The organism is Microbispora sp. NPDC004025, from assembly GCF_053604425.1.
On the sequence record NZ_JBSGHN010000003.1, the window covers coordinates 352,419 to 465,742 of the forward strand.

Here is a 113,324-nt window from a genome sequence, read left to right on the forward strand (position 1 = left end):
AGCCCGCCCCGCAGACCTGCTCAGGGGTGTAGGGGTTCCTGACCGGACCGGCGGTGCTGGACGGCTTCGGCGCCTGGGTCGTCGGCTTCACCGTCAGCGTCGGTCTCGCCGTGACCGTCGGCTTCGCCGTCACCGTCGGCTTCGGCGGGGTCGTCGTCCTCGTGACCGTCGGCCGCGCCGTCGGCCGCACGGTCGGGCGTGAGGTCGCGGTCGGGCGCGGCGTCGCCGGTTGCGTCGCCGTCCGCGTCGGTGCGACCGTCGCGGTGGGCGACGGCGCGGCCGGGCTCGGCGACGGCGTCGCGTTCGGGCTCTGCCGGGCGGGCCATCTCGGCTCGTCCGGGCTCGGCACCGGCTCCTGCGTCTCGGTGGCCGCCGGGCTCGGCGACTGCGTGGGCGGGGGCTCCGGAGTCGGCTCGGTCGGCACCGGGCTGGGCGTCGCGATGACCGTGGCGGTGGTCGTGACCCGGACCGTCGGCTGCGTCTGACCGGTCGGCTGCGGCGGCGGCGGGACCACCGGCTGGGTCGGCACCGGCACGATCGGGCCCGGCGTCGGGACCGTGGTGAGCTCCGGCGTCACCGGGCCGTCGGTCGGCCAGTCGCTCGGCAACACCAGCGGCTGCACCGGGGAGTCCGGGTCGTCGGACGACAGCGCCCACGGCACCGTCACCTGCGGCGCCGCCGTCGGGTTCTGCCCGCCGCCTCCGGCTCCGCCGCCCCCGGCCCCACCACCCGCAGCCCCGCCACCGGCGTCCGTGAGGTCCGCGGCCACCTTGCCGTCGGAGCCGTGCTGCCCCGCGGCGCGCTCCGCGGCCGCCGGCGACAGCTGGACCTCGGCGTACCGGCCCGCGCCCCACAGACCCACTCCGGAGAGCAGGACCACGGCGCCGACCGCCGCGGCCAGGCCGACGGGGAAAGGCCTGCGCCTGGCCGGCTCGACCTGGCCCTGGGCGGTCGGCGGCCCCCACGTCTGCTGCGGGGGCTGCTCCTGCGGCATGGCGGGCGGCTGCCAGGAAGCGGCCGGCGCCTGCTGGGGCTGCTGGGGCACGGTCGGCGGTCCCCACGTCTGCTGCGGGACCGGCGGAACGGGGACTCCCCCGAGCGGCGGCTGCGCGGGCTGGGGAGGCTGCGGCGCCTGCGGGGGCAGCACCACTCCCGAGGCCGGGGCCGCCGCCGGTTGCGCACCCGCGTCGCCGCCGAGCAGCCGCAGCATCGCGGCGTAGGCGGTGGGGCGCTGCCCCGGCTCCTTGGCCAGCGCGGGCAGCACGACCTGGCGCAGCCGCTCCTCCAGGCCGCCGAGGTCGGGCGGCGCGTTCAGCACCGCCTGCGGATCCTGCGGGAACGGCGGCCGCCCCGTCGCGGCGAAGACGACCGTGGCGGCCCACGCGAACATGTCCGCGTACGCGTCGTACGGCCCGCCCCTGATCTGCTCGGGAGCGTGGTAGGCAGGCTCGCCCACCGGCGGCCCGACGGCGACGTCGGTCAGCTTGACCCCGTCGTCGGCGACGATGACGTTGTGCGGGGTGAGCGCGCCGTGCGCGAGATCGGCGAGGTGCACCGCGGTCAGCGCGGTGAGCAGGCCCACCGCGACCCGTTCGAGCGCCTCGCCGGAGAGCGGGCCCCCGGCCGCGACGGCGGCGGCCAGACTGCGCCCCTCGACGTGTTCCCTGACGACGTAGGGCCGATCGCCGAGCAGGCCCGCCGCGATCGTGCGGGCCACATATGAGCTGGACACACGTGTGGCCACAGTGAGCCGGTCGAGGACGGCCTGCCCCGAACCCGGCTCGGCGGCCAACAGCTTGATCACCCGCACAGGGGCGTCGTCGCCGGACTCCTTGCCGACATAGACGTCGCCGCGGGGCCCCTCGTCCAGCCGTCCCAGGATGGCGTACTCGCCTATCTGCTCGGGATCACCCGGCCGTAAAGGGTGCATCTCAGTCCTTTCTGAAAAAGCGACCTGATCAGGATCATTCAACCAAGAGCACCCGACACAAAGCAGCAGTTTTCGCCAGCCCAAAACATTGAAGCGTCAATTACCCAATGCCGGCGTGTCAACTCTCTCGGCCGGGACGCCACCCCCTGCGCCGGCCCATCGGCACGAACACCCGCACGGCCACGATCAGGCCCGCGGCGCACAGCGCCGCCACCGCGATCGTGAGCGCCAGGTCGATCGCCCCCTGGTCGACCGGAGCCGCCTTGGTCACCGCGCCCGGCGGCAGCGGAGCCGGCGCCGGCGGCGCGATGACCGGGGCGTCGACGGCCTCGAGCGGCAGGATCGCGGTGACGGCGAGCAGCGGGTTCACCATCCCGGCGCCCGTGCCCGCCCCCACGCCGCCGTCCGCCGTGGCGGTGATGCGCCACCGCACCCGCTCCTGGTTCAGCCCCGGATGGCGGGCACGCACCAGTGCCGCCACCCCCGCGACGTACGGCGCGGCGAAGCTGGTGCCTTCGAGCCCGCCCATGTACGACCGTCCGGGCCAGGTGGAGGTGATGTTCTGGCCCGGCCCCAGCACCGCCACCGGGGTGGCCGTGTTGGAGAAGTCGGCGCGCCTGCCGTCCGGGGTGGCCGACCCGACGGCCAGCACCCCCGGGTACGCCGCGGGGTAGGCGGGCTCCGGCGTGCCGTCCTCCGCTGTCGTGTTGCCGGCCGCCGCCACGATCACCGCGTCCTTGTCCAGCGCGTACGCCACGGCCTGCCGGAGTTTGGGATCGTCCTGGGCCTGGATCGACACGTTGATGACGTCGGCGCCGTAGTCGGCCGCGGCCACGATGGCCCGTGCCAGCGTGTCCACCTCGCCGTTCTCCTCGTTCGTCTGCTTGAGCGAGATCAGCCGCACGCCCGGCGCGACCCCGTGGAAGGGGACGCCCTTCAGGTACTGGGCGGCGATGATCCCGGCGCCCGCCGTGCCGTGCCCGACGCAGTCGCGGTGTCCCGTCCCGGTGTAGTCCACCGACTTCGCCACGTGGATCTGCGGGTGCGTCAGGTCCACCCCGCTGTCGATGATCGCGACGGTGACCCCCTCACCCGTGGTGAGCGGCCACACGCGCTTCGGGTCGAGTCTCCGCTGCCCCCACGGCTCGGCCACCTGCATGCTGCCCTTGCGCGGCGCGCACCGCACCGGCGCGGCGTGCGCCTGTGCGGGAGGCGCGGGCGGTGCCACGAGAAACAGCGCCAGCACGGTCGCCAGAAGGCCGGGTCCCCGCATGAGTGATCAGCCTAACCTGTCGGACTTGACCGATGATGCCGGTTCGAAAGAGGCATACCGGCGATGAGAACCGGGAGCGGCGAAAACAGTTCCGACAACAGTCCCACTCAGCAAGGGGGCGGACGCCGTCTGGCCGCGGCAGATGCTTAAAATCCAGCAAGGCTCGTAACCAGGGGCCCTAGGGAAGGATGGACACGGTGCACAAGGTCCTGATCGCCAATCGTGGTGAGATCGCCGTACGGATCGCCCGGGCGTGCAGGGACGCCGGGATGACCAGCGTCGCGGTCTACGCCGACCAGGACCTGGACGCCCTGCACGTGCGGGTGGCCGACGAGGCCCACGCGCTCGGCGGGCAGAGCCCGGCCGAGACCTACCTCGACATCGACAAGATCCTCAAGGTGGCCAAGCAGACCGGTGCCGACGCCGTCCACCCCGGCTACGGCTTCCTCGCCGAGAACGCCGGCTTCGCCCAGGCCGTCATCGACGCCGGACTGATCTGGATCGGCCCGCCGCCCGCCGCCATCACCGCCCTGGGAGACAAGGTCCAGGCCCGTCACATCGCCCAGCGCGTGGGCGCCCCCCTGGTCGCCGGCACCCCCGACCCGGTCTCCGGCGTCGAGGAGGTGATCGCCTTCGCCACCGAGCACGGCCTGCCGATCGCGATCAAGGCGGCGTTCGGCGGCGGCGGCCGCGGCCTGAAGGTGGCCCGCACCCTGGAGGAGATCCCCGACCTGTACGAGTCCGCGGTGCGGGAGGCCGTCACCGCCTTCGGCCGCGGCGAATGCTTCGTCGAGCGCTACCTGGACCGGCCGCGTCACGTGGAGACCCAGTGCCTGGCCGACGCCCATGGCAACGTCGTCGTCGTGTCCACCCGCGACTGCTCGCTGCAGCGCCGGCACCAGAAGCTGGTGGAGGAGGCGCCCGCGCCGTTCCTGACCGGCGAGCAGCTCGAACTCCTCTACTCCTCGTCCAAGGCGATCCTCCGCGAGGCGGGCTACGTCGGGGCGGGCACGTGTGAGTTCCTGGTCGGCCAGGACGGCACGATCTCCTTCCTCGAAGTCAACACCCGGCTGCAGGTCGAGCACCCGGTCAGCGAGGAGGTCGCCGGCATCGACCTGGTCCGCGAGATGTTCCGCGTCGCCGACGGCGAGCCGCTGGGCTACGACGACCCTGTGCTGCGCGGCCACTCCATCGAGTTCCGCATCAACGCCGAGGACGCGGGCCGGGGCTTCCTGCCGGCGCCGGGGACGATCACCTCGATGCGGGTGCCGTCCGGGCCCGGGGTGCGGCTGGACGGCGGATATGAGGTCGGGATGAGCGTGCCGCAGGCGTTCGATTCGCTGGTGGCCAAACTGATCGTGACCGGCGCCACCCGGGCCCAGGCGCTGGAGCGCTCACGCCGCGCGCTGGCCGAGTACGAGATCGGCGGCATGCCGACCGTGCTGCCCTTCCACCGGGCCGTGGTGGACGACCCCGCCTTCACCGGCGAGCCGTTCACCGTCCACACCCGGTGGATCGAGACCGAGTTCGACAACACGATCGCGCCGTACGAGGGCGAGGTGGGCGCCGCGGAGCCGGCCGAGCGGGAACGCATCACGGTCGAGGTCGGCGGCAAGCGCCTGGAGGTCGTCCTGCCCGCCGGGCTGGGCTCGTCGGGCCCGGGTTCGGCGGGCGCGGGCGGCTCCGCGCCGGCCAGGAAGGCCGCGCCGCGACGGTCCGGCGCTAATGGCGCCAAGAAGGCCGCGGCGAGCGGCGACTCCCTGGTGAGCCCGATGCAGGGCACGATCGTCAAGGTCGTCGTCGCCGACGGCGACACCGTGGAGCCCGGCGACACCATCGTCGTCCTGGAGGCGATGAAGATGGAGCAGCCGCTCACCGCACACAAGGGCGGCACGGTCACCGGCCTGGCCGCCGCCGTCGGCCAGACGGTCACCGCCGGGGCCGTCCTGTGCGAGATCAAGGACGCCTGAGCAGCGCGTACGGCCGGCGGCGGATCGGAAGAGACGGTTCGGCGACCGGCGCGAGGGCCACTTGCCGGCCGGAAGGACGCATGCCCCGTCGCCTATGCGGAACGATAGGTGTTTGTGGAGGAACCATCACGCCCTGCCGTTCGTCCAGTAGGGCGAAGGAGGCTTGAAGCCGTGACCATGAAGACACCGCTCGGCCGGGTGGGGGCCGCCCTGGCGGCGCTGCTCGCCGGGCTCATCACACTGCTCGCACTCGCCCCGGCCGCGATGGCGGCGGCTCCCCCGGACCCGGCCACGGTCCTGTCGTCCTGGAAGAACGCCCAAGATCCGCTGTTCGTGATGAGCGGATCGCCGCTCTCGTCCAGCCAGCAGAGCGAGATCCGCCAGGCGCTGAAGGACTCGAAGTCCAAGATCTACGTGGTCGCGATGCCCGACGGCACCGTGACTACCGCCCAGGTGAGCACCTACATCCCGCAGCTCCTGAGCGAACTCGACAAGGCCGGCCGGTCGAGCGCGACCGTCGCGCTCCTCGACGGCAACAGCCTGTTCGCGGGGTCGACCGAGCTCCCCAAGAACGCGGCAGGAACGCTGACCCGGCTGTCCACGAGCTCCAACAGCGACGTGGTCACCGGCATGCAGGACTTCGTCAACCGGGTGAACCTGGTGCGCGAGGGTGACGTCAAGGCCGCCCGCGCCAAGGGCAGCACGGTCGGCGGTGGCGGCGGTTCGGGAGTGCTCGTCGGAATTCTGGGCATCGCCGTGGTGGGAGGTGCCGGTTTGTGGATCGTCGGACGCCGTAACAAGCGCAAGCGCGAGCAGCGCGAGGCCGCCGAGCTCGCCGCCGTCAAGCAGACGGTCGAGGAGGACGTGACGAAGTTCGGTGAGGAGATCACCGCACTCGACATGGACGTCAAGATGCTCCCGCAGTCCGAGACGACGACGGACTGGCAGCGGGCGCTCGACTCCTACGAACGGGCCAAGAACGAGCTGGCCGCGGTCCGGCGGGCGGACGAACTGCGCACGGTGACCTCCACCCTGGAGGACGGGCGCTACGCGCTGGCCTGCGTGAAGGCGCGCGTGAACAACCAGCCGCTGCCCGAGCGGCTGCCCCCGTGCTTCTTCAATCCCCAGCACGGCCCGTCCGTGCGCAACGTGCGCTGGGCGCCGCCCGGTGGCGCGGTGCGCGACGTCCCCGCCTGCGCGGCGGACGCCGAGGCGGTGGAGCGCGGCTTCGACCCGCAGATGCGCGAAGTCATGGTCAACGGCCAGCGCCGGCCGTACTGGGACGCCGGTCCCGCCTACCAGCCCTACGCGTACGGCTACTACGGCGGCTTCGGCGGCGACCTGCTCACCGGAATGATGGTCGGCACGATGCTCGGCAGCGCCTTCGGCGGCTGGGGCTACGGCGGCTACGGCGCCGGGTACGACTCCGGCTACGCCGCGGGCGTGGACGCCGGCGGCGGTGACTGGGGCGGCGGCGGAGGAGACTTCGGCGGAGGCGGCGACTGGGGCGGCGGCGACTTCGGCGGAGGGGACTTCGGCGGAGGCGACTGGTAACGCCTGAGCGCTTCCGGCGCGGCATCGACGAGGGGCGGGCCCGATGGCCCGCCCCTTCGTCATGTCCGGCAACACCGGCCGGGGGTTCCGGGATCACCGGTCAGAACCGGCCGCCGCCTCCCGGATCACCGCGCAAGAACCAGCACCCGCTCCCCGGATCGCCGCGCAAGAACCAGCCAACCGCTCCCCGGATACCCGTGTTGGATCGAGCCGCGGTCCCGGGATACCCGTGTTGGATCGAGCCGCGGTCCCGGGATACCCGTGTTGGATCGAGCCGCGGTCCCGGGATCGCTCTCCGGGCCGCTCCGTCCGCTCCCCCGGCGAGGACGCCGTCGGGCGATCGCCGGGGGCCGGTCAGCGGATTGCAAGTGGCATTTAAAGATCGCGTGGGAGACTCGGGGCGTTCCCCTCAGGAGGCCCCCCGTGCGTCGTCTCGTCCCCGTCCTCGTCTCCGCTCTGTCGCTCGCGTTCCTCTCGCTTCCCGCGACCGCCGTTCACGCGGCCTCGGCTCCCTGCAAACCGGGCAGCGGCGCCAACCTGCGCGGCAAGGACCTCACCAGCGCCACGCTGCCGTACAGCATGCGGTGCGCCGACCTCACGGGCGCGAAACTGGATGAGGTGGATCTCACGGGCAAGGACCTCACCGGGGCCGTCCTGCGCAAAGCCTCGCTGAAGGAGGCCGACCTCAGCCAGGCGCATCTCGACTACGCCGACCTGCGCGGCGCGGACCTCTCCGATGCCGACATGGGTCAGATGCGGGCCAAGCAGGCGAACCTGCGCGGGGCGGTCCTCGCCGACGCGGACGCCGTGCAGGCCGAGTTCCCGCACTCCGACCTGACCGGCGCGGTTCTCACCCGGGCCGTGCTCACCCAGGCAAACCTCACCGACGCCAAACTCGTGGACGCCGACCTGAAGGACGCCACACTCGGACAGATCAAGGGCCGTACGGCCGACTTCACCCGCGCCAAGCTCGGCGAGGCCAAGCTCAGCCAGGCCCACCTGGAGCACGCCGTGCTCAGGGACGCCGACCTGTCGGAGGCGGAGTTCACCCAGGCGGAGCTGGACGGCGCGGACTTCCACGGGGCGAACGTCGACAAGGCCTCCTTCACCCAGGCCGACGACGCGGACCTCACCGGTGCCCGGGGCACGCCCACCGGCCTCCCCGACGACGCCGTCGCGCCCGGCGCGACCGCCGAGGAGGACACGGCCGCCGGGGACCACCCCGCCGGAGACGCCACGATCACGTCGGGGCAGGACCTGCTGGGCCGCCCCAAGGGCCCGTCGCCCGCGCTCATCCTCGTCATCGTGTCCGGACTCGGCCTGAGCCTGACGCTGATCCTGTGGGGTGTCGCGCACCGGCGCAAGGAGCGGTTCGTGGCCGAGATGGCGGTGGCCAGGCACGCCGCCGAGGAGGACGTGACCCGCTTCGGCGAGGAGATCGACGCCCTCGACTTCGAGATGAAGATCAACCAGGTCAGTGGCCCGACCTATGAATGGCGCGCGGCGCTCGACGCGTACGAGGCGGCCAAGCAGGCGCTGCACGTCGCGCAGACGCCGTACGACCTGCAGGCGGCGGCCGTGGCGGTGGCTCGGGGGCGGCAGGCCCTGTACATGGTCAGATCGGGGCTGTCCGGCACGAGCGGCCACCACTGACCATCCCTCGTCGGCGGGCAGGCCCGCCCGGCGACCGCCCCCGCGGGTCACCGGACGGGCCGGCGTCCGCCGGTCAGCGGCGGCCCTGCCCGAAGACGGCGTCGCGGGCGATCGAGAGAGCGGTGGAGACGGCGCCCCTCAAGACGGGGTTGTCGGGGATTCCGCTCACGCGCACGTGCACCGGGACGGGCGAGACCTCCGTCAGGCGCTCGGCGACCAGGGCCGCCAGCGGATCACCGCCCGCCAGGCTGGTGGCGCCGCCGAGGACGACGAGGCCCGGATCGAGCACGGCGACGAGCGTGAACGCGGCCGTCGCGACCCGGTCCGCCAGAGCCGGGAGGTCCAGTCCGCGGACGGCCTGTGCGCCCAGCAGGTCGCACACTTCGATGTCCAGCCGGCCGAGGAAGCCGATCTCGCCGGCGCCGCCGGAGGCGCCCCGGCGGAGCCTGCCGTCCAGCACGACGGCCGCGCCGACGCCGTCGTCGAGCCACAGCAGCGCGAAGTCGTCCCGCCCGGCGGCCGCCCCGGTGGCGTGCTCGGCGACGGCGGCCAGATTGACCTCGTTCTCCACGGTGACCGGCGCGTCGACCAGGGTACGCAGGGCCGGGAGGAGCCCGGGCCGCCAGGCGGGCTCGACGTTGCCCGCCGACAGGTCTCCGGTCTGCGGGTCGACCATGCCGGGCGCGCCGATCACGACCGCGTGCAGGGGACGTGAGCCGGCCGCCTCGGTGAGCGCCTCCGCGACCAGCGTGGGAAGGTTCCCGCCGATCGGCCGTGTCGCCGAGCCCACGGTCGCGCCGGTGATGTCGGCGACCGTCACGTTGACCACGTCGCGCCGCACGTCCACCCCGCCCACGAAGGCCCGGTCGGCGACGATGCCGTAGAGCCGGGCGTTGGGGCCGCGCCGGTCTCCGCCGCTCTCCCCCGTGACCCGGATCAGTCCGTTGACCTGGAGGCGTTCGATCAGGTCCGACACGGTCGGGCGGGACAGGCCGGTGAGCGCGCGCAGTTGCGGCGCGGTCAGGGGGCCACGTTCCAGCAGCAGATCGAGAGCGAGCCGGTCGTTGATGGCCCGCGCGAGCTGGGGCGTCGCGGTCTTCATGGAAAATCCTCTTTTTATCAGGAACCCTGCCTGTTAATTTATCCCCATGCGAGACAGACATCAACGGGCCACAGCCCTCGTCTTCGCCGTACACGGAGCGGTGGCGGGCACCCTCGCCACCCGGATGCCGTGGCTCCAGGAGCACCACGCCATCGGCACCGCGGCCCTCGGGCTCATCCTGCTCTGCCCGCCGATCGGCTCGTTCCTCACGATGCCGCTGACCGCCCGGCTGGCCTACCGGTTCGGGGCCAGGGCGACGACCCGGACCCTCCTCGCCCTGTGGTGCGGGTCGCTGGCCCTGCCCGTGCTGGCGCCGGGGCCCCTGTGGCTGGTGCCCGCGTTCCTCCTGTCCGGCGCCGCCGCCGGGATGTGCGACCTGGCGATGAACGCCCAGGGCGTGATCGTCGAACGGCGGCTGGGCCGTTCGGTCATGTCCGGCCTGCACGGCATGTGGAGCGTCGGCAACCTCTGCGGCGCGGGCGTCGGGGCGGTGGCCGCGCAGACGGGCCTGGACGCCCGTGCGCATCTCCTCCTCGTGGCGGTGTCGCTGGTCGCCGCGGGCACCGCGGCGAGCCGTGCACTCCTCGACGACGGTCCCGCGCCGGACGAGAAGCCGCCGTCGCGATTCACGGTGCCGCCGAGGGCCGTCCTGCTGATCGGCCTGATCGGCTTCTTCGCCACCTTCGCGGAGCGGGCCAGCGGCCAGTGGGCGGCGATCTACCTCACGGACGTCGCCGGGGCCGGAGCGGGCGTCGCCGCGGCCGGCTACGTCGTGTTCACCGCGTGCATGGTCGCGATGCGGCTCGGCGGAGACTTCGTCGTGCGCAGGATCGGGCCGGTCGCGACCGTGCGCGCCGGGGCCGTCACCGCCGTACTCGGCGGCGTGATCGTGGTCGCCTTCCGCACACCGGTGCCGGTGATCGCGGGGTTCGCGTTGTTCGGCGCCGGCGTGGCCGTCGTCGTGCCACTGGTGTTCGCGGCGGCGGGCCAGGTCGCCCGGACACCCGCCGAGGGCGTCGCGGGGGTCGCGACGATCACCTGGATGTCGGGGCTCGTGGCTCCTCCCGTCACCGGCTGGCTCGCCGGGACGTTCGCCTTCCCGTTCGCGTTCGCCCTGGTGACTTGCCTGGTCGCGGCGATGATCTGGCCGGCGCGCGCCCTGCGGCCGCGTACGACGACCGCCGCCCGCGTCCCCGTCGGCGCGGCGTGCGCGGACTGACGGGGTCAGATGCCCCCGGCGGTCAGCGGGGACATGAGGCGGCGGGCGGCCTCGGTGATCGACCCCGACAGCGATGGGTAGACGGCGAAGGTGTGGGCGATCTGGTCCACGGTCAGGCGGTGCTGGACGGCCAGCGACACGGCCAGGATCAGCTCCGAGGCCCGCGGGGCGACCACGACGCCGCCGAGCACGATGCCGGTGTTCGGACGGCAGAACAGCTTCACGAAACCGTCGTTGAAGCCCTGCATCTTGGCCCGGGCGTTGGTGGCGAGCGGCAGCTTGACGACGTTCGCCTCGATCTCGCCCGCCTCGATCTGCCGCTGCGACACGCCCACGGCGGCGATCTCCGGGTCGGTGAAGATGTTGGCGGCGACCGTCGCCAGCCGGATCGGCTGCACGGCCTCGCCGAGCGCGTGCCAGACCGCGATCCTGCCCTGCATGGCGGCGACCGAGGCGAGCATCAGGACGCCGGTGCAGTCTCCCGCGGCGTACACGCCGGGCGCGGAGGTCCGCGACACCTTGTCGACCTCGATGAAGCCGTTGCGGTCGAGCCGCACGCCGTTGTCCTCGAGCCCGAGCCCGGAGGTGTTGGGGACCATGCCGACGGTCATGAGGCAGTGGCTGCCCTCGGCGGTGCGGCCGTCCTCCAGCGTCACGACGACGCCGTGCTCGGTGCGCTTCACGGAGGCGGCACGCGAGCGGCCCATGACGTTCATGCCGCGCCGCCGGTAGACCTCCTCCAGCACCTCGGCCGCGTCGGCGTCCTCGTTGGGCATCATCCGGTCCCGCGAGGAGACCAGTGTGACCTGCGACCCGAGCGACCGGTAGGCGCCGGCGAACTCGGCGCCGGTGACGCCGGAGCCGACCACGATCAGGTGCTCGGGCAGCTCCTCCAGGTCGTACAGCTGCCGCCAGCTGAGGATGCGCTCGCCGTCGGGCTCGGCTCCGGGCAGCACACGGGGGTGGGCGCCGGTCGCCACGATGACCACGTCGGCCCGGATCGTACGGTCCCCCGCGCGCACCACCTGGGGATCGACCAGCCGGCCCCGGGCGCGGATGACCTCCACGCCCTCGGCGGCCAGCCGGGCGGCGATGTCGTTCGACTGCGCCAGCGCGAGTTCCTTGACGCGCTTGTTCACGTCGATCATGTCCACGGCCACCCCGCCGGCGTCGCCGTCGGGGCCGCCGTCGAAGCGGACCCCGAGGGACGAGGCGTCGAGAAGCGCCTGCTTACGGGCGGAGGAGGCGATCAGGGTCTTGGACGGCACGCAGTCGGTCAGCACGCACGCCCCGCCGGGACCCTCCTCCTCCACGACGGTGACCTGAGCGCCCAGTTGCGCGGCGACCAGGGCCGCCTCGTATCCGCCGGGGCCGCCACCGATGATCACGATCCTTGTCACAAGCTCCATTGTCACGCATCCTGGCTTCGTATTCCCGGCGAGGGGCGCGTAACGGGCCGACTACGCGGTTTTCTCTCGCCACACCCCGTGCGCGCTACCCGTCCAACTTCCGGGATCTTGGTTTAGGCTTGTGTGCCGTGCCTGTTTACGCGGCCTACGGCAGCAACATGGACCCCAAGCAGATGGCGGAGTGGGCGCCCCACTCGCCCATGCGAGGAACGGGCTGGCTCCCGGGCTGGCGGCTCACCTTCGGCGGCGAGGACGTCAGCTGGGAGGGCGCTCTCGCCACGATAGTCGAGGACGCCGACGAACAGGTATTCGTCGTCCTGTACGACGTGCCGGAGTGGGACGAGGCGTCCCTCGACCGCTGGATGGGCACCGACCTCGGCCTCTACCGCAAGGTCCGGCTCCGCGTCGCGACGCTGGAGGGCGACGTGCTCGCCTGGTCGTACGTGCTGGACTCCTACGAGGGCGGGCTGCCGTCGGCGCGATACATCGGCATCCTGGCCGAGTCCGCGGAGAAGGCGGGCGCGCCCGACGACTACGTCACGTGGCTGCGCACCCGGCCGTGTAAGAAGCTCGGCGACTGACACGCCCCCGGCACTTATCTGCCGGGTTCATGCGCTTCTGTACCCTCAGCAAAGTGACCCCATATGACCTGGCGGCCGAGGCCGCGACCACGCTGAGGAACCTCACCGGCATCTCTTCCTTCGACGTCGCCCTCGTCATGGGCTCGGGCTGGGTCCCGGCCGCGGACGCGATCGGTGAGACGGTCGCCGAACTCGCGGTGACGAAACTGCCCGGGTTCTCCCCGCCCGCGGTCGCCGGTCACGCGGGCACGGTGCGGGCGGTGCGCACCTCCGCCGGGCTCAACGCCCTGATCTTCCTCGGGCGTACGCACCTCTACGAGGGCCGCGGGGTGGAGCCGGTGGTCCACGGGGTGCGCACGGCCGTCGCGGCCGGGGTGCGCACGGTCGTGCTGACCAACGCGGCGGGCGGGCTGCGCCCGGAGACCCAGAAGGTGGGCGACCCGGTCCTGATCGGCGACCACATCAACCTCACCGGCGACAACCCGATCACCGGCGCGACGTTCATCGACCTCACCGAGGTGTACTCGAAGCGCCTGCGCGACCTCGCCCGCGCGGTGGACCCCACGCTGGCCGAGGGGGTGTACGTCGCCTTCCGCGGCCCGACGTACGAAACGCCCGCGGAGATCCGCATGCTGCGCACGCTCGGCGGCGACCTGGTGGGCATGTCCACCGTGCTGGAGGCGATCGCCGCCCGGGAGGCCGGGGCCGAGGTGCTCGGGATCTCCCTGGTCACCAACCCCGGCGCGGGCCTGGTGGGCGAGCCGCTCAACCACGAGGAGGTCCTGGAGGTCGGCCGGGCCACGGCCGCCCGCATGGGCGTCCTGCTCGCCCAGGTCGTCGACAAGCTGTAGGGGGCACCCATGACCGATCTCGTACGGCTCGCCGAAGAGTGGCGTGACCAGGATCCCGATCCCGAGACGCGGGCGGAGCTCGACGCGGTCCTGGAGCGGGACGATCTCGCTGCGCTGGAGGACCGCTTCGGCGCCAAGCTGGAGTTCGGCACGGCGGGTCTGCGCGGCGCGCTGGGGGCCGGGCCGAACCGGATGAACCGGGTCACGGTGATGCGGGCGGCCGCCGGGCTGGCCCGTGTGCTCGGCCCCGGACGCCACGTGGTGATCGGCTACGACGGGCGGCACAGGTCCGACGTGTTCGCCGCCGACACGGCCCGCGTGCTGACCGGGGCGGGCCTGCGGGCCTCGGTCATGGCCGCCAGATGGCCCACCCCGGTCCTGGCGTTCGCCGTGCGCCACCTGGGCGCGGACGCGGGCGTAATGGTCACCGCCTCGCACAACCCGCCGCAGGACAACGGCTACAAGGTCTACTGGGGCGACGGCGCTCAGATCGTGCCGCCGATCGACGAGGAGATTTCCGCCGCCATCGACGCGGTCGGCCGGGTGGACGCGCTGCCGCTGGGCGAGGACTGGCGGACCCTCGACCACGACGACATCGTCGTGCCGTACCTGCGGGCCCTGGCCGCGCTCCCGATCGGCGACGCCCGCGACATCGCGGTCGCGTACACGCCGCTGCACGGCGTCGGCGGCACGACCGTCTCCGAGGCGTTCCGCGCGGCGGGTTTCGAGGTGCCGGTCATGGTGAGCCGGCAGGCGATGCCCGACCCCGGCTTTCCCACCGTGGCGTTCCCCAACCCGGAGGAGCCGGGCGCCATGGACCTCGCGCTCGAACTCGCCGCCGCGACCCGCGCCGACCTCGTGATCGCCAACGACCCCGACGCGGACCGGTGCGCGGTCGGCGTCCCGCTGCCCGGCGGCGGCTACCGCATGCTCACCGGCGACGAGGTGGGCGGCCTGCTGGCCGAGCACGTGCTGCGGCACACCTCGGGGGACGACCGGCTGGTCGCGACCTCGATCGTGTCGTCGTCGCTGCTCGCCAGGATCGCCGCCGCGCACGGCGTGCGGCACGCCGAGACCCTGACCGGATTCAAATGGATCATGAAGTCGGGTCCCGGGCTGGTCTTCGGCTACGAGGAGGCGCTGGGCTACAGCGTCGGGTCGGACACCGGCCTGCCGGTTCACGACAAGGACGGCGTGGGGGCCGCCCTCGTCGTCGCCGGGATGGCCGCCGCCGCCAAGCGGGACGGCGGGTCGCTGCTCGACCTGCTGGACGACCAGGCCCGCCGGTACGGCCTGCACGCGACGGCCCAGCTGTCGGTCCGCGTCGAGGACCTGTCGCTGATCGCGCAGGCCATGGAGCGCCTGCGCACGCGGCCGCCGGTGCAGCTGGCCGGACGGGTCGTGGAGTCCGCCGAGGACCTGTCCCGGGGGGTGGCGGGGCTGCCGCCGACCGAGGGCCTGCGCTACCGCCTGGCCGGCGACGCCCGGGTCGTCGTCCGGCCCAGCGGCACCGAACCCAAGCTCAAGTGCTACCTGGAGGTCGTCGTACCGGTCGAGGGCGACGACGTCCCGCCTGCCCGGGCGAGGGCCGCGCAGGACCTGGAGGCCCTGAAGAAGGACCTCTCCGTCGCCCTCGGTCTTTGAGCTACTTGCAGACGGTGTCGCGGGCCGGCCGCTCGCCGGTGACCAGGAACGTGGTGACGGCTGCGTCACCGCAGGCGTTGCCGTTGACCAGGTAGGACCCGTGCCCGCCCGAGTCCACGGCGACCATGCGCGCCCGGCTCCCGAAGGCCTCGCGCATGCGCAGGGCGCCGCTGTACGGCGTCGCCGGGTCGCGCAGGTTCTGCACGAGCAGGACGTTGGACGGCCCCTTCGCCGTGACCCGCACCGGCGCCTCGGCCGGCCGGTAGGGCCAGTAGGCGCAGGGGCCGATGTTGACCGGCATGCCGGCGGTCAGCGGGTGGGCCGCCCGGTCCCGGGCCACCAGCCGCCGGTGCAGGTCGAGCGAGCTCGGCCACTCGACGTCGTTGCAGAGGGTCGCGGCCGCCGAGGCCGCGGCGTTCTGCATCGCCTCGTCCGGCGGGGTGGAGGGCGCCGGGAGAGGCCCGGGGCCGAGCGCCGCCCGCATGAGCCCGGCCAAGCCGGGGAACCCGGTGTCGGAATACAGCGCGTTCAGCATGGTCTCGCGCAGGACCGCGCCGTCGAGCCGCGGCGGATCGGCTCCCGGCCACTCGATCGGCTCGCGGTCCAGGCGCTCGGCGAGGTCCAGGAAGGTGCGGCGGACCGCCGCGGCGTCCGCGCCCAGGCCGAACTCGTCGTCGCGCGCGGCGGCCCAGGCCGCGAAGTCGGGGAAGCGGTCGTCGACGCCCACCGAGTAGTTGGCCAGCCAGGCGCGGGCCACCTTCCGCGGGTCGGGATCGTCGTTGCTGTCCAGGATCACCCTGTCTGTCCGGCCGGGGAACATCGTGGCGTAGACGGCTCCGGCGTACGTGCCGTAGGAGACGCCCCAGTAGGACAGCCGCCGCTCGCCGAGGGCCCGGCGGACGGCGTCGATGTCCCTGGCCTCGGTGCGCGTGCTGATGCTGCGCAGCACGGAGTCGCCGTTGCGGGCGCAGGCCTCGGCGATCCTGCGTGACCACGCGGCGTTCCGCTCGATGTCCCCGTCGGCGGACGGGTAGGGCTTGAGCAGGGTGGGCGCCAGGTCGTCGTGCGCGAGCCCGCAGGAGACGGGCGAGCTCCGGCCGACGCCCCGCGGGTCGAAGCCGACCAGGTCGTAGCGGTCGAGCACGGCGCCCGGCAGGCGCTTCACCATCGCGCTCGGCCTGCTCAGGCCCGGGCTGCCCGGTCCTCCCGGGATGAGCAGCAGCACGACCCTGCGCAGTCCCGGCCGCGCCGTACGGATCCGGGAGACGGCCAGGGAGACCGTTTCCCCGCCCGGCCTGCCGTACGTGAGAGGGACCTGGATCGTCGCGCACTCCTGGCGGGGGTCCAGCCCGGCGGCGGTGCCGCAGGAGGTCCACGCCGGGGCGGCGTGGGCGGCGGCCGGGGCCCCGGCCGCGACGAGGGCGGTGGTCAGGGAGATCACGGCGGCTGCCGATGCGAAGCGGTTCATGATTGCGGCCTTCAGGTGCGTCGGGGAAGTTCGAGCGTGTCGGGGGGAGGAGGGTCTACTGACGGGCGCCGATGGTCTCGGCCGGGCGGGCGCGCAGGGCGAGACGCGCGGGGAGGCTCGTGGCGACCAGGGCGAGCGCGGCCACGGCGGCGATCACCAGCGCGTAGCCGGCCGGAGGGACGTACGGCAGGGCCGACCCGGTCATCCCCCTGCCGAAGGCCGACAGCGTGACGAACGCGATGCCGGTCCCGGCGAGCACGGAGACGACCAGCGCGGTCAGGGTCTCCAGCCGGAGCATGCGCAGCACCTGCCGCCGGGTCGCGCCGACCAGGCGGAGCAGGGCCAGCTCCCGCGACCGGTCCGTGGTGGACATGGCCAGCGTGTTGACCACGGCGATCGCGCTGAACGCGATGATCAGGCCCATGGCCACGTAATTGACCTCGGCGTTCGGGGTCTGGGTCCCGGTCCCCTCCGTCGGCGACACCACCGGCGCCACGGCGGCCAGGGCCGCGCGCGGGACCGCGGGGGCCTCGACGAGCAGGGCGCCCGAGGGATCGTCGACATGATCCGCGACCAGCGCGTACGGCAGGGTCAGGTCGCCGAACCCCAGGCCGCGGGAGTAGATGGCCACCACCTTCAGCTCCGCCGGGGTGCCGTCGCCCAGGGTGAACCTGATCGACTCGCCGACCGACAGCCCGAGCCTGGAGGCGGCCGACTCGCTCAGCGCGGCCGACCGGGCGCCGAACCCGTCGAGCGAGCCGGAGACGACCCCGAGGTCCACGGCCTGCCCGAGCGGCCGCTCGCCGCCGTCGACGCCCTGCGCGCCGTACTTGTCCAGCCCGACGCGCACGGAGGTGCGCACCACCGAGGTGACGGCCTGCACGCCCGGCACGCGGCGCACCGCCTCGGCCGTCGCGCCGCTCATGACGTAGTCGGCGTGGGTGCCGGCGGCGGCCTGCGCGGCCGACGCGTGCCCCATCGTGGTCTGGCTGAACAGGATGGTGCAGGTCATGGCCACCAGAAGGGTCAGCGGCGCCATCACGGAGGCCATCCGTCCCGGGCCCGTCCGCAGGTTGCCCGCCGCCAGGTATCCGGCGCGGGAGGCGCGCAGCGCGACGCCGAGCAGGGCGGTCGCAACGCGGGCGAGCACCGGCCCGAGCAGGGTGACGGCCGTCGTCCAGACGAGCGCGGTCAGCATCGTCACGGGGCTCGACGCCGCCTCGGTCTCGAGTCCCGACAGCACCAGCGTCAGCGCGATTCCACCGGCGACGCACAGGACGCCCGCGATCGACCGGCCGAGGGGCAGGCGGCCTCCGCCCATGGCGGCCTCGCCGAGCGCCTCGACCGGGCGGATCCGCGCGGTGCGGCGGACCGACAGACGGGTCGCGGCCCAGGCCGCCACCACGGCGGCCAGCAGGGCGGCCGCCGCCGGGAAGGGGCTGACCACCAGGCGCAGGTTCGCCGGCATGGCGCCCAGCTCGACGAACCGGCCGCGCAGCCAGAACCCGAGGCCGATGCCGGCCGCCGATCCGACGACGCCTGCGACCAGGCCGACCAGCAGCGCCTCGCCGCCCAGCAGCCGGCGCACCTGCCCGGGCGTGGCGGCGACCGCGCGGAGGAGGGCGATCTCACGCCGCCGCTGCTGGACCGCGAGGGCGGAGGTGCCGGTCACGACGAGGATCGCCACCAGCAGGGACGTGCCGCCCAGCGCGCCGCCCAGGCTGATCAGCCGCACCCGCGCCTGCTCCGCGTCGAGGAACTCCACGGTGCCGCGCTCGTCCCCGGTGTAGGCCACCAGACGATCGGTCAGCACCGGCGAGACGTCCACGCGGGGAAATACGCCGATCGCGGTCACCAGGCCCGGGCGCCCGGCCAGCCGGCGGGCCTCGGCCGTCGAGAAGAACACCGTGTCCTGGCTCGGCAGGGCCTGCGCGGTGACCCCCACGACCCGGTAGGCCTTCCCCCGGACGTCGAGAGCGGCGCCCACGGACAGGCCGGAGCGGGCGTCCACGACCACCTCGCCGTCACCGCGCGGCGGGCGGCCCCGCCCGACGGTGAACGGCGTGAGCCCCGCCGACTCCCATCCGTGCCCGAGAGCGTGCCCGTTCAGGGGGAACGTCACCTCGGTCAGCACCTCGGAGACGCCCGGCAGGCCGCGCAGCCTCGCGGCCGTCGCCTCGGGGATCCAGACCCGCTCCGACAGCGGCTTGGCCTTCGTCTTGACCTTCCCGGAGGACTTGGCCACGGTCTCGTGGACGTTCTGGTCGCCCGCGACGATCAGCGGCGCGCCCGCGTAGCGCTCCGGCGCGATCCCGCCCCGCAGGCCGGTCTCCAGCAGCATCAGGCACGCGCAGACCAGCGCGGCGGCGCACATCAGCGCCACGAACGCCCCCGCGAACGCCGCCCCGCGGTGCCGCAGGGTCTTCAGTGCGAGTCCCGTGATCATGCCGCGTACGCCCCCATCCTGGTCATGCGGTCGGCGACCTTCTCCGCGCTCGGCCCGGCCATCGCGTCCACGATCCGGCCGTCGGCGAGGAACAGCACGGTGTCGGCGTAGGAGGCGGCCACGGGGTCGTGGGTCACCATCACCACGGTCTGGCCGAGGCCGTCCACCACCTCCCGCAGCAGCCGGAGCACGTCACGGGCCGTCATCGTGTCGAGCGCGCCGGTCGGCTCGTCGCCGAAGACCACCTGCGGCCGGGTCACCAGCGCCCTGGCGATGGCGACCCGCTGCTGCTGCCCGCCGGACAGCTGGGCGGGGCGGTGCCCGAGCCGGCCCGTCAGCCCCACCCGGCCGACGATCTCGTCGAGCCACGCCCGGTCGGCCCGCGCCCCGGCCAGCCGCATCGGCAGCGTGATGTTCTCCAGCACGGTCAGGGACGAGACCAGGTTGAACGCCTGGAACACGAAGCCGATCCGCTGCCTGCGCAGCTCCGTCAGCCGGGTCTCGTCCATGCCGGACAGCTCCGTGCCGCCCAGCCGAACCGAGCCGGAAGAGGGCGTGTCCAGCCCCGCCGCGCAGTGCAGGAACGTGCTCTTGCCCGATCCCGACGGTCCCATCACCGCGGTGAAGCTCCCGCCCGGGATGTTCACCGAGACCTCACGCAGGGCGGCCACCGCGCCCTGTCCCTTTCCGTACACCTTGCTCACCGCGTCAAGGCGGAGCACCTCTGTCATGTGCTCAAGCCTGGTGATCAGCGGCGTCGCTTCCCAGAGACGGCCTCACCACGTGACCATGACCTCGTCATGATCCGGACACTGGTAGACATATCCGCGTGATTCGCGTACTCCTTGCCGAGGACCAGCACGTCATCAGGAGCGCCCTGGCGGCCCTGCTCGGGCTGGAGGAGGACCTGGAAGTCGTCGCGACCGTGGAGTCCGGAGAGGCCGCCCTGGCCGCCGCGCTGGTCCACCGCCCCGACGTCGCCGTCCTCGACATCGACATGCCCGGCAGACTGGACGGCCTGGCGGCCGCGGCCGAGCTCCGCACGCGCCTGCCCGCCTGCCGCGCCCTGATGCTGACCGCGTACGGCAAGCCGGGGCACCTGCGCCGCGCCCTCGGCGCCGGTGTCGCCGGCTACGTGCTGAAGACGGCGCCGCCGGACGAACTCGTGGTCGCCATCCGCAAGGTCGCGGCCGGCGAGCGGGTGCTCGACCCCTCGCTCGCGGTCACCGCCTGGGACCTGTCGGACAACCCGCTCACCCCGCGTGAGGCGGACGTGCTCCGTCTGGCGGCCTCCGGCGCGGACGCCGCGGACATCGCCGCGCGGCTCCACCTGGCCGCGGGCACCGTGCGCAACTACCTCACCGGGATCGTCACCAAGCTCAACGCCCGCAACCGGACCGACGCCGTGCGCATCGCCACCGAGGCCGGCTGGATCTAGTGCCGCGCGGGCAGCTGGGCGGGATGCGGCACGCAGGCGTCGAGCGTGAACCGGTCGCCGTCGACGCGCGAGGTCAGCCGGCCGTCCAGGGCGGCGAGGCGGGTGGTCAGGTTGCCGATGCCGGACGACCCCCGCCGCCTCTCCCCCGGCCTGACGCCGTCGTTGCGCACCCGCAGCCGCAGCCCGCTCTCGTCGGCGCGCATCGTGATCGCGCAGTGACGGGCCTCGCTGTGCCTGAGCACGTTCGTCACGGCCTCCCTGAGCACGGTGCCCAGCACGGTCTCGACCTCGGCGGGCAGGTCCGGCTCGACCGGCTCCACGGTCACCCGGATCCCGGCCGCCGACAGCACCGTGCGCGCCGACTCCACCTCCGCCGCGAGGGACAGCTCCCGCTGCTCGCCCGAGACGGACCGCAGGTCCGCCCGCGCCCCCTCCGCCATGGCGACGATCTCCTCGATCCGCTCCCGGGGGCTCGGCAGGCGGCGGGCCAGCTCACACGTGAGGAGAATCGCGGCCAGGGAGTGCCCCAGCAGGTCGTGCAGGTCACGGGCGGCGCGCAGACGCTCCTCGACGATCGCGGAGCGGGCCAGGCTCTCCCTCGCGGCCTGGAGCTCCTTCACGATCTGGGCCAGGCGGAGCAGGGCGTAGACCACGAGCCCGGTGACGAGCGCGCTGATCGTGCTGTTGGCGAGGACGGGGGCCGGCAGGCCGAACAGCATCCCGGCCCCGGCGACGCTCGCCACGATCGCCGCGGCCGCCGGCCACGCGGCGCGCCAGGGGAAGGCGAGCAGGACCGGCCCGGCGAGGAAGCCCGCCACGCCGAGCCACACGGGCCCGAACACCGGGATGGGCGCGTACGTGAGCACCGCCATCACCCCGAGCGCCACCATGTGACGCCCGTTGACGGAGCGGAGCTGCATGACGACGATCACGGCGAGGCACGCCGCGGCCGGCAGCACGAGGGCGCCGGGGAGCTGGAGGAGTGCCTTGACGCTGAAGCCCACCAGGACGGCCGCGAGCACCGCGACCGACACCACGTACGACGCGTCGTACGCGGGCTCCGGCGGCAGCCACCACCACCGTCCCGCCCGGCTCTGCCCCAGACCGGTGCCGATGCCCGTCTCGCCGGACGCCGTCCGCTCGGACGGGCCGCGGGGAAGGGTGGCCTCCACCACGAAGTGCCCGGCGGGGGTCAGGCCGGTGACGAGGGCGCCGCCCGCCTCCTCCAGCCGGAGGCCGTCGAAGTCCGCGCCCTCGGCGGTGCGGTGGCCGTCGTCGACGACGCGCAGCCGCACCCTGCCTCCCTGCGCGTCCGCCTGCTCGCCCGTCTCGATGACGCACAGCCGGGCGGTGCCCCGCCGTACGACGTCGGTGACGGCCTCGCGCAGCACGCCCGCGAGCAGCGCCCCGCCGGGGCCGAGGGGTTCGGTGTGGCCGCCGCGCACCTCGACGGCGATTCCCGCGGCGTCGAGCATCGCCCGCGCCGTGACCAGCTCGGGAGCGAGGGAGGTCGCGCGGTAGTCCGCGGAGGCGGCGCGGGCGTCGGTCAGCGCCGCACGCGCGGTGGCGGTCACCGAGGCCAGCACCTCGGCCGCGTCGCGCGGTTCCGCGAGCGCGCGGCGACCGCCCTCGACGATCACCTCGAGGCTCCGCCCGAGGCCGTCGTTGAGCTCGGCGGCGAGGCGCAGCCGCTCGGCTGCCACGGCCGCGGCGGCCAGCGAGAGCCGGGCGGCGTGCATCTCGCCCGCGCGCTCCACGAGCCGGGTGAGGCCGAAGACGACCAGCGAGACCAGCACCATGGTGATCGTCGCGTCGGCCGTCGCCCCGCCCCGGGAGGCGTCGATCAGCGCCGCGCTCACCACCACGAGCGGCGCGAGCACGCGCGCGATATCACGATGGGTACTGGTCAGCAGCAGCGAACCGGCCAGGAAGCCGAGGATCCCGGTGGAGACCCCGCCGGCGACGCTCGCCGCGTAGACGAGGACGGCCTGCGCGGCGAGCAGCCACCACGTCCTGACCTTCAGCAGGTAGAGGACCTGCACGCCGAACACCGCCAGCGCGATCGGCGCACCGGCGACCACATAGACGCTCGCGAGGGCGGCGAGCACAACGACGACGATCACTCGCGCCAGACGCACGCGGACCCCTTCGGCAGACGGTGACCACTCCGGAGCCGCCGGTCCCTCTCCGTGGTCAGGAGACGACGAAGGCGGCCGCGACCAGGGCGAGCGCGGCGGCGACGGCCGCCAGGGCGGACGGAGACCAGGTGACGCGGGTCTCGCCGGAGGAGTTCTCCCTGCGGGACCGGCTCATCTCGGTGAGCTGGCCGGCCACCCAGTCGGCGTGGGTGCGGGCGCCGACGGCCTCGGCCACCGCCCGTTCGGCCCGGTTCGCCGACTTGGCCGCCTTGGCGGCCCGCCCGGCGGCCCTGGCCCGCTCACGGGCCGTCGCCTGGGGCGTCCAGCAGCGTACGGTGGTGTCCCCGGACTCGATCACGATGGCGCTTGCCACGGACACGTCGTCCACGCCGGTCCAGGGGACGTAGGCGTTCCGCAGCACGTTGCGCACGCGGACGCCGCCCTCCTCGGCCACGATGGCGGGGCGCAGCGCCATCACGAAGACCAGCGCCGTGATGACGCCCAGCACCGCGCCGGCGATCAGCGCGCTGGGGATGCTCCCGTGGGCGACCAGGTCCCACACGTTCCAGGCGGCGAACAGCATCCAGGCCCAGCCGCAGACCCAGGCCAGCTTGGACCGGTACACCTGAGGTTTCATGCGCGCCACTTCATCTGCGCGTACCCGGGCTTGATGACGCCGTTGATCAGCGCGAGCCGTTCGTCGAACGGGATGAAGGCCGACTTCATCGCGTTGACCGTGAACCACTGCAGGTCGTCCCAGTCGTAGCTGAACGCGTCCACCAGCCTGGCGAACTCCTGCGACACGCTCGTCCCGCTCATCAGCCGGTTGTCGGTGTTGACCGTCACCCGGAAGTAGAGGCGGCGCAGCAGGCCGATCGGATGCTCGGCGATCGACGGGGCGGCCCCAGTCTGCAGGTTCGACGTCGGGCACATCTCCAGCGGTATCCGCTTGTCGCGGACGTACGCCGCCAGCCTGCCGAGCTTGGCCTCGCCGTCGTCCGACACCGTGATGTCGTCGATGATCCGCACGCCGTGGCCCAGGCGGTCGGCGCCGCACCACTGGATGGCCTGCCAGATCGACGGCAGCCCGAACCCCTCACCCGCGTGGATCGTGAAGTGGGCGTTCTCCCGCTGGAGGTACTCGAACGCGTCCAGGTGCCGGGTGGGCGGGTAACCGGCCTCGGCGCCGGCGATGTCGAACCCCACCACGCCGAGGTCCCGGTAGCGTACGGCGAGCTCGGCGATCTCCATCGAGCGGGCCTGGTGGCGCATGGCCGTCAGCAGCGTGCCCACCCTGATCCGCGGCCGGCCGTCCGGCCCGGCCGAGCCGAGCCGGAAGCCCTCCAGCACGGCCTCGACGACCTGGTCCAGCGACAGGCCCAGGGAGGTGTGCTGCTCCGGCGCGTACCGCACCTCGGCGTACATCACGCCGTCGTCCGCCAGGTCCTCGGCACACTCCGCGGCCACCCTGACCAGCGCCTCGCGCGTCTGCATCACCCCGACGGTGTGCGAGAACGTCTCCAGGTAGCGCTCCAGCGAACCCGAGTCCGCGGCGTCCCTGAACCAGACCGCCAGCTCACCGGGGTCGTACGTGGGCAGGGTGTGGCCGCATTCGCGGGCGAGGTCGACGATCGTCCCGGGGCGCAGCCCGCCGTCGAGATGGTCGTGCAGGAGCACCTTGGGCGCCCTGCGAATCTCCTCCAAATCGGGCAGCTTACTCATGCCACCCTCCTCCCCACGGTCGTCCGTCCGGCAATCCTAGCCAGGGACCGAGCGGCTTCGGATCGCCGAGACCTGCCGATTCTCACTCCTCGCGATTGGCGGTATCCGGGGAGAACGCGGGCAGGCAGACGGCCACGTACTCCGCACCGGACGGCCCGGAGCTGTAGCGGATCTTCTCGCCGGGCTCGCTGACGAACGCCTGGCCCGCCTCGACCACGGTCGTGCCGCCCTCGTGCTCCACGACGACCGACCCCTTGAGCACGAGCGTGTACTCGGCGAACTCCGGGGTCTGCGCGGGCTCCTCCCAGCCGGGCGGGGCCACCATGTGCGCGATGGAGACCTGCTCGTCGCCGCTGTTGACGCGGCCGACGTACTCGTCAATGACCTTGCCGCCCGGCACCGGGATGCGGGTGGGGCCGTCGATCCTCCTGACCATGCCGACCAGTCTGTCAGTTCACCAGGAATCACGTCATATGGGCATATCCGCACTGCGCGTCACCGGCGCTGAGCCACGGGCGGGGGGCCGGGGCGCTACCGTCGGATGGCCGTCAAGGGAAAGGTGCCCATGAAGCCCGTAGCCCTCTCCGCCCTGCCCGTCCGCCGCCTCGGCCTCGCGGACCTGCCCCACTGCCTCGACCTGGCGCAGGACCGCTCCTGGCCGAGGGAGGAGCGCAAGTGGCGGCTCCTGCTGGAGAACGGCGAGGGCTTCGGCATCGACGCCCCTGACGGCGGCGGACTGGCGGGGACGGTCGTCCTCACCCGCTACGGCAGGACGGCGGCCGCGGTCGGCATGATGCTGGTGGCCTCCCGCCACGGCGGGCGAGGGCTGGGACGCCGTCTCCTGGAGCACGTCCTGGCGGAGGCCGGCGACGCGACCCTGTTCCTGTGCGCGACGGAGTACGGCCGGCCCCTGTACGAGAAGCTGGGCTTCGAGACGGTCGGCGTGATCGAGGCCCGGGTCGGCCACTTCGACGCCGGCGACGACCCCTACGGCGGACCGTACGGCGCGGGTCCCGGGCGGGGCGCCTCACGGCTCGCCGAGCCCGGGCGGGACCTGGCCGCGCTGTGCGCCCTCGACATCGAGGTCTTCGGGGCCGACCGCTCGCGGCTGCTGACCCGCCTGTTCGCCTTCGCCGAGCAGGTCCGGGCGGTCGAGCGGGACGGTGAGATCACCGGCTACGGGGCGGCCTGGCGGAGCGCCGGCAGATTGTTCGTCGGGCCCGTCGTCGCGGAGGACGACGAGACCGCCCGCGTCCTCATCACCGATCTGGCCCGGGGGGCGGACGCCCGGATCAGGATCGACCTCGACCACCGCCGCCAGGCGTTGGTCTCGTGGATCGCCGGACGCGGCGTGCCGCAGTCCTCCACGACGTCGTTCATGGTCCACGGCGGGCGCGCGCTCCCCGGGGACCGGTCCCGTCTCGTCGCCTCGTTCATGTCGGCGCTCGGCTGAGCGGACACAGGCGTGCGGCGGCCTCCCGGTGCCGGCCCACCACTGGCTCCGGCAGCCCTGCGGACAGCGGAAAGGGGCGCCCCGCTGACCGGGACGCCCCTCCGAACCGGCAGATGGTCAGACCATCTCCAGCACCGGTTCCTCCCGTGCCTCGACCGGCTGCCGCCTGAACCGGAGCCCGGTGAGGGCGACGGCCAGGCCGACAAGGGCGAACCCGGCCGAGACCACGATCGCGGCACGGAATCGGGCGATCGGGTCGCCGCCGTCCGCCCCCGCGGTCAGGACGGCGGTGACGATCGCCAGCACCACTGCTCCGCCGACCTGGCCGGAGGTGTTCAGCAGACCCGAGGCGAGCCCCTGCTCCTCGTCGCCGACCCCCGCGGTCGCCTGGATGTTGAGCGAGGGGAACGACAGCGCGAAGGCGACGCCCAGCAGGGCCATGCCCGGCAGCACCATCGTGAGCAGGCCGGGGTGGAGGTCCACCCGCAGGAACACCGCGTACCCCGCGAGCAGCGCCACCGAGCCCACCACGATCAGGCGCGCGGTGCCGAAGCGGTCGGCGAACCCGCCCATCTTGGTCGAGCTGATCGCGACCAGCAGCCCGGACGGCAGGAACGCGAGGGCGGTCTCCAAGGCGCTCCAGCCCAGCAGGTTCTGGAAGTACTGCATCGCCACGAACTGGAAGCCGACGTACGACCCGAACAGGATGACCAGGCCGATGTTGGCCCGGACGAGCGGCGCGGAGCGCAGGATGCCGAGCCGGACCAGCGGGTGCCGAACCCGGCGCTCCAGCCAGACGAACAGTCCGATGAGGGCGGCGGCCGCGGCGAGCGACAGCACCGTGCGCGCCACGCTCACCTTGGGCGCCTCCACCACGGCGAAGACCATGAGCAGCATGGCCGCCGTGATGGTCACGGCGCCGAGGAGGTCGTGGCCGCCCTCGCCGCGCTCCTCGCCCCGGTCGAGCAGCCGCGCCCCGGCCACCAGAGCGATGATCGCGACAGGCACCGGCATGAAGAACGTCCAGCGCCAGCCGATCTCGGTGAGCAGGCCGGACAGGACCAGCCCGAGCGAGAATCCGCTGGCGCCGCAGGCGGTGAAGATGCTCAGGGCCCGGTTGCGGGCGGGGCCCTCGGCGAAGGTCGTGGTGATGATGGACAGCGCGGCGGGCGCGGTGAACGCGGCGCTGACGCCCTTGACGAAGCGGGCCGCGATCAGCAGCGTCCCGTCGCTCATCAGCCCGCCGAGCAGCGAGGCGACCGCGAAGACGGCCAGGGCGGCCAGGAACACCCGGCGGCGCCCGAGCAGGTCGGCGGTCCGGCCCCCGAGCAGCAGCAGACCGCCGTACCCCAGCACGTAGCCGCTCACCACCCACTGGAGTGACGAGGTGGACATCCCGAGATCAGCCTGGATGGACGGGAGCGCCACCCCGACCATCGACACGTCGAGGGCGTCGAGGAACACGACGGCGCAGAGGACGGTGAGGGCACCCCACAGGCGGGCCCCCCAGCGCTCGTCCTGAGTGGAGGAAGTCATGGCAAGGAAAGTTACATGCACATGCATTCAATGCACAAGCAATTAATGCGTTTGCATCTATTGCGCGCGCATGGTATGGTCGCGCGAAGAAAGGTGGTCTCACGTGAACGACACCGACACCGGCTTCGTGGTCATGGCCTGGCGCGAACTGCTCGCCCGGTACTCCGAGGTGTCGTGTGCGCTGGAGCGGGAGCTCAGCGACAAGCACGGGCTCGGCGTGAGCGAGTTCGAGGTGCTGGAGCGCCTGGTCGAGACGCAGTCGCCCTGCGCGGAGCCGGGGGCGGCCAAGTTCCGCGTTCAGGAGCTCGCCGGTCAGGTCCACCTGAGCCAGAGCGCGCTGTCGCGCCTCATCGCCCGGCTGGAACGCGAGGGGCTGGTCGCCCGCGCCCTGTGCGAGGCGGACAGGCGCGGCGTGTTCGTCCACGTCACCGAGGAAGGCCGGCGGCGGCACGCGGAGGCGATCCCCACCCATCGGGCCGTCCTGTCCGCGCACCTGTTCCCGCACCTCGTGAACGCCGGCTACGCGCCTCCCGCCCCGGACGACGCGCCTCGCCCCGCCTGATCGCGGCGCGCCGGACGGTCAGGAGGGGCGGAGGGGGACGCCGTCGGGGTCGACGAGCGAACCGTCCGCCGCGACACGTGCCCCGGCGGCCACCAGCCGCGCGGCCTCCCTCTCCGGGTTCTCGACGGCGACGGCGATGTGCCGGAAGCCGTGCCGGCCCCGATCGGGAGTCCACGGGCTCGCCGTCGTCGGGGCGGTGAACGTGAACACCTCGAGAACCGCGTCCCCGGCCAGCAGATAGGTGATCAGGAAGCCGCGGGGGTCCTGGTCCTGCCTTATCTGGCCGATCTCCTCGTAGCCGAGCGTGTCCCGGTAGAAGGCCAGCGCCGTGCCGAGATCGGCGGACGTGACCGCCACGTGGTCGAAGACCGGCGGCGCCGTACGCGGCCTGGCCAGGGCGGCCAGCCGTTCCCGCTCGGCCAGCTCGGGCGAGGCGACCCGGTGATACCGGAGGTGGTTGTCGGTGATCTCAAGATGGGTGCCGTCCGGGTCCTGGAAGAACGCGATGCGCACGCCGCCGACCGCGTCGAGCGGCGGCAGCGTGAAGGGCACGCCGGCGTCGCGCACGCGCTCCGCCCGCAGATCGACGTCGCCGACCTTGAAGCCGATGTGCCGGATGCCACGCTGGAGGTCGTCGTTCACCCAGCCGCCGAGATCGCCCTCTCCCGTCTCGACCAGCTTGAGCAGCACGGGACCCGCCTGCAGCCAGGCGACGCCGGGTCCCCCGGCCGGGCCGTCCGCCGGGGTGAGATCCAGCAGGTCGCGGTAGAAGCCGAGCGAGCGGGTCAGGTCGGCGACGCCGATCTCGACATGCCGGATGCCTCGGTGATCCGCCACGGTTCTCCCCTCTGCGCGTCCGGCCGGTCCGGCGCGGCAGGACCACCCTGACACACCGCCTCGTACGGCCGATCACGCCGTCCTCCCGGCGGACGCGCAGGAGCGGACCTCCACGGCCGCGTCGGCCCGCAGCCCGGGCGCCAGCGCGAGGGTGACCGCGACGGAGGCCACGGCCATCACGCCCATGGCGGCCTCGGCCGAGGTGACCTGGGCCACCGCCCCCGCGATCGCCGCGCCGACCCCCTGCATGGTGAGCACGCCGGAGGACTGCAGCCCGAGCGCCTGCCCGCTCATCTCCTCGGGGGTGACGGCCATGAGACGTTCCTGGAGCAGCAGGCCGGCCGAGTATCCGGCCGAGGCGAGCACGACGGCGGCGACCGCGACCGGCGGGGACGGGTGGACGAGGAAGACCAGGTACGGCACGGCGAGCAGCAGCCGCAGCGGAGCACTCAGCCGCTCGCGCCACCGCTTCGGGACGAACCGCCCCATCAGCATGTCGCCGGTGAGCATCCCGGTGGCGGCACAGGCGAACAGCAGCCCGGCGTGCCGGGAGTCGTAGGCGACGTACAGCGACTCACAGCCGACGATCAGGCCGTTCGGCACCCACAGGGCGAGGTAGAGGCGGCGGCGCGACCCGGAGGACCAGAGCCTGCGGTTGATCCGCCACGTCTCGGCGGGCGAGGGCCGTCCCTGGGCGCGGGGCGGGCGGGCGGAGAGCCCCCACCGGGCGACGGTCGCCGCGACGAGATACACCCCCGCCCCTGTCAGCAGGGTGCCGCGCGGGGACAGCACGGTCACGAGCACGCCTCCGGCGACGAATCCGATGATCTGCTGAACGCCGACCGACATGCTGAGCACCGAGCGGCCCAGCAGGTAACCGTCCCTGGGCAGGATCTCGTTGAGCAGCCCGAACCGGACTCCGCCGCCGAGGGAGGCCGCGATTCCCATGCCGAGGACGGCGGCGAACACCGCCCACAACGGCAGCCCGGGCACGGCGAGCGCGGCCGTGCCGGCGCAGTGCACCAGTGCCAGCGCCGTCATCGCGGCGCGCGGGGGCAGCCGGTCGGCGGCCGACAGCAGCACCGTCGCCCCGAGCACCTGTGCGAAGGACGCGCCGAACATGCTCAGGGCCGACAGCAGCGGTGACCGCGTCGCGCCGTACACGAGCGTGCCCAGCGCGAGGCCGCTCACGGTCGAGGCCGCCACCTGCGCGGACGCGACCGCGAACAAGGGCGTGAACTCGGGGGTGCGGAACAGTTCCCGATAGGTACGCATGACGGGAGCCTCGATCACCGCCCCGCTCCGCCGTTATTGTTTCGCGGGGAGGCGAAACATGGGCTGGTGGCTGGTCAACGCCGACACCCTTGCGGACAGCCGGTTCGTGATCTCCCCGCTGGCCGAGGCCACCGCCTGCCTGTTCACTCTCGAGAAGGCGTCGGCGGCACATCCGGGCGAGCGGGAGTGGCTCGACGAGCACCTGCCCGCCTACCGGGCCCGCCTGGCCGGCGACCCGATCACGGCGCTGCTGCTGAAGGCCGCGCGGGGACGGAACTGGACCGCGGACTTCCTCACGCCCGCTCCGACCGGCGAGGGCGAGCCTGTTTTCGAGGAGGAACTCGCCCGCGTCCGCGCGACGCCACCCGAGACGGCGCACGCCGACATCGAGGTGGCGCTACGCGGCCCGCTGCCGGAGCCGCTGCGCCGTCCCGACCTGCCCGAACGCGCGGCCGGCCTGTTGGAGTGGGTGTGGACGCGGACGGTGCTGCCCGACTGGCCGCGCCGCCGGCGGATCGTGGAGGCCGACATCGTCGCCCGCGTGGGCCATATGAGCCAGGGCGGCTGGGCCGCCGCGCTGAACGACATGCGCAAGGGCATGCGCTGGCTCGGCGGCAACCGGCTGCAGATCAACACCTACGACTACCCGCCGAGGCGGATCGGCGGGGCGAGGCTGATGTTCGTCCCGGTCACTCCCCGCCAGGCGTGGACCGCGTGGACGGCGGGCCGGCACTACGCCCTGGTCTACCCCTGCTCGGGAACGCTGGCCGAGCCCGGCCGGGCGCCGGTGCCCGATGCGCTCGGCAGACTGCTCGGCCCTGCGCGTGCGCGGGTGCTCGTGCTGCTCGCCGCGCCGAAGAGCACGACGCATCTCGTGGCGCTGACCCATCAGGGGCTGGGGTCGGTGGGCCGCCACCTCAAGGTGCTCCTCGACGCCGGTCTCGTACGGCGCCGCCGGGCCGGGCGTTCGGTCCTTTACTACCGCACGCCCCTCGGCGACGCCCTCGCGGCGAATGACGCAGACATCGGTTCGATGTAGTGAACGAATGTTCTGTTGATACCGCCATCATGAGCGAGGCGGCCGCGGCCATCGGCGCGCGAATACGGCTCCGTCGACGGCAGGCGTAGCGCGGCCCGCCGACGGCCCGAGCCGACGCTCAGGCCGTCAGGCGGTCGATGACCAGCGGCAGCAGGTCCGCGCCGCCGTCCTCGCCGATCTCGTACGCCCCCTCGATCGCCTGGAGGGCCCGGTCGAACCGGCCGGCCTCGTCGGCGTACAGGGTCATCAGCGGCGCGCCCTCGCGTACGGCGTCGCCCGGCTTGGCGTGCAGGACGACTCCCGCGCCCGCCGACACCGGGTCCTCCTTGCGGGCCCGCCCGGCCCCCAGGCGCCAGGCCGCCAGGCCGACCTTGAGCGCGTCGAGCGTGCGCAGCGTGCCCGTGGAGGGGGCGGTGACCACGGCCGACTCGGCGGCCTTCGGCAGCGGCGCGTCCGGGTCGCCGCCCTGGGCGACGATCATGCGCCGCCAGGCGTCCATCGCCGAGCCGTCCTTCAGCGCCTCCTCGGGGTCCCTGGCGCCCGGCACCCCGGCGGCCTCCAGCATCTCCCGGGCCAGCCGCACGGTGAGCTCGACCACGTCGGCGGGGCCGCCGCCGGCGAGCACCTCGACGGACTCCTCGACCTCCAGCGCGTTGCCCACCTTCAGGCCCAGCGGCCGGTCCATGGCGGTCAGCAGGGCGACCGTGCGCACCCCGGCGTCGGTGCCGAGCTCGACCATCGTCCGGGCCAGCTCGCGCGCGTCGTCCACGTTCTTCATGAACGCGCCCGAGCCGGCCTTCACGTCGAGCACGAGCGAGCCCGTGCCCTCGGCGATCTTCTTGGACATGATCGAGGAGGCGATCAGCGGGATCGACTCGACCGTGCCGGTCACGTCCCGCAGCGCGTAGAGCTTCTTGTCCGCGGGGGCGAGGCCCGCGCCCGCCGCGCAGACGACCGCCCCGGCCGAGCGGATCACGGCGAGCATCTCGTCGTTCGACAGGGACGCCCGCCAGCCGGGGATCGACTCCAGCTTGTCCAGCGTGCCGCCGGTGTGCCCGAGGCCGCGCCCGGACAACTGCGGCACGTACGCGCCGCAGGCGGCGACGAGCGGGGCCAGCGGCAGGGTGATCTTGTCGCCGACCCCTCCGGTGGAGTGCTTGTCGGCCGTGGGCCGGTCGAGGGAGGACCAGTCCATCCGCTCCCCCGACCTGATCATGGCCTGGGTCCAGTCCGCGATCTCCCTGCGGTTCATGCCGTTGAGCAGGATCGCCATCAGCAGCGCCGACATCTGCTCGTCGGCCACCTCGCCCCGCGTGTACGCGTCGATCACCCAGTCGATCTGGGCGGCCGACAGCTCACCGCGGTCGCGCTTGGCGATGATGACCTCGATCGCGTCGAACCCCACACTTCCCCCTTATCGCGACAGATCGTCGGGCCCGAAGGCGAACGGCAGGAAGTCGGCCATCCGCATCGGCCCCTCGGGCGTCTCCACCAGCAGGTCCCGCCCGCCGTGCTCGAACAGCAGCTGGCGGCAGCGGCCGCACGGCATCAGCAGCTCGCCGTGGCCGTCCACACAGGTGAAGGCCACCAGCCGGCCGCCGCCGCTCGCGTGCAGCGCCGAGACGAGCCCGCACTCGGCGCACAGCCCCACGCCGTACGACGCGTTCTCCACGTTGCAGCCGGTCACGACCCGGCCGTCGTCGACGAGCGCCGCCGCCCCCACGGGGAACTTCGAGTACGGCGCGTACGCGTGGGTCATGGCCTCGCGGGCCGCGACCCGCAGCGCCTCCCAGTCGATGCTCATTTCGCCTGCCCCCTTCGATACGGGACGCCGTCCGCCGCCGGCATGCGCAGCCGCTGCGAGGCCAGCGACAGCACCAGGAGCGTGGTCAGGTGGGGGGTGAACGACGTGAACTGCTCCGGCACGGTGTCCGTCGCCGCGAAGACCACGTACACCGCGATCGCCACGACCCCGGTGACCAGGGCCGCGACCCCGCGCCGCTGCCGTACGAGCTGGTAGACCGCCACGGCGGCGAGCAGCAGCGCGACGACCAGCAGCAGCGCGTGCACCGAGATGCCGCCCTGACGGAGCTGGAGGGCGTCGGTGTAGCCGAACAGCGCCGCGCCCCCGGCGAGCCCGCCCGGACGCCAGTTACCGAAGATCATGGCGGCCAGGCCGATGTACCCGCGACCGCCCGTCTGCCCGTCCCGGTAGATGCCCGCCGCCACGATCGACAGGAACGCGCCGCCGAGCCCGGCGAGCACGCCGGAGACGATCACGGCGGCCCACTTGTACAGGTAGACGTTGACGCCCAGCGACTCCGCCGCGACCGGACGCTCGCCGCACGCCCGCAGCCGCAGGCCGAACGGCGTGCGCCACAGGATGTAGAACGACAGCGGGATCAGCAGGATCGCCAGGATCGTGAACCAGGACACGCCCTGGGTGATGCCCCGCAGCACGCCCGCGAAGTCCGACAGGACGAACCAGTGCTTGGCCTCGACGGTCCGCAGCGGGTCGTCGAGGAAGCCCAGGCTCACCGTGCCCATCTTGGGCAGCGGCGGCGAGTTCTTCGTCCCGCCGCCCGGCATGCCGTCGAAGACGAGCTGGGACAGATACTGGGTGAAGCCGACGCCGACGATGTTGATCGCCACGCCGGAGATGATGTGGTCGACGCCGAAGGTCACGGTGGCGACGGCGTGGATCACCGCGCCCAGCGCCCCGCCGACGGCGCCGGCGACCACACCCGCCCAGGGGCTGTGGAACTGGAGGGCGCCCCAGGCGCCGAACCAGGTGCCGAGCACCATCATGCCTTCGAGACCGATGTTGACCACGCCGGCCCGCTCCGACCACAGGCCGCCGAGACCGGCGAGCCCGATCGGCACAGCGAGACCGAGCGCGGCGCTGACCGTGCCCGCCGAGGTGATGTCGTTCGCCCCGGTCACCAGCCGCGCGACCGACAGCAGCACCACCAGCCCGGCCAGGCCGAGCAGGAGAACCGGCGCCGACAGCCGGAAGCGACGCGCCGGGGGTGTCTCGACCGGGCGGTCGACCGGGAGGTCCGTCGCCGTCATGCCGTCTCCTCGATTCCGTCCGGCCCGCCGCGCGCACCGTTCCGCTCGCTCATGCCGCCGCCTCCGCCTTCGGCGCCTCCTGCGGCGCGGCCAGCTCGCGGCTGACCCTGCGTTGCTCCGCGACGATGCGGTAGCGGTGGACCAGCTCGTACGCGATGATCACGGAGAGCACGACGACGCCCTGCATGATCTGGACGATCTCCTTGGAGATGTCCAGCAGCTGGAGCTGGTTGGACGAGTTGTCCAGGAAGCCCCACAGCAGCGCGCCGACCGCCATGCCGACCGGGTTGTTGCGGCCGAGAAGGGCGATCGCGATGCCCGTGAAGCCGAGGCCGGCCGGGAAGTTGTTGCTGTACTTGTAGGAGGCGCCGAGCAGCTCCGGCATCCCGATCAGACCGGCGACCGCCCCCGACATGACCATCGTGACGACGATCATCTTCTTCACGCTGACGCCGCTGGCCACCGCCGCCGACTCGGACTTGCCGGTCGCCCGCAGCTCGAAGCCGAACCGGGTGCGGTTGAGCACGACCCAGTACGCGATACCGAGCAGGACCGCGACCACGATGAAGCCGTTGACCAGCACCGGCGTGCCCGCGATGAGCGGGATGCCCGGCATGTGCGCGTCGTCGGGGATCGGCCGGGTGCCGAGGTCGTTGCCGGTCAGCACGCCGAAGTGCTCGCTGACCAGCCACGACCCGAGGCCGGTGGCGATCGCGTTCAGCATGATGGTCGAGATGACCTCGCTCACGCCCCGGTACACCCGGAGCAGACCGGCGATCGCGGCCCACAGCGCGCCGACGACCACCGCGACGACGATCACGAGGACGATGTTGAGCACGCCGGGCACCACGGCGGCGCCACCGAGCCCGGCGGCGACCACGGCCGCGAGCCGGTACTGGCCGTCCACGCCGATGTTGAAGAGGTTCATCCGGAAGCCGACGGCCACCGCGAGCGCGGAGATGTAGTACATGACCCCGGTGTTGAGGATCATGGCCATCGACCGCGGCTGGGTGCCGTAGTCCGCGAGCGTGGTGAACGCCTCGACCGGATCGCTGCCCGCGATGAGCAGGACCACCGAGGTGATCAGCACCGCGAAGGCGACCGCGATGACCGGCGCGGCGACGGCGAGCCAGCCGCCGAGGCGCACCCGGCCGAGCAGCCGGTCGACGAACCCGTTCATACGCCCTCCCCGGCGCCGGTCATCGCCGAGCCCAGTTGCTCGGGGGTCACGTTGGCGGGATCGACGTCGGCGACGATCCTGCCGCGCAGGATCACCTTGAGCGTGTCGGACAGCCCGATCAGCTCGTCGAGGTCCGCGGAGATCAGCAGCACGGCGAGCCCGGCGGCGCGCGCGGTGCGCAGGTGGTCCCAGATCGCCGCCTGCGCGCCGATGTCCACGCCGCGGGTGGGGTGGCTGGCGATCAGCAGCACGGGGTCGCCGCTCATCTCCCGCCCGACGATCAGCTTCTGCTGGTTGCCGCCGGACAGCGTGGCCGCGTCCACGTCGATGCCGGGGGTGCGCACGTCGTACTCCTCGACGATGCGCCGGGTGTCGGCCCGCGCGCCGGCGCGGTCGATCCACGGGCCCTTGACGTTGGGTTTGCGGGTCTGGTGGCCGAGGATGCGGTTCTCCCAGAGCGGCGACTCCAGCAGCAGGCCGTGCCGGTGGCGGTCCTCGGGGATGTAGCCGATGCCGCCCGCGCGCCGCTGCAGGGTCGACCACTGGGAGATGTCGGCGCCGCCGAGGGTGAGCGTGGCGGCCTCACACGGGCGCATGCCCATGATCGCCTCGACCAGTTCCGCCTGGCCGTTGCCCTCGACGCCCGCGATGCCGAGCACCTCGCCCTTGCGGATGTCGAAGCTCACGTTCTCGACCACCGGCCGCCCGTCGCCGGTGCGCACGGTCAGGTCGCGTACGGACAGGGCGACGACGTCGGTGACGGTCGACTCGCGGGTCTCGGGGCTGGGCAACTCGCTGCCGACCATCAGCTCGGCGAGCTTTCGGGAGGTCACGTCCTTGGGGTCCACGGTCGCCACGGTGGTCCCGCGCCGGATGACGGTGATCTCGTCGGCGACCCGCAGGACCTCGTCCAGCTTGTGGGAGATGAACAGGATCGTCAGCCCCTCGCGGACCAGTCCGCGCAGGTTGTCGAACAGCTCCTCGACCTCGTGGGGCACGAGCACGGCGGTCGGCTCGTCCAGGATCAGGATGCGGGCGCCCCGGTAGAGCACCTTGAGGATCTCCACCCGCTGGCGGTCGCCGACGCCCAGGTCCTCGACCGGCACGTCGGGCCGTACGCCCAGGCCGTACGCGTCGGAGATCTCCTTGATCTTCTTGCGCGCGGCGGCGAAGTCGAGGGCGACGCCGCCGCGGCGCGGCTCGCTGCCCAGGACCACGTTCTCCAGCACGGTCAGGTTGTCCGCCAGCATGAAGTGCTGGTGGACCATGCCGATGCCCGCGTCGATCGCGTCGCCGGGGGTGTGGAACCCCACGGGCTTCCCGTTGACGCGGATCTCCCCCTCGTCGGGGCGCTGCATCCCGTACAGGATTTTCATCAGCGTGGACTTCCCCGCGCCGTTCTCGCCGACGAGGGCGTGGATGTGCCCTTTGGCGACGCGGAGGTGGATGTCGCTGTTGGCGACGACTCCCGGGAACCTCTTGGTGATCCCGGTGAGCTCTACTGCGGGTTCCGTAGCGGTCGCGGCGGTAATGTCGGCCTCCTCCTCGCGGAGTGCCCGGTGACGGTCAAGTGGTAGTGAGCGTAGAGCAAAGGGCCCGGAGCGGGTGCCTCCGGGCCCCTTGATTACGCAGGTCAGGACGTCGGGACCGAGATCTCGCCGTTGATGATCTTCTGCTTGTACTCGTCGATCTTCGACTTGATGTCGTCGATCTTGCCGCCGGTCGTGGAGTAGTCCACGCCGCCCGCCTTGAGGTCGTAGACGGACGGGCCCGACTTGACGGTCCCGGTGGTGTAGTTCTTCAGGAAGTCGAAGACCGCCACGTCGACCTTCTTGATCATCGAGGTGATGATCACGTCCTTGAAGTCGGCGTACGCCGGGAGCGCCGCCTGGTCGGAGTCGACGCCGATGGCCGTCGCCTTCGCGGCCTTGGCCGCCTCGAAGACGCCCGCGCCGGAACCGCCGGCCGCCTGGTAGACCACGTCCGCGCCGGCGTCGTACATGCCCTGCGCGGCCGTCTTGCCCTTGGCCGGGTCACCGAAGCCGCCGAAGTCCGGGGGCTGGGTGAGGTACTTGCTCTGGATCTTGATGTCCGACTTGACGGCCTTCGCGCCGGCCTCGAAGCCCGCCTCGAACTTGTGGATCAGCGGCACGTCGACGCCGCCCACGAAGCCGACGTTGCCCTTCTCGGACTTGAGCGCCGCCGCGACGCCGACCAGGAACGACCCCTGCTCCTCGGCGAACATCAGGTTCGAGATGTTGTCGCCCTTGGCGGCGTCGTCGTCCACGATGGCGAACTTGACGTCGGGGAACTCCTTGGCGACCTTCGCCACGGAACCCGAGTAGGCGAAGCCCACTGCGATCACCGGGTTGTAACCCCCGGAGGCGAGCAGGCGCAGCCGCTCCTCCTTCTGGGCGTCGGTCTCGCCCGCGGTCGCCTCAAGCTCCTTCTTCTCGACCTTGAGCTCCGCCGCGGCCTTGTCCAGACCGGCCGCGGCCGCGTCGTTGAAGGAACCGTCGCCGCGGCCGCCGATGTCGTACGCCAGGCCGACCTTGGTCTGCGCGGCGGCGGGCGCGGAGGACGCGCCGGCGCCGGCCGAGGCCTCGGTCGTGGTGCCGTTGTCGCCACCTCCACACGCGGCGGCGGCCATGAGCAAGGCACCGCCCGCGGTGGCGGCGGCCAGTCTGCTGATTCGATTGTGGAGCAAGGTCGTGACTCCCCTTCCGTTCCCCGCCCGTCTGACTCTCGTCGCACGCACGCAGGAACGCACGGCAACCCTGCACGGAAGATAGTTGTTTGACCTGCATAGACCAAACCCGCACACCAGTCCGCAACATGTCCGTTATTGAGCCCAGGCCGCACCGTGACCGGGGCGTCAGCCTGGGGAAACCTTGACCCTGCCGTGGATGATCTCCTGCTTGAGCTGCTCCAGGCGCGGCTGGATGTCCGTGATATGGCCGCCGGTGAGGGTGTAGTCGACACCGCCGAGCTTCAGGTCGTACACCTCAGGGCCGCTGCTGACGGTCCGGTCGGCCACGTCGGCGAGATAGTCGTAGACCGCGACGTCGATCCGTTTGATCATCGAGGTCAGGATCACGTCGCGCACGGCGGGGTCGGCGGTCTTGGCCTGGTCGTAGTCGACGCCGATCGCCCATGCCCCCGCGTCCTTCGCCGCGCGGAACACCCCGGTCCCCGAGGCCCCGGCCACCTGGTAGACCACGCCGGCGCCCGCGCGGTACATGCGCCGGGCGGCCCTGCGCGCCTTCGCCGGGCTCTCGAATCCGCGCAGGTCCTGGGGGCCGGTGAGATAGACGATCCTGATCCGCGCCCGCGGGTTCACGTGCTTCACACCCTGGACGTAGCCGACCTCGAACTTCCTGACCAGGGGGGAGCGATTGCCCCCGACGAAGCCGACGTCGCCGGTGCGTGACTTCATGGCCGCCGCCGCGCCCATGAGGAACGAGCCCTGCTCCTCGGCGAACAGCAGGTTCGTGATGTTGGGACCCGACACGGACGGCTCGTCCAGGATGGCGAACCGCGTCCGGGGGAACCGCGGGGCGATCCGCCTCAGTGCCGGGGCGTATGAGTAGCCGACGGCGATGATCGGGTCGTACCCGGCCTCGGCGAGGGCCCGCACCCGCTCCACCTTCCGGCGGGCGGGCTCGCCCCGCGCGGCCGCCACCTCCTTCACCCGCATGCCGCTCAGGTTGCGCATGGCCTCGTCGATCCCGGCGGCCGCGGCGTCGTTGTACGACTTGTCGCCCCGGCCGCCGATGTCGTACGCGAGCCCGACCCGCAGCGGGCCGGTGCGTGGCGGCGCGGCGTCCGCCCCGCCGTGGCATCCCGCCGCGACGGCGACGGCGACGGCGACGGCGCCCGCCGTCACCGCCCGGAACGCCCGCACTCGGACCTCCTAACCAGGGTGGTCCTACTGTCCGCGATACCCCTCGGCGAGGGCCGAGAACGCGTCGCGTCTCTGACAGGTTTATTCCATTTGAGTTAGTTTGCTCGGGTAATGGATCCCGAATAGCGAGCGGCCTCTTCCCCTTCGCGCGTCACCTCGAAGCCGGCGGCGTTCTCGCCCCGCCAGGTGATCGTGACGTTTCCCGGATGACAGGCGTCGCCTTTCACCCGGTCGAGGGTCAGCACGACCACCGCGTCCGACCCGCCGGCGGGGGTGAGACGGCCGGAGCAGTGCAGGTCGGCGCCCCACCGCATCCGCGCCGGTTCCGCGAGACGGATCTCGACCGGGAAGACCCGGCCGGCCGAGGGGTGGGTGGCGACACCTGTCCAGGTCCCGTAGAGGCGCCCGGGCCCGCGGTCCGTCAGCGCCCACGCGACGCCCAGCGCGGCGAGGACGGCGACCACGGCGATCGATGCGACCGGTGCGACCACGCGCGCCCGCCCGGGACGCCGTCCGCCGGTCCGGCCCTGCGCCACCCGCTCGGGCTCCGTACGTTCGGGCTCCGTACGTTCGGGCTCCGTACGTTCGGGTCCGGCCGGATCCGGCCCGATGGCAGTAGGCCCGGGAGGATTCGGCCCGGGAGGATTCGGCCCGGGAGGATTCGGCACGGCAGGGCTCGGCACGGAAGTATCCGGCACGGCCGGACCCGGTCGCTCCGGGGCCCGGCCGAGCAGGGCGCTCAGCACCTGTGCCGCGTCCGGCCGGTCGGCCGGTTCCGCGGCCAGGCACGCCACGACGAGGTCCTTCAGCAGGCCGGTGAGCGGCCCGAGGTCCGGCGTGCCGTACAGGATGCGGGCCATCACGGCCGCGTGCGTGTCACCGGTGTAGGCCTGCCTGCCGCTCGCCGCGTAGACGAGCGTGAGCGCCCAGCAGAACAGGTCCGCCGCCGGCCCCGCGGGCCGCCCCCGCAGCTGCTCGGGGGCGATGTAGGCCGGGGTGCCGACCGGGTCTCCCGTCGTGGCGGTGGCGTCGGCGAGGCGGGAGATGCCGAAGTCGACGACCCGCAGCCCGTCGGAGCCGAGGAGCACGTTGCCCGGCTTGAAGTCGCGGTGGACGACCCCCGCCCGGTGGATCGCGGCCAGCGCGGTGGCCGTCTGCACGGCGATTCGGTCGAGGTCGCCGCCCGTCCGCGGGCCCGCCGCCCGCACGTGCTCGCGCAGCGACGGACCGTCGACGTACTCGCTCACGATGTACGGCCGGTCGCCGTCCAGATCGGCGTCGAGGACCTGTGCGGTGCAGAAGGGCGCCACCCGGCGCACCGCCTCGATCTCCCGGGCGAACGCGCGCCGGGCGGGAGCGTCGTCGAGCCGTGCGTGCAGGAGCTTCACGGCCACCGGCCCGCCCGACGCGCCGGCCGCGCCGAGGAAGACGACTCCCTGGCCGCCCGCGCCGAGGCGGCCGGTGAGGCGGTAGTCCCCGAGGTGGCGGGGGTCTTCCGGGCGCAGGGGGGATGCGCCGGGCGCAGGCGGCGTACGGCCCGGCGGGGTCGGCCGGTTCAACGGACGAGGGTCAGCGGGCGCCGCCCCACAGCGCGGTCAGCGCCGTGGCGGCGAGGACCTTGACGCCGATCCCGATCGCCCGCTCGTCGACGTCGAACTGCGGACGGTGGAGGTCGACCTCGTCGACGGCCCCCACCGGCCGGGTGCCCAGCCGGGCGAGCGCGCCGGGCACCGACTCGAGGTACCAGGAGAAGTCCTCACCGCCGAGGCTCTGCGGCGTGGGCACGGCCGCCCCGTCGCCGACGATCTGATTCACCGCGTCGTGCAGCATCTGGATGCTGGTGGCCTCGTTCACCGTGGGCGGAGTGCCGCGCCGGTAGTCGATCTCGGCGTCCACGCCGTACGCGCCGGCGACCGAGTCGAGCAGGGTCTTGACCATGTCGGGGGCCTGGTGCCAGGCCTCCTCGTCGAGCGACCTCACCGTGCCCTGCGCGACCCCGACGTCCGGGATCGCGTTGGCCACCGAGCCCGCGGAGATCTGACCCCACACGAGGCTGAGGCTGGAACGGGGGTCCACGCGGCGTGACAGCGCGGCCGGCAGCTCGGTGACGATCTTGCTGAGCGCGTAGACGAGGTCCACGGTCAGGTGCGGCCGGGCGGTGTGCCCGCCAGGACCCGCGACCCGGATGCGCAGGCTGTCGCAGGACCCGGTGATCGGGCCGGTCCGCAGGCCGACGTGGCCGACGTCGAGACGCGGGTCGCAGTGCACCGCGAAGATGCGGTCGACCTCGTTCAGGCCGCCGTCGCGCATGACCTCCAGCGCGCCGCCCGCGACCTCCTCGGCGGGCTGGAAGATCAGCCGTACCCGGCCGGGGAGGGCTCCCGCGTCGGCCTGCGACGCCAGGAACAGCCCCGCGCCGAGGACGACCGCCGTGTGCACGTCGTGACCGCAGGCGTGGCACGCGTTCGAGTTCGTGGAGCGGTAGGGGACGTCCTTCTCGTCCTCCATGGGCAGCGCGTCGATGTCCGCGCGCAGGGCGACAGTGGGGCCCTCGTCCCGGCCCAGGTCCACCCACAGGCCGGTGCCGCGCGACAGCGGGTGCGGGGTGAGCCCGGCGTCCGTCAGCCGCTCAGCGATCTTCTCGGTCGTGCGATGCTCGCTGAAGGCGATCTCCGGGTGCGCGTGTACGTCGCGCCGGAACTCGATCAGCTCATCGTTGTGCCCGCGCAGGAATTCCGCCAGTTGCCCGGCCAGGTCGCTACTTCCCGGCACGGCCGCGTCCGGCGCTGCGAGCTTCGATGAGGTGGCCACGGAACTTCCCTTCTCCGGCGAGCCGTCCCGCCACGGGTCGCCGGATCACCATATGATCACGCAAAGTCACAGAAAAAGCCCAAAAGGGTCGAGCGGGCGCCTCGCCTCCACCGACCCTTCATTCACAATCCTTTCACGCCGCGACCCTCCGATACGGCGGATTGCCCAGTATTTACACCGGCCTCCGCACGTTGTCAGAACTGAGGCACTATTGCCGGACATGTCAGGCCCTACCCAGTCAGCTGCCTGATTGTCCGATCTCGCGGTTGGGGTTCGAGGTCACGAACCTGTCCTCCGCGAGCTCGACGAGCGTGGCGTCGACCACGTCCTGGAGGGTCCCTCCGTCGGCGAGGATCGCCCGCTGGCGCTCGGATGAGCTGCCCTGCTCCAGCACCTCGGTCACGACCGCCAGTTCGTCGACGCAGCCGAGCCGCTCGGCGACCGGTTCGAGTTCGCGCTGAAGTTCATACAATACGTCGCGCACCGGCGCCGTGCTGCCATGGTCGTCGGTGATGACGTCCGCGTCGAGGCCGTACCGCGTGGCGCGCCACTTGTTGTCGCGCACCACCCACGCCGCCGGATGCGGCAGCTTGTAGCCCCGGTCGAGCTGCTGGTCGAACTGCTGCACTAGGCACTGGGACAGCGCCGTCACCATGCCCACCTCGCGCGGCGTCGGGATCCCGTCGAACATCCTGATCTCGATCGTGCCGAAGTCGGGATGCGGCCGGATGTCCCACCACACCTCCTTGATGCTGCGGATCGTGCCCGCCCGCATCAGCGTGTCCATGTACTCCTCGAATTCGGCCCAGTCCGCGAGAAGGTGCGGCGGCCCGGCCGTGGGCAGCGAGCCGAAGACGATGGCCCGGCTCGACGCCAGCCCGGTGTCCTGCCCGCCCCAGTAAGGGCTGGAGGAGGTGAGCGCGAGGAAGTGCGGCAGGTACGCCGCGAGGGCGTTGACGATCGGGATGACCTTGTCCCGCTCCTTGACCCCCACGTGGACGTGCACACCGAACGTCTGGATCCGCCAGGCGAGCCACTGCATCTCCTCGACCAGCTCCACGTAGCGCTGGCTGGGCGCGTAGACCGCGTCGCGCCAGTCGCTGATCGCGTGGGTCCCCGTGCAGGCGAGCCCCATGCCGCGCGGCTCGACGGCCTCGGCCAGCCGTCCGAGGCTCTTCTTCAGGTCCTGCACCGCCTCCGCCACGGTGTGGCAGACGTCCGTGACGATCTCGATCTGCGACTGCATGAGCTCGTGCATGGCCTTGGGCCGCTGCCCCTCACTGAGGTCGGGCACCGCGGCGAGCACCTCTTTGGCGTCCTGACGGAGGTGACGCGTGTGCCTGTCGACGAGCTGAAGCTCCCACTCCACGCCGAGCGTCGCGCCACGCGAGGGATTGAAGTCGATCGCCAAAGCTTGCCTCCATCACGTTCGGTCCCGTGGCCACTCAGGTCACATCGGACAAGGTCGTTTCCAGGTCAGGCCCTACCCCTCATCCATCCCCGCACGCCGACGGCGCCGAGCGCCAGTGCCAGGAGGATGTTCACCGCGACGAGAACGCCGTGGACGACGTAGAAGGACGTCTCATGCCCGTCGGCGAGGTTGAAGCCGAGGTTGATCCATTCGAAGATCATGAACGCGGCGAGTGCCACGAGAAAGACCGATACACGTCTCGTCATGACTCACAGTATCGGCGACCTCCCGCGTGGCTCTGTGGCATATGGGGCATATGTCGCTTCATGCGAAGGCAGTCGAGGCTAGGCTGAGCCACCTATGCGGACGAACCATCGTGTCCTCGCCGCCGCCGTGACGACGGCGGGGGTGCTGACGACGGCGCTGCTCGGCGCCCCTCCCGCCGCGGGCGCGCCGGCCGTGCCGGACCTGGCGTCGCGGGAGACCGGCACGGCCGTGGCGGAGAACGGCACGGGAAACGGCACCGTCGGCGGGGACCTGCTCGCCGGCCACGGGATCATCGCCCCCGCCGGAGTCAAGGCGCCGCCCAAGACCGAGGCCTCGTCGTACGTCGTCGCCGACGCCGAGACCGGCCAGGTGCTCGCGGCCAAGGACCCGCACGGGCACTACCTGCCGGCGAGCACGCTCAAGACGCTGACGGCCGTCACGCTGATCCCCAAGCTCGACAAGAACCGCAAGGTCAAGCCGAGCGAGGAGGCCTGCAACGTGGAGGGCAGCGCCGTCGGCATCGTCCCCGAGCCGATCTACAAGGTCGACGACCTCATGCGGGCCCTGCTCATGGTCTCCGGCAACGACGCGGCGGTCGCGCTCGCCGAGGCCAACGGCGGCCTGAAGAAGACCCTCGCCGACATGAACAAGGAGGCCCGCAGGCTCCAGGCGTACGACACGGTGGCTAAGACGCCGAACGGCCTGGACCAGCCGGGCCAGCGCAGTTCGGCCTACGACCTCGCGCTCATCGCCCGGGCCGGGCTGGCGATGCCGGACTTCCGCGAGTACGTCAGCACGAAGGTCGCCAAGTTCCCCGCGCCCAAGGACTACCTGAAGAAGGACAAGAAGAAGCGCCGCGACGACGCCGAGGCCAGCGAGTCTCCCCGGCCCACCTACTACGAGATGGCCAACCACAACAGGCTCCTGGGGCGCTACAAGGGCATGCTCGGCGTCAAGAACGGCTGGACGTCCAAGGCACTCGGCAGCTTCGTGGGCGCGGCCAGGCGCGACGGCCACACCGTCATCGTCGCGATCATGCATCACCCCGGCGGCTTCTGGGAGGAGGTCTCCAAGCTGCTCGACTGGGGCTTCGCCGCGAGGGGCAAGGTCACCCCGATCGGACAGCTGGTCGCGCCCGTGCCCGACCCCAAGCCCTCGTCCTCCCCCCTGGCCGTACGGCCCGCCTCTCCGACGCCGGGCGCGGACACGGCGGGGGCGGCCAGGGCCCGTGGCGAGGACCCCGCCGCGAAGAATTCGGGCGTGACCGCTCCCCTGCTGATCGGCGGCGGCGCCCTCGTGGTCCTCGCCGCCGGCGCCTACGGCCTGCGCAGACGGCGCAGGACGTCCGGCGACGCGGCCGGCTAGCGCCCCTCCCGCCGGTCTCCGCCCCGTCGCGGCACTACAGATCGGGAGGGGCGGGGATGGCGTGCTCGGCGGCGCGGCTGACCTCCTCCCAGCGCGCCCACGTCTCCATACGCCGGCGGGAGACGTCGAAGGCCAGGTCGTAGGCCGTGCCGCCCAGCAGCAGGCGCAGCGGGGGGTCGTCACTGGCGACGAGCCTCAGCACGGCCTCGGCGGCCAGCCGGGGATCGCTGTCCACCGACCCCTCGGCCCACTGCTTCTCCAGCTCGGACCGCAGCGGGGCGTAGTCCGGCAGCGGCGTGGTCGTGGTCATACCGGTGTACAGGCCGGTCCAGTAGCCGCCGGGCTCGACGATGGTGAGCTTGACCCCGAAGCCGGCGGCCTCCATCGCCAGCGCCTCGCTCATGCCCTCCAGGGCGAACTTGCTCGCGCTGTACAGCCCCGTGGTGGGGAAGCCGCCGAGCGCCCCGATGCTGGAGATCTGCACGATGTGCCCGGACCCCTGGGCGCGCAGACAGGGCAGGACGGCCTGACTGACCCACAGCGCGCCGAAGAAGTTCGTCTCCATCTGCGCTCGGGCCTCGGCCTCGGTGAACTCCTCGACCATCCCCATGGACAGGACGCCGGCGTTGTTCACCACGACGTCGAGCCGGCCGAAGCGCTCGGTCGCCCGGGCGACCGCCGCGAAGACCGCGGCGCGGTCGGTGACGTCCAGAGGGAGCACGAGCAGCCGATCCTCGTATGCGGCGGCCAGGTCCTCAAGCGGCGCCACGGTCCTGGTGGCGGCGACCACCCGGTCTCCGGACTCCAGCGCGGCCCGGGCGAAGGCGCGGCCGAGGCCCCGTCCCGCCCCGGTGATGAACCAGACCCGTCCCGGGCCTGCGGTAGGCGGCGTACGCATGGCGGCTCCAATCGACATCGCGAAAACTAGACGAGACGTTTCGTCTTGTGTGCCGATCCTCGTGTCATCGCCGCGCTTTGTCAAGACGGATCGTCTCGTCTCGCCTCTGGTAGGTTCGTGGCCATGACGGCACAGCACGGCACGGCCCCCGGCACCAGACGCCGCAGCGAGGCCTCGCGGCGGGCCATCCTCACCGCGGCGTTCGAACTCGTCGGCGAGGTCGGTTACGCGAAGCTGAGCATCGAGGGGATCGCCGCCCGGGCCGGGGTCGGCAAGCAGACCATCTACCGATGGTGGCCCTCGAAGGGAGCGGTGCTCTTCGACGCCTTCCTCATGCTCTCCGAGGGGGAAGGCGACTCGGCGGCCCTGCCCGACACCGGCGACCTGGAAGCCGACCTGAAGACGGTCCTGCGCGCCACCGTGGCCGAGCTGAACGACCCGCGGTACGACGAGCCGATGCGCGCGCTCAACACGGAGATCCTGCACGACCCGGCGCTCGCCGCGGCCTTCGCCGAACGGCTCGACCGGCCGATGAAGGAGCTGAAGAAGCAGCGGCTGCGCAGCGCGCAGCGAGCCGGGCAGCTGTCCGGCGGCCTCGACCTGGACGTCGCCGTCGAGATGCTGTGGGGACCGCTGCTCAACCGGTGGCTCCAGCGCAGCGGCCCGCTCACCCCCGAGTACGCCGACAGCGTCGTGGAGACCGCGCTCGACGGGTTGCGCCCGCGCTGAGGCGCGGTGAGTGAGGACGCGCCGAGGACGCGCGGTCAGGCGGGGCCGGCGGTGGGCGTGATCGCGGGTGACGGAAGCGGGGTGGGCTCGGGCGGCGGGCCGAGCGTGGCCGTCGCCGTCCACGCGGCGGCGTAGAGGACGACCCGGGCCGACAGGTTGATCCACAGCAGCAGCCCCACGACGACCGCGAACGTGCCGTACACCGGGTTGCGCAGGGTGGCGGCCAGGATCAGCGCCGCGAGCTGCTTGAGCACCCCGAAGCCGGCCGCGCCCAGCAGCGCGCCCTTGAGCACGACGAGGAACGGCTGCGACGGCTTGGCCACCCAGCCGAGGACGACCAGGAAGAGCAGCAGGTCGGCGACGAGGCTCGCGGCGATCCCGGCGACCCAGACCCCGGCGCCGGCCAGCGGCGAGGAGCCCAGGCCGAGCCATCCGGCGACCGTGCTCGTGGCCCCGGTGGCGAACCCGCTCGCGATCACCGAGATCAGCATGACGAGGCCCATGAGCACGAGCGCGACGAGGTCGCGGAGCTTGCCGAGGAAGTAGTTGAGCGGCGGCTCGCAGGTCATCCAGATGGTACGCAGGGCCCCGCGCAGGGCGTCCATGGCGCCCAGCCCGGCGTACAGCAGGCCGAGCAGGCCGATGACCCCGGCCCTGATCCGGGCCCCGGCGAGCTGGTCGATGTGGAGCTGATCCGCGAGCCCGGGAAGCTGGCTGTTGATCGCCTCGGTGAGCGTGGTGAGCGCGTCCGGGCGGATCGTCACGACGTATCCGAACAGGGCGAACGCCAGCGCGATCACGGGGAAGAACGACAGGAACGCGAAATAGGTGATCGCGCCCGCCAGCCGGTCCCCCGCCTGCACCTGGTAACGCTGCACCGTCCGGATGAGGTGGTCGAGCCAGAGGAAGCGGATCCGGTCACGCTCGATCCGCATCCGGCCCCACGCGCGGACCGCGTCGACGCGCCGCGTGACCTGGTCGACCAGTCCCATCCCCATCGGCTTTGTCTACCCGGGAGAAGGCGTCTCGATGCCTGCGGCGGACGCGGCCCGCAGCGGTGGCCGCGCTCGGGCGCCGTCTACTCGAAGTGCGGCGCGGGGAGAAGGCCGAGGCGCTCGCGGACCTGCTCCATCGTCTCGCGGGCCACCGCGCGGGCACGGGCGGCGCCCGCGACCAGCAGCCGGTCGAGCTCGGCCTCGTCGGCCAGCAGCTTCTCCGTACGCTCCCGGATCGGGGAGAACGTCTCGGTGACGGCCTCGGCGACCTCCTTCTTGAAGGCGCCGTATCCCTGCCCGGCGAACCGCGTCTCCAGCTCGGGGATCGGCGTGCCGGTCAGCGCGGACAGGATCCGCAGCAGGTTGGTGACGCCCGGCTTGTTCTCCTCGTCGGCGACGACCTCGCTGCCGGTGTCGGTCACCGCGCGCATGACCTTCTTGCGCAGGACGTTCGGCTCCTCGAGCACGTCGAGGATGCCCTGCGGGCTCGACGACGACTTGGACATCTTCGCGGTCGGGTCCTGGAGGTCGGTGATCTTCTCGACCTCCTTGAGGATGTACGGGCTCGGCACCTTGAACGTCTGGCCGTAGCGGCTGTTGAAGCGCTGCGCGAGGTCGCGGCTGAGCTCCAGGTGCTGCTTCTGGTCCACCCCGACCGGCACCTGGTCGGCCTGGTAGATCAGGATGTCGGCCGCCTGGAGGATGGGATAGGTGAACAGGCCGACGCTGGCCGAGCTCTCGCCGTACCGCGCGGACTTGTCCTTGAACTGCGTCATCCGCCCGGCCTCGCCCATGCCGGTCTGGCAGATCAGGTACCAGGCGAGCTCGCTGTGCTCGCGCACGTGGCTCTGCGCGAAGACCGCGGCGCGCTCCGGGTCGAGCCCCGCGCCGAACAGCTGGGCGGCGGCGATCCTGGTGCGCCGGCGCAGCTCCTCGGGCTTGGGCGCGACGGTCAGCGCGTGCAGGTCGGCGATGAAGAAGAAGGCCTCATGGGTGTCCTGCAGCGCGACGTACTGGCGGATGGCACCGAGATAGTTGCCCAGGTGGAACGAGTCTGCGGTGGGCTGGATACCGGACAGGACGCGAGCAAGAGCCATACGGCAATTCTGTCAGCAGTCGCGGGCTGCCCGCGACAGACGCGGCGCGGAGCGGGCGCGGCGTCCCGTGAACCCGTTTCCCGGCTCGTGTGAAAGACGGGCGACACTGCTTCCTTGGGAAGGCCCACCCACATGCCGCTCAGTACGACCCTGTCTGACGCCGCCCTCATCGAACGGTCGTGGCGAGATCCCGAGGATTTCGCCGTGCTGTTCGACCGGCATGCGGGACACATCCACCGTTATGTGGCCCGCCGGCTCGGCGACGACACGGCCGACGACGTCGTCTCCGAGACGTTCCTCGCCGCGTTCAGGCAGCGCCGCGACTACGACACCGCACGTCCGGAGGCCCTCCCCTGGTTGTACGGCATCGCGACCAACCTCATCCGCCGGCATCAGCGCGCCGAGACACACCGCTACAAGGCGTACGCGAAGGTGGGCGTCCTCCCCGATGCGGACGACGCCGCGGATCACGCTCTCGATCGGGCGAGCGCGCATGCCGTACGCCGGCCTCTCGCCCGGGCGCTCGCCTCGCTGAAGGCCCGCGACCGCGACGTGCTCTTACTCGTGGCCTGGGCCGATCTCACCTACGAGGAGGTCGCGGGCGCCCTGTCCATCCCGATCGGAACAGTCCGTTCCCGCCTCAACCGCGCGCGGGCCATCGTCCGCGACGCCCTCGGCAGCACCGACCCCACGACGGAGCAGACCTCATGAACGAGCCGACCGACCTGACCGAGCTCCGTGACCTGTTCGCCGACAAGCCGCACCCCACGGCGGACCGTCTCGCCCCCGCCCGTACCGCCCTCCTGGCCGAAGCCCGCGCGAAGCGGCGGCCTCGGGCCCGCGCGGCCGGTCTGCGGCGTCTGATGCCGGCAGGCGGCCTGGTCGCGGCGATGACCGCGGGAACGATCGCCGTCCAGACGCTCACCCCGTCCGCGCCCGCGAGCGCCGCCGAGGTCCTGAGGCTGGCGGCCGAGGCCGCGACCGCCGCCTCATGGCCGGAACCCCGGGACGACCAGTACCTCCACTACGAGCTGATCGCGTATACGCGCAGCGAGGACGGGGTGCCCAACGTCGGTCCGCGCCACATCACGGGCGAGGTCTGGGCATCCGTCGATGGCTCCCGACCGGGACTCCTGTGGCACAAGCCGGCGAGGTCCAGCCCCCGGGGCAACGAGTACAAGGAACTCCTGACCCGGTGCCCCTTCCGGCACGGCCGAACCTACGCCGACCTCCGTGGGTGGCCGACCGACCAGGAGCGGCTCCGGCACAAGCTGGCCGAACGCGGTGACGAGATGGTCCGCGGCAAGGACGCCGCGACCCGCACCTGGTACGGCGCCGTCAGCATCCTCGGCAGCCCGGTCCCGCCCAAGCTGCAGGCGGCCGTCTTCGAAATCACCGCGACTCTGCCGGGCATCGAGATGGAAGAACTGAAGGACGCCACCGGCAAATCGGGCATCGCCGTGACCCGAGCGGACGACCGGGGCCGCGAATCGCTCATCTTCGACAAAACCTCTTATGCCTTCCTCGGAGGCCAGGAACTCGCGCCGGGGCGAGGGCGCGAACTCTGGTCCGTGACCCGTCCGCGGATCACCGACGTACTCCCGGCCTGGTCCGCTTCGGTGAGGCGGAGAGGGTGCGCCTGAGCCCGCGCTCCCCGGAGCGCCCCCGCCCACGCCCGCCGGTCAGCCGGCCGCCGCCGCGTCCTCGGGGGGATTGCGGGTGACGCGGACGCGGGAGACGCGGCGGCCGTCCATCTCGCTCACGGTCAGCCTGACGCCCGGCGCCTCGGCGACCTCGCCGCGTTGGGGCAGGTGGCCGAGGGCGGCCATGACGTAACCGCCCAGGGTCTCGTACGGCCCGCTGGGCAGCCGCACGCCCGTCTGCGCGTGGAACTCGTCCAGGTTGACCAGCCCCTCGACCTCCACGTCCCCGGCGATCATCCGTACGGCGTCGCCGCTCTCGTCGTACTCGTCGCGGATGTCGCCCACGAGCTCCTCGACCAGGTCCTCCAGCGTCACGATGCCGTCGGTGCCGCCGTACTCGTCCACCACGATGGCGAGGTGGTGGCCCTCGTCGCGCATCTCGGCGAGCGTGGCGAGGACCCGTTTGCTCGCCGGCACGAGCTTGACCGGGCGGATCGGCACGACCTCGCTGATCGGCTCCAGCCGCCCGGTGCGGACCGGGTCGAGCAGGTCCCGTACGTGGACGAACCCGATGACGTCGTCGTAGGTGTCGCGGTAGACGGGGAACCGGGAGTGCGGCATGGCGGCGGCGAGCACGGCCGCCTCGGCGAGCGGAGTGTCCGCCGCCATGAACTCGACCTCCGTGCGGGGCAGCATGACCTCCCTGAGCTGCCGCTTGCCCGCCGCGAACACCTCGGCGATCACGTCGCGCTCGTCCTGGGTGAGGTCCGTGTGGCCCACCACCATGTCACGCAGTTCCTCGGTGGTCATGGCCGCCCTGTCGGCGGACGGGTTGCCGCCGAGCAGCCGCACGATGCCGTTGGTCGACTTGGACAGCAGCCAGATCACCGGCCTCGACAGCGTCGCGATCCGGTCGAGCAGCGGGGCGGTCATGAGCGACAGGCTCTCCGCCCGCTGCCGGCCGAGCCGCTTGGGCGCCAGTTCGCCGAGCACCAGCGTCACGTACGAGATCGACAGCGTGACGGCCACGAACGCGACGGGCGCGGCCACGCTCTTGCGCAGGCCCCACGCCTCCAGGACCGGCGCGAACCGCGGGCCCAGCGCGTCGGCGCCGAGCGCGGCCGACAGCACGGTCGCCACGGTCACCCCGACCTGGATGGCGGACAGGAAGCGGTTGGGGTCGCGGGCGAGCTTCTGCACCCGCGCGCCGCGGCGTCCCTCGCGGCTCAGGCGGCGGATCTGGCTCTCCCGCAGCGAGACCATCGCCATCTCGGCCGCGGCGAAGAATCCGCCGATCAGGATGAATATCAGGACCAGGGCGATGGTCAACGCGACGTTGCTCAACGTCATCAGTCCGTTCGGGTGTCAGGCGTGCCAGGCCGGTCGTCGCAACCCCCCGACTTGCTGAGATTGCGGTACTGGTGGCATTTAACCCGCTCCTCATGGGAAGCGCGTAAGCTAGGCCCTGTACGTACATAATCCAACAAGCTCGAACAGGAGCAAACAGTGAAGCTGCTGGTTACTGGTGGAGCCGGGTACATCGGCAGCGTCGTGGCGGCGCAACTCCTGGAGGAGGGGCACGAGGTCACGGTGCTCGACGACCTGTCGACCGGGCACGCCGACGCGGTGCCGTCCGGGGCCTCGTTCGTGCAGGCGTCGATCACCGAGGCCGGCGGCGTGCTCACCGACGGGTACGACGCCGTGCTGCACTTCGCGGCGAAGTCGCTGGTGGGCGAGTCGGTCGAGAAGCCGGGGCTGTACTGGTCGCACAATCTCGGCGGCACGCTGGCGCTGCTCGACGCGATGCGGCAGACCGGGGTGAACCGGATCGTGTTCTCCTCCACCGCCGCCACCTACGGCGAGCCGGAGCGCACCCCCATCCTGGAGACCGACCCGACCCGGCCGGGCAACCCCTACGGCGCGTCCAAGCTCGCCGTGGACACCGCGCTCACCGCCTTCGCCGGGCTGTACGGCCTGGGCGCGGTCAGCCTGCGTTACTTCAACGTCGCGGGAGCGTACGGCGAGTTCCGCGAGCGGCACACGGTCGAGACCCATCTGATCCCCAACATCCTCAAGGTGGCACTCGGCGAGCGCGAGTCGGTCGGCGTCTTCGGCACCGACTACCCCACGCCCGACGGCACCTGCGTCCGCGACTACGTCCACGTCGCCGATCTCGCCCGGGCGCACCTGCTCGCCCTGGACGCCTGCGCTCCCGGCGAGCACCGGATCTACAACCTCGGCAGCGGCACGGGCTTCTCGGTCAAGGAGGTCGTGGACGTCTGCCGCGAGGTGACCGGGCACCCCATCCCGACGACCATCGCCCCGCGCCGTCCCGGCGACCCGGCCGTCCTGGTGGCGTCGTCGGAGAAGATCCAGCGGGAGCTGGGCTGGAAGCCGGTCCACACTACGCTGCGGGAGATGGTCGCCGACGCCTGGACCGCCTCCGCGAAGCCCGCCTGACCCCCGATGCCCGCCCTGGTGGCCGCCTGGCCCGGCGGCGTTCAGGCGCGGCGCAGGGCCACCCGTACGCTCGCCTTGTTGTTGGCCGGGCGGCGGTCGCCGTAGCGGCGTGAATAGACGGTGGCCATCGTGGCCACGGCGTGCGAGGCCCGGGACGGCACCCGGAAGACCAGTTCGAGCAGCCCGCGCGACCCCGATCTGATCGGCGGCAGCGAGCACCCCACGAACTGGCGGTTCCCCCGGCAGCGCCCGCCCCTCGCGGACTCCAGCCGGGCCTCGCGCGGCTGGAAGAACACATACGCGTCCCGCACGACGCGCGGCCCCCGGTTGCGCACCTCCGCCCGCACGGAGAACCAGTGGCCCGGGCGGATGAACCGGGTCGAGGAGCGGAACCGCATCGCCAGGTCGGCCCCCTCGTCGACCCTGGTCACGGCCTCGGCCGTGTTGTCGGTCTCGTCCTGGTCGATCACCTCGGAGGTCAGGTCGGCCCGCGCCCGCAGCGGGCCGTGCGCGCCCGGCGCGATCACCCCCGTGATCGTCATGTCGCCCGAGCCGCCGGGCAGGACGTCGTCGGACGAGCGGCAGACGACCCGGTTGCGCGCCCCGCCCGGCTCGCACTCGGCCACGCCGACGTTGACAACCTGAAAGTCCCTGGGCAGCCGCACCCGCAGGGTCGGCAGCACGGCGTCCCCCGGGCCCTTGTTGTGCACGGTGACGTGGTAGGTCAACGGCTGCCCCGGCTGCGCCACCTTCGGTGAGGCGGTGATGCCGACCTCGAGGTCGGCCGCGCCCCACGGATTCTGCGACGGCTCCTTCACCGGCACCGGCCGGGGCGCCTCCCCGGAGAAGGCGAGCGCCGGTTGCGGCACTCCGGCGACGAACACACAGACCAAACCCGTGACGACCCTACGACCCATGCCGCTCCCCCGAACGCTTGAGATCAATTCAACCGTGCCGGACGTGCCCCGCGCACCGTCCGACACGCCGCGCGCAGCGCCGCTGAACTGGAGTCCCACGCCCGTCGCGTGCCCGTCGCGCGCCCGTCTCAGGCGGCGACGAGGTCCTGCTGGGGCGCGGGTCTGTCGAGCCGCACCCCGCCCCGCGGCAGCAGCGCGAGCGCGAGGAGGGCGACGACCGCCCCCACGACCCCGAGCCAGGGGATGACGGTCGCGGTCGCGGCGGCGTGCGCCGCCGGCAGGCCGTGCGCCGGGGCCTGCCTCGTCACCACCGACGTGTACGCCGTGCCGGCGAGGGCCAGCGCGACCGAGCCGCCGATCTGCCGGAAGAACGTCAGGTTCGCACTGGCCGTGCCGATGTACCGCGGCGGCACGGCCGACTGGATCGCCACGGTGAGTCCGGACAGCATGGGCCCCATCCCGAGCCCGATCAGCGCCATCCACGCGACGAGCATCGGGGTCGAGGTGCCGACCGCGAGGTTCGCGCACAGCGCCGTGCCCGCGACCAGGAAGAACGGCGCGATCACCAGCCACGGCTTGTAGCGGCGCGTACGCGAGATCAGGGCGCCGGTGACCGCGCTGCCCACGACCATCGCCAGCATCAGCGGGTAGATGTGCAGCCCGGACGAGGTGGCGCTCAGGCCGTGCGCCTCCTGGAAGTAGCGCGGCAGGAACACGACTCCCGCGTACATGCAGAACGCCGTGAAGAACGACGCGACGTTGACCAGCGAGTACGTGCCGTTCGCGAACAGGTGGAGCGGCACGATCGGCTCGGCGGCCCGCCGCTCGACGAGGACGAACACCACGAGCAGCGCCAGCGACGCGCCGATCGGCCCGGCGACCGGCCCGCTCGTCCAGGTGTGGCCGTCGATCCCCTTCTCGGTCAGGCCGACGAGCAGCGCGCTGATCGCGGCGCTGAAGACGGCGATGCCCAGGTAGTCGGGCCGCGCCCCGCCGTGCCCCGGCCGGTACGGCAGCCGCCACACGATGATGGCCACCAGGACGGCGCCGATCGGGACGTTCACGTAGAAGGCCCAGCGCCAGCTCGCGTGGTCGGTGAACAGCCCGCCGAGGAACGGCCCGGCGATGTAGCTCAGCGCCATCACGCCGCCGAGCGCGCCCTGCACCCGCCCGCTGCGCTCCGGCGGGAACAGGTCGATCACCAGTGCCAGCGACAGCGGCAGCAGCGCGCCCGCGCCGAGCCCCTGGACGCCGCGGAAGGCGATGAGCTGCCCCATGCTCTGCGCCGCCCCGGACAGGATCGAGCCGAGCAGGAACAGGACCACCCCGATCAGCAGGAGCGGCTTGCGCCCGTACGCGTCGGACAGCCGGCCGTACAGCGGGACCGTGACGGTCGAGGTGAGGAGATAGGCGGTCACCACCCAGGTGTACAGGCCGGTGCCGCCCAGCTCGGCGGTGATCCTCGGCAGCGCGGTGCCGACGATCGTCTGGTCGAGCATCGCCAGGAACATGCCGCCGAGCACGGCGAACAGGAGGAGTCCGTTTCTGGATCGCATGTGTCGAAGGTGACATGTAAGAATAGACATGTCAACCCAGATATATAGTGGGGGCATGTCCCTGCGCATCGCTCTTCTCGGTCTTCTGACGGCATACGGCTCGGCGAGCGGCTACGACCTGACCAAGGCGTTCGAGAAGTCGGTGGCCCACGTCTGGCAGGCCGGGCACAGCCAGATCTATCCCGAGCTGGCGAAGATGACCGCGGACGGGCTGGTGACGGTCGAGGCGGAGGGCGCACGGGGGCGCAAGATCTACGCGATCACGCCGGAGGGCCGCGCGGAGCTGCGCTCCTGGCTGGTCGAGCACGACCCCACGGGTCCGGCGCGCAACGAGGTCGCGCTCCAGGCGTTCCTGCTCCCGCTGCTCGACCCCGGGGAGGCGCTGGCCGTCCTGGAGCGGCTGAAGGCGTACGTGGAGCACAAACTGGCCGAACTGGAGGCCCTCTGGGCGATCAAGCACGCCTCGCCCGTCCCCGAGGGGGCGACCGGCGTCAGGTTCGGCAACCTCGCCCTGGACCTCGGCATCCGGCAGACCCGCACGACCCTCCAGTGGGCGAACGACGCCATCGCCGCGATCGGGCGCCGGGCCTGACCTCTCCCCCGCCGGGCGGGGAGCTCAGCGGCAGGCGAGCGGAGGCGGCGCGTCCCGCTCGGGGTCGAAGTCGACGTTGCCGAAGTGCTTGCGCAGCAGGGTGCGCATCGTGCCGTCGTCGTACATGCGGTCGATCGCGTCCGCCACGGCCTTGCAGGTGCGCACGTCCTTCCTGGGCAGGCCGACGGCGTAGCGCTGGTCGGTCAGCCGCAGGCCGAGCACCGACAGCTTCAGGCTCGCCACCCGGTTGCCGAAGCCGGCGATGATCAGGTCGTCGCCGGGGACCGCGTCGACCTCGCCTCGCGTCAGCAGGTTCATGCACTCGGCGTAGTCGCCCACCGGCACCTGCTCGACGTCCGCCTTGTCCGCGACGAGCCGGGCGATGCTGCTGCCGTTGGGCGCGCACATCCGGCGTCCGGCCAGGTCCTCCAGCTTCTTGATGCGCGAGCCCGCGAGCACGAGCAGGTCGGCGTGGGCCGTGTAGTACGGCCCGGCGAAGGTGACGGCGTCGCCGCGGTTGTCGTCGTAGGAATAGGTCGCCACGACCATGTCCACGCTGCCGTCGGCCAGCGACCGCACCCGGTCGCCGACGCCCACCCTGCGGAAGGTGATCCCCTTCGCGGGGACATTGAGGCTTCTGGCGATCGACGTGGCGACGTCCACGTCGAACCCGCTGAACCCGGTCGCCTGCTGCAGGGCGACCCCGGGGACGTCTCCCCGCACGCCGATCGTCAGCCGCCTGGTCTTCAGCGCCTTCTCGTACACCGAGGCGTACGTCGTGCTCGGGCGCGGGGATCGCGACGCGACGGTGGTGTCGCCGGTGCCGTTCTCCGAGGGCTCGCCGCCGAACGCGAAACCGGTCTTGGCGGCCAGAATGGCGCCCGCGGCGGCCACGACGGCGAGCGCGGCCGCGATCGCGCCGATGAGAGGGCCCTTCCGGCGGCGCCGCACCGGCCCCGCCCCGATCGGCCCGGCCCCCGCAGGCCCGGCCCCGATCGGCCCGGCCCCGACTGGCGTGGCGCCCGCCATCGCAAGCCCGGCGGCCCTCGGGTCGGTGGGGCCGGGAGACGGGCGGAACGCCGGGGACGCCCCGGCCGGCACGTCGCTCCCGGTTTCGCCCGCCTGTCCCGCCGTCCCGGTCCACGCGCCGGCGCCGGTCCACGCGGCGTTCCCGGTCGGCACGTGGTTCCCGGTGCGTACGCCTCCGGGCGGCAGGGGGCCCGCGCCGGTCGCCGCGACGCGGCCCGGGGCCGTGCGCGCGAACCGCGTGGCGTCGGGGTCGGCCGCGTGGGCGGCCCCCTCCGACAGCACGACCGCCGACGCGTCGCCCGACGCCGCACGGCCCAGCAGGCTCAGCAGGATCTGGTCGGCCGTCGGCCGCTCGTCCGGCGACTTGCGCAGGCACGCCCGGACCACCCCGCCGAGCGGCTCGGGCAGCATGCGGGTGTCGATGTCGTGATTGAGGATGCGGTTGAGCACGACCGCGATGGAGGTCCCGCCGAACACGACGTCCCCGGTCGCGGCGTACGCGATCGTCGCGGCCCAGGAGAACACGTCGGCCGGGGGCCCGACCTTGCCGCCGGAGATCTGCTCGGGCGCCATGTACGCCGGCGTGCCGATCGCCCGGCTGGTGATCGTGGCGGTCGAGTCGAGGATGCGGGCGATGCCGAAGTCCACCACCCGGGGGCCGTCCACGGCCAGCAGCACGTTGTCCGGTTTGAAGTCGCGGTGGACGATGCCCGCCTGGTGGATCGCGGTGAGCGCGGTGGCCGTGCCGACCGCCAGCCGCTCCAGGCCCGAGCCGGTCAGCGGCCCGTCCGCCTCGACGGTCTCGCGCAACGACCGCCCGTCGATGAACTCGCTCGCGATGTACGGCGTGTCGCCCTCGAGGTCGGCCGCCAGCACCCGGGCGGTGCAGAAGCTCGCCACCCGCTGGGCGGCGCGCAGCTCCCGGGCGAAGCGGGACCTGGCGGTCGCGTCACCGGAGAACTTGACGTGCAGCAGCTTGACCGCCGCCCGTCCGCCGGCCTGGTCCTGGCCGTGGTAGACCACGCCCTGCCCGCCCTCGCCCAGACGGCCGGACAGCACGAAGGGACCGAGCCTGGTCGGATCCCCCGGTTGTAGCGGCGCGATCTGCGGCATCCCCGTTCCCCACGATTCGGCAAAGTACCGGCCAGCAGAACTTTACGGCCCCGGCGCGACGGTTCCGCGGCCTGATACCGCGCCGTGACGTCAGGAAGTCATGACAGAGCGGCGAGCGGTCCGTACCCGAAGGTAACGGGAAAGGGGCCGCCCGGAACGACTCCGGACGGCCCCCGCCGATGAAGGGGCGTTACTGCGCCATCTTCTTCTTGAGGTTCTCGTCGAGCGCCGCGAGGAAGTCCTGCGTGGTCAGCCACTCGGCGTCGCCGCCGACCAGGAGCGCGAGGTCCTTGGTCATCTGGCCGCCCTCGACGGTCTCGACGCAGACCTGCTCCAGCTTCTCGGCGAAGTCGATGACCTCGGGCTGGTTGTCGAGCTTGCCGCGGTGCTGCAGGCCGCGGGTCCACGCGAAGATCGAGGCGATCGGGTTGGTGGAGGTCGGCTTGCCCTGCTGGTGCTGGCGGTAGTGCCGGGTCACCGTGCCGTGCGCCGCCTCGGCCTCGACGGTGCGGCCGTCGGGGGTCATGAGCACGCTGGTCATGAGGCCGAGCGAGCCGAAGCCCTGCGCCACCGTGTCCGACTGGACGTCGCCGTCGTAGTTCTTGCAGGCCCACACGTATCCGCCCTCCCACTTCAGGGAGGCGGCCACCATGTCGTCGATCAGGCGGTGCTCGTAGGTGATCCCGGCGGCCTCGAAGTCGGCCTTGAACTCGCTCTCGTAGACCTCGGCGAAGATGTCCTTGAACCGGCCGTCGTACGCCTTGAGGATCGTGTTCTTGGTCGACAGGTAGACCGGGTAACCGCGGTTGAGGCCGTACCGCATCGAGGCGCGGGCGAAGTCGCGGATCGACTCGTCCAGGTTGTACATCGCCAGGGCGACGCCGGAGCCGGGGAAGTCGAAGACGTTGAGCTCGATCGGCTCGCTGCCGTCCTTCGGCGTGAACGTCAGCGTCAGCGTGCCCTCGCCGGGAATCTTCAGGTCGGTGGCGCGGTACTGGTCGCCGAAGGCGTGACGGCCGACGACGATCGGCTTGGTCCAGCCGGGCACGAGCCGCGGGATGTTCGACATGATGATCGGCTCGCGGAAGATGACACCGCCGAGGATGTTGCGGATGGTCCCGTTCGGGGACTTCCACATCTTCTTCAGGCCGAACTCCTCGACCCGGGCCTCGTCCGGCGTGATGGTCGCGCACTTCACGCCCACGCCGTACTGCTTGATGGCGTTGGCGGCGTCGATCGTGACCTGGTCGTCGGTGGCGTCGCGGTGCTCAATGCCGAGGTCGTAGTACTTCAGGTCGACGTCGAGGTAGGGAAGGATCAGCTGGTCCTTGATGAACTGCCAGATGATCCGGGTCATCTCGTCGCCGTCGAGCTCGACGACCGGGCCCGCTACCTTGATCTTGGGCATGCGTGGGGTTCCCCTTCTGAATTAACTGGCCAGCACGTCCTTTTTGAGGCTCACTGGCCGTTGAGGCTATCGGACGGGTGTGGGTAAGTCCGCGACGAGGTCGTGTCCCTACGAGTCGTGCAGCCGCAGCAGCATGAGCAGCGAGCCGATGACGAGCGCCGCGCCGAACGCCGCCAGTGTGAGCGCGTCCATCCGCCTGCCGCGCACCGCGAGCGCGCCCGCCCGGCGGTCGGAGACCGTCACCCGGATCAGGGATCCGAAGAGAAAGCCGAATCCCATGATCGCACCACCCGCGGGCGCCGGCACACCCAGGCCGATCGCCCCCAGCCCCGCGGCGGCACCCGCCGCCACCAGCAGCCACGGCCCCCAGGCCGTGCTCTCACTCGTTCTCACGTCTCTCCCATGCCTGCCACTGCGGTCCTCGGCGCCTCCCTGTCACCGCTCGTCGATGGGCGCCCACTTCCGGTCGCGCTCGCCGATGTACTCGCTGTCCGGCCGGATCAGCCGGTTGTCGGCGTGCTGCTCGATCACGTGGGCGGTCCACCCGGACATCCGGCTGACCGAGAACACGGGCGTGAACAGGTCCGTCGGGATGCCGAGATAGTGGTAGACGGTCGCCGCGTAGAAGTCCACGTTCGGGTACAGGTGCTTGTCCGCGAAGACGACCTCCTCCATCTCCCGGGACATCCGGAAGTAGGTGTCGTCACCCGAGGCCTCGGCCAGCTCCTGCGACATCCGCCGCAGGTGCGTCGCCCGGGGGTCCTCGGTCTTGTAGACGCGGTGCCCGAATCCCATGATCTTCTCGCCCGCCGCCAGCTTGTCCCGCACGGCCTGGGCGACGCCGCGTGGGTCCAGCGCTTCCAGCGTACGCATGACCTGCTCGTTCGCGCCTCCGTGGAGGGGACCCTTGAGCGTGCCGATGGCGGCGACGATCGCCGAGTGCATGTCGGACAGCGTGGCGGCGCACACACGGGCGGCGAAGGTGGAGGCGTTCATCGTGTGGTCGGCGTGCAGCACCAGACAGGTGTCGAAGATCTCGACCTCGCGCCGCTCGGGGCGGCGGCCGGTGATCTGCAGCAGGAAGTTCGCGGCCGTGCTCAGCTCGGGATCGGGCTCCGGCATGTCCGCTCCCGTCCTGGCCGCGTGATAGCGGGCGACGAGGACGGGCTGCTGGGCCGTGAGCCTGGCGGCCTTGCGGCGGTTGGCGTCGGCGGCGTTGGAATCCTTGTCCGGGTCGTCGGCGCCGGCCAGGGAGACCAGCGTGCGCAGCGCCTCCATGGGCGCCTGTTTCGCCGCGATTTCGGAGATGTTGCCCTCGGCGAGCGCACCCAGGGCGCGGCCTGCGACCAGTTCCGCGCCGTAGCCGGCGAGCTGCTCGCGGGTCGGCAGAGTGCCGCGCTGGAGCAGGTGGGCCACCTCTTCGAACGTCGCGTGGCCGGCCAGGTCGTGGATGTCGTATCCCCGGTAGAAGAGACGACCGGCCTTGCCGTCGATGTCGCTGATCGCTGTGGATGCGGCGACGACATCGGCGAGGCCTTTGGTGGGCTTGTCCGCCATGGGTGTTTCCTCCGCTTATCTCCGTGCGAAGTCTACCCGTGAGCAGGTAAAGCACCTCTCAAAGGTCCAGACCAATTTCAGGAATGATTCTGCTCGCGGCAAAGGCGATTCCCCCTCGCCACGGGTGGGTAAGCCGCAGCTATAGGGAAAGTAACGGCGGGCTACCTGGGGAGGAACTGCCGTGGAGGGGCCGTTCATACGGATCGAGGACAGCGGCGAGGTGGTGCCGCTGCGCCCCGACGTCACCACGATCGGCCGCGGCCGGGGCGTGGACATCCGGCTGACGGATCCGAGCGTGTCACGGCTGCACGCCGAATTCGTCCGTCGCGGGCCCTACCTGTACGTCGTGGACCTGGGCCTGTCCCGCAACGGCACACGAGTGAACGGCAGGCCGATCGCCAGGAGGGTCCTGGACGACGGCGATGTCGTCTCCTTCGGGGCCGCCCGGGCCCGGGTCGGCGGGATCCCGCGGGAGGACCTCGCTCCCGAGGTCGAGCTGCGCCGCGCCGCCGCGCCGGAGCTCACCCGCCGGGAGGTCGACGTGCTCACGTCGTTGTGCCGCCCCGCGCTGTCCGACGAGGCGTTCGTGGCGCCCGCGACGGCCCGGGAGATCGCCGACGACCTCGTGGTGACCGAGGCGGCGGTCAAGCAGCACCTGCTGCGGCTGTACCAGAAGTTCCGCATCCCGGAGGGCACCAACCGGCGCACCCGGCTCGCCAACGAGGTCGTCGCCCTCGGCCTGGTGCGGCCCACGCCGGTCGTGCCGCCGCAGCGGGCCGGCGGTCCGGCCGAGCCGGAACCGCAGCCGCGGACCCCCGCGGGCCGCCGGGCGTCCTGAAGCCGCGCCCCACCGGCCGCCGGGAAATCGGAGCCGTCCCACCCCCGGCGGCCGCTGGAGCGTTCCCACGGCCCGTGCCGACGTACGGCCACGAGGCCCGGCATTTCCCGCCGCCCGAGGTCGGATGAAGCTCGGGCGGCATAACGTGCCGAACAAAGAGCGCGAAAGCCCCGTCGAACGGAACGACAACCGACCGGCAAGGGGGCGCGCGATGCGCGGAATTCTGAAATCTCTGGCGGCGACCGCGGCGGTGGCCGTGGTCGGCACCGTGACGAGCACCGTGACAGGCACCTGGCAGGCGGCCGCGGCGGTGACCGGAAACGATGCGGGGCGAACGGTCGCCGCTCCGGCGGCGCCGGCGGCGGCTCCGGCGAAGCTGCCCAAGGGGTTCCTGCTGGACGAGGCCAAGGTGGACGGTCCGCGCAGGCCGTGGGAGCACCTACAACTCACCGACAGCCTGACGAAGCCCCTCGAGGTGAACCCGTGCGGCCACAGGGCCGCCCACGACGGGCGCGGCGCGAGCCGCACGTTCACCTACCTGGCGGAGACCGTCTACCGGAGCGAGCAGGTCGTGCTCTACCCGTCGGAGCGGGCCGCGAAGGCGGCGATGCGGTCCGTACGCGCCGACCTGGCCCGGTGCGGCACGGGAGGCCGCGGCCACGACCGCTACTCGTACCGCTGGAAGAGCACCGGCGTCGGTGACGAGGCCCTCCGGGTCGGCGGCTTCTTCTTCGAGAACCGGTCCCGCTCGGTCATCGTCCGCAGGGGCAGCGCGGTGGCGGTCTACGTCAGGACCGGCCTGGTGACCAAGAGCCTCCCGGTCTCCCAGTTCCGTCCGCTGATCAAGGACGCCCGCACGATGGCCACCAAGCTCTGCGACCTTCCCGGCGTCTGCGGGTAGGCCCGCCGGCCGCGCACCGGACGGGCTCCGGCTCTCTTCTCGCCCGCGGGGACCGCGGTCAGGCCGTTCTACGGCTCTCCGGCGCGCCGTCCGGGCCGCTGTTCCCGCCGACGGCGGCGTCGGGGAGGAGCCGGGGCACGGGAGTCCGCCGGCGGCGGCGGAGCAGGCCACCCGCCCACCGGAGGCCCGGCGGCGTGAGGAAGGCCTCCGCCCGGAGCGCGGCGACGCCGATGCGCGGCAGATCGCGGGCGGCCGGGTAGACCAGGAACCTCGGCTCCCATACGGGCCGGAACTTGGCGTTGAAGCGGTACAACGACTCGATCTGGAACCAGCGGGACAGGAAGACGAGGACGCCGCGCCAGGCGCGCAGCACCGGTCCCGCCCCCAGCCGCTCCCCCCGCGCCAGCGCGGAGCGGAACATCGCGAAGTTCAGCGACACCCTGGTCACGCCGAAGTCCGGTGCGGCCTGCAGGGCCCGCACGATCAGCAGCTCGTTGAGCCCGGGGTCCGCCTCGCGGTCACGCCGCATGAGGTCGAGGGAGATGCCGTCGGCCCCCCAGGGCACGAAACGCAGGACGGCCCGGATGTCCCCACCCGGCGTCTGTTCCTCCTCCGGCGTGGCCGCCCGGTGGGCCGTGACCACCAGGCAGCCGGCGTCGGCGGGGTCGCCGAACCGGCCGAGCGCCATCGAGAAGCCCCGCTCGGTCTCGGTGCCGCGCCAGAGGTCGGCCACGTCGCCGATGTGCTCACGCTCCGCCTCGCTCAGGTCCCCGGCCCGCCGCACCCGGCAGGTGTAGCCGAGGCGCTCCACTCGCTTGACCATCTGCCGTACGTTGCGCAGGGCCCGGCCTTCCAGGGTGAAGCCGGTGACGTCCACGACGGCCTCGTCCCCGATCTCCAGCGCGTCGAGGTCGCCCTCTCTCGTCCACGCCTCGCCGCCCGCCTCGCCGCAGCCGACGACGGCCGGAACCCACGCGTGCCGCCTGGCCTCCTCCAGGAACCGCCTGATCGCGCCGGGCCAGGCCTCCGGGTCGCCGATCGGGTCGCCGCCGGCCAGCATCACCCCCGCGACGACGCGGTAGGCGACGGCGGCCTTGCCGCTGGGCGAGAAGATCACGCTCTTGTCGCGGCGGAGCGCGAAGTATCCGAGCGAGTCCTGCCGGCCGTACCGATCGAGCAGGGCGCGCAGGCGCCGTTCGTCGTCCTCGCTGAGCGCCGCGACCGGCCGTTCCGGCCGCAGGGCCAGGTAGATCGTGGTGACGGCGGTGAGCGCGCCGAGCCCGGCGAGTGAGAAGTAGACGAGGTCGCCGGCGCGCTCGGACGTGAACACGACCGGCCCCTCGACGCCGACAAGACCGAGCACGACGTGCCGGATCTGGTCGCCGAAGCCCGGGTGACCGGCGACCGTACGACGATGGGAGGCGACGAGGATCCATCCGATCACGACGTCGAACGCGCCGAGCGTCAGCAGGTTCCACAGGGCCCGCCAGCGGGAGCGCGGGTCGGACAGGGCGTAGAACTCCCCCTTGGCGGCGACCAGCACCGCGAACAGGAGCAGCGACACCGATGCCGCGACAGGGTGCCGCCAGCGCAGCCCCTCGATCGCGGCGTCCACCGGCAGCAGCACCACGACCGCGCGCCAGGCCCGGGCCTTCCGCCGTCTGAGGGCGTGGGCGAGCATGATCAGCAGGATGCCGACCAGCAGGGACGCCGTCTCGGCGAGCGTCGTGACGGCGCCCGGCAGGACGCTCGCGATCTCGCCGATCCTGCTCGCGCGCAGGCTCGGCACCAGGCCCCTGACGATGTCCAGGACGCCGATCAGCAGCGCGGCCCAGGCCGCCAGTCCCGGGACCCGAGACCGCAGACCATGCGCGTTTCGCGTCCGATAGCTCACACACAGTGACGATATGTCACGATTTATCGGGTCAGCAGCCGGGATCCCGATTCTTGGATCGAGCTTGACGCGGACCGGCGGCATCCGCCCCTGCCCTCTCGGGCCGACGCCTGCGCGCCGAGGGGAGGATGTGCCGGCGCCGCGAAATCCGCCCGGCGGCGGACGCCGGATCAAAGGCAGCTTTGACGACGGCGCGGGGCGCCGTTCCTACTGTTCGATCCATGATTTTCACTGCGAACACGTTCCGCCGCGCGGCCGCGGGTGCCGCCCTCGTCCTGTCCGCTCTCGCCGTCCCCGCCACCGCCGCGCAGGCGGCGACACCGCCGGCGTCCACCACCGCTTCCAGCGCCGCTTCCACCACCACGTCGGGTGTCTACGGCCCCTATTGGGACCTGCGCTACTGCGTGCCCCAGATGGAGGTGTATCCCCGCTCGTACTGCTTCCTGCGGAACGGCCGCTGGTACCTGTACATCCCGTGATCGGCGGACTCGGCCCGGCCGCCACCCCCGCGGCGAGGAGCCGCGGGAGGACCGGCCGGGCGGGTCCGGCGGATCAGCGCTGCTCGGCGGCCTCGACGACGTTGGCCAGCAGCATGGCCCGGGTCATCGGCCCCACCCCGCCGGGGTTGGGGGCGACGAAGCCGGCGACCTCCCGTACGTCGGGGGCGACGTCGCCGGTGAGCTTCCCGTCGACCCTGGAGACGCCTACGTCGAGCACGGCCGCGCCGGGCTTGACCATCTCGGCGGTCACGAGGTGGGGCACCCCGGCCGCCGCGACGACGATGTCCGCCCGGCGCACGTGGGACGCCAGGTCCTGGGTGCCGGTGTGGCAGAGCGTCACGGTGGCGTTCTCCGCCCGGCGGGTGAGGAGCAGGCCCAGCGGCCGGCCCACCGTGATGCCCCGGCCGACCACGACGACCTCGGCGCCCTTGAGCGGCACGCCGTACTCCTGGAGGAGGACCACGATGCCGCGCGGGGTGCACGGCAGCGGGGCGTCGACCATGTGCACGAGCCTGCCCAGGTTGACGGGGTGGAGGCCGTCGGCGTCCTTGGCCGGGTCCATGCGCTCGATGAGCGCCTGCGTGTCCAGGTGACGCGGCAGCGGCAGCTGGACGATGTAGCCCGTGCAGGCCGGGTCGGCGTTCAGCTCGTCGACCGCGGCCTCCACGTCCGCCTGGGTGGCGCTCTCCGGCAGGTCCTTGCGGATGGAGGTGATGCCGACCTCCGCGCAGTCGCGGTGCTTGCCCCCGACATAGATCTGGCTGCCCGGGTCGTCACCGACCAGGATCGTGCCCAGACCGGGGGTGATCCCCCGGGCCGCCAGGGCCTTCACCCGCTCCGCCAGCTCGTTCTTGATCTTGGCGGCGGTCGCCTTGCCGTCCAGAACCCGCGCGGTCATGGCACTTCCCGTCCTTCCAGGTGCGTTACCGTCCCCCCTCGCGGCGCTCGATGATCCGCCGGGTGAAGGGGATGAACTCCACGATCCGCCAGCCGAAGTAGGCGGCCAGGGCGGCGATGGGCAGCAGCGCGATGGGGCTGTTCCATATGCCGTTCATCGTCGCGAAGGAGCTCATGATCGTATCAAAGGGCATGGAGGGGCTCCGGGGAGAGGAGGGGGTGAGCGCTTCAGGCTAACCGCCCCATAGGGGTGATCGTGCCGTTTCCACCCCATCCATCCCAGCGGCCGCCCCTCCCTGGTGGTACGTCCGGACTTCCCGATCAGTGGAAGAAGTGCCGGGTCCCGGTGAAGTAGAGCGTGATGCCCGCCTCCTTGGCCGCCTCGATGACCGCGTCGTCGCGGATCGAGCCGCCCGGCTCGACGATCGCCTTCACCCCGGCCTCGGCCAGCACCTGCAGGCCGTCCGGGAACGGGAAGTAGGCGTCGGAGGCGCCGACCGACCCGGCCGCGCGCTCACCCGCGCGGGACACCGCCAGCCGGGCCGAGTCGACCCGGTTGACCTGGCCCATGCCGACGCCGACGGTCGCGCCGCCGGAGGCGAGCAGGATCGCGTTGGACTTCACCGAACGGCAGGCCCGCCAGGCGAAGGCCAGGTCGGCGAGCACCTCGGGCGAGGCCGCCTCGCCGGCCTTGAGCTCCCACGTGGAGGGGTCGTCGCCGGGCGCGTCCACCCGGTCGACCGTCTGCACGAGCAGGCCGCCGTCGATACGGCGGGACTCGGCGGCGTTCGACGGCCCCTGCGGGCAGGCGAGCAGGCGGATGTTCTTCTTCTCCCTGAGCACCTCGAGCGCGTCCGCCGCGAACGACGGCGCGACCACCACCTCGGTGAAGATCGGCGCGATCTGCTCGGCCAGCGCGCGGGTCACCTCGCGGTTCACCGCGATCACTCCGCCGTACGCGGAGACCGGGTCGCACTCGTGCGCCTTGCGGTGCGCCTCGGCCACGTCGGCGCCCACCCCGATGCCGCAGGGGTTGGCGTGCTTGATGATGGCCACGCACGGCTCGCCGAAGTCCCAGGCGGCCCGCCAGGCCGCGTCGGCGTCGACGTAGTTGTTGTAGGACATCTCCTTGCCGTGGAGCTGCTCGGCGTTGGCCAGGCCGTCCTCGCCGCCGGTGTAGAGGGCCGCCCCCTGGTGCGGGTTCTCGCCGTACCGCAGCGCGGCCTTGCGCTTCCACGCCGCGCCCATGAAGGACGGCCAGTCGCCCTCGGGCGCGTACACGCTCGCGAACCAGGACGCGACCGCGACGTCGTAGGCGGCGGTGTGGGCGTACGCCGTGGCGGCCAGCCTCCTGCGCTCGGTCAGCGTGAAGCCGCCCTCGGCGACCGCGGCCAGGACCTCGCCGTACGCCGCGGGGTCGACGACCACGGCCACCGTGCCGTGGTTCTTGGCGGCGGCGCGGATCATCGCGGGGCCGCCGATGTCGATCTGCTCGACGCACTCGGCGTCGGAGGCGCCGGAGGCGACCGTGGCGGCGAAGGGATACAGGTTCACCACCGCGAGCTGGAACGCGTCGATCTCCAGCTCCTCCAGCTGCTTGACGTGGGAGGGGTTGGCGCCGTCGGCGAGCAGCCCGGCGTGGACCCTCGGGTGGAGGGTCTTGACCCGTCCGTCCAGGCACTCGGGGAATCCGGTGAGCGACTCCACCTTCGTGACCGGCACGCCGTAGGAGGCGATCGCGGCGGCGGTGCCGCCGGTCGACACGATCTCCACGCCCGCGGCCTCGAGCCCCCGCGCCAGGTCTTCGAGACCCGTCTTGTCGTAAACGGTGATCAGCGCACGGCGGATGGCGATGCGGGTCACTTCGTCGTCCTTCCTGGTGTCGGGCCGTGTCCGGCCTCTCCTGCGACTCGTCCCGGCCCGAGGCGGACGGTCCGCCCGGTCAGGGTCCAGCCCTCGCGGGCCATGCGGCCCACCGTCTCGACGAGAAGGCCGCGCTCGACGCCCTTGATGCGCTCGTGCAGCGACTCCTCGTCGTCCCCCTCCCGTACGGCCACCGCCTCCTGGGCGATCACCGGGCCGGTGTCCACGCCCGCGTCGACGAGGTGGACCGTGCAGCCGGTGACGCGGACGCCGTACGCGAGGGCGTCACGCACCGCGTGCGCGCCGGGGAAGGCGGGCAGCAGCGCCGGGTGGGTGTTGACGACCGGGAACGCGCCCAGCACGCGAGGACCGAGGATCTTCATGAACCCGGCGGAGACCACCAGGTCGGGCTTGTGCTCGGCGATGCGCTCGGCCAGACTCTCGTCCCACTTCTCCCGGTCGGGGTGGTCGTCCACCCTCTCGACGAATGTGGGGACGCCGGCACGCTCGGCCCGGATCAGGCCCTCGATGCCGGTACGGTCGGCCCCGACGGCCACGACGGTCGCGCCGAACGCGTCGTCTGTGGCCGCGTCCAGCAACGCTTGCAGGTTGGTCCCCGAACCCGAGACGAGGACGACGAGCCGGAAGGACAGGGCGGAACTCCTTCGTGAGCTGCCTTCGTTTTGCAGGTGATTGCCGGGAGATGGTTCCTTAGAGAGTGGTCGAGCGTGGAGGGCCGTCCCTCGACGCAGCTAAAGCGTATCGGGCGCCGGCCATCACGACTTACGACGGGCTATGCGGAACGCGAGGCGAGGAGACCGTGACTACACCCCTACAGACGCCGGCCAATGTGACCGGAGGGCGCAGGGCTCTCGTCCTCGCCCTCATGGCGCTGGTGTTCACCCTGATGCTGCCGGCCGCCGGGCTGGCGCTGTCGATTTTCGCGATCGTCATCGCGATCCACGACCTGCGTCTGCTGAACCGGGAACGACGCGGGATCGGGATGGCGACCGGGGCCGTCGTGCTCTCGTCACTCGCGTTCGTCCTGGGACTGGTGACGACGGGATTCCAGCTCTACTTCTCCGACGAGCTCAACGCCTACACCGAGTGCCGCAAGGGCGCGGGGACGGTGACCGCCCAGCAGGAGTGCTCCGACCAGCTCATGCGGGCGTTCGAGCGCAAGCTCGGGGTGGCCTGGCCCGCCGGCGTCCCCGCCCCCGCCTGACGCACCTGGTCCTGCCGGGCGGTTGCCGGCCCGAGTACGGCGCCGTAAGCCGCACGCTCTAGGACGGTGCGTCGCCGAGCTGGAGCGCCTGGAGTGCGAGCCAGGCGATGACGCGGTCCTCGGTCACGGAGACCGACAGCCCGGTCAGCTCCTCCACCCGTGCCATGCGCTGGCGCAGCGTGTGCCGGTGGATGCCGAGCTGCGAGGACGCCGCTTCCCAGCTGCTGTTCTCGCTCAGGAAGACCCGCAGCGAGCGGAGCAGGACCAGGGTGGACTCGTTGTCCAGCAGCGGCAGGAGCGGGGAGGTGAGCGCCCCGCGCGCGGCCGGGTCGAGGTGCTGAAGGATCAGCCGCTGGGTCGGCAGCCCGGCGAACTCGACCACGGGCCGGGCGTCCGCCACGGCCACCGCGAGCGCCTGCTCGGCCTGCCGTTTGCTGAGCAGGCCGGAGACCGGCGGCTGAGGAGTGCCGATGCCGCACCGCGCCGGGACGCCCTCCCGCTCGACCGCGTCGGACACCCGCGCGGTCCACCGCCCCAGCTCGTCCTCCGGCAGCAACACGGTGACCTGGGACGACTCCGAGCTGACCAGCGGAGGCAGGTCCAGCTCCGCGCACCACTCCAGCACGTTGTCCTCCAACGGGACGGCACGCGATCGCGAGCGCAGCAGCGCGACGGCGACGTTCCCGGCGAGGAGATTCCAGCGGGCCGACACCCGCGCGACGAGCGCGGGATCGCCCGACATCAGCGCGTCCACCGCGTCGGCCCGGGCCAGACCCCATGTGTCGCCACCGCTCAAGGGGTTGAGGGCGAGGTCGAGCAGGAGCGCGGCATGCTGCGCCAGCTTCCGGGTCAGCGTGATCCGGTCCGGGCGGGGCGCGACCACGAGGTGGGCACGGGGCCGGACCGGATCGCCCACGCCGTACACGGTCAGGGCGGGGTGCCGGATGCGGGAACGCTGACCGAGCGCCGCGGCCCGGGCGTCGTCGATGTGGACCCGTGCGGCGCCCACGGCCGCGTGGATCTTTCCGTGCCGGTCCAGCAGCACGGCCCAGCTCTCGATGCGCGCGGCGAGCGTCGCCACGACCCCCTGCGCCCCGGCGCTGCGCGCCACCATCGTCATGCTGGAGACGCCCTCGGCGATCAGCCGCGCCTCCGCGGCTCCGGTCCGCAGCAGGTCGGCGTTGACGTGATAGGTGATGTCCTGGAACGCCACGGCGCCGGGGATCTCCAGCACGGCCATGCCGTGCTCCGCGGCGCCTTCGACCAGCGCCGGCGGGACGGACGGGTGGCGCACCCCGATGCCGAAGCCGAGCGCGGCCACCCCCGCCCCGGCCAGCCTCGCCGCGTACGCCGCCGGGTCGCCGGCCCTGTCCAGCTCCAGGCCGAGGGTGAGGATCATCTCGCCGCCGCGCAGCCAGGGCGTCGGATCGGCCAGCTCGGATATGTGCGTCCAGCGGATGGGGCGATCCAGGCCCGTCGTCCCCGTCGGCACGCGCAGCCGGAACCGCTGCGCGATGTCGCCCGCCGTCTCCAGCACCCGGCATCTCCCCTCTCCGGAGCACGCGACATCCCGTCGCGAACTGACGCAGTGTCACCGTGACATCGCCCTGCGACCGGCGCGAAGTATCGGATCGGCGCACTGATCGCAGGTGGATGGACATTTGGCCAGCTGCCGCGGCGACGCCCGCGTCCCTAGCCTGAACCCTGTTTCAGTAACACCGGGTGACGGCAGGGCTGTTCCCCGGGCCCCGAGGAAGGGAGCAGTATGCGCGCCGCGGTATTCGAATCCGCCGACCGGCCCGTCCGGGTCGAGCAGGTGGAGCTCGCCCCTCCGGGTCCGGGCGAGGTCCGCGTGAAGATCGCCGCGGCCGGGGTCTGCGGCTCGGACCTGCACGTACGCCGCGGCGAATGGGACGTCCCGCTCCCCCTGGTGATGGGGCACGAGGGCTCCGGCGTGGTGACCGAGCTCGGCCCGGGGGTGACCAGCCTGGCGGAGGGCGACCACGTCGTCCTGTCCTGGGTCGCCCCGTGCGGGCGATGCCGGTACTGCCGGTCCGGGCACGAGGCGCGCTGCCAGGTCGCGGCGACCGTGGTCGCGCCCGGAGGCGTCCTCCAGGACGGCACCAGCAGGCTGAGCCGGAACGGGGAGACCCTCTACCACTACCTCGGGGTGTCCTCCTTCGCGGAGGAGGCCGTGGTGCCGGCGTCCGGCGCCGTCAAGATCCGCGAGGACGCCCCGCTGGACACCGTGGCCCTGGTCGGCTGCGCGGTGGCCACCGGCGTCGGCGCGGTGACCAACACGGCCGCCGTCCTGCCCGGCAGCACGGTCGCCGTCATCGGCTGCGGCGGGGTCGGGCTCTCCGTCGTCCAGGGCGCCAAGCTGGCCGGGGCCGAACGGATCGTCGCGATCGACACCCGTGCCGAGAAGACGGCGCTCGCGATGACGCTCGGGGCCACCGACCAGCTCTCCGGCGCCGGCGCGACCGGCCCCGAGGCGCTGCGCGACCTGCTGCCGGACGGCGTCGACTACGCCTTCGACGCGGTCGGCCACCAGGCCACGCTGGAGTCGGCGATCCAGATGCTCGGCCTGGGCGGCGCGGCGGTGGCCGTGGGCCTGCCGCCCAAGGGCACGCTCGCCCGGTTCGACCCGCTCGTCCTGGCCGAGGCCGACCAGCGGATCCTCGGGTCCAACTACGGAAGCGTCCGCCCCGCCATCGACATCCCGGCGCTGGTCGACCGCTACATGGACGGCCACCTGCAGCTCGACCAGCTCGTCAGCAGGCGCACGACGCTCGACGAGGCCGCCCACGCCCTGGACGCCCTGGCCAGTGGCGAGGCGCTGCGCACCCTGCTCGTCCCCTGATCCCCTCCCCGTCACCCACCGCCCCTCCCCGTCACCCACCGACCCGCGCCCGGATCCGCCGCCGCGGGTCCGGGCCCTGCCGCCCGTCCGCGCCTCCGGCTCGCCGAGGCCCCGTTCGTACAAGGAAACCCCGCATGACACAGACCACCGCCTCCCACCGCCAGCACGGGCACGGGCTGCGGCGCGGGGCGATGTCGGGCGGCGAGGTCGTCGCCCAGGCCATCGCCAACATCGCCCCGAGCGCGGTCATCGCGTTCTCCGTGGCCGGAATCTTCGCCAGTGCCGGCAACGCGTCCTGGCTGTCGTTCACCCTCGCCACCGTGGTCATCCTCGCCGTCGGCTACTGCATCTCCCAGTTCGCCAAGCGCCGGGCCTCGGCCGGCTCGCTGTACAACTACGCCGCCCAGGGGCTCGGCCCGCTCGGCGCGTACGTCACCGGCATCACGCTGATCATCGGCTGTTTCGGCATCGCGTCCGGCTCCCTGGCCGGCGCCGTCTACCACTTCAACGCCTTCCTGTCCGGGATCGGGCTGACGATCGACAACACGCTGTGGAACGTCGTGCTCGCGATCGTGATCGGCGGTCTCGCCACGCTGTTCACCGTGTGGGGCATCCGGATGTCGGCGCGCATCTCGCTCGTCCTGGAGGTCATCTCGATCGCGATCATCACGGTGATGCTGGTCATCGTGCTGTTCGCCGGGGACGGGCCGGTATTCGACAGCAGCCAGCTCAGCCTCGACGGCGCCACGCCGCACGGCATCGCGGTCGGCATGGTGCTGGCGATCCTCGGGTTCGTCGGCTTCTCCAGCTCCGACGCCCTCGGCCGCGAGGCGCGCAACCCCTTCAAGGCGATTCCCCGGGCCATCATGTGGAGCGCCGCGGGCGTCGGCCTGCTGTACATCTTCGCCTCGTACACGCAGGTCGCGGGCTACCGCGCGCTGGGCGACCTGGGCACGAGCGGCAACCCGCTGGACGAGCTCGCGGTGGCCGTCGGCATGCCCGGCTGGTTCCGCCCGGTGCTCAGCCTCGGCGTCACTGCGTCGTTCTTCGCGGTCGTGGTCGCCCCGATCAACGTGATCGGCCGCATCGTCTTCGTCATGGGCAAGGAGGGCGTGCTGCCCGCGTCCCTCGGCCGGACCCACCGGACCCAGCAGACCCCGCATCGGGCGATCCTCGCGGTCGCGCCGATCGCCGTCGCCCTGACCGCGCTGCTCTTCGCGCTCGGTGTGGACGGCATGGAGATCGTCGTCAACGTCGACACCTACGGCACGTACGGCTACATGGTGGCCTACGCCGTCGTCGCGCTCGCCGCGCCGATCTTCCTGCGGCGGGAGCGCGCGCGGGCGCGGCTCATCTGGCCGTGCGTGATCGTCTCGGTGGTCGGCATGGCGTACGTCTTCTACGTCAACGTCGTGCCGTGGCCGGCCTGGCCGCTGAACTTCGTGGTCCTCGCCTTCCTCGTCACCGTCGCCGTGGCCCTCGTCTGGTACGGCTACCTCCGCGCGGCCCGGCCGTCGGTCGCCCAGACCATCGGCACGACCGAGACCGACTTCGCCGAGATGGCCTGACGACCACGCCGTGCCCGTTTGCCTTTGACGCGTGGGTCAGGGGTTACCGTCGCGGGGCCGCGCGGCCGCACCGCGCGTTCCCTCCGACACCGTGGGAGTTCCCATGCCAGAATCCCCGTTGCCAGAAACCCCGCCCCGCGTCTCACGGGAGATCCGGCTCGCCGAGGTTCCGTCCGGCCTCCCCGGCCCCGAGCACCTGACCGTCGCCGAGGTCCCGCTGCCCGTGCCCGGGGCCGGCGAGGTCCTGGTGCGCAACCGCTGGTTCCAAGTCTTCCCCTCGCTGCGGACGCTGATCGCCGGAGGCGTGCCGGGCACGCCCTTCCCCCCGCTGCGTCCCGGCGACGCGTTGTTCGGCCCCGCCGTCGGCGAGGTCGTCACCGCCCCGGCAGGCGGCCGCCTGCGTCCGGGCGACCTGGTCACGCACTTCCGGGGCTGGCGCGAGTACGCCGCGGTCCCCGCCTCCGCGCCGCTGGGTGACTCCCTGCCCGACCCGGCCGCGCACCTGGCGCCGGGCGCCACCGCGTACGCCGCCCTGACCCGGATCGCCCGCCTCCGCGCCGGTGAGACGGTTTTCGTCACCGGGGGCGCCGGAGGCGTCGGGTCGCTCGCCGGGCAGATCGCCCGGCAGCTGGGCGCGGCACGCGTGATCGGCAGCACCGGCTCACCGGCGAAGGCCGGGCGCATGACCGCCGAGCTCGGCTACGACGCGGTCGTGCTCCGCGACGGCGGTCCCATCGGCGCGCAGCTGGCCGAGGCGGCGCCCGGCGGCGTCGACGTGGTCGTCGACAACGTCGGCGGCGAGCAGCTCCGGGCCGCGGTGGCCGCGGCGCGGCCGGGCGCCCGCCTCGTCGTGGTCGGCACCCTGGCCACCCAGCTGTCGGCCGCGGCCGACGGCACGACGGCCCCGGTGGAGCTGGACGCCTTCCAGCTCATCGCCAGGAACATCACCGTCCGCGGGTTCACCGGCGTCGACGCCGAGACCGGCGCCGAGTGGACGGAGCGCTTCGGCGCCTGGCTCCGCTCGGGCGCCGTCACCTTCCCCCACGCCCGGATCGCGGGCATCGAACGCGCGCCGCTGGCGTTACGCGAGTTGTTCGACGGACGGCACGTGGGAACGGTCGTCGTGGAGACCTGAGCGAGGAGGCCCCATGCGGATCGGCGACGCGGCGGCGGCGGCCGGGACCACCCCACGCGCGTTGCGCCTGTACGAGCAGCGCGGGGTGCTCCCGCCGCCCCGGCGTACGCCGGCGGGCCAACGCGAGTACGGCCCACGGGAGATCGCCCGCATCCGCCTGGTGCGGCAGTTGCTCGCCCTCGGCCTGACCATCGAGGACGTCGCCCGCTGCGCCGACCGCCTGGACCTGCTGGAGGGCGACACGCTCCCGCCGTACGGCAGCCCCGGCTGCACCGGCGGCAGCGGTGTCGTGCAACGCCGGATCGCCACCCTGGACGCCGAGATCGCCCGCCTGACGGAGCTGCGGGACCGCCTCGCCTCGTCCGTCACCGAGCGGCCAGGGACGGATCAGTCGCGATCCCAGGCGTAGGGATCGACGTAGATGACGTGACCCCCGCGGTCGTCGGTCTCGTCCACGATGTCCTTGCGCGGCTTCGGCGGAGGACTCGCCGCGGGCTTGCGCGGTTTGCCGGAATCGCGGGAGGTGGCCCGGGGCCGCCGCGCGCTCATGTCGTCGAACGTCTCGGCGGCCGCGGCGGCGTGCTCGTCGGTCCAGTCGTCCCTGATCACGGGAATCGGCTGCGTCTCCGCCTCGGTGGCGTCCAGCCAGTGGCCCGGCAGGTGGGCGCCGCGAGTGGGCCGGACCCGGCCGGCCGCCTTGGCGATCACGGCGCCGGCCTTCCGCACCGGCTCGGGCGGAGTGGCCGGCCTCCGGGAGATCAGCCACCAGTTGGCGATGCCGGCCGAGATGCCGGCGGCCACGCCGACCTCGAGCGCGACCGAAAGCGCCACCTCCCAGGGAGACGGCCCGACGGCGGCCAGACCCGCACCGCCGAGCGGACCGCCCGACAGCGCGGCGAGCGTCCCGGCGACGAGGCCGGTGGTGACGCCGCAGACGAACCCCCATAGGGGCGCGGCCTCGAACGACGGGGTCGGGGCGACGCGGGCCGTCACCACGCCGGCGACGGCCCCGGCCGCGAACGGCACGGCGATCACGCCCATGACCCAGGCGGGCGCCGCGCCGGACGACGGCAGGGCGCCCAGCAGCGGCAGCATGGGCACCGCGCTCAGCTTGACCCCGGTGGGCGCGACCAGTGTCCCGGCGCCCACCGCGAAACCCGGCCCCGAGATGTAGGCCATGCCCCAGATCACGGCGTTGAAGAAGTAGAGGACCTCCAGGAGCAGGAGCAGCAGGCCGCCGACCACTCCGGGGCTGAGGACCTCCGACATCTGCTCGATCCTGGCGAAGTTGACCGCCACGGCCCCGAGGACCAGCACGGCCCCGGCCAGGAGCATCACCGAGATCGCGACGGCCGTACCGGAGACGAGCGACCGTGGCCGCTCGGGGAGCAGGCGCAGCATCGACCGCCACGGCCCGATCGTGCGGGCGGTGGCCACCGACCCGGTGACGAAGGCCAGCAGCAGATGGCTGACCAGCGCCTCCCCGAGGAACGGCCGCATGACCTCGTTGCCGGAGACGAGGGCGATCACCCCGGCGAGCAGCGCGTACGGCGCGGCCAGCGAGATGCCGGCCTGGGCGATGAGCACGAGCTGGGCGCGGCGGCGGGCGTTCTCGACGTCGCGGGGCGTGCCCTTGGGCAGCCGGGCCGGCATCCGCACCCGCAGGTCGGCGTCGCGCGCCATCCACAGGCCGGCCCGGTAGAGCAGCGCCCCGGGCAGGATCATCAGCCCGATGGGCAGCAGGCCCACCCGGCCGCCGGGGATCGCGAAACCGGCGTGGTGGGCGGCGAGCCAGAGCTGGCAGGCCGTACGGAAGACGCCGGGCAGGCCCTCGCCGAACGGCCCTCGGGGCGCGGCCATCCAGCCGATGAGCGTGACCGTGGTGAGCACGGCGAGGCCGACACCGAGCGTCCCGACCGCGGCCAGCATGCCGGAGACGGGGAGCGGACGGCGGGTCTCCTCGTCGTCGCCGCCCCGGCCGAGCACGGCGCGGGGGGCGGTCCTGAATTGATCGAGAAGGCCCGTCACGCTACCGCATCATCCCAGCCCCGCCGCTCTCCTCCACGCCGCCACGCCGAGGAGTACGCAATCCGGACGCATCGCCGCGCCTACCCGGCAGGGGCCGGAGACGACCGCGACCTTGCGCTCGCACCGCCGCGGCGGTGGGAGCGCAAGGACGACAGCCGGGCGCGTGCGCGATCAGCGGCTGGACATGATCTCGCGCATGAGGCGGGCAGTCTCGCTGGGAGTGCGGCCGACGCGGACGCCGACCTTCTCCAGGGCCTCCTTCTTGGCCTGGGCGGTGCCGGCGGAGCCGGACACGATCGCGCCGGCGTGGCCCATGGTCTTGCCCTCGGGCGCGGTGAACCCGGCCACGTAGGCGACGACCGGCTTGGTCACGTGCTCGTCGATGTAGGCCGCGGCGCGCTCCTCGGCGTCGCCGCCGATCTCGCCGATCATCACGATCGCGTCGGTCTCCGGGTCCTCCTGGAACGCCTTGAGGGCGTCGATGTGCGTCGTGCCGATGACCGGGTCGCCGCCGATGCCGACGCAGGTGGAGAAGCCGATGTCACGCAGCTCGTACATGAGCTGGTAGGTCAGCGTGCCCGACTTCGACACCAGGCCGACGCGGCCCTTGGTGGTGATGTCGGCGGGGATGATGCCCGCGTTGGACGCGCCGGGCGAGGCGATGCCGGGGCAGTTCGGCCCGATGATCCGGGTCTTGTTGCCCTTGGAGACGGCGTACGCCCAGAACTCGGTCGTGTCGTGGACCGGCACGCCCTCGGTGATGACCACGCACAGCGGGATCTCGGCGTCGATGGCCTCGCGGACGGCGGCCTTGGTGGCGGCCGGGGGCACGAAGACGACGGACACGTCGGCGCCCGTCTGCTCCATGGCCTCCTTGACCGTGCCGAAGACCGGCAGGCCCTCGTGCGTGATGCCGGCCTTGCGGGCGTTCACGCCGCCCACGACCTTGACGCCGGCGGCGAGCATGCGGCGGGTGTGCTTGGTGCCCTCACCACCGGTCATGCCCTGAACGATGATCTTGCTGTTCTCGGTGAGCCAGATAGCCATTACGCACCTACCGCGGCGAGCTGTGCGGCGCGCTTGGCCGCTTCGTCCATCGTGTCGACCAGCTCGACCCGCGGCAGCGCGGCGTCGGCCAGGATCTGCCGCCCCAGGGCGGCGTTGTTGCCGTCCAGGCGGACGACCAGCGGGTGGGTCACTTCCTCGCCCCGGCTCTGCAGGAGCTGGAAGGCCGAGACGATGCCGTTGGCGACCGCGTCGCAGGCGGTGATGCCGCCGAAGACGTTCACGAAGACCGACTTCACGGACGGGTCGGACAGGATGATCTCCAGGCCGTTCGCCATGACCTCGGCCGAGGCGCCACCGCCGATGTCGAGGAAGTTGGCCGGCTTGGGCTGTCCGGGGAACTCCTCGCCCGCGTACGCCACGACGTCGAGCGTGGACATGACCAGGCCCGCGCCGTTGCCGATGATGCCGACGTTGCCGTCCAGCTTGACGTAGTTGAGGTGCTTCTCCTTGGCCCGGGCCTCCAGCGGGTCCTCCGCGGCCTTGTCGACGTACGCGACGTGCTCCGCCTGGCGGAAGTTCGCGTTGTCGTCGAGGGTGACCTTGCCGTCGAGCGCCTTCACCTGGCCGTCGGCCGACAGGATCATCGGGTTGACCTCGACGAGCGAGGCGTCCTCGTCGACGAACACGGCCCACAGCTTCTCGATCAGCTCGGCGGCGCCGTCCAGCGCCTGCTGCGGCAGGCCGCCGGCCACCGCGATCTCGCGGGCCGTGGCCCGGTCGACGCCCGTCAGCGGGCTGACCGGCACCTTCGCCACCTTCTCCGGCGCGGTGTGCGCGACCTCCTCGATGTCCATGCCGCCCGAGGCGGAGCAGATGGCGAGGAAGGTGCGGTTGGCGCGGTCGAGGAGGAAGGAGAAGTAGTACTCCTCCGCGATCTGGCTGGCCTCCTCGATCAGGACCTTGTGGACCGTGTGGCCCTTGATGTCCATGCCGAGGATCTGCGCCGCCTTCGCGTGCGCGTCGGCGGCGTCGTCGGCCACCTTCACGCCGCCGGCCTTGCCGCGCCCGCCGGTCTTGACCTGGGCCTTGACGACAACGCGTCCGGTGAGCTGCTCGGCAGCCGCCCGCGCCTCCTCCGCGGTGTGCGCGACGATTCCGCGCGGCACCGGGATGCCGTACTCCGCGAAGAGCTCCTTCGCCTGATGTTCGAACAGGTCCACGAGGGTCCGTCCCTTTTGATGTCCGAGGCCGGGCGCCGTCGTCCCGCCCGGCGTTTCCGCGCATGAAGCCTAGTCCCCGTGGCGGCGTGACCACGTCATCGGGTCCCACTGACGCCTTGCCAACAACCCTCAAGTACGGCAAGGTTGGGCAAAATGCCTAAACGGTGGCTGGAACCGCCGAACGGACCCATTCCACGATCTCCTGGGTCGTGGACCCGGGCGTGAAGATCCTGGCGACTCCCATCGTGTGCAGTTCGGGAATGTCGGCATCAGGGATGATCCCACCGCCGAACACCACGATGTCCTCGGCCCCCTCCTCGCGCAGCACCTCGAAGAGCCGGGCGAACAGCGTCATGTGGGCGCCGGACAGGATGGACAGCCCGATGGCCGCCGCGTCCTCCTGGATCGCCGTACGGACGATCTGCTCCGGGGTCTGGTGCAGTCCCGTGTAGATGACCTCCATGCCCGCGTCGCGCAGCGCCCGCGCCACCACCTTCACCCCGCGGTCGTGCCCGTCGAGCCCCGGCTTCGCGACGACGACCCGAATCCTGCCTGCCATGAAGACCTCCCGCAGATGGTGCTCGCTGCCCGAAGCGTAACCGCCGCGCGCCGCCTCCCCGCGGAACGGCCCCGTCTCCGGAGCCGGTCAGCCGTCCGCCGGACCGTCCCGGAGCAGCGCGCGCAGGCCGTCCACGAGCCCCTGCCTCTCCTGCGGCGTCATCGTGCGCACGGCCGCCGCGAGCGGGTCGTCGTCGCACCCGGCGTCGTCGCGGCCCGCGCCGCCGGCGGCGGCACGCCCCGCCTCGGTGATCCGGACGTAGACGCGCCTCCGGTCGCGCTGGTCGCGCACCCGCGCGACCAGACCCCGGCCCTCGACGCGGTCGAGGAGTTCGGTGGCCGCGGCCCGCGACAGCCGCAGACGCCCGGCCAGGTCGCCCACGGTGAGCGGCCCGTACGACACCAGGTGACGCAGGACCGACACCATTCGGGCGGTGAGATCGCGGCCCGGAAGCAGGCGACCGGACGTGCGCAGTCGCCGGTGGACGGCGGGGTAGAGCCGGGATATCTCCTCCACCGCCGCGTTCTCCTCCATGGCGTCCTTTCGCTACGAACATTTCGCGGCGAAATAATAATCAGCCCGCATACCGGCCCACTAGCTGAAAACTCACAGGAAATGTGGATTTTCGTAACTGTCTTGTGATCATGAGCCGCGAAGATTTCCGGGCTGCCCTTTCGATCATGAGGGCACTTACGGGAGGAATCACTTTGAAGCGAGCAATCATGGCGCTGGCGTGCGCCGCGACGGCCGCGCTCGTGGCGCCGGCCGTCGCCGCCCCCGCGCAGGCTCAGACCTCGGCGCAGGCGCCGGCCCCCGCCGCCGACCCGGTGGCGGCGCTCCGCAAGCAGTTCGTCGCCGGACACGGCGTGCGGTACGTCTCCACGAGCACGATGAGCATCCTCGGCATCCCGGCCATCAAGGTCACCTCGAACGGCGGCTACGCCTTCGGCCGGTCCGGCATCGCCGCCGCCGACACCACGCAGAAGGTCAAGTACAGCGACCTGCTGAAGGACGAGGACGAGGACCTGAAGGGCGCGGAGGACCCCGTCCGCACGATCGTCATCGGCAGGACCGTCTACTACTCCGGCGGCGTCTTCGCGGACCTGCTTCCGGAGGGCAAGACCTGGGTGCGGATCCCCGGCCAGCGGCCGGACTCCGCGCTGAGCGCGGGCGGCTACTTCAACGCCGCCGACTGGCGCAGCCTCAAGGCGGTCCTCGCGACCACCAAGGCCAAGGGGCCGGGCGGCAGCGTCAACGGCGCGAAGACCACGCTCTACCGCGGCACCATCACCTTGGGGCAGCTCATGAAGGTCAGCCCGGGCCTGAAGGACGGCCTCGCCGGCCTGGGGAGCAACCCCGGCAAGACCGTGGTGTCCTGGAAGCTGTGGGTCGGCTCCGACCAGCTCGTCCGCCGCGTCTCGGCCACCGCCGACCTGAAGTCGAAGGTCGAGGGCAAGTCCGTCACCTTCACCCTGTCCGACGTCACCACGTTCGCCGGCTGGGGCAGGAAGGTCACGGTCAAGGCGCCGCCGAGGAGCCAGGTCGCCAACCTGAGCGAGCTCGACAGCGACCTGCCGGACACGCAGGGCCCCGTCATCCTGCCCGACTGATCCGCACGATCGGGCACGGCTGAGGCACGGCTGAGCTCCGCGCGATCGAACCCCGCGCGCGGCGTGGGGCGGAGGCGGCCGGCCCCGGGTGATCACACCCGGGGCCGGCCGTTTCGCTCCACCCCGCCGGCCGCGTCTCCCGGGCCTCGCCACCGGCGGCGCGTCCACCGCTCAAACAGCGTCCACCGGTAAGACAGCGCCCATCGGTCAGACAGCGTCCACCGGTCAGACAGCGCCCATCGGTCAGACAGCGCCCACCGCTCAGACGGCGACCGCCGGGGACTGCGGCAGCGCCCGCGGCGCGCGGAGACGGGTCAGCGGTTGATCAGAGCCTGTCGATCAGAGCTTGTCGATCGGGGCGTAGGCGAGCAGCAGGGTCTTCTCGCCCTCGCTACCGAAATCGATCTTCACACGCGTCTTCTCGGCCTGGCCGTCCACCGCCACCACCGTGCCGAGCCCGAAGGTGTCGTGGGTGACCCGGTCTCCCGGCGACAGGTTCGGCACCTGCCGGCCGCCGGTCTTCTGCGCGGGAGCCGTACGGGCGGCCGGGCGGGAGGTCGCGGCGGACCAGGCGGTCTTGCCCGGGTCGCCGCGCCAGTCGAGCAGGTCGCCCGGCACCTCCGACAGGAAGCGCGAGGCGGGGTTGAACGACGGCGCGCCCCACGCCGAGCGGACCGCCGACCTCGACAGGTAGAGCCGCTCCTTGGCCCGGGTGATGCCGACGTACGCCAGCCTGCGCTCCTCCTCCAGCTCCTTCGGGTCGTTGAGCGAGCGCATGTGCGGGAAGACGCCGTCCTCCATGCCCGTGAGGAACACCACGGGGAACTCCAGGCCCTTGGCGGTGTGCAGGGTCATCAGCGTGACCACCCCGCCGTGGTCGTCGCCGTCGGGGATCTGGTCGGCGTCGGCGACCAGCGAGACCTGCTCCAGGAAGTCGACGAGCGTGCCCTCCGGGTTGGCCTCCTCGAACTCGGCGGCCACCGAGATCAGCTCGTTGAGGTTCTCCAGCCGGCTCTCGTCCTGCGGGTCGCCCGAGGTCTCCAGCTCCGTGCGGTAGCCGGTGGCGCTCAGCACCTCCTCCGCCAGGTCCGACAGCGGAAGCTCCTTGGCGCGCAGCTCGTCCAGCAGGGCGACGAAGTCGCGGATCGCGTTGAGCGAGCGGGTGGCCACCCCCGGCGCCTCGTCGGCCCGGCGCAGCGCCTCCCAGAAGCCGATGCGCTCGCGATTGGCGAACGCCTCCACCATCGCCTCGGCACGGTCGCCGATGCCGCGCTTGGGCACGTTGAGGATGCGCCGCAGCGAGACCGTGTCGTTCGGGTTGGCCAGGACCCGCAGGTAGGCGAGCAGGTCCTTGACCTCCTTGCGCTCGTAGAACCGCACCCCGCCCACGACCTTGTACGGCAGGCCGGTGCGGATGAAGATCTCCTCGAACACCCGGGACGCGGCGTTCGTGCGGTAGAAGACCGCCACGTCGCCGGGGGTGACCCCGTGGTCGTCGCCGAGCCGGTCGACCTCCTGCGCGACGAACATGGCCTCGTCGTGCTCGTTGTCGGCGACGTAGCCGATGATCTTCGCGCCCGCACCCTGGTCGGACCACAGGTTCTTCGGCTTGCGGCCCTCGTTGCGGGAGATGACCGAGTTGGCGGCGTTCAGGATCGTCTGCGTGGAGCGGTAGTTCTGCTCCAGCAGAATCGTCCGCGCCTCCGGGTAGTCGCGCTCGAACTCCAGGATGTTGCGGATCGTCGCGCCGCGGAAGGCGTAGATCGACTGGTCCGCGTCGCCGACGACCACCAGCTCCGACGGCTCGACGCCCTCCCGCACCACGTCGCCGTCGGCGGTGCGCACCTCGGGCCGGCCGACCAGTTCGCGGATCAGCATGTACTGCGCGTGGTTGGTGTCCTGGTACTCGTCGACCATCACGTGCCGGAACCGCCGCCGGTAGTGCTCGGCCACCTCGGGGAAGAGCTGGAACAGCGTGACCGTCAGCATGATCAGGTCGTCGAAGTCCATCGCGCCGGCCTCGGTGAGCCGCCGCTGGTAGGTGCGGTACGCCTCCGCGAGCGTGCGCTCCAGATGGGTCGAGGCGCGGTCGGCCGCCGTCTCGTAGTCGATCAGCTCGTTCTTGAAGTTGCTGACCTGGGCCGAGAAGGACCGCGGCGGGTAACGCTTGGGGTCGAGGTCGAGCTCGCGGCACACCATCGCCATGAGCCGCTGGGAGTCGGCCTGGTCGTAGATCGAGAAGCTGGAGGTGAAGCCCAGGCGCTTCGCCTCGCGCCGCAGGATCCGCACGCAGGCGCTGTGGAACGTCATGACCCACATGGCCCTGGACCGCGGCCCGACGAGCTTGTCGACCCGCTCCTTCATCTCGCGGGCGGCCTTGTTGGTGAAGGTGATCGCGAGGATCTCCCCCGGATGGACGCCGCGCTCCGCCAGCAGGTACGCGACACGGTGCGTCAGCACCCTGGTCTTCCCGGAGCCGGCCCCGGCGACGATCAGCAGCGGACTGCCCTGGTGGGTGACGGCGTCCCGCTGCTGCGGGTTGAGGCCGTCGAGCAATGGATGAGTGGCGGCTCGGGTGGACACTCTCCTTAGGTTATGGCCGCGCACCGACATCCGGGGCCCACTCGCCCGGCAAGTCACGTTTAAGGTGATGTGCCACACCATGAGGAGGCTGCTCGTGCTGGACGAGGCGGAAATCAAGAAGGTCCTGGTGGTCGTCGCGCACCCCGACGACATCGACTTCGGCGCCGCGGGAACGGTCGCCAGACTGACCGACTCCGGCGCGGAGGTCGTGTACTGCCTGGTCACGGATGGTGACGCGGGCGGATTCGACCGGGCGGTGGACAACGGCGGCATGGCCGCGCTGCGCCGCGCCGAGCAGACCGCCGCGGCCAAGTGCGTGGGCGTCGGCGACCTGCGCTTCCTGGGCTACCAGGACGGCGTGGTCGAGCAGACGCTCGGCCTGCGGCGGGACATCACCCGGGTGATCCGCCAGGTGCGGCCCGACCTGGTCGTCACCTCGAGCCCCGACCGGAACTACGAACGGCTCGGCCCCAGCCACCCCGACCACCGCGCGGTCGGCGGAGCCACCCTCGACGCGGTCTACCCCGACGCGCGCAACCCGTACGCCTTCCCCGAGCTGCTGGCCGACGAGGGCCTCGAGGCCTGGACCGTCCGCGAGGTGTGGCTCACGGGTGGGATGACCGTCGACCATTACGTCGACGTCACCTCCACGGTGGACCGCAAGATCGCGGCGCTGCGCGCGCACGAGAGCCAGACCGCGCACATCCCCGACCTGGACGGCATGGTCAAGGGCTGGCTCGCCGGCCACGCCGCCGCCGCGGGCCTCCCCGAGGGCTCGTACGCGGAGGCGTTCCAGCGGGTCGTCACCGCCTGAACCCCCGCCCCGGGGCCCTCCGTCCACCCGGGGGTGGAGATCGGGCGCTCAGCGGCCCTGCCCGCCCGGTTCTCCACCCCCGCTTTCCACCCTGGCGCCGATCCGCTCCGCGTCCGTTCTTCCTACGGTTCCACGCATGCAGACAGCGCAGATCATCGTCATCGCCCTCGCCGCGGTCGCCCTCGTGATCTACCGGCAGATGACGCCGCGACCCGCCGCCAGGCGCGTCGGCCTGATCATCTCCGCGGCCATGGTCCTGGCCGGGCTCGCCGCCGGCGGGGACAGGCTCGTCGACCCCCTCCACCCGGTGCTCGCCGTCGCCCTGCTCGCCGCGGGACTCCTCGTGGCCGCGGGTCTCGGCGCGCTGCGGGCGGCGACCACCCGCGTCTGGCGCGACCAGCACGGCGTGGCGTGGTCGCAGGGCACCGTCATGACGCTCCTCGCGTGGGTGGGTTCCATCGCCGTCCGGGTCGCGATGATCTTCCTGACCGCCGTCCTCGGCGTGACCTCGCCCCAGGCCTCCGTGCTCCTGTTCATCGGGGTGACCCTCGGCGTGCAGTTCCTCATGGTCGCCCGCCGGGCGAGCGCCCTGCCGGGCACCGCCGTCCCCGGTGTCCAAGCGGCCCGCTAACGTCGGGACGTGCTCAGACGTGACCGCTCGCGCCCTCCCGGCCACCCGGACGGGAGCCCGGGAGGTTCGGAGGCCCACCGCAGGAACGCGATCGCCGGCGGGTGCCTGCTGGCGGCGCTCACCGCGATGCTGATCGGCGGGCAGGCGACCACCGCACCGGGATTCGGCCTGACGGGCGAGCGGCTCGCCGTCACCGTGCTGACGGCCGCCGTCGCCGTCGTCCTGGCCATGATGATCGTGCTCCGGCTGCGGCCGGCCGTGCTCCCGCGCCGCCGGGACACGGGTCGCGCGCAGGCCGTTCTTCTCGCCCTCGTGATCGTGCCGGCCCTCGTCCTCGACGCGGTCTCGAAGGGCGGCAGCCCGGCCGTCGCCGTGGTCATGTTCGCCACCGGGGCGGCGGCCGTACGGCATCCGCTCAGCCGATCGCTGCCGATCCTGCTGCTCGCCCTGGCGGGGCTCGGGGCGGTCACCATGGGCGTCATGTCACCCCTGGCCCCCGCCGTACCGGCCGATCGGGGCGTCAGCCTGGGCGTCTCGCTCTGCGTGGTCTTCACGGTCGCCTACGCGATCAGGCAGCGCAGGGCCGCGACCGCCGCGCAGGCGGGCGAGGCCGTGCTGGCCGAACGCGCCAGGATCGCCAGGGAGATCCACGACATCCTCGCGCACTCCCTGTCGGCGCAGATCGTGCATCTCGAGGGCGCCCGGCTGCTGCTGCGCGCCGACCGGTCCGAGGAGGCGCTCGACCGGGTCGAACGCGCCCGCGAGCTGGCCAAGAACGGCCTGGAGGAGGCCCGCAGGGCCGTCGCGGCGCTGCGGGACGACACCCCGCCGCTCCCCGCCGCGCTGGACGCGCTCGCCGAGGAGTTCCGCGAGGCCACGGGCAGGGAGTGCACGCTCGACATCCGCGGCCCGCGACGCCGCCTGCCCCCGGAGATCGAGCTCGCGATGATCCGTACCGCGCAGGAGGCCGTCACCAACGTGCGGCGGCACGCGCCCGGCTCCCCCGCCGCCGTACGGCTGGACTTCCGCGGCGCCGAGTGCGAACTGGAGGTCGTCAACCCCCCGAGTGACGCGCCGGGAACGCCGGGTGGAGGATACGGTCTCGTGGGCATGCGCGAACGGGCCGAGCTTCTCGGCGGCACTCTGGAGGCCGGCGAGGTGGAAGGCGGCTTCCGGGTCAGGCTGCGGGTGCCGGCGTGACCGCCCGCGTGCTGGTGGTGGACGACCAGGCCGTGGTGCGCGACGGGCTCGTGCTGCTGCTCGGCCTGCTGCCGGAGATAGAGGTGGTGGGGTCGGCGGCCGACGGCGAGGCCGCGCTCCGCCTGGTCGCGGACGAGCGGCCCGACGTGGTGCTCATGGACCTGCGCATGCCCCGCATGGACGGTGTGGAGGCCACCCGCAGGATCCGGACCGGCTTCCCGGACACCCAGGTCGTGGTGCTCACGACGTACACCGACGACGAGTCGGTCTTCGCCGCGCTGCGGGCCGGGGCGCGCGGCTTCCTCACCAAGAGCGCGGACGCCGAGGAGATCGCCCGCGCCGTGACCACGGTGATGAACGGCGACGCCCAGCTCGACCCCGGCGTGCAGCGCCGTCTCCTGAACACCGTCACCGCCCCGCCCCCGGAAACGCCCGGCCCGGCCGCCGCGCCGGCTCCCCCGCCGCCGGACGGGCTGACGCCGCGCGAGGCGGAGGTCCTGCGGCTCATCGCCCGTGGCCTGTCGAACGCCGAGATCGCCGCCACTCTGTTCATCGGCGAGGCCACGGTCAAGACGCACATCAACAACCTCTTCGCCAAAGCCCGTCTCCGGGACCGGGCCCAGGCGGTCGCGTACGCCTACCGGACCGGCCTGGCCGACTCCCGCGAGGGCTGATCCAGCCGACGGGCCACCCGGGCGGCGGCGTAGCCGAGGGAGTTCGTCGCGAGGTGGAGCAGCGCGGGTGCGAGCAGCCCGGCGCGGTGGCGCAGCCCGTGGAACACGAGCCCGGCGAGCGCGGTGGACACCACCGTCCCCGCCACCAGCCGTCCCGTCTCCACCCGGCCGCCCCGCCGCCCGTCCACCGGGCCGGGTTCCGGACAGGCCCCGTCCGGGGTCTCCCCGGCGGCCAGACGGCCGAGGGCGGGGTTGGCCCGGGCCATGTCCATCGCGGGCAGCACGTGCCACAGTCCGAACAGCGCGGCCGAGACGGCGACCGCCGTACCGGCCGGGAGCGAGCGGCCGAGCACGGCGGGCAGCACGCCGCGGAAGCCCGCCTCCTCCAGCAGCACGGTCCCGAACGGCACCTGCACCAGGGCCTCCTCCAGCACCCGGCGGCGCGGCAGCGCCAGCGCGCGCTCGTCCTGGAACAGCGCGCGGGTGCCGGGCAGCGCCACGCCGGCCGCGTACACGGCCGCGACACCCGCGGCGAGCGCGCCCCCGGTCACGGCGCCCGCGCGGGCGTCCCGGAAGCCCAGCTCGTGCCAGGTCAGACCCTCGCGCCGGGCCAGCACCAGCAGTGCCCCCGTCGCGACCGCCGAGGTCACCGGCGCCCACCGCCTGGCGACCCGGTTGTTGAGCACGTTCGCCGCCGCGAGCACCCCGAGACATCCCACCAGCGCAGGCTTCACCCGTCCTCCGTCCCCACCGTCGACGCCCCCGTCAGCATGCCGTACGACGCCTCAGCAGGTCCCCACACCCTCGTTGTAGCCGTGGGCGAAGTACTGCTGGCGCAGCTCGGGCGATCCGTGGGCGTCCGGCGCCCACCAGACGTCGGTGGGGTCGCCCGCCGCGCGGATGTTGGTGAGCAGTTCCTCCTCGTCGCCCTGCTCCGCGTTCAGCGCCCCCACGCGGATCAGGCCGCTCAGCGAGGCGCCCGCGTAGCAGTCGGCCTGCAGCTCCCGCTCCACGTTGAAGCGGAAGTCCTCGACGAGCTGCGCCTGCACGGCGTGACCCAGTTCGTGCGGGATCACGACGTAGACCGCCCCGTCGCCCATCCGGTCGTACATCGCCTCCAGCCAGACCGCGTCGTAGGCGATGAAGTGGCCGTACGGGCAGTAGAAGGCGTTCTCGGGCACGGCCGGCTGACCACCGCAGTCGGGGCCGCCGCTCCCCCGGTAGGCCACGAAGCGGGTGATCGGGCGGTACGTCTCCCCGCTCTCCCGGAAGCGGCGCGACCAGAACCACTCGGTGAGGCAGCGGGCGAGCTTGATGTCGCCGGGGAAGTCGTCGCCGTCGCCGGCGCAGGGCGTCCTCCCCCCGGACGCCGCGTCGCCCGGCTGCGCCCGATCGGGCGGGGAACCGGTGAGCGTGCCGCAGGAGGCGAGCAGGGTCACTGCTAGCAGGAAGGCGGCGGGCACTCGGCGGGTCATTTCCGTCTGACTACCCATTAAGGCGACAAAGATTTGCCCGCCGCCCATGCCGGTCACCGATTCGGGAACTTCACATACCCCAGGTGTGGACGGGCTCGTTGGTGTGCATGTGCTGCAGGTAGCGCAGGGTCATGCGGCGCAGCGCCTCGTGGTCGCCGCCGAACGCGCGGGCCGTCCTGACCTGCCAGTCCGCCCCCGTACGGCCGGTCACGCAGCGCCGCTCGATGATGCCGAGCAGCCGGTCGCGCTGGACCGGGTCGACCTCCCACAGGTCGAGCCCGTGGTAGGCCATCGGCAGCAGCCTGCGCAGGATCAGCTCGGCGGCGGGCACCTCCCCCAGGCCCGGCCAGTAGAGGCGGGCGTCGAGGCCGTACCTCGCGGCGTTGCGGAGGTTGTCCTCCGCGGCGGCGAAGGACATGCGCGTCCACACGGGCCGCTCGGCCGAGGGAAGCACGCGCATGAGCCCGTAGTAGAAGGCGGCGTTGGCCGCGATGTCGACCACCGTCGGCCCGGCCGGCAGCACGCGGTTCTCCACCCGCAGGTGGGGGACGCCGTCCGAGACGTCGTAGACGGGCCGGTTCCAGCGGTAGACGGTGCCGTTGTGCAGCCGCAGTTCGTGCAGCTCGGGCACCCCGCCCTCGTCCAGCACCTGCCTCGGGTCCTCCTCCTCGCACAGGGGCAGCAGCGCGGGGAAGTACCGGACGTTCTCCTCGAACAGGTCGAAGACCGACGTGATCCACCGTTCCCCGAACCACACGCGCGGCCGCACGCCCTGGGCCTTCAGCTCCTCGGGCCGGGTGTCGGTGGCCTGCTCGAACAGGCTGATCCTGGTCTCGCGCCACAGCTCCTTGCCGAACAGGTACGGCGAGTTGGCCGCCACCGCGACCTGCGGACCGGCGATGACCTGGGCCGCGTTCCAGTGGTCGGCGAAGGTCCCGGGGCTGACCTGCAGGTGGAGCTGCACGCTCGTGCACGCCGCCTCGGGGGTGATGCTGTCGGCGTAGGTGTCGAGCCGGTCCACCCCCTCGATCATGAGGTGCAGGTCCTCGCCCCGGGCGGCGAAGATCTGCTCGTTCAGCAGCTTGTAGCGGGGGTTGGCCGACAGCGTCCCCTCGCTGACGTCGGTCTCGCGCAGCGTCGGCAGGATGCCGACCAGCATGAGCTGCCCGCCGACCCGCGCCGCCCGCTCCTGCGCCCGGTTGAGGCGCAGCCGTACGGACTCCTCCAGCAGGCGGCTGCCCTCGCCGGACAGCACCTGCGGCGGGATGTTGATCTCGACGTTGAACTGCCCCAGCTCCGTCGCCCAGTCGGGCTCGGCGATGGCGGCCAGGACCTCGGCGTTCTTCATCGCCGGCTCGCCCCGGGAGTCGACCAGGTTCAGCTCGATCTCCAGGCCCATCTGGGGCCGGTCGAACCCGAACCGCGACTCCCGAAGCATCTCGTCCAGGACGTCCAGCGACAGCTTCACCTTGTCCCGGTAGCGACGGCGGTCCTCCCGGGTGAAGGAGACGGAGGGTACGTCACGGCCCATTCATCGAGCGTCGCACGCCGGAGGGCGATCGCACCAGACGGGGTTCAGACCAGACGTCGTGCGGTGGCCCAGCGCGACAGCTCGTGGCGGTTGGACAGCTGCAGCTTGCGCAGCACGCTCGACACGTGCGTCTCGACGGTCTTCACCGAGATGAACAGCTCCTTGGCGATCTCCTTGTAGGCGTAGCCCCGGGCGATCAGCCGCAGCACCTCGCGCTCCCGCTGGGTGAGCGAGTCGAGCTCCGGGTCGATGGGCGGGGCCTCCGTCGAGGCGAACGCGTCGAGGACGAAGCCCGCCAGCCGCGGCGAGAAGACCGCGTCGCCCTCGGACACGCGGATGATCGCGTCGGTCAGCTCGGTGCCGCTGATCGTCTTGGTCACGTAGCCCCGGGCGCCGCCCCGGATGACCCCGATCACGTCCTCGGCCGCGTCCGACACCGACAGGGCGAGGAAACGCACCTGGGAGCCCGAGCCGAGCACGCGCCGCAGCACCTCCTGGCCGCCGCCGCCCGGCATGTGCACGTCGAGCAGCACCACGTCAGGCTCCAGCTCGGCGATCGCCTTCACGGCCGACTCCACGTCCTCGGCCTCGCCGATCACCTGGATCGAGGGGCCGAGCTCGGCCCGTACGCCGGAGCGGAACAGCCGGTGGTCGTCGACGATGAGCACGCGTACGGTCTTCATTTTTCCCTCTTCATGGTCAGCATGACCTCGGTTCCGTCGCCGGGCTCGGTCCTGACCCGGGCGCTTCCCCCGTTGCGCTCCATCCTGCCGATGATCGACTGGCGGATGCCCATCCGGTCCCCGGGGACGTCGTCGAGCACGAAGCCCTTGCCCCGGTCCCGGATGAACACCGTCACCTCGTCGGGCTCGACCTCGGCGTAGACGGAGACGGTCGGAGCCCCACTGTATTTGCACGCGTTGACCATCGCCTGCCGGGCGGCGTGCAGCAGGGCCACCAGGCCCTCGTCCAGCTCGCAGTCGCCCACGCAGACGACCTCGATCTGCACGCCGTGGGCGTCCTCCTCCTCGGCCGCGACCCGCCGTACGGCCGCGGCGAGAGTGGCGTCGGCGTCCTGCTTGGGCTGGTACAGCCAGTTGCGCAGCTCCCGCTCCTGCGACCGGGCGAGCCTGGCGACCTCCCGCGCGTCGTGCGCGTTGCGCTGGATCAGGGTGAGCGTGTGCAGCACCGAGTCGTGGACGTGGGCGGCCACCTCGGCCCGCTCCTCCTGCCTGATGCGCTCGGTGCGCTCACGCTGGAGCTCCTTGACGAGCGAGGCCAGCCAGGGCGCGGCGATCATCAGCATGCCGCCGACGACGACCGCGGTGAACACGAGCCCGGTACTGGCCTTGGCCAGCTCGCCGCTCGCGGCCAGGAAGCCGATCGCGCCCACGACGACGAGCAGCGCCCCGATGCCGGTGCGCACCCAGGTCGTGCTGACCTGCTTGACCGCGCCCGACATCCACCGCTGCCGCCGTCCCGGGTCGGCCTGCTGCCACAGGATCAGCGCACCGATGCCGCCGACCGCGATCGGCCACATGCCGAACCCGCCGCTGGAGGCGCCCGTCAGCCAGGCGAAGCTCGCCAGGGCCAGCCACAGCACGCCGTACGCGGCGAGCTGGCCCCAGTCGCGGGCCGGCTCGCGGCCCTTCACCTCCTCCTTGGGGGTGAACATCCACAGCGCGGCGTACGCCACGAGGCCCAGCCCGTCCACGACGGTGAGCAGCACGAACGCGAGACGCAGCACGACGGGGTCGAGCCGCAGTTGGGCGGCGGCGCCCTGCGCGACGCCCGCGACCACCCGGCCGGGAAGGGGCCGGACCATCCGGGGGTACGCCGCTGGGGCGTTAGGCATCTCAGACATCTCGGGAAGCATCGTCACACGTCACCGGCCGTAAGCGCATCAGGGCATGCCCTGACGCCGTCCCTGAGGGGTCGGGGACGAGTCAGGGGTTCCCCCGATGGCAGGGGTACGGCGGGCGACGCCAGGATGGGACCATGACCGAGGCACCATCGACCCCCGCTTCCGATCCCGCCGGCCCGCCCGAATCCGAGAAGGTGCTGTGCCGCTCCCGGGACGGTCGCATGATCACGGGTGTCTGCGCGGGCCTCGGCAGGTTCACGGGCATGGACCCCGTGCTCTTCCGGGTCGGTTTCGCGGTGCTGGTCCTCGCCTCCGGCACCGGCGTCCTGCTGTACGTCGCGGCGTTCCTGCTGATGCGCCAGCCGGACGGTGGCCCCGGCCACCTGGAGCAGTGGACCCGGCGGCTGTTCGACGCCGAGACCGTGCTCGCGCTGCTCGCCGCGGTCTTCGCGTTCGGCCTGATCATCAACGTCGCCTCCGGGGGGATCAACCGCGGCACGATCGTGGTCGGCACGCTGCTGGCCATCGTGCTGATGGCCGCCCACGCGCGCGGCGTCGACCTGCTGACCATGGCCAAGTCGATGCCCGACCGGGCGACCGGACGGCGCGGCATGACCCGTGCCGCCCCGAACTTCGCGCCCTTCGCTCCGCCGCCCGCGCGGGAGCCGTACGGGGCCGGCGTGCCCGGGGCGGGAGCGCCGCTGCCGGAGACGCCGCTGCCGGAGACGCCGCTGCGGGAGACGCCCGCGCCGACGCCGCCCGGCGCCGCCGGGCAGGCGCCCGCGACGGGCACCGCGGAGCCCGGCCCGGCCGCCCCCGGCGCGACCGCGGACGACACCGCGATCCACGACACGACCGCGATGGGGGCGGCCGTGGACGACACGCTGGTCCAGGAGGCCGTCGCCGGGGACGCGGCGGCGCGCGCCGACGGCGACCCGCCGACCCGGCCCTTCGAATCCGTCGCCCGTCTGGCCGCGGAGCCCGCGCCCGGCGCGAACGCCCCCGGCCCGATCGGCTCCGGCGCGGACACGCCCGGTGCGGACGTGCCCGGCCAGGCCCACCCGGGATCGGACCGCCACGGGGCGCCGTCCGGCTGGGCGTCCGGATCACCGGGACCCTCCGTCTCCGCCCATCCGGCCGGCGACGGCTACCGGCGGCTGTCCGACCTGGCCCGCGAGGCGCGGGAGGGCACGTACGGCCACGGCGGCGCCCAGAACGCCCGGCACGGCGCGCCGGGGCACCGAGCCGGGGGCCACGGATACGGATCGGGAGAGCCCTTCGCCCCGCACGGCCCCTACACGATGCGGGAGCCGCGCCAGCCCTACGGCTCGCCCTACGCGCCGGGCCCCTACACGCCTGCGACGCCGCCGCCCCCGCGGCCGCCGAAGCCCAGGCGTCCCCGGTCGTTCGTCGGCGGCCTCACCATCTGCCTCGCCCTGATCGTTGGAGGGATCTTGGTCACCATGGAGCGGACCGGCTCAGGCACGGTCGGCCTACCGGTCGTCGGGGGGGCGGTCCTCGTCACGATCGGGGCGGGCCTGCTGGTGGCGACGTGGTTCGGCCGGGGCGCGGGGCTCGTCGCCGCCGGGACGATCGTGGCCCTCGTACTGGTGGGGAGCTCGACCATGAACGGCATCCCCCGCAAGATCGGCAGCTTCGTCTGGCACCCCGTCGGCTCCGTCCAGTCGCCCGGCACGTACGAGCTGGGAATCGGCGAGGGCAAGCTCGACCTCAGCGATGTCACGCTCAAGCCGGGCGGCCGGGTCAGGTTCGACGCCTCGGTGTCGCTGGGACAGCTCACGGTGATCGTCCCGACCTCCGCTCGCGTCGAGGTGCACGGCTCGGCCAAGCTGGGCGAGGTGAAGATCGACCACAAGGTCGAGGACGGCACCGACGTGCGGTTCGACCGCATCCTGGAGCCGGAGACGCCCGTCGAGGGCGACGCGCCCACGATCGAGCTGCACGTCAAGGCCGGGCTCGGCGACGTGGAGGTGCGCCGTGCCGCGTGAGTCCCGGCCCGAGCGCCCGCGCCGGGTGCACCGTACGGACTGGATGTCCCTGCTGTGCGGCCTGCTGTTCATCGGCATGGGCATCCGCTATCTGACCGGGCCCGACCCCGACGCGGTCGTCATGGCGCCCATCCTCGTCGGGGGGCTCGGCTTCGCGGCCTTCGTCGCCATCCTCGCCAAGGTCATCCGCCGCTGAGGCCGCCCTTCTCTCACGGCGGGGCCCGGCCACCCGCGTTAGACTGAGCCGATGTCCTCCCTGCTGGCCCTGGAATTCGTGAGCACCGTCCGCGCGGACCGCTCCGGCCTCGTGGACGCACTGGAGGACGTCGGCGGCCTGACCGCCTGGGTCGGTGACCACGCGTCCGATCTCGGCATCGCCCCCGCCACGTTCGCCGCCACCGCCGAGATGCTCGACGAGGTCGTGGCGCTACGGCAGGCGGTCCGCGCGCTGTTCGCGCGGGCCGTCTCCCCCGGGCCGCCGAGCGGCGCGGACGCGGCCCGGCTGCCGGCATTCGAACCCTCCCTCGATCTCGTCAACGCCACCGCGGCGGCGGTGCCCGTCGCTCCCCGGCTCGAGTGGCCGCCGGACGACGTGCCGCACGCCCGGACCCTGCCGGCGCGGGCCGCGGGCGACTCCGCCCGCCTGCGCGCGACCCTCGCGTCCGCCGCGATCGACCTGCTGTCCGGGCCGCACCGGGAGCGACTCCGCGCCTGTCCGGCCCCCCGCTGCGTGCTGTATTTCGTCAGGGAGCATCCGCGCCAGGAGTGGTGCTCCGTGGCCTGCGGAAACCGCGCCCGCGCGGCTCGCCACTACCGCCAGCACAAGAACGCCTGACCCCTCCGCGTCCGCCGTTCCGATCGAACCGCCCCTCCCTCCGGCGATGAGCACCTCGATCTTCTAATGGACTTTTGCGCATCCTCCCATTAGTCTTCTCTCGACTTCTAACGGAAGCATCCGTTAGATGCAACGGCGAAGGGGTGGCCATGAGCATCACCACGGGGCACATCGGGCTGAACGTCTCCGACCTCGGCAGGTCGCTGGACTTCTACCGGAAGGTCTTCGGCTTCGACCTGGCCGGGGAATCGGCCGACGAGACGCGCCGGTACGCCTTCCTCGCCCTCGACGGCAAGCTGGTTCTGACGCTGTGGCAGCAGAGCGAGGGCACGTTCGCCGCCGGCCGGCCGGGGCTGCACCACCTGTCCTTCGAGGTGCCGGACATCGACGCCGTACGCAGGGCGGAGGCCGTCATCAGGGAGACCGGGGCGACGATCCACCACGGCGGGATCGTGCCGCACAGGGAGGGGTCCGCCTCGGGCGGCGTGTTCTTCGAGGACCCCGACGGGATCCGGCTAGAGATCTACGCGCCGACCGGCGCCGACGAGCGCCCCGCGCCCCGGTCCGACGCCCCTACCTGTGGTTTCTTCTAGAGATGCGGCACCCGGGAGAGGACGCGGTCCAGCGCCGCGCGGGCGTCCGGCTGGCCGGGCACGGCTCGGCCCGTGTACGGGCGGAGATCCCGGAGGCGGCGGCGCGGTTCCTGGAGTCCCAGCGGATGGTCATCATCGGCGCGGAGGACCGCGAAGGCCGGGTGTGGGCCGCGCCGCTCAGCGGCCCACCGGGCTTCGTCGCGGCGACCGGCGACCGCACGATCCTCATGCACGCGGTGCCCGGCGCGCCGCTCGCGGGGCTCTTCGACGACGGGCACGACATCGGCATGCTGGCCGTCGAGCCGTGGACGCGCCGCCGGATGCGGGTCAACGGCCGCGCCCGGCGGGACCACGACCACCTGGTCGTACGGACCGAGCAGGTGTACTCGAACTGTCCCAAATACCTGCAGCGGCGCACGATCACCGGCGACCTGGAGCCCGGTGAGCGGAGGGCCGAGTCCGGGGACCGCCTGTCGGCCGCCCAGCGGGCGTGGATCGGGAACGCCGACACCTTCTTCGTCGCGACGCACGCGCCCGGGCTCGGCTCGGACGTCTCGCACCGGGGCGGCAACCCCGGCTTCGTGGAGATCGTGGACGACCGGCGGCTCGTCTGGCCCGACTACGCGGGCAACCTGATGTACATGACCCTCGGCAACCTGGAGCTGAACCCCGCCGCGGGCCTGCTCTTCCTCGACTGGGGCACCGGTGACGCGCTGCACCTGACCGGCAGGGCGCGGGTCGAGTGGGACCCGGGCGACGTGCCGGGCGCGCAACGGCTGGTCACGTTCGACGTCGACCAGGTGCTCCAGGTGGGCGGCGCGACCGGGCTGCGCTGGGCGTTCGAAGACTACTCGCGGTTCAACCCGCCCGTGAGGAGCGCCTGAGGCGCGTGCCTCCTCCAGGCCATCGGGCTCATGAACGCATGGCACGCCTCTGCCGCCGGTGCGCGCTGGGGCTCATCCCCCGGATCCGCTTGAAGGCCGAGCTGAAGCCGAACGCGTCGGAGTACCCCACCCGGCGGGCGACGGAGGCGACGGTGGCGCCCGGCTCGCCGAGCATGTCCGCGGCCAGCGCCATCCGCCAGGAGGTCAGGTAGCTCAGCGGCGGCTCGCCCACCAGTTCCGTGAAACGCCCGGCGAAGGTGGTGCGCGAAACCTTCGCGACGGCGGCGAGGGAGGCGAGCGTCCACGGCCGGGACGGATCCTCGTGGACGGCGACAAGCGCCGGACCGACGACGTCGTCGCCGAGGGCGGCGTACCACCCGGGCGTGACCGCCTCGGGCCGGTCGAACCAGTCGCGGAGGGTGCACACGAGAAGCCAGTCGAGCAGACGGTCCAGGACGATCTGACGGCCGGGCCGCCCCGCGAGCAGCTGCGCTTCGAGGTAGGCGCTCATACTCGCGCAGTCGTGCTCGTCCGGCACGACCAGCATGGGCGGCAGGATCCGCACCAGGCGCCGCGCCACCTCGCCGACGGCCGGGTAGGCGCCGACCAGCAGCACCGTGTCGCCGGTGACGTCCACGCCGGGCCGAGCCTCGGTGACCAGCCGCGGGGACGGGGTGTCGGAGAACACGAACGGTTCGGGTCCGCGCAGGACGGCGGCCTCGCCCTGCCGCACCAGCCGGGACTCTTCCTCCCGGATGAGCCAGCCCTCCCCGCGCAGGGGCGCGCAGAGCGTCAGGGACGCCCCGGCGGCGAACCGGACGGCCCACGGGGCCGAGAGAACCGACGCGCCCACGACGGCGCCCTCGCCCCGCACCCCACGTAGAAGATCGTCGAACGGGTCCACGCGGCAACGGTAGCCGGACGACCGGACAGCTACGCCGTACGCCTGGCCATGGCCCGCCCGGCGGTGGGGCGGTTGGCTTGCTGTCCATGAGAGACGACATCGTGGTGCTGGGCGCGACCGGCAAGACCGGCCGGCGCCTGGTGAAACTCCTGCGGGACGCGGGCGAGCGGGTGCGGCCCGCGTCCCGGTCCGGCGAGGTGCGGTTCGACTGGTACGACCGGTCGACCTGGGACGCCGTGGCCGACGCCAGGGCGGTCTACCTGGTCGTGCCCGACGACCCCGCCCCGGTGCGGGACTTCGTGCGGCACGCGCGCGCCGGACGGTACGTGGTGCTGTCGGGCCGGGAGATCGACCGGGCCGGCGTGGAGTTCGGCCAGGGCATGAAGGCGGCGGAGCAGGCGGTGCGCGCGTCGGGCGCGGAGTGGACGATCCTGCGGGCGAACAACTTCAACCAGAACTTCGACGAGGACCTCTGGAGGGCGCCCCTGCTGGCCGGACGGCTGGCTCTGCCGATCGGGGCGGTGCCGGAGCCGTTCGTCGACGTGCACGACGTGGCCGAGGTCGCGGCGCGGGCGCTGACCCTGGACGGGCACGCCGGAGCCGTCTACGACCTGTCCGGACCGCGCGGGCTCACCTTCGCCGAAGCCGCCGGGCTCGTCGGGCAGGCGACCGGACGGCGGATCGAGTACGTCGAGCTGAGCCCGGAGGCGTACCGGGCCGGACTGCTCGCCGAGGGCTGGCCGGCGGAGGACGCCGACGCGTTGAACGCGATGTTCACCACGATGCGCGCCGGCCACCTGGCCGAGCCGGCGGACGGGGTGCGGCGCGTCCTCGGACGGCCTCCCCTCCCCTTCGAGGACTACGTGGCCCGGGCCTGGTCCTAGAAGTGGCCGGTCAGCCGCCGGCCGCCGCTCGTACGGCGGACAGGCAGCGTTCCACGACCGGCCGGGGGGCGAAGGCGTAGGTGCCGTCGCCGAACAGCTCGAAGGTCATGAACCCGTCGTACCCGCGCCGGGAGAAGGCGGCGAGATAGTCGGCCAGGGGCAGCTCCCCCTCGCCCCACGCCAGGTGCCCGGCCGGGCTGCCGTCGATGAGGTGCACGTGGCGGACGCGGTCGCCGAGCGCGTCGAAGTAGTCGTCGACGCTCTCGCCCGCGACCGCCATGCCGACCGTGTCGAGCACGGCGGCGAGGTTCGGCGCGCCGACCTCGTCCAGCATCCGCTTGAGCGCCCGCGAGTCGTTGAGGAGGTTCGACTCGACCCGCTGCAGCGGTTCGAGCACGACCGTCACCCCGAATCCCTCGGCGTACCCGGCGATCTCGCCGATCGCGTCCGCGGAGCGGCGCCACGCGGCCTCAACGGGCTCGTCCTCGTATCCCCGGCCCGGCGTGACGAGCAGCAACTCGGCGCCGAGCTCCGCGCACAGCTCCGCCGCCCGGCGGAACATCGCGATGCTGGAGGCGCGCAGCCGGGTGTCGGCCGAGGCGATGTTGACCGGGTACATCACCTGCTCCGGGGTGAGGCAGCGCACCCGCAGGCCGCGCGACTCGATCCGGCGGCGTACGGCACGGGCCTCGGCGTCGCTCACCTGCGGCACGTGGAAGTGGGGGGCGATGCCCCACAGCTCCACCTCCTCGCGGCCGAGGTCGGCCGCGTCGTCCAGGAACCGGTCGAACGGCAGGTGCTGGTAGGAGAAGTTCGATCCGGTGATCCGGGGGAAGGACATCGGCGCTCCCGTCGTACGCGAAGACTCTGCTGTCATTTGCCGACTCCGTCGGCGAGACCTTTGACGATGTACCGCTGGCCGAAGAAGAACAGCAGCACCACCGGGACGGCGGCGATCGTCATGCCGGCGAACACGACGGGGAACTCGGTGCCGTGCTTGCTCATCAGGCTCATCAGGCCGACGGGAAGAGTCTGCACGCCGGCGCCGCTGGTGAACACCATGGCGAACAGGTATTCGTTCCAGGCGAACAGGATGTGCAGCAGGACCGTCGAGATGATGATCGGCTTGCACATCGGGAGCGTGATCCGCCAGAACGCGGTCCAGCGCCCGCAGCCGTCCATCTCGGCCGCCTCGTCCACCTCGCGCGGCAGATCCAGCATGTACGCCCGGATGAGGAACGTCGTGAAGGGCACCCGGAAGGCCGTGTAGAGGATCAGCAGCGCCCAGAAGCTGTTGTACAACCCCATGGCCTGGAACATCTTCACCAGCGGCACCAGCGCCACGCTCGGGGCGAGCATCAGCCCGCCGAGGATCACCCCGGTGACCGCCTTGCCGAACGGGATGTCCACCCGGGCGAGGCCGTACGCCGCCCACGCGCTGACGAACACGGTCGCGACGGTCGACGTGACGGTGACCAGGACACTGGTGGTGAGGTAGTTGCTCACCCCGCGGTTCCATGCCTTCTGGTAGCTGTCGAAGCCCCAGTGGGAGGGCAGCGCGAAGGGGTTCCCAAAAATCTCCGCGTTGGTCTTGAAGCCGTTGAGCAGCATCCACAGCAGCGGATAGATCACCACCACCGCGAGACAGAGCAGGAACGCCCACAGGAGCAGCCGGGCGATCACCCCGAGGAAGCCGAGACGCGTCACCACTCCACCCTTCTCCTGTGCGCGATCCACAGTTGCGCGACGGCGATGGCGAGCGTGACCACGAAGATGACCGTCGCGATCGCGGCCGCGTAGCCGAAGTCGTTGCGGACGAAGCCACTGCGGTACAGCCAGGTGCCCAGCACCTGGGTGGAGTTGTTCGGCCCGCCGCTGGTCATCACCATGACCTCGTTGAACACCTGGAACGCCCCCGAGATCGTGAGCATGATCAGCACGCCGGTCATCTCGCGGACCAGGGGGACGGTCACGTGGAAGAAGCGGCGGATCGGGCCGGTGCCGTCGAGCGCCGCCGCCTGGTAGATCTCGCGGGGGATGCGCTGGATGGCGACGGCGAACAGCAGGGTCGAGTAGCCGAAGCCCTGCCACTGGCTCATCGCCATGACCGCCGGCATGGCCGTGCCCTCCTCGCCCAGCCAGGCGTGCCGGAGCCCGTCGAGGCCGACCGCCTCCAGCAGGTGGTTCAGCAGCCCGAGGTTCGGCTCGTAGATGAAGTAGAAGAGCAGGCCGGCGACGGTCAGCGAGATCGCGCAGGGGATGAAGTAGATCGCCCGCAGGGCGCGCTGCCACCGCTCGCTGCGCACGCCCTCGATGAGCGCGGCCAGCACCAGCGAGCCGAACACCTGGAAGACGATCGACACCACCGCGAACAGCACGTTGTTGCGCAGCGAGGTCCAGAAGACCGGGTCGTCGACGAGCTTGGCGTAGTTGCCGAGCCCGACGTACTCCTGGCTCCCGCTGAAGATGTCCCACTTGAGCGTGCTGAACCCGAAGTTCTCCACCAGCGGGAAGTACACGAACACCCCGACCAGCGCGAGGGCGGGGACCACCCACGCGAGCCCGGCGGCCCGTCTGCTCATGGCGCGCACCGGCCTGCCCTCCCGGCTACTTCGCCGCGGCCGAGGCCTGGCGCACGCTCTCGAGCACCTGCTCGGGTGTCTTGCTACCGGTGATCAGTGCCTCGCCGCCGGACAGCCACGCGTCGGCGACCTCGGGGACGGTGACCGTGTCGAGCCACGCGGCCAGCTTCGGCGCCTTGTTGACCAGCTCGATGCCCTCGAAGACCGCCTTGCTGGAGGTCTCGGGCGTGACCGCGCCGATGACCGTGCTGGGCTGGCCGTACGGCGGCGCCGAGAGCGTCTGGGCGTTCTTCGTGCTCGTGACGAACTTCATGAAGTCGACGGCGAGCGGGATGCGCGGCGACGTGGCGTTGATGAGATATCCCTCGGGAGACCCCTCGACGATCGTCGCGTCGCCGGCCGCGCCCTGCGGCGCCGGAAGCTGGAAGATGCCGAAGTCGTCGACGGGGAGCTTGCCCTCGGCGGTCTCGTTGTCGAACTCCAGGATCTCCTGGTAGTACATCGCGGACTTGCCGTCGGCGAACGCCTCCTGCGCCGAGGAGTACAGCACGCCGTTGGTGCCGGTCTTGGTGTCGGTGCAGGTGTCGACGAGACTCTTGAAGCGCGTGAGGGCCTTCACGTAGCCGGGGTCGTAGAGCTTGGCCGTCGCGGGCTTGAGGTCGGCCTCGAAGGTGGCCGTCGGCACGTCGTACGCGAAGAGCTGCTGCATGTAGTGGAGGGCCGGCCAGCCGTCCTTGTTGCCGAAGGAGATCGGCTCGTACCCGGCCTTGCGCAGCGCCGTGCAGCTGTCGATCAGCTCCTCGAACGTCTTGGGCACCTCGACCCCGGCCTTGGCGAACGCGGCCTTGTTGTAGCCCATGAACTTGCCGTTGCCGTACAGCGGGATCCCGTAGTACTTGCCGTCGTAGGCGAAGGCCGACAGCGCCCCCTCGCTGAAGGTCTTGCCCCACTCCGTGCCGGGCCCGATCACCTTGGTCAGGTCCGCCGCGCGGCCGCCGCGGACGAAGTTCTCCGCCCAGGTGCCGGTCCACGTGAAGTAGACGTCCGGCAGGGCGTTCGACGCCGTCAGCGTCTTGGTCTTGTCCTTGATGCTCTGGTCGGTCTCCTGGATGAGCTCGATCTTCACCCCGGGATGGAGCTTCTCGTACTCCGCGGCCAGGTCCTCGAAGTACGGCTCGAGGGGCTCACCGGCGAACTTCGTGAGGATGCTCAACGTGCCCGAGTAGTCGGGGCTGGCGGCGGCGTCCGCCGCGGGAGCCTTGTCCGCCTGGCCGCCGCCGGTGCATCCGGCCAGGGCGAGCACCGACGTTCCGGCGAGTGCCGCGAACGTCGTCAGTGCGCGAGGGCGCATGGGCTTCCTTTCTCTCTCTGGGGGGAGGGAGGACCGCCGGTGCGGGAGCACCTCGGATCCGCCGGGACGCGCCGCCGGCACGACCCACTTGATGACGGGTGACTGTACAGAGCATGTGATACCGGTACCAGACCTGTTCACAAGAATTTTTCCTCCAGCGGCTCCCCAGGACCGCCAGTATCGACAAAACAGCACGTCACATGCGTATCGGTGACCGATGTACGTCTCCCTGTTGACGCCTGCCCGTCAGGTGTGCCAGCGTGACCACCGCGTGATACCGGTATCAGGCAGCAGGGCGCCCCGGTCCGCAGGCAATCCCCGAAAGGACGCGATGATGCTCGGATTCAACGAGCCGGAATTCCTCTCCCAGATGGCGAGCGCGGTGGCGCTGCGGCCGCAGATCGAGGAACTGGTCGATCGGCTCGTGGACGAGGGATTCGACAACCTCTACCTGGTCGGCGCCGGCGGCACCTACGCCCAGATGTGGCCGTACGAGCGGCTGGCCCGGCAGCGCTCCACCTTCGACGTGCGCGCGGTGATCGCGGCCGAGCTGATCGCCGCGGGCGAGGCGGCGCTGGGCGAGCGGTCGGTCGCGGTCTTCACCTCGGCCTCCGGCACCACCGACGACACCGTGCGGGCCATCGAGTACTGCAAGGCCAAGGGCGCCCACACGATCGGCATCACCGGCTACCCCGAGTCGCCCGTGGCCCAGAACGTGGACACCGCGCTCCTCACCGAGCCCAAGGCGTGGCCGTTCGACCCGCAGATGCTGCTCCTCACGACCCGGCTGCTGGCCCGGCGGGGCGAGTTCGACGGCTACGAGAAGCTCGCCGCCGAGCTCGACGGCCTGCCGCGGATCCTGCTGGAGGTCGCCAGGCAGACCGAGCCCGTCGCCGAGAAGTTCGCCGACGAGCACAAGGACACGGGCTACTACTTCCTCATCGGCGGCGGCAACCTGTGGTCGTACACCTACCTGTACTCCATGTGCATCCTCGAGGAGATGCAGTGGCTGCACACCACGCGGGTGCACAGCGCGGAGTTCTTCCACGGCTCGCTCGAACTGCTGGAGGAGGACACCAGCGTCATCGTCTTCCAGGGTGAGGACGAGGGGCGGCCGCTGACCGACCGCGCGGCGGCCTTCGCCAAGCGCATCTCCAAGGACGTCACGGTCCTCGACACCAAGGACTATCCGCTCGAGGGGATCAGCCCCGAGTTCCGCGGCCTGCTCGGTCCGCTGGTCATGGACGTGGCGACCGGCCGGCTGAGCAAGCACCTGGAGAGGGTGCGCGACCACTCGCTCGAACTGCGCCGCTACTACCGCGTCATGGACTACTGACGGTCGTCCGTCGCTGATCCCCGCTCACGGCGCCGCGCCGGCCGCGCGCCCCCAGGGCCCCCGCGTTCCCCGGCGCGGGGGCCCGCCTTGAAGGAGAGTCCATGAGAGTCCTCGGCTTCGGCGACAACATCGTCGACCGGTTCCTCGACCGCGGCATCGAGTACCCCGGCGGCAACAGCGTGAACGTGGCCGTCTACGCCCGGCGCCTCGGCGCCGACGCCGCCTACCTGGGCGTGTTCGGAGACGACGACCTCGGCGGCTTCGTCCGCGCGTCCATCGCCGCACAGGGGGTCGCCGTCGACCGCTGCGCCGTACGGGCCGGTGAGAGCGGCGTCTCCACCCTGCGCGTCGACGACGGCGACCGGGTCTTCCTCGGCTGGAACGGCGGCGGCGTCACCACCAGGGAGCCGATCGTCCTCGACGACGGCCTCCTCCGGTACGCCGCCTCGTTCGACCTCGTGCACTCCAGCGTGTACTCGGGCAGCGAGAGCGAGCTGCCGAAGCTGGCCCGGCTGGACACGCTGGTGAGCTACGACCTGTCCAGCGAGGACGAGTACCGCACGCCGGAGTACCTCGACCGGGTCTGCCCGCACGCCGATCTCGTCCTGCTGTCGTGCTCGCACCTCGGCGAGGGCGCCACGCGGGCCCTCCTGGCCGACGTCGTACGGCGGGGCGCGACGCTCGCGCTGGCCACCCGGGGCGAGGAGGGGGCGATCGCCCACGACGGCCGCGTCACCCTCACCACGACCGCGGTCCGTGTGGAGGACCCCCGGCTGATGGTGGACACGATGGGCTGCGGCGACGCCTTCCTCGCGGGGTTCGCGGTGTCCCTGCTGCGTGCGGGCTGGCGCGCGGGCGCCGCGCCGGACGGCGCCGTGATCGCGACCGCCCTGCGCGACGGCGCGCGGTCGGCCCACGACCAATGCCTGGTCGAAGGCGCGTTCGGTCACGGGCGGCCGGTGGTCGCTAGCATGTCGCCATCCCGCGATCTCGAGAAGTGAGGGGACGCCACCCATGCCAGCTGACCGGGGCCAGGCCGCCGGGCGGCCCACGATCTCCGAGGTGGCGGCCGAGGCGGGTGTCGGGCGGGCGACCGCCGCCCGCACGCTCGGCGGGTACGGGCACGTCAGCCCGGAGCTGCGCAAGCGGGTGCTGGAGGCGGCCGAGAAGCTCGGCTACCGCGCCAACGCGCTGGCCCGCAGCATGTCGACCGGCGTCAGCCACACCATCGGAGTGATCGTCGCCGACATCGGCAACCCCTTCTTCGCCGGAGTGGTGCGCGGGATCTGCGACGCCTCCCGCGCCCGCGGCTTCGACACGATCGTCCTGAGCACCTACGAGGAGCTCGACGAGGAGATCGCCGCGATGAACGTGCTGATCGACAAGCGCGTCGACGGAGTCGTCGTCGCCTCGGCCGCGCTGAGCGGCCGGGACGTCGGTCACGTCAAGGAGGCGCTGAAACGGGGCGTCCCGGTCGTCCTCGTCGACCGGGCGGTCCCCTCGCTCGACCTCGACGCGGTCGTCATCGACAACCGCGACGCCGCCCGCGAGGCGGTCGAGCGGCTCATCGCGGCCGGGCACCGGCGGATCGGATTCGTGTGGGGGCCGCCCGTGCCGGAGCCGCCGGCCACCCGGCGCGAGCTGCTGGAGGCGGCGTCCCGCAACCTGTGGACCGACGGCGAGCGCCTGCGCGGCTACCTCGACGCGCTCGACGACGCGCGGATCCCCTTCGATCCCCAGCTGGTGATGGTCGGGCGGAAGATCGAGGAGCGGGTGACCGAGGAGGTCGCGCGCATGCTCGCCCTGCCGGACCGCATCACCGCGCTGTTCTGCACCGAGACCGAGGCGGTGACGGGAGCCCTGCGCGCCCTGCGGGCCGCCGGGCTGTCCTATCCGCGTGACGTCGCCCTCATCGGCTTCGACGACAGCGCCTGGGCTGCGGTCATGGACCCGCCGCTGACGATGATCGAGCAGCCGGTGCACGACCTCGGCGCCAAGGCCGCCGAGGTGCTCCTCGACATCGTGCGGGGGGCCGAGCCCGGCAGGCGGACCCACACGCTGCGCTCCCGTCTCATCGAGCGCTCCTCGGTCGCCCCTCCACCCGCGTAGGCGGCGGGGCGGTCAGCGGGGGATCAGCTCGGCGGAGCGCTGCTGGGGGAGGCCGGCGAGGCGCCGCTGGCCCTCGGTGAGCAGCGCCGCGATCGGGCCGGGCTCGCGCAGCCGGGTGAGCCGGTCGCGGTTGTACTTGCGCAGCCGCGCCGCGCGGCGCTTGCCCGCCGCCGCCTTGAACGCCGCGACGTGCTCGCGGTCGGCCTTGCGCGCGCCGCTCAGCTCGTAGCCGTACGCCGTGAGCCGCTCGCCGAGCACCTCTTCGCACAGCGAGATCTCCCAGGGCTCCAGCCGGGAGGCCCACTTGCCCGAGTGGGCGGTGGTCACCTCCTCGTGGGTGTTGCTGTGCCACACCTTGTGCTTGGGCACGGCCAGCTCGGCCATGTGGCGGGGCTCGCACATCCCCGGGTCGTAGTCCTCGCCGAGGAACACGCACAGCTTCTTCAGCTCGGTCTCCGGGTCGGCGGTGAGGTCCTCGTACCGCAGCTCGTAGAAGCTGTCGGCGGGCAGCTTGCGGGCGTGCCGCCGGCCGAAGTCGATCGCCTCGGCCCAGTTGGCCATGGCGTGCACGGCGTCCGCCTTGTACCAGGGCATCTGCTTGAGCGAGGCCACGCAGTCGCGGCCGTCCCTGACGAGGTGGACGAACTGCGCGTCGGGGAACATCCGCATCAGCATCTCGACGTGCCGGTAGTAGCTGGGCCGCTTGTCGCCCCAGCGCGGCTTGCCGAAGCGCTCGGCGTAGCTCTTGAAGACCATGCCGACGACCGAGCCGAAGCTGCCGGGGCCGAGCATGGCCGCCTGGATGAAGTCGGGGCGGCTCAGCCCGAGCTCGTGGAACTTCGTGGTGCGGCCCTCGGCGATCCAGGTCGCCAGCTTGCGCCTGTTGTCGGCCAGCCGCATGTCGCCGTACGCCCGGCGGGAGAAGTAGGCCGGGACGAGGAACCGCGTCTCGGGCGGGACCGCGATGCGCGGATGCGAGTGCAGCATGAGCTGCAGCATGGTGGTGCCGGAGCGCGGGCAGCCGACGACGAAGACAGGTCTGTCCGAATGCATGAGTTCTATCCCCCGTGGTGAGATTTCCGGACGCCAGGCCGCCGCCCTCCCCCGGGCGCGGCTCGTGACGCGGGTCCTACGGCGTCAGGCCGTACGAGCTGATGGATCGGGCCGGGAACGGCCGGTCAGACGAGGATCTTCTCTCTCTCGGCGGCGGTGCGGGGCACCTGGCGCGACGCCAGCCAGACGCGGTAGACCAGGCTCATCTCGAACGCCAGCAGCAGCGCGCCGGCCATGGCCGAGACCGGCACCAGGGCCGCGGGTCCGAGCAGCGGGGCCACGACGAAGACCGCGGCGTGGAACTCGATGCCGCTCATGACGTGGGTGCGCACCCGCCGCCGCACCAGGAAGACACGGAACCTGTCGTACCAGGGAAAGCGGGCGTGGAACGCCTTCTGCAGGTCGACCACGGTGGTGGCGGTTTCGTCGGCGACCTGGCCGAACTCCGCGGCGGCCTGCCCCAGCTCGGTTCGCGGCCTGGCCCGCAGGACGCTCTCGGCGAGGACGCACTGCCCCTCCATCCGCGCCTCCAGCAGCGCGCGGGTGGCGTCCTTGACCCGCTTCAGCTGCGGGCCGTTGATGTAGCGGAACAGGTCGAGCACGACGACGCCGACGGCGGCGAGCGCCACATCGGCGTCGCCCGTCCGGGCGTACTCCCCGAACCCCAGCCCGAAGGCGCAGCAGACCACCCGCAGCCGGTCGCCGACGTAGTCGAGCCACAGGCCGAAGGGCGTCCCCGTGCCCTTGAGCCTGGCGATCTTCCCGTCCATGCAGTCGACCGTGAAACTGAGATAGAACAGTGCCGCCCCGGCGACGAGCATGCCCTCCGCGAAGGCGGCCGCCGAGGCGAAGCCGATCAGCATGGACAGCCTGGTCAGCCCGTTCGGTGTGATCGATGTGTGGTTAGCCACGAGCAGCGCGAGCCGGCAGGCGAGCGGATCGACCATGAAGACGGTCCACCACGAGTCTCTCGGCTTGCGCGTCGCGAGTATGTCGTCCAGCGTGAAGCCCCCCATGCAGGCAAGAATGACTACAACGGGTAGCCGTTGGCCTGCTCTTCGGTAACAGGCAGGGCATCTCATTGCCGGTTCTTGACCGTCTTCCCCATCTACGTAAACCATCCACCAATCCGGTCGCCGATCGGTTACAGTCCGTGGTCGAGGGGGAGACCATGCCCGTTGTCACGTTGTACCGGCGGCTGCAGGGGCGGCTGCCGTCATGGGAGCCCGCGCCACGGGCCGCGCTCATCCGGCCGGAGGCGGGTCCGCTGCAGGCCCAGCGCGAGACGCTGGACGTGGTGTGCGCCCTGCTGAACCGGGCGGGCGTGCCGTACTTCTGCGTCCGGCCGCTGCCGAACCGGCCGCCCGTCGTCGCCGTGCCCGAGGACTCGCGCACGCGCGCGCTCGCCGCACTCGCGGCCGGCGACCACCCGCTGTTCGCGGCGCGGCAGCCGTACGGCAGGCAGGGGTCGCGGGCGCGCCAGGCGGACGCGGGCCGGATGCGCCCACTGCGGCGGGCGGCGGCGCTGCTCGGCGACGCCAGGGTCGTACGGGTGGCCATGTACTTCGCCAGCCCCTCGCGCACGCTGACACTCGGCCCGGAGAACGGCTGCGACCTGGAGTTCTGGGCCCGGGAGGGCGACGAGCTGGTCGCGCCCAGGCCGAACCCCGCCTGCGACCGCGTGCCCGCCGACGGCCCCTCGGTGGACGGCGGCGAGGAACTGTTCACCCCGCTGGCCTGTGCCGCCCGCCGGGCCCGCTCCTACCGCACCCGGCCCGAGTTCGTCCGGCGGCTGCTGGACGACATCGACTTCCCGATCGACGCCGTCTACACCTGGGTGGACGGCGCCGACCCGGCCTGGCGGGCGCGCCGCGACCAGGCCGAGCGCGGCGAGGCGCAGCGCTCCGGCGGCCCGCTGAGCGAGATGGCGACCACGGAGGCGCGGTTCACCAGCAGGGACGAGCTGCGCTACTCGCTGCGCTCGCTGCTGATGTACGCCCCGTGGATCAACCGGGTGTGGATCGTCACCGACGGTCAGACGCCGTCGTGGCTCGACACCACTCACCCCATGGTCACGGTGGTCGACCACAAGGAGATCTTCACCGACCCGTCGGTGCTGCCGGTGTTCAACTCCCACGCCATCGAGACGCAGCTGCACCACATCGACGGGCTCAGCGAGCACTTCCTGTACTTCAACGACGACTTCTTCCTGGGACGGCCGCTGCCTCCCCGGACCTTCTTCGAGGGCAACGGGATCACCCGGTTCTTCCCCAGCACCGTCCACGTGCCCTTCGGGGCGCCGGAGACCGAGGAGTCGCCGGTGCACGCCGCCGGCATGAACAACCGGCGCATCCTGGAGGACCTGACCGGCCGCACGATCACGCAGAAGCTCAAGCACGTGCCGTACGCGCTGCGCCGGTCGCTGATGTACGAGCTGGAGCAGAGGTTCGCGGCGGAGTTCGCGGCCACCGCCCGCAGCAGGTTCCGCACGTCGCGGGACATCTCCGTGGTGTCCTCGCTGGCGCACTACTACGGCTACCTGAGCGGGCGGGCGGTCCCCGGCACGGTCGACTACACCTACGTCGACCTGTCGCTGCCGAAGACGCCCGCCAAGCTCCGCCGCATGCTCGCCCGGCGCAGGCACGACGTGTTCTGCCTCAACGACACCGCGCCCACCACCGTCGAGCAGGACGCCCTGCTGGCGCGTTTCCTGGAGGCCTACTTCCCCACCCCGGCGCCGTTCGAGCGGCGCTGAGAATCAATTTGAATCGCACCGGAAATCAAATAACACCTTCAACCGAAATCACTGTGTGCGAATTGTGATTTCGCCCGGCGCCGTTTCGCGTATCGGTTCTGATTGACTGCGGCTCATCCGTCACCCGTGCTCTGCCCGGGAGTGCCAGTGTCAGTGCCAACGTCGCGACAGCGCACCACCTATCAGCTCGTCGAGGCGGTCGTCGCCCGGCTCGACCAGGACGAACTGCCGCAGCTTCCCCGGCTCTGGGACGCGTACACCCGGCACCCTGACGGCCGGGAGCGCGACAGGGAGCATCTGCTCGGCTCGGGCGTCCTGACGGAGATCTCCGCCTGGGCCCCGATCGTCGTCGCGTTCGTCGGCGGCGCCGTGCTGGACGCGCTGAAAGAAGAGATCACCGAACGCAGCCGGGACGGCATCCGGACGTTGTTCGTGTGGCGCCGACGGCGGCGCCAGGCGATGCGGGAAGTGCTCGCCGAACCGCTGCCGCCCTTCGACGACGTGGAACAGGCCCGCATCGCGCGGTCCGTCCGATCCAACGCGCTCGCGTTGGGGCTGCCGGAGGACAAGGCGCAGCTTCTGGCCGACGCGGTGTCGGGCGAACTGCTGCGTGAGAGCGCTACCCCTCCCCCGGAGGGGTGATCCGTGGGCACGGCCGACCCGTTCGCCCTGCCCCCGCCGAGCACCGCTCGGCTCCGCCTGCTCTTCCTCACCGTCGCGGCCGGGTCGTTCTTCGCCGGTCACTGGTTCCTGGTCCTGGCGGGGGACGCCTGGCGCGACCAGGCCCTCGCCTGCGGCCGGCTCGCCGACGTCCCGGCCTTCCTCGACTGCTCGACCAGGGTCATGATCGTGCGGTCTCTGGCGCCGTGGTCCGGCCCTCTGCTGGTGGCGGCGCCGATGGTCCTGGCCTATGCCCTGGCGCCCCTGGTAATCACCCGGCGGCACCGGGCGGCACCGCTCGCCGACTGGCCCGAGGTCGTCGAGGCGACCGTGCGGGCGGCGGGACTGGCCCGGCGGCCCGTGCTCATGCAGGGCGCGCGCGACCTCCTGCGCGACCGCATGTTCGTGTACGGCCGCCACCCCCGGCACCGGGTCATGCTCTCCGCGTCCGCCGGGTTCTCCCTGTCCGGCAAGCAGGCGAAGCCGGCCGCCGTCGCCATGCTCGCCCACGAGCTCGGCCATCTGCGCAACCGGGACGCCGACCGGTCCTACCTCGCCGTGTTCGCGACCGTCTGCTACGTCCTGGTGGCGGCCGTGCCGTTGTGCCTGTCGGCCGCCCTCACGATGGACGGCACGCCCGCACGAGCGGTCGCCTGGCGGACGGCGGTCGTCACGCTGCTGGTCGCCGGCACCTTCGCGGCGGTCGTCCGGGCCCGCGAGCACGACGCCGACCTGCGCGCCGCCCGATCCCACCCCGACGAGGTGCGTGCCTGGCTGTCCTCCGGGCGGCAGGAGCGGCCGTGGCCGGTGCCGATCCACCCTTCTCTCGCGTCCCGTCTGCGGGTCCTGAACGATCCCGCACCGCACATGCGCGCGTCACCCGGCGAGGCCCTGACCGCCGGCGTCGCCGCCGGCATCGTGGTCACCGAACTGGGAGTGCCTCTGCAGACGGCGCTGCCCATACCGCCGATCGTCGCCTACTGGATCGCCGGGCTGCTGGTCGCGGTGCCGGTCGTCCAGGTCGTCGGGCTGGGGGTCTGGCGGGCGGTCCTGGCCGAGCCCGCGAGACCGGCCGTACGGCCCCGCGTCGCCGCCACCGGGCTCGCGCTCGGGGCCGGGTTCGCGGCCGGCGCCGTCCTGTCCCCGCGGGCGAGCGCCGCGTGGAACCTCTGGCTCACGACCGCGCCCGAAGCCGCGTCGAACCTGACGCCCGACCGGATCCCGCTCGGCACCACGGTGTGGCTCCTCGCCGCCGTCCTCCTGCCGGCCACCGCGATCACCTGCTGGCTCGCCCTCGCGGCCCGGGCGTGGCTGCCGGCGCGCGGCCCGTCCGCGTGGCGGTACGCGGCGCCCGTCGCCGTGGCCGTGATCGCGGTCGTGTCCGGCACCTGGTTCGTCGCCGTCCGGCTGGCGGCCGGGGCGGAAGCGCCCGCGGGGCGCCTCGCCTGGCTCGTCATCACGCCGCAGGTGGCGGTCGTCCTGGCCGTCCTCGTGCTGCTGTGCGCGCTCGCCCTCCGGCCGCTGCGGGGCCGCAGGTCGCGGCCGGTCGTCGTCATGGTGCCGGCCGTACTGCTCGTCACCGCCCTGGCCGGGATGGCGTCGCTCCCCGAGCCGGCGGCCCGCGAGGCCGCGCCGCCTCCCGCGGCCGCGCTGCCCGACGCGGTGCAGGCGGGCGCGATCTGCCTGGGCCTGTTCACCACGGGCACCGCGGCCTTCGGCGATCCCGCGGACCACCCCGCGCGGGCACGGATGGGCGAGCTGCTGCGCGGTTCCGACGACGCGCTGCTGCGGCAGGTCGGGAGCCTGTTCCTGGACAGCGCGGACCGCCGCTCCACCGACCTGGCCGCCGTGGCGTGGACCGCCTTCGTCTGGCGGTGCGACCAGATCAGGCGGTATCCGGCCGGTCCGGTGCCCCAGCCCACCCCGCCCTTCCCCGTCGAAAGCTGGTGATCCCGACATGCGCCTCACCCGAGCTCTCGGTTGTCCGGTGGCCGCGCTCACCCTCGTCGCCGCGCTCCTTCCCGGCGCGGCCCCGGCGGCCGCCCGCCCCGCGCTCTCCTACGGGCTGCTCACCACCGCGGACCTGCCCAGGGGGTATGTCGCCTTCCGGCCCGCCTACCAGCCGTACGACAAGGCGAGCAGGCCGCGCTGCGCCGCGCTGCTCGACGAGCTGGACTTCAGCAGACCCCGGCGGAAGGGCGTCGAGTACGCGTCCGCGGCGTTCACGAAGGGGCAGTTCGGCCCGTGGATCACGGAGACCCTGCGACGCTATCCCAGCGCGAACGCCGCGAAGAAGGACCTGGACGGAGCCCTGAAGACCCTGTCCGGATGTTCGTCGTTCCGCATCTCGTACTCCGGCAGGAAGGCGGCCGAGATCACGGTGACGATCCAGCCCATCGCGATGCCGAAGGTGGGCGGGCAGAGCAGGGCAGTGTGGATCACCGTCACCGACGGGTCGTGGGCGCATGGCGAGGTTCTGGTGCTGGCCAGGACCGGCGACGTGATGATGATCCTCGGTCAGCTCGCGTTCAAGCCGCCCAGCCCGCAGACCGCTGACCGGGTCGCCGCCCGCGCCGCCCAGAAGATGGGCGCGGTGGCGGACTGATCACGGTGCCGGCCGGCTCTGTGGCAGGTAGCGGGCGACGAACAGGCCGCGGAAGGTCCAGCGGCCGGCCGGGGCGAACGAACGGGCGACCAGGGCGCGCCGGCGGGCCGGCATCGCGTTCTTGCCGGTATGGCCGACCACCCAGAGCGTGCGCAGGCCGTCGAGCCGGGCGGCGAGCACCCGGGGGCCCACCTCGCGGCCGGGGAAGCTGCCGTCCCGCTCGGGTGACCGGGCCAGCGCCACGTCGCGGAGCCTGCCGAAGACCGAGGGGTAGACCACGGCGTATTTCCTGACCTTGGCGGGGACGAACAGCACCCCGTCCCCAGGCCTCGCCTCGGCCGCGAGCAGCGCCATGACCGGCCGGGGATCGTCCTGCCTGCCGTCCGGCCCGCGCGTGGCGAGCTGCCCGGGCACCGACAGGCCGAGCCAGGCGGCCAGCACGGCGGCGGCGAGGCCGGGGGGCAGCGCGGCCAGGCCCGCCCCGGCGAGCAGCGCCGCCGCCGGGACGCAGCAGAAGACGTACCGGAACACGTACACCGGAGTGAGCGTCCAGGAGACCGTGAGCAGCACCAGCGCGGGCACCAGCAGCCACGGCAGCGTCAGCCGGACGAGCGCCCCGTGTCCGCCGGGCAGAGACGCGTGTCCGCCGGGCAGAGTGGCGGGGCCGGCCGCGCCGGGCTCTTCCGCGTGACCCGTCGCGGGCTTCTCCACGCCGCGCGCGGCGCGAGCCCGGCGCACGCCCGTGACCGCCGCACTCGCGAGGCCGAAGAGCGCGAGCG

103 protein-coding genes (2 of these 103 cut by a window edge) are annotated in these 113,324 nt (G+C 72.3%); 43 read left to right on the forward strand and 60 right to left on the reverse strand.

What is annotated here, in order from left to right; translation table 11 throughout:
• Both ACWEQG_RS09770 and ACWEQG_RS09775 read right to left on the reverse strand, forming a co-directional pair.
• Window positions 1-1,930: the 5' portion of a serine/threonine protein kinase gene (locus tag ACWEQG_RS09770; protein WP_452283378.1), read on the reverse strand. 284 nt of this gene lie to the left of the window's left edge; only the first 1,930 of its 2,214 coding nucleotides appear in the window; the start codon lies at window positions 1,928-1,930; its stop codon lies off the left edge, out of view.
• Between the two features lie 118 nt (window positions 1,931-2,048).
• Window positions 2,049-3,203 (reverse strand): S8 family serine peptidase, encoded by a 1,155-nt coding sequence (locus tag ACWEQG_RS09775; RefSeq protein ID WP_452283380.1) that lies wholly within the window; start codon window positions 3,201-3,203, stop codon window positions 2,049-2,051.
• Between the two features lie 197 nt (window positions 3,204-3,400).
• Here ACWEQG_RS09775 and ACWEQG_RS09780 point away from each other — a divergent pair, with 197 nt between their 5' ends.
• The 3 genes from ACWEQG_RS09780 to ACWEQG_RS09790 all read left to right on the forward strand — a co-directional run bounded on the left by ACWEQG_RS09780 (window position 3,401) and on the right by ACWEQG_RS09790 (window position 8,380).
• Window positions 3,401-5,173, forward strand: a complete 1,773-nt coding sequence (locus ACWEQG_RS09780; RefSeq protein WP_452283382.1) for an acetyl/propionyl/methylcrotonyl-CoA carboxylase subunit alpha — start codon at window positions 3,401-3,403, stop codon at window positions 5,171-5,173.
• 177 nt (window positions 5,174-5,350) lie between these two features.
• Window positions 5,351-6,727 carry a hypothetical protein gene (locus ACWEQG_RS09785; RefSeq protein WP_452283923.1) on the forward strand — a complete coding sequence of 459 codons (1,377 nt, stop codon included), beginning with the start codon at window positions 5,351-5,353 and terminating at the stop codon, window positions 6,725-6,727.
• Window positions 6,728-7,150: 423 nt separating this feature from the next.
• Entirely contained in the window at window positions 7,151-8,380 is a 1,230-nt protein-coding gene (locus ACWEQG_RS09790; RefSeq protein WP_452283384.1) for a pentapeptide repeat-containing protein, read from the forward strand.
• A gap of 73 nt (window positions 8,381-8,453) precedes the next feature.
• Here the strand turns inward: ACWEQG_RS09790 and ACWEQG_RS09795 are convergent, their stop codons facing one another.
• On the reverse strand, window positions 8,454-9,482 hold the full coding sequence (locus ACWEQG_RS09795) for an ROK family transcriptional regulator (protein WP_452283386.1): 1,029 nt from the start codon (window positions 9,480-9,482) through the stop codon (window positions 8,454-8,456).
• Between the two features lie 46 nt (window positions 9,483-9,528).
• On the opposite strand from ACWEQG_RS09795, the gene ACWEQG_RS09800 reads away from it, so the two are divergent.
• Window positions 9,529-10,701, forward strand: a complete 1,173-nt coding sequence (locus ACWEQG_RS09800; protein ID WP_452283388.1) for an MFS transporter — start codon at window positions 9,529-9,531, stop codon at window positions 10,699-10,701.
• 5 nt (window positions 10,702-10,706) lie between these two features.
• Here the strand turns inward: ACWEQG_RS09800 and ACWEQG_RS09805 are convergent, their stop codons facing one another.
• The gene (locus ACWEQG_RS09805) at window positions 10,707-12,101 is read right to left on the reverse strand and encodes an NAD(P)H-quinone dehydrogenase (RefSeq protein WP_452283390.1); all 1,395 of its coding nucleotides are present in this window, start codon (window positions 12,099-12,101) and stop codon (window positions 10,707-10,709) included.
• Between the two features lie 137 nt (window positions 12,102-12,238).
• On the opposite strand from ACWEQG_RS09805, the gene ACWEQG_RS09810 reads away from it, so the two are divergent.
• Genes ACWEQG_RS09810 through ACWEQG_RS09820 form a run of 3 tightly spaced genes read left to right on the forward strand, consistent with a single transcriptional unit; the run spans window position 12,239 to window position 15,186 of the window.
• Window positions 12,239-12,691 (forward strand): gamma-glutamylcyclotransferase, encoded by a 453-nt coding sequence (locus tag ACWEQG_RS09810; RefSeq protein ID WP_169985433.1) that lies wholly within the window; start codon window positions 12,239-12,241, stop codon window positions 12,689-12,691.
• 53 nt (window positions 12,692-12,744) lie between these two features.
• The gene (locus ACWEQG_RS09815) at window positions 12,745-13,542 is read left to right on the forward strand and encodes a purine-nucleoside phosphorylase (protein ID WP_452283392.1); all 798 of its coding nucleotides are present in this window, start codon (window positions 12,745-12,747) and stop codon (window positions 13,540-13,542) included.
• 9 nt (window positions 13,543-13,551) lie between these two features.
• Complete coding sequence (locus ACWEQG_RS09820; protein ID WP_452283394.1) at window positions 13,552-15,186, forward strand: phospho-sugar mutase; 1,635 nt, start codon at window positions 13,552-13,554, stop codon at window positions 15,184-15,186.
• Between the two features lies 1 nt (window position 15,187).
• Here ACWEQG_RS09820 and ACWEQG_RS09825 read toward each other — a convergent pair whose 3' ends face one another.
• From ACWEQG_RS09825 to ACWEQG_RS09835, 3 genes are read right to left on the reverse strand one after another with little or no spacing between them, the layout of a single operon-like run.
• Window positions 15,188-16,654 (reverse strand): alpha/beta hydrolase, encoded by a 1,467-nt coding sequence (locus ACWEQG_RS09825; protein WP_452283396.1) that lies wholly within the window; start codon window positions 16,652-16,654, stop codon window positions 15,188-15,190.
• A 55-nt stretch (window positions 16,655-16,709) separates the two neighbouring features.
• Complete coding sequence (locus ACWEQG_RS09830) at window positions 16,710-19,100, reverse strand: FtsX-like permease family protein (protein ID WP_452283398.1); 2,391 nt, start codon at window positions 19,098-19,100, stop codon at window positions 16,710-16,712.
• A complete protein-coding gene (locus ACWEQG_RS09835) occupies window positions 19,097-19,831 on the reverse strand; it encodes an ABC transporter ATP-binding protein (protein WP_452283400.1) in 735 nt (244 codons plus the stop codon). Before ACWEQG_RS09835 ends, ACWEQG_RS09830 begins: the two co-directional genes overlap by 4 nt.
• Before the next feature lie 98 nt (window positions 19,832-19,929).
• Here ACWEQG_RS09835 and ACWEQG_RS09840 point away from each other — a divergent pair, with 98 nt between their 5' ends.
• On the forward strand, window positions 19,930-20,538 hold the full coding sequence (locus tag ACWEQG_RS09840; RefSeq protein ID WP_452283402.1) for a response regulator transcription factor: 609 nt from the start codon (window positions 19,930-19,932) through the stop codon (window positions 20,536-20,538).
• Here the strand turns inward: ACWEQG_RS09840 and ACWEQG_RS09845 are convergent.
• The 4 genes from ACWEQG_RS09845 to ACWEQG_RS09860 all read right to left on the reverse strand — a co-directional run bounded on the left by ACWEQG_RS09845 (window position 20,535) and on the right by ACWEQG_RS09860 (window position 24,834).
• On the reverse strand, window positions 20,535-22,676 hold the full coding sequence (locus tag ACWEQG_RS09845; protein WP_452283404.1) for a histidine kinase: 2,142 nt from the start codon (window positions 22,674-22,676) through the stop codon (window positions 20,535-20,537). The two genes, ACWEQG_RS09840 and ACWEQG_RS09845, sit on opposite strands and share 4 nt — an antisense overlap.
• 55 nt (window positions 22,677-22,731) lie before the next feature.
• A complete protein-coding gene (locus tag ACWEQG_RS09850) occupies window positions 22,732-23,313 on the reverse strand; it encodes a PH domain-containing protein (RefSeq protein ID WP_363472721.1) in 582 nt (193 codons plus the stop codon).
• Entirely contained in the window at window positions 23,310-24,398 is a 1,089-nt protein-coding gene (locus ACWEQG_RS09855) for an adenosine deaminase (protein ID WP_452283406.1), read from the reverse strand. The genes ACWEQG_RS09850 and ACWEQG_RS09855 overlap by 4 nt, the downstream gene beginning before the upstream one ends.
• Before the next feature lie 82 nt (window positions 24,399-24,480).
• Window positions 24,481-24,834, reverse strand: a complete 354-nt coding sequence (locus ACWEQG_RS09860) for a cupin domain-containing protein (RefSeq protein WP_182908349.1) — start codon at window positions 24,832-24,834, stop codon at window positions 24,481-24,483.
• Between the two features lie 129 nt (window positions 24,835-24,963).
• Here ACWEQG_RS09860 and ACWEQG_RS09865 point away from each other — a divergent pair, with 129 nt between their 5' ends.
• The gene (locus tag ACWEQG_RS09865) at window positions 24,964-25,851 is read left to right on the forward strand and encodes a GNAT family N-acetyltransferase (protein ID WP_452283408.1); all 888 of its coding nucleotides are present in this window, start codon (window positions 24,964-24,966) and stop codon (window positions 25,849-25,851) included.
• 117 nt (window positions 25,852-25,968) lie between these two features.
• Here ACWEQG_RS09865 and ACWEQG_RS09870 read toward each other — a convergent pair whose 3' ends face one another.
• Window positions 25,969-27,387, reverse strand: a complete 1,419-nt coding sequence (locus tag ACWEQG_RS09870) for an MFS transporter (protein WP_363472737.1) — start codon at window positions 27,385-27,387, stop codon at window positions 25,969-25,971.
• Between the two features lie 103 nt (window positions 27,388-27,490).
• On the opposite strand from ACWEQG_RS09870, the gene ACWEQG_RS09875 reads away from it, so the two are divergent.
• On the forward strand, window positions 27,491-27,949 hold the full coding sequence (locus ACWEQG_RS09875; RefSeq protein WP_363472740.1) for a MarR family winged helix-turn-helix transcriptional regulator: 459 nt from the start codon (window positions 27,491-27,493) through the stop codon (window positions 27,947-27,949).
• Window positions 27,950-27,967: 18 nt separating this feature from the next.
• Here ACWEQG_RS09875 and ACWEQG_RS09880 read toward each other — a convergent pair whose 3' ends face one another.
• Window positions 27,968-28,786 (reverse strand): VOC family protein, encoded by an 819-nt coding sequence (locus tag ACWEQG_RS09880; protein ID WP_452283410.1) that lies wholly within the window; start codon window positions 28,784-28,786, stop codon window positions 27,968-27,970.
• Window positions 28,787-28,858: 72 nt separating this feature from the next.
• On the reverse strand, window positions 28,859-30,061 hold the full coding sequence (locus ACWEQG_RS09885; RefSeq protein WP_452283412.1) for an MFS transporter: 1,203 nt from the start codon (window positions 30,059-30,061) through the stop codon (window positions 28,859-28,861).
• Between the two features lie 58 nt (window positions 30,062-30,119).
• Between ACWEQG_RS09885 and ACWEQG_RS09890 the strand changes: the two genes are divergently transcribed.
• On the forward strand, window positions 30,120-31,100 hold the full coding sequence (locus ACWEQG_RS09890; protein ID WP_452283414.1) for an ArsR/SmtB family transcription factor: 981 nt from the start codon (window positions 30,120-30,122) through the stop codon (window positions 31,098-31,100).
• A gap of 118 nt (window positions 31,101-31,218) precedes the next feature.
• Here ACWEQG_RS09890 and ACWEQG_RS09895 read toward each other — a convergent pair whose 3' ends face one another.
• The 11 genes from ACWEQG_RS09895 to ACWEQG_RS09945 all read right to left on the reverse strand — a co-directional run bounded on the left by ACWEQG_RS09895 (window position 31,219) and on the right by ACWEQG_RS09945 (window position 43,744).
• Window positions 31,219-32,505, reverse strand: coding sequence for a thymidine phosphorylase (locus ACWEQG_RS09895; RefSeq protein ID WP_452283416.1), 1,287 nt, complete (start codon window positions 32,503-32,505; stop codon window positions 31,219-31,221).
• Between the two features lie 9 nt (window positions 32,506-32,514).
• The gene (locus tag ACWEQG_RS09900) at window positions 32,515-32,904 is read right to left on the reverse strand and encodes a cytidine deaminase (protein ID WP_452283418.1); all 390 of its coding nucleotides are present in this window, start codon (window positions 32,902-32,904) and stop codon (window positions 32,515-32,517) included.
• Window positions 32,901-34,172 (reverse strand): ABC transporter permease, encoded by a 1,272-nt coding sequence (locus ACWEQG_RS09905; protein ID WP_452283420.1) that lies wholly within the window; start codon window positions 34,170-34,172, stop codon window positions 32,901-32,903. The genes ACWEQG_RS09900 and ACWEQG_RS09905 overlap by 4 nt, the downstream gene beginning before the upstream one ends.
• Window positions 34,173-34,221: 49 nt before the next feature.
• Window positions 34,222-35,352, reverse strand: a complete 1,131-nt coding sequence (locus ACWEQG_RS09910) for an ABC transporter permease (RefSeq protein WP_452283422.1) — start codon at window positions 35,350-35,352, stop codon at window positions 34,222-34,224.
• Window positions 35,349-36,884: an ABC transporter ATP-binding protein gene (locus tag ACWEQG_RS09915; protein ID WP_452283925.1), complete on the reverse strand. Its 1,536-nt coding sequence runs from the start codon at window positions 36,882-36,884 to the stop codon at window positions 35,349-35,351. Before ACWEQG_RS09915 ends, ACWEQG_RS09910 begins: the two co-directional genes overlap by 4 nt.
• 101 nt (window positions 36,885-36,985) lie before the next feature.
• Window positions 36,986-38,059 carry a BMP family lipoprotein gene (locus ACWEQG_RS09920; protein ID WP_452283424.1) on the reverse strand — a complete coding sequence of 358 codons (1,074 nt, stop codon included), beginning with the start codon at window positions 38,057-38,059 and terminating at the stop codon, window positions 36,986-36,988.
• A gap of 168 nt (window positions 38,060-38,227) precedes the next feature.
• On the reverse strand, window positions 38,228-39,256 hold the full coding sequence (locus ACWEQG_RS09925; protein WP_452283426.1) for a BMP family lipoprotein: 1,029 nt from the start codon (window positions 39,254-39,256) through the stop codon (window positions 38,228-38,230).
• Window positions 39,257-39,351: 95 nt separating this feature from the next.
• Window positions 39,352-40,815, reverse strand: a complete 1,464-nt coding sequence (locus ACWEQG_RS09930) for a serine/threonine-protein kinase (RefSeq protein ID WP_452283428.1) — start codon at window positions 40,813-40,815, stop codon at window positions 39,352-39,354.
• 10 nt (window positions 40,816-40,825) lie between these two features.
• A complete protein-coding gene (locus ACWEQG_RS09935) occupies window positions 40,826-42,067 on the reverse strand; it encodes an amidohydrolase (protein ID WP_428833967.1) in 1,242 nt (413 codons plus the stop codon).
• A 238-nt stretch (window positions 42,068-42,305) separates the two neighbouring features.
• Window positions 42,306-43,478 (reverse strand): glutamate--cysteine ligase, encoded by a 1,173-nt coding sequence (locus tag ACWEQG_RS09940; RefSeq protein WP_363465670.1) that lies wholly within the window; start codon window positions 43,476-43,478, stop codon window positions 42,306-42,308.
• A 65-nt stretch (window positions 43,479-43,543) separates the two neighbouring features.
• Window positions 43,544-43,744, reverse strand: coding sequence for an SCO4848 family membrane protein (locus ACWEQG_RS09945; RefSeq protein ID WP_452283430.1), 201 nt, complete (start codon window positions 43,742-43,744; stop codon window positions 43,544-43,546).
• A 94-nt stretch (window positions 43,745-43,838) separates the two neighbouring features.
• Here ACWEQG_RS09945 and ACWEQG_RS09950 point away from each other — a divergent pair, with 94 nt between their 5' ends.
• Entirely contained in the window at window positions 43,839-45,110 is a 1,272-nt protein-coding gene (locus ACWEQG_RS09950; RefSeq protein WP_452283432.1) for a D-alanyl-D-alanine carboxypeptidase family protein, read from the forward strand.
• A 34-nt stretch (window positions 45,111-45,144) separates the two neighbouring features.
• Here the strand turns inward: ACWEQG_RS09950 and ACWEQG_RS09955 are convergent, their stop codons facing one another.
• A complete protein-coding gene (locus ACWEQG_RS09955) occupies window positions 45,145-46,008 on the reverse strand; it encodes an SDR family oxidoreductase (RefSeq protein WP_452283434.1) in 864 nt (287 codons plus the stop codon).
• A 123-nt stretch (window positions 46,009-46,131) separates the two neighbouring features.
• On the opposite strand from ACWEQG_RS09955, the gene ACWEQG_RS09960 reads away from it, so the two are divergent.
• Entirely contained in the window at window positions 46,132-46,737 is a 606-nt protein-coding gene (locus tag ACWEQG_RS09960; protein ID WP_363465658.1) for a TetR/AcrR family transcriptional regulator, read from the forward strand.
• A gap of 35 nt (window positions 46,738-46,772) precedes the next feature.
• Here the strand turns inward: ACWEQG_RS09960 and ACWEQG_RS09965 are convergent, their stop codons facing one another.
• Both ACWEQG_RS09965 and trpS read right to left on the reverse strand, forming a co-directional pair.
• Window positions 46,773-47,735 (reverse strand): YihY/virulence factor BrkB family protein, encoded by a 963-nt coding sequence (locus tag ACWEQG_RS09965; protein WP_452283436.1) that lies wholly within the window; start codon window positions 47,733-47,735, stop codon window positions 46,773-46,775.
• An 80-nt stretch (window positions 47,736-47,815) separates the two neighbouring features.
• On the reverse strand, window positions 47,816-48,829 hold the full coding sequence (gene trpS, locus ACWEQG_RS09970; RefSeq protein ID WP_452283438.1) for a tryptophan--tRNA ligase: 1,014 nt from the start codon (window positions 48,827-48,829) through the stop codon (window positions 47,816-47,818).
• A 132-nt stretch (window positions 48,830-48,961) separates the two neighbouring features.
• Between trpS and ACWEQG_RS09975 the strand changes: the two genes are divergently transcribed.
• Together ACWEQG_RS09975 and ACWEQG_RS09980 are read left to right on the forward strand one after the other, a co-directional pair.
• The gene (locus ACWEQG_RS09975) at window positions 48,962-49,540 is read left to right on the forward strand and encodes an RNA polymerase sigma factor (protein WP_452283440.1); all 579 of its coding nucleotides are present in this window, start codon (window positions 48,962-48,964) and stop codon (window positions 49,538-49,540) included.
• Window positions 49,537-50,472, forward strand: coding sequence for a CU044_5270 family protein (locus tag ACWEQG_RS09980; protein WP_452283442.1), 936 nt, complete (start codon window positions 49,537-49,539; stop codon window positions 50,470-50,472). The genes ACWEQG_RS09975 and ACWEQG_RS09980 overlap by 4 nt, the downstream gene beginning before the upstream one ends.
• A gap of 39 nt (window positions 50,473-50,511) precedes the next feature.
• Here the strand turns inward: ACWEQG_RS09980 and ACWEQG_RS09985 are convergent, their stop codons facing one another.
• Window positions 50,512-51,822, reverse strand: coding sequence for a hemolysin family protein (locus tag ACWEQG_RS09985; RefSeq protein ID WP_452283443.1), 1,311 nt, complete (start codon window positions 51,820-51,822; stop codon window positions 50,512-50,514).
• A 156-nt stretch (window positions 51,823-51,978) separates the two neighbouring features.
• Here ACWEQG_RS09985 and galE point away from each other — a divergent pair, with 156 nt between their 5' ends.
• Window positions 51,979-52,932, forward strand: a complete 954-nt coding sequence (gene galE, locus ACWEQG_RS09990) for a UDP-glucose 4-epimerase GalE (protein WP_452283445.1) — start codon at window positions 51,979-51,981, stop codon at window positions 52,930-52,932.
• A gap of 41 nt (window positions 52,933-52,973) precedes the next feature.
• On the opposite strand, the gene ACWEQG_RS09995 is transcribed toward galE, so the two are convergent.
• The gene (locus tag ACWEQG_RS09995; protein WP_452283447.1) at window positions 52,974-53,849 is read right to left on the reverse strand and encodes a DUF11 domain-containing protein; all 876 of its coding nucleotides are present in this window, start codon (window positions 53,847-53,849) and stop codon (window positions 52,974-52,976) included.
• Window positions 53,850-53,977: 128 nt separating this feature from the next.
• A complete protein-coding gene (locus ACWEQG_RS10000) occupies window positions 53,978-55,405 on the reverse strand; it encodes an MDR family MFS transporter (RefSeq protein WP_452283449.1) in 1,428 nt (475 codons plus the stop codon).
• 55 nt (window positions 55,406-55,460) lie between these two features.
• Between ACWEQG_RS10000 and ACWEQG_RS10005 the strand changes: the two genes are divergently transcribed.
• Window positions 55,461-55,997 carry a PadR family transcriptional regulator gene (locus tag ACWEQG_RS10005; protein WP_452283451.1) on the forward strand — a complete coding sequence of 179 codons (537 nt, stop codon included), beginning with the start codon at window positions 55,461-55,463 and terminating at the stop codon, window positions 55,995-55,997.
• Window positions 55,998-56,021: 24 nt separating this feature from the next.
• On the opposite strand, the gene ACWEQG_RS10010 is transcribed toward ACWEQG_RS10005, so the two are convergent.
• The 4 genes from ACWEQG_RS10010 to ACWEQG_RS10025 all read right to left on the reverse strand — a co-directional run bounded on the left by ACWEQG_RS10010 (window position 56,022) and on the right by ACWEQG_RS10025 (window position 61,104).
• Window positions 56,022-58,139 carry a protein kinase domain-containing protein gene (locus ACWEQG_RS10010; RefSeq protein ID WP_452283453.1) on the reverse strand — a complete coding sequence of 706 codons (2,118 nt, stop codon included), beginning with the start codon at window positions 58,137-58,139 and terminating at the stop codon, window positions 56,022-56,024.
• 190 nt (window positions 58,140-58,329) lie between these two features.
• Window positions 58,330-59,547, reverse strand: a complete 1,218-nt coding sequence (locus tag ACWEQG_RS10015) for an NADP-dependent isocitrate dehydrogenase (RefSeq protein WP_363465629.1) — start codon at window positions 59,545-59,547, stop codon at window positions 58,330-58,332.
• 108 nt (window positions 59,548-59,655) lie between these two features.
• Window positions 59,656-59,940 (reverse strand): DUF3017 domain-containing protein, encoded by a 285-nt coding sequence (locus tag ACWEQG_RS10020; RefSeq protein ID WP_452283455.1) that lies wholly within the window; start codon window positions 59,938-59,940, stop codon window positions 59,656-59,658.
• 42 nt (window positions 59,941-59,982) lie between these two features.
• Window positions 59,983-61,104 (reverse strand): citrate/2-methylcitrate synthase, encoded by a 1,122-nt coding sequence (locus ACWEQG_RS10025; protein ID WP_452283457.1) that lies wholly within the window; start codon window positions 61,102-61,104, stop codon window positions 59,983-59,985.
• Window positions 61,105-61,285: 181 nt separating this feature from the next.
• Between ACWEQG_RS10025 and ACWEQG_RS10030 the strand changes: the two genes are divergently transcribed.
• On the forward strand, window positions 61,286-61,942 hold the full coding sequence (locus ACWEQG_RS10030) for an FHA domain-containing protein (RefSeq protein ID WP_363465622.1): 657 nt from the start codon (window positions 61,286-61,288) through the stop codon (window positions 61,940-61,942).
• 211 nt (window positions 61,943-62,153) lie between these two features.
• Window positions 62,154-62,843: a hypothetical protein gene (locus tag ACWEQG_RS10035; RefSeq protein WP_452283459.1), complete on the forward strand. Its 690-nt coding sequence runs from the start codon at window positions 62,154-62,156 to the stop codon at window positions 62,841-62,843.
• Window positions 62,844-62,901: 58 nt separating this feature from the next.
• On the opposite strand, the gene ACWEQG_RS10040 is transcribed toward ACWEQG_RS10035, so the two are convergent.
• A complete protein-coding gene (locus ACWEQG_RS10040) occupies window positions 62,902-64,737 on the reverse strand; it encodes a phosphatidylglycerol lysyltransferase domain-containing protein (RefSeq protein WP_452283461.1) in 1,836 nt (611 codons plus the stop codon).
• Between the two features lie 221 nt (window positions 64,738-64,958).
• Between ACWEQG_RS10040 and ACWEQG_RS10045 the strand changes: the two genes are divergently transcribed.
• Window positions 64,959-65,216, forward strand: coding sequence for a hypothetical protein (locus tag ACWEQG_RS10045; RefSeq protein WP_452283463.1), 258 nt, complete (start codon window positions 64,959-64,961; stop codon window positions 65,214-65,216).
• Between the two features lie 73 nt (window positions 65,217-65,289).
• Here the strand turns inward: ACWEQG_RS10045 and ACWEQG_RS10050 are convergent, their stop codons facing one another.
• The 4 genes from ACWEQG_RS10050 to purN form a co-directional block, all read right to left on the reverse strand.
• Entirely contained in the window at window positions 65,290-66,135 is an 846-nt protein-coding gene (locus ACWEQG_RS10050; RefSeq protein ID WP_452283465.1) for a bifunctional methylenetetrahydrofolate dehydrogenase/methenyltetrahydrofolate cyclohydrolase, read from the reverse strand.
• Between the two features lie 25 nt (window positions 66,136-66,160).
• A complete protein-coding gene (locus tag ACWEQG_RS10055; RefSeq protein ID WP_452283467.1) occupies window positions 66,161-66,310 on the reverse strand; it encodes a hypothetical protein in 150 nt (49 codons plus the stop codon).
• Between the two features lie 145 nt (window positions 66,311-66,455).
• Window positions 66,456-67,997, reverse strand: a complete 1,542-nt coding sequence (gene purH, locus ACWEQG_RS10060) for a bifunctional phosphoribosylaminoimidazolecarboxamide formyltransferase/IMP cyclohydrolase (protein ID WP_452283468.1) — start codon at window positions 67,995-67,997, stop codon at window positions 66,456-66,458.
• Complete coding sequence (gene purN / locus ACWEQG_RS10065) at window positions 67,994-68,650, reverse strand: phosphoribosylglycinamide formyltransferase (RefSeq protein WP_363465691.1); 657 nt, start codon at window positions 68,648-68,650, stop codon at window positions 67,994-67,996. The genes purH and purN overlap by 4 nt, the downstream gene beginning before the upstream one ends.
• Window positions 68,651-68,817: 167 nt before the next feature.
• On the opposite strand from purN, the gene ACWEQG_RS10070 reads away from it, so the two are divergent.
• Complete coding sequence (locus ACWEQG_RS10070; RefSeq protein ID WP_452283469.1) at window positions 68,818-69,222, forward strand: hypothetical protein; 405 nt, start codon at window positions 68,818-68,820, stop codon at window positions 69,220-69,222.
• A 58-nt stretch (window positions 69,223-69,280) separates the two neighbouring features.
• Here the strand turns inward: ACWEQG_RS10070 and ACWEQG_RS10075 are convergent, their stop codons facing one another.
• Complete coding sequence (locus ACWEQG_RS10075; protein WP_452283471.1) at window positions 69,281-70,759, reverse strand: PucR family transcriptional regulator; 1,479 nt, start codon at window positions 70,757-70,759, stop codon at window positions 69,281-69,283.
• A gap of 228 nt (window positions 70,760-70,987) precedes the next feature.
• Between ACWEQG_RS10075 and ACWEQG_RS10080 the strand changes: the two genes are divergently transcribed.
• The 4 genes from ACWEQG_RS10080 (at window position 70,988) to ACWEQG_RS10095 (ending at window position 75,197) form a co-directional block, all read left to right on the forward strand.
• On the forward strand, window positions 70,988-72,085 hold the full coding sequence (locus ACWEQG_RS10080; protein WP_452283473.1) for an alcohol dehydrogenase catalytic domain-containing protein: 1,098 nt from the start codon (window positions 70,988-70,990) through the stop codon (window positions 72,083-72,085).
• Window positions 72,086-72,219: 134 nt separating this feature from the next.
• Window positions 72,220-73,653, forward strand: coding sequence for an APC family permease (locus ACWEQG_RS10085; RefSeq protein ID WP_363468896.1), 1,434 nt, complete (start codon window positions 72,220-72,222; stop codon window positions 73,651-73,653).
• 103 nt (window positions 73,654-73,756) lie between these two features.
• Window positions 73,757-74,788 (forward strand): MDR family NADP-dependent oxidoreductase, encoded by a 1,032-nt coding sequence (locus ACWEQG_RS10090; RefSeq protein WP_452283475.1) that lies wholly within the window; start codon window positions 73,757-73,759, stop codon window positions 74,786-74,788.
• A gap of 13 nt (window positions 74,789-74,801) precedes the next feature.
• Window positions 74,802-75,197, forward strand: coding sequence for a MerR family transcriptional regulator (locus tag ACWEQG_RS10095; protein ID WP_452283477.1), 396 nt, complete (start codon window positions 74,802-74,804; stop codon window positions 75,195-75,197).
• Here ACWEQG_RS10095 and ACWEQG_RS10100 read toward each other — a convergent pair.
• The 5 genes from ACWEQG_RS10100 to ACWEQG_RS10120 form a co-directional block, all read right to left on the reverse strand.
• A complete protein-coding gene (locus tag ACWEQG_RS10100; protein WP_363468902.1) occupies window positions 75,176-76,816 on the reverse strand; it encodes a cell division protein PerM in 1,641 nt (546 codons plus the stop codon). The two genes, ACWEQG_RS10095 and ACWEQG_RS10100, sit on opposite strands and share 22 nt — an antisense overlap.
• A 171-nt stretch (window positions 76,817-76,987) precedes the next feature.
• Window positions 76,988-77,863, reverse strand: a complete 876-nt coding sequence (gene sucD, locus ACWEQG_RS10105) for a succinate--CoA ligase subunit alpha (RefSeq protein ID WP_363468904.1) — start codon at window positions 77,861-77,863, stop codon at window positions 76,988-76,990.
• Window positions 77,863-79,044 carry an ADP-forming succinate--CoA ligase subunit beta gene (sucC, locus tag ACWEQG_RS10110; protein WP_452283478.1) on the reverse strand — a complete coding sequence of 394 codons (1,182 nt, stop codon included), beginning with the start codon at window positions 79,042-79,044 and terminating at the stop codon, window positions 77,863-77,865. Before sucC ends, sucD begins: the two co-directional genes overlap by 1 nt.
• Before the next feature lie 157 nt (window positions 79,045-79,201).
• Window positions 79,202-79,603 (reverse strand): cobalamin B12-binding domain-containing protein, encoded by a 402-nt coding sequence (locus ACWEQG_RS10115; protein WP_363468906.1) that lies wholly within the window; start codon window positions 79,601-79,603, stop codon window positions 79,202-79,204.
• Between the two features lie 87 nt (window positions 79,604-79,690).
• Window positions 79,691-80,137, reverse strand: a complete 447-nt coding sequence (locus ACWEQG_RS10120; protein WP_452283480.1) for a MarR family winged helix-turn-helix transcriptional regulator — start codon at window positions 80,135-80,137, stop codon at window positions 79,691-79,693.
• 173 nt (window positions 80,138-80,310) lie between these two features.
• Between ACWEQG_RS10120 and ACWEQG_RS10125 the strand changes: the two genes are divergently transcribed.
• Window positions 80,311-81,213 carry a hypothetical protein gene (locus ACWEQG_RS10125; RefSeq protein ID WP_452283482.1) on the forward strand — a complete coding sequence of 301 codons (903 nt, stop codon included), beginning with the start codon at window positions 80,311-80,313 and terminating at the stop codon, window positions 81,211-81,213.
• Window positions 81,214-81,552: 339 nt separating this feature from the next.
• Here the strand turns inward: ACWEQG_RS10125 and pcrA are convergent, their stop codons facing one another.
• Window positions 81,553-83,826, reverse strand: coding sequence for a DNA helicase PcrA (gene pcrA / locus ACWEQG_RS10130; protein ID WP_452283484.1), 2,274 nt, complete (start codon window positions 83,824-83,826; stop codon window positions 81,553-81,555).
• A 49-nt stretch (window positions 83,827-83,875) separates the two neighbouring features.
• On the opposite strand from pcrA, the gene ACWEQG_RS10135 reads away from it, so the two are divergent.
• The 4 genes from ACWEQG_RS10135 to ACWEQG_RS10150 all read left to right on the forward strand — a co-directional run bounded on the left by ACWEQG_RS10135 (window position 83,876) and on the right by ACWEQG_RS10150 (window position 87,115).
• Window positions 83,876-84,610, forward strand: a complete 735-nt coding sequence (locus ACWEQG_RS10135; protein WP_452283486.1) for a PIG-L deacetylase family protein — start codon at window positions 83,876-83,878, stop codon at window positions 84,608-84,610.
• A 136-nt stretch (window positions 84,611-84,746) separates the two neighbouring features.
• Window positions 84,747-85,241 (forward strand): hypothetical protein, encoded by a 495-nt coding sequence (locus ACWEQG_RS10140; RefSeq protein WP_452283488.1) that lies wholly within the window; start codon window positions 84,747-84,749, stop codon window positions 85,239-85,241.
• Between the two features lie 9 nt (window positions 85,242-85,250).
• The gene (locus ACWEQG_RS10145; protein ID WP_452283490.1) at window positions 85,251-86,441 is read left to right on the forward strand and encodes a sensor histidine kinase; all 1,191 of its coding nucleotides are present in this window, start codon (window positions 85,251-85,253) and stop codon (window positions 86,439-86,441) included.
• Window positions 86,438-87,115: a response regulator transcription factor gene (locus ACWEQG_RS10150; RefSeq protein ID WP_452283491.1), complete on the forward strand. Its 678-nt coding sequence runs from the start codon at window positions 86,438-86,440 to the stop codon at window positions 87,113-87,115. The genes ACWEQG_RS10145 and ACWEQG_RS10150 overlap by 4 nt, the downstream gene beginning before the upstream one ends.
• Here the strand turns inward: ACWEQG_RS10150 and ACWEQG_RS10155 are convergent.
• From ACWEQG_RS10155 to ACWEQG_RS10175, 5 genes are all read right to left on the reverse strand, one after another.
• Window positions 87,079-87,849 carry a CPBP family intramembrane glutamic endopeptidase gene (locus tag ACWEQG_RS10155; protein ID WP_452283493.1) on the reverse strand — a complete coding sequence of 257 codons (771 nt, stop codon included), beginning with the start codon at window positions 87,847-87,849 and terminating at the stop codon, window positions 87,079-87,081. The genes ACWEQG_RS10150 and ACWEQG_RS10155 overlap by 37 nt on opposite strands.
• Window positions 87,850-87,900: 51 nt before the next feature.
• Window positions 87,901-88,590 carry a neutral zinc metallopeptidase gene (locus ACWEQG_RS10160; RefSeq protein ID WP_452283495.1) on the reverse strand — a complete coding sequence of 230 codons (690 nt, stop codon included), beginning with the start codon at window positions 88,588-88,590 and terminating at the stop codon, window positions 87,901-87,903.
• Window positions 88,591-88,660: 70 nt separating this feature from the next.
• Complete coding sequence (locus ACWEQG_RS10165; protein WP_363468925.1) at window positions 88,661-90,121, reverse strand: glutamate--cysteine ligase; 1,461 nt, start codon at window positions 90,119-90,121, stop codon at window positions 88,661-88,663.
• Between the two features lie 44 nt (window positions 90,122-90,165).
• The gene (locus ACWEQG_RS10170) at window positions 90,166-90,804 is read right to left on the reverse strand and encodes a response regulator (protein WP_169985309.1); all 639 of its coding nucleotides are present in this window, start codon (window positions 90,802-90,804) and stop codon (window positions 90,166-90,168) included.
• Window positions 90,801-91,976 (reverse strand): ATP-binding protein, encoded by a 1,176-nt coding sequence (locus tag ACWEQG_RS10175; protein WP_452283927.1) that lies wholly within the window; start codon window positions 91,974-91,976, stop codon window positions 90,801-90,803. The genes ACWEQG_RS10170 and ACWEQG_RS10175 overlap by 4 nt, the downstream gene beginning before the upstream one ends.
• A 143-nt stretch (window positions 91,977-92,119) precedes the next feature.
• Between ACWEQG_RS10175 and ACWEQG_RS10180 the strand changes: the two genes are divergently transcribed.
• From ACWEQG_RS10180 to ACWEQG_RS10200, 5 genes are all read left to right on the forward strand, one after another.
• On the forward strand, window positions 92,120-93,994 hold the full coding sequence (locus ACWEQG_RS10180) for a PspC domain-containing protein (RefSeq protein ID WP_452283497.1): 1,875 nt from the start codon (window positions 92,120-92,122) through the stop codon (window positions 93,992-93,994).
• The gene (locus tag ACWEQG_RS10185) at window positions 93,984-94,190 is read left to right on the forward strand and encodes a hypothetical protein (protein ID WP_169985145.1); all 207 of its coding nucleotides are present in this window, start codon (window positions 93,984-93,986) and stop codon (window positions 94,188-94,190) included. The genes ACWEQG_RS10180 and ACWEQG_RS10185 overlap by 11 nt, the downstream gene beginning before the upstream one ends.
• A 51-nt stretch (window positions 94,191-94,241) precedes the next feature.
• Window positions 94,242-94,829: a CGNR zinc finger domain-containing protein gene (locus ACWEQG_RS10190; protein ID WP_452283498.1), complete on the forward strand. Its 588-nt coding sequence runs from the start codon at window positions 94,242-94,244 to the stop codon at window positions 94,827-94,829.
• Window positions 94,830-94,978: 149 nt separating this feature from the next.
• A complete protein-coding gene (locus tag ACWEQG_RS10195) occupies window positions 94,979-95,422 on the forward strand; it encodes a VOC family protein (protein ID WP_452283499.1) in 444 nt (147 codons plus the stop codon).
• Between the two features lie 2 nt (window positions 95,423-95,424).
• Window positions 95,425-96,306, forward strand: coding sequence for a pyridoxamine 5'-phosphate oxidase family protein (locus ACWEQG_RS10200; RefSeq protein WP_452283501.1), 882 nt, complete (start codon window positions 95,425-95,427; stop codon window positions 96,304-96,306).
• A gap of 28 nt (window positions 96,307-96,334) precedes the next feature.
• Here ACWEQG_RS10200 and ACWEQG_RS10205 read toward each other — a convergent pair whose 3' ends face one another.
• A complete protein-coding gene (locus ACWEQG_RS10205; RefSeq protein WP_452283503.1) occupies window positions 96,335-97,210 on the reverse strand; it encodes an AraC family transcriptional regulator in 876 nt (291 codons plus the stop codon).
• Between the two features lie 86 nt (window positions 97,211-97,296).
• Here ACWEQG_RS10205 and ACWEQG_RS10210 point away from each other — a divergent pair, with 86 nt between their 5' ends.
• Complete coding sequence (locus tag ACWEQG_RS10210) at window positions 97,297-98,094, forward strand: SDR family NAD(P)-dependent oxidoreductase (protein WP_452283505.1); 798 nt, start codon at window positions 97,297-97,299, stop codon at window positions 98,092-98,094.
• Window positions 98,095-98,104: 10 nt separating this feature from the next.
• Here ACWEQG_RS10210 and ACWEQG_RS10215 read toward each other — a convergent pair whose 3' ends face one another.
• The 4 genes from ACWEQG_RS10215 to ACWEQG_RS10230 are packed head-to-tail and all read right to left on the reverse strand — an operon-like array spanning window position 98,105 to window position 102,027.
• Window positions 98,105-98,971 (reverse strand): sugar phosphate isomerase/epimerase family protein, encoded by an 867-nt coding sequence (locus tag ACWEQG_RS10215; protein WP_452283507.1) that lies wholly within the window; start codon window positions 98,969-98,971, stop codon window positions 98,105-98,107.
• On the reverse strand, window positions 98,968-99,801 hold the full coding sequence (locus ACWEQG_RS10220) for a carbohydrate ABC transporter permease (RefSeq protein ID WP_363470970.1): 834 nt from the start codon (window positions 99,799-99,801) through the stop codon (window positions 98,968-98,970). The genes ACWEQG_RS10215 and ACWEQG_RS10220 overlap by 4 nt, the downstream gene beginning before the upstream one ends.
• Window positions 99,798-100,676: a carbohydrate ABC transporter permease gene (locus ACWEQG_RS10225; protein ID WP_452283509.1), complete on the reverse strand. Its 879-nt coding sequence runs from the start codon at window positions 100,674-100,676 to the stop codon at window positions 99,798-99,800. The genes ACWEQG_RS10220 and ACWEQG_RS10225 overlap by 4 nt, the downstream gene beginning before the upstream one ends.
• A gap of 25 nt (window positions 100,677-100,701) precedes the next feature.
• Complete coding sequence (locus ACWEQG_RS10230) at window positions 100,702-102,027, reverse strand: ABC transporter substrate-binding protein (RefSeq protein WP_452283511.1); 1,326 nt, start codon at window positions 102,025-102,027, stop codon at window positions 100,702-100,704.
• A gap of 331 nt (window positions 102,028-102,358) precedes the next feature.
• On the opposite strand from ACWEQG_RS10230, the gene ACWEQG_RS10235 reads away from it, so the two are divergent.
• The 3 genes from ACWEQG_RS10235 (at window position 102,359) to ACWEQG_RS10245 (ending at window position 105,472) form a co-directional block, all read left to right on the forward strand.
• Window positions 102,359-103,363 carry an SIS domain-containing protein gene (locus ACWEQG_RS10235; protein WP_452283513.1) on the forward strand — a complete coding sequence of 335 codons (1,005 nt, stop codon included), beginning with the start codon at window positions 102,359-102,361 and terminating at the stop codon, window positions 103,361-103,363.
• Between the two features lie 101 nt (window positions 103,364-103,464).
• The gene (locus ACWEQG_RS10240) at window positions 103,465-104,364 is read left to right on the forward strand and encodes a PfkB family carbohydrate kinase (RefSeq protein ID WP_452283515.1); all 900 of its coding nucleotides are present in this window, start codon (window positions 103,465-103,467) and stop codon (window positions 104,362-104,364) included.
• A 13-nt stretch (window positions 104,365-104,377) separates the two neighbouring features.
• Window positions 104,378-105,472 carry a LacI family DNA-binding transcriptional regulator gene (locus tag ACWEQG_RS10245; protein WP_452283517.1) on the forward strand — a complete coding sequence of 365 codons (1,095 nt, stop codon included), beginning with the start codon at window positions 104,378-104,380 and terminating at the stop codon, window positions 105,470-105,472.
• A 12-nt stretch (window positions 105,473-105,484) separates the two neighbouring features.
• Here ACWEQG_RS10245 and ACWEQG_RS10250 read toward each other — a convergent pair whose 3' ends face one another.
• Window positions 105,485-106,525, reverse strand: coding sequence for a sulfotransferase family protein (locus ACWEQG_RS10250; RefSeq protein WP_452283519.1), 1,041 nt, complete (start codon window positions 106,523-106,525; stop codon window positions 105,485-105,487).
• 125 nt (window positions 106,526-106,650) lie between these two features.
• On the reverse strand, window positions 106,651-107,541 hold the full coding sequence (locus ACWEQG_RS10255; RefSeq protein WP_452283521.1) for a CDP-alcohol phosphatidyltransferase family protein: 891 nt from the start codon (window positions 107,539-107,541) through the stop codon (window positions 106,651-106,653).
• 155 nt (window positions 107,542-107,696) lie between these two features.
• Here ACWEQG_RS10255 and ACWEQG_RS10260 point away from each other — a divergent pair, with 155 nt between their 5' ends.
• The 4 genes from ACWEQG_RS10260 to ACWEQG_RS10275 all read left to right on the forward strand — a co-directional run bounded on the left by ACWEQG_RS10260 (window position 107,697) and on the right by ACWEQG_RS10275 (window position 112,545).
• On the forward strand, window positions 107,697-109,280 hold the full coding sequence (locus tag ACWEQG_RS10260) for a stealth family protein (RefSeq protein WP_452283523.1): 1,584 nt from the start codon (window positions 107,697-107,699) through the stop codon (window positions 109,278-109,280).
• A 153-nt stretch (window positions 109,281-109,433) separates the two neighbouring features.
• Complete coding sequence (locus ACWEQG_RS10265) at window positions 109,434-109,922, forward strand: hypothetical protein (protein ID WP_452283525.1); 489 nt, start codon at window positions 109,434-109,436, stop codon at window positions 109,920-109,922.
• A 3-nt stretch (window positions 109,923-109,925) separates the two neighbouring features.
• Window positions 109,926-111,890, forward strand: coding sequence for a M48 family metalloprotease (locus tag ACWEQG_RS10270; protein WP_452283527.1), 1,965 nt, complete (start codon window positions 109,926-109,928; stop codon window positions 111,888-111,890).
• A 7-nt stretch (window positions 111,891-111,897) separates the two neighbouring features.
• Window positions 111,898-112,545: a hypothetical protein gene (locus ACWEQG_RS10275; RefSeq protein ID WP_452283529.1), complete on the forward strand. Its 648-nt coding sequence runs from the start codon at window positions 111,898-111,900 to the stop codon at window positions 112,543-112,545.
• Here ACWEQG_RS10275 and ACWEQG_RS10280 read toward each other — a convergent pair whose 3' ends face one another.
• On the reverse strand, window positions 112,546-113,324 hold the end of the coding sequence (locus ACWEQG_RS10280) for a glycosyltransferase family 39 protein (RefSeq protein WP_452283531.1). It continues 856 nt past the right edge of the window; 779 of the gene's 1,635 nt are visible here — the last part of the coding sequence; the start codon falls outside the window, past its right edge; its stop codon occupies window positions 112,546-112,548.

Bases quoted from the DNA above. Each gene is read 5' to 3' on its own strand.
- ACWEQG_RS09775 (WP_452283380.1), bottom strand. From the start codon at position 3,203: ATGCGGGGACCCGGCCTTCTGGCGACCGTGCTGGCGCTGTTTCTCGTG.
- ACWEQG_RS09785 (WP_452283923.1), top strand. From the start codon at position 5,351: ATGAAGACACCGCTCGGCCGGGTGGGGGCCGCCCTGGCGGCGCTGCTC.
- ACWEQG_RS09795 (WP_452283386.1), bottom strand. From the start codon at position 9,482: ATGAAGACCGCGACGCCCCAGCTCGCGCGGGCCATCAACGACCGGCTC.
- ACWEQG_RS09800 (WP_452283388.1), top strand. From the start codon at position 9,529: ATGCGAGACAGACATCAACGGGCCACAGCCCTCGTCTTCGCCGTACAC.
- ACWEQG_RS09820 (WP_452283394.1), top strand. From the start codon at position 13,552: ATGACCGATCTCGTACGGCTCGCCGAAGAGTGGCGTGACCAGGATCCC.
- ACWEQG_RS09825 (WP_452283396.1), bottom strand. From the start codon at position 16,654: ATGAACCGCTTCGCATCGGCAGCCGCCGTGATCTCCCTGACCACCGCC.
- ACWEQG_RS09830 (WP_452283398.1), bottom strand. From the start codon at position 19,100: ATGATCACGGGACTCGCACTGAAGACCCTGCGGCACCGCGGGGCGGCG.
- ACWEQG_RS09835 (WP_452283400.1), bottom strand. From the start codon at position 19,831: ATGACAGAGGTGCTCCGCCTTGACGCGGTGAGCAAGGTGTACGGAAAG.
- ACWEQG_RS09850 (WP_363472721.1), bottom strand. From the start codon at position 23,313: ATGAAACCTCAGGTGTACCGGTCCAAGCTGGCCTGGGTCTGCGGCTGG.
- ACWEQG_RS09855 (WP_452283406.1), bottom strand. From the start codon at position 24,398: ATGAGTAAGCTGCCCGATTTGGAGGAGATTCGCAGGGCGCCCAAGGTG.
- ACWEQG_RS09860 (WP_182908349.1), bottom strand. From the start codon at position 24,834: ATGGTCAGGAGGATCGACGGCCCCACCCGCATCCCGGTGCCGGGCGGC.
- ACWEQG_RS09865 (WP_452283408.1), top strand. From the start codon at position 24,964: ATGAAGCCCGTAGCCCTCTCCGCCCTGCCCGTCCGCCGCCTCGGCCTC.
- ACWEQG_RS09870 (WP_363472737.1), bottom strand. From the start codon at position 27,387: ATGACTTCCTCCACTCAGGACGAGCGCTGGGGGGCCCGCCTGTGGGGT.
- ACWEQG_RS09885 (WP_452283412.1), bottom strand. From the start codon at position 30,061: ATGCGTACCTATCGGGAACTGTTCCGCACCCCCGAGTTCACGCCCTTG.
- ACWEQG_RS09890 (WP_452283414.1), top strand. From the start codon at position 30,120: ATGGGCTGGTGGCTGGTCAACGCCGACACCCTTGCGGACAGCCGGTTC.
- ACWEQG_RS09900 (WP_452283418.1), bottom strand. From the start codon at position 32,904: ATGAGCATCGACTGGGAGGCGCTGCGGGTCGCGGCCCGCGAGGCCATG.
- ACWEQG_RS09905 (WP_452283420.1), bottom strand. From the start codon at position 34,172: ATGACGGCGACGGACCTCCCGGTCGACCGCCCGGTCGAGACACCCCCG.
- ACWEQG_RS09910 (WP_452283422.1), bottom strand. From the start codon at position 35,352: ATGAACGGGTTCGTCGACCGGCTGCTCGGCCGGGTGCGCCTCGGCGGC.
- ACWEQG_RS09945 (WP_452283430.1), bottom strand. From the start codon at position 43,744: ATGACGAGACGTGTATCGGTCTTTCTCGTGGCACTCGCCGCGTTCATG.
- ACWEQG_RS09950 (WP_452283432.1), top strand. From the start codon at position 43,839: ATGCGGACGAACCATCGTGTCCTCGCCGCCGCCGTGACGACGGCGGGG.
- ACWEQG_RS09955 (WP_452283434.1), bottom strand. From the start codon at position 46,008: ATGCGTACGCCGCCTACCGCAGGCCCGGGACGGGTCTGGTTCATCACC.
- ACWEQG_RS09960 (WP_363465658.1), top strand. From the start codon at position 46,132: ATGACGGCACAGCACGGCACGGCCCCCGGCACCAGACGCCGCAGCGAG.
- ACWEQG_RS09965 (WP_452283436.1), bottom strand. From the start codon at position 47,735: ATGGGGATGGGACTGGTCGACCAGGTCACGCGGCGCGTCGACGCGGTC.
- trpS (WP_452283438.1), bottom strand. From the start codon at position 48,829: ATGGCTCTTGCTCGCGTCCTGTCCGGTATCCAGCCCACCGCAGACTCG.
- ACWEQG_RS09975 (WP_452283440.1), top strand. From the start codon at position 48,962: ATGCCGCTCAGTACGACCCTGTCTGACGCCGCCCTCATCGAACGGTCG.
- ACWEQG_RS09980 (WP_452283442.1), top strand. From the start codon at position 49,537: ATGAACGAGCCGACCGACCTGACCGAGCTCCGTGACCTGTTCGCCGAC.
- ACWEQG_RS09985 (WP_452283443.1), bottom strand. From the start codon at position 51,822: ATGACGTTGAGCAACGTCGCGTTGACCATCGCCCTGGTCCTGATATTC.
- ACWEQG_RS09995 (WP_452283447.1), bottom strand. From the start codon at position 53,849: ATGGGTCGTAGGGTCGTCACGGGTTTGGTCTGTGTGTTCGTCGCCGGA.
- ACWEQG_RS10000 (WP_452283449.1), bottom strand. From the start codon at position 55,405: ATGCGATCCAGAAACGGACTCCTCCTGTTCGCCGTGCTCGGCGGCATG.
- ACWEQG_RS10005 (WP_452283451.1), top strand. From the start codon at position 55,461: ATGTCCCTGCGCATCGCTCTTCTCGGTCTTCTGACGGCATACGGCTCG.
- ACWEQG_RS10010 (WP_452283453.1), bottom strand. From the start codon at position 58,139: ATGCCGCAGATCGCGCCGCTACAACCGGGGGATCCGACCAGGCTCGGT.
- ACWEQG_RS10015 (WP_363465629.1), bottom strand. From the start codon at position 59,547: ATGCCCAAGATCAAGGTAGCGGGCCCGGTCGTCGAGCTCGACGGCGAC.
- ACWEQG_RS10025 (WP_452283457.1), bottom strand. From the start codon at position 61,104: ATGGCGGACAAGCCCACCAAAGGCCTCGCCGATGTCGTCGCCGCATCC.
- ACWEQG_RS10035 (WP_452283459.1), top strand. From the start codon at position 62,154: ATGCGCGGAATTCTGAAATCTCTGGCGGCGACCGCGGCGGTGGCCGTG.
- ACWEQG_RS10045 (WP_452283463.1), top strand. From the start codon at position 64,959: ATGATTTTCACTGCGAACACGTTCCGCCGCGCGGCCGCGGGTGCCGCC.
- ACWEQG_RS10050 (WP_452283465.1), bottom strand. From the start codon at position 66,135: ATGACCGCGCGGGTTCTGGACGGCAAGGCGACCGCCGCCAAGATCAAG.
- ACWEQG_RS10055 (WP_452283467.1), bottom strand. From the start codon at position 66,310: ATGAGCTCCTTCGCGACGATGAACGGCATATGGAACAGCCCCATCGCG.
- ACWEQG_RS10080 (WP_452283473.1), top strand. From the start codon at position 70,988: ATGCGCGCCGCGGTATTCGAATCCGCCGACCGGCCCGTCCGGGTCGAG.
- ACWEQG_RS10085 (WP_363468896.1), top strand. From the start codon at position 72,220: ATGACACAGACCACCGCCTCCCACCGCCAGCACGGGCACGGGCTGCGG.
- ACWEQG_RS10090 (WP_452283475.1), top strand. From the start codon at position 73,757: ATGCCAGAATCCCCGTTGCCAGAAACCCCGCCCCGCGTCTCACGGGAG.
- ACWEQG_RS10095 (WP_452283477.1), top strand. From the start codon at position 74,802: ATGCGGATCGGCGACGCGGCGGCGGCGGCCGGGACCACCCCACGCGCG.
- sucD (WP_363468904.1), bottom strand. From the start codon at position 77,863: ATGGCTATCTGGCTCACCGAGAACAGCAAGATCATCGTTCAGGGCATG.
- ACWEQG_RS10115 (WP_363468906.1), bottom strand. From the start codon at position 79,603: ATGGCAGGCAGGATTCGGGTCGTCGTCGCGAAGCCGGGGCTCGACGGG.
- ACWEQG_RS10120 (WP_452283480.1), bottom strand. From the start codon at position 80,137: ATGGAGGAGAACGCGGCGGTGGAGGAGATATCCCGGCTCTACCCCGCC.
- pcrA (WP_452283484.1), bottom strand. From the start codon at position 83,826: ATGTCGGTGCGCGGCCATAACCTAAGGAGAGTGTCCACCCGAGCCGCC.
- ACWEQG_RS10135 (WP_452283486.1), top strand. From the start codon at position 83,876: ATGAGGAGGCTGCTCGTGCTGGACGAGGCGGAAATCAAGAAGGTCCTG.
- ACWEQG_RS10140 (WP_452283488.1), top strand. From the start codon at position 84,747: ATGCAGACAGCGCAGATCATCGTCATCGCCCTCGCCGCGGTCGCCCTC.
- ACWEQG_RS10160 (WP_452283495.1), bottom strand. From the start codon at position 88,590: ATGACCCGCCGAGTGCCCGCCGCCTTCCTGCTAGCAGTGACCCTGCTC.
- ACWEQG_RS10165 (WP_363468925.1), bottom strand. From the start codon at position 90,121: ATGGGCCGTGACGTACCCTCCGTCTCCTTCACCCGGGAGGACCGCCGT.
- ACWEQG_RS10170 (WP_169985309.1), bottom strand. From the start codon at position 90,804: ATGAAGACCGTACGCGTGCTCATCGTCGACGACCACCGGCTGTTCCGC.
- ACWEQG_RS10175 (WP_452283927.1), bottom strand. From the start codon at position 91,976: ATGCCTAACGCCCCAGCGGCGTACCCCCGGATGGTCCGGCCCCTTCCC.
- ACWEQG_RS10180 (WP_452283497.1), top strand. From the start codon at position 92,120: ATGACCGAGGCACCATCGACCCCCGCTTCCGATCCCGCCGGCCCGCCC.
- ACWEQG_RS10190 (WP_452283498.1), top strand. From the start codon at position 94,242: ATGTCCTCCCTGCTGGCCCTGGAATTCGTGAGCACCGTCCGCGCGGAC.
- ACWEQG_RS10195 (WP_452283499.1), top strand. From the start codon at position 94,979: ATGAGCATCACCACGGGGCACATCGGGCTGAACGTCTCCGACCTCGGC.
- ACWEQG_RS10200 (WP_452283501.1), top strand. From the start codon at position 95,425: ATGCGGCACCCGGGAGAGGACGCGGTCCAGCGCCGCGCGGGCGTCCGG.
- ACWEQG_RS10210 (WP_452283505.1), top strand. From the start codon at position 97,297: ATGAGAGACGACATCGTGGTGCTGGGCGCGACCGGCAAGACCGGCCGG.
- ACWEQG_RS10215 (WP_452283507.1), bottom strand. From the start codon at position 98,971: ATGACAGCAGAGTCTTCGCGTACGACGGGAGCGCCGATGTCCTTCCCC.
- ACWEQG_RS10225 (WP_452283509.1), bottom strand. From the start codon at position 100,676: ATGAGCAGACGGGCCGCCGGGCTCGCGTGGGTGGTCCCCGCCCTCGCG.
- ACWEQG_RS10230 (WP_452283511.1), bottom strand. From the start codon at position 102,027: ATGCGCCCTCGCGCACTGACGACGTTCGCGGCACTCGCCGGAACGTCG.
- ACWEQG_RS10235 (WP_452283513.1), top strand. From the start codon at position 102,359: ATGATGCTCGGATTCAACGAGCCGGAATTCCTCTCCCAGATGGCGAGC.
- ACWEQG_RS10240 (WP_452283515.1), top strand. From the start codon at position 103,465: ATGAGAGTCCTCGGCTTCGGCGACAACATCGTCGACCGGTTCCTCGAC.
- ACWEQG_RS10245 (WP_452283517.1), top strand. From the start codon at position 104,378: ATGCCAGCTGACCGGGGCCAGGCCGCCGGGCGGCCCACGATCTCCGAG.
- ACWEQG_RS10250 (WP_452283519.1), bottom strand. From the start codon at position 106,525: ATGCATTCGGACAGACCTGTCTTCGTCGTCGGCTGCCCGCGCTCCGGC.
- ACWEQG_RS10255 (WP_452283521.1), bottom strand. From the start codon at position 107,541: ATGGGGGGCTTCACGCTGGACGACATACTCGCGACGCGCAAGCCGAGA.
- ACWEQG_RS10260 (WP_452283523.1), top strand. From the start codon at position 107,697: ATGCCCGTTGTCACGTTGTACCGGCGGCTGCAGGGGCGGCTGCCGTCA.
- ACWEQG_RS10275 (WP_452283529.1), top strand. From the start codon at position 111,898: ATGCGCCTCACCCGAGCTCTCGGTTGTCCGGTGGCCGCGCTCACCCTC.